Genomic DNA, 115343 nt, shown 5'->3' on the forward strand with positions numbered 1-115343 from the left:
TCCAGTTTGATTTAAAGCAGTAATCGTCTCATCATTATCTGCTGCCGTTTCTGGATCATCCGAAAGTGTATCTTCCACAACTGTTGTTCCATCAGGAAGCATTGATGTAACCGAAGATTGTACCGAGTAACTTCCACTATCAATATCTGCTTGTGTTAAAACATAAGTTCCTGTAAAAGTCTCTGTTTCTCCTACATTTAGATTCGCTGAAGTTGTTGGGTTTGTTCCAAAATCAATTCCTGAATCCGTTACTGAAATATTACTAAGTGTTGTATTTCCTGTGTTTGTTACTTCAATTGTATAAGTAATAACATCGCCAGCATTTAAAACACCATCTGCGCCTAAATCTAATGAATCATTTGTTGTTAATTCAATTGTTCCATTTTGATTTAAAGAAGTAATCGTCTCATCATTATCTACTGCCGTTTCTGGATCATCCGAAAGTGTATCTTCCACAACGGTTGTTCCATCAGGTAGTGTTGATGTAACCGATGATTGCACCGAGTAACTTCCACTATCAATATCTGCTTGTGTTAAAACATAAGTTCCTGTGAAAGTCTCTGTTTCTCCTACATTTAATGAAGAAGCTGTTGTTGGGTTTGTTCCAAAATCAATTCCTGAATCCGTTACTGAAATATTGCTAAGTGTTGTATTTCCTGTGTTTGTAACTTCAATTGTATAAGTAATGACATCACCTGCATTTAAAATTCCATCTGCTCCTAAATCTAAAGAATCATTTGTTGTAAGTTCAATTGTTCCATTATGTATAATAACTGTGTCTGTCGAGTCATCTTCCGAATTTCCATCCGTATCATCTCCATCATCACTTGTATCTGAAACATCAATATCTTTCTGTGTTTTTCCATCAACTTCAACACTATTTCCGAATCCACCAGCATCAACATCTGATTGAGTAATTGTATAATTTGCAGTATATGTTGCTGTTTCTCCAACTAATAAATTCCCTTCAGTACTTCCAGAAGAAGCAGAGTCAAAAGTGGTTGTAAGTGTTTGCGTATTTCCTTCTAAATCTGTTAAAGTATCTGTTACTGAAATATCATTTAAAATTAAATTCCCATTATTTGTAACAAGAATTTCATAATTAACTATATCTCCTACTCCTAGAACTCCATCACCATTATCTGTTACTCCAGAAATTGTTTTAACAACATCTAAACTTGGATTTGGTGTAATTTCAGTTGTTGTAACATCGTCTTCTGAATTTCCATCCGAATCATCTCCATCATCACTTGTATCTGAAACCACAAAATTATTTGGTGAATTCCCAGAAGCTGTAGCACTATTTTGAACACCTCCAGCTTCCACATCATCTTGTGTAATTGTATAATTTACAACATATGTCGCTATTTCTCCTACAAGTAAACTTCCTTCAGCACTTCCTAAAGAAGCAGAATCGAAAACAGGTGTTAAATTTTGTGTATTTCCATCTAAATCTTCTAAAATATCTATTACAGAAATTGTATTTAAAGTAACATCTCCAGTATTTGAAACAAGAATTTGATAATTAATAATATCTCCAACTCCTGTTATTCCATCTCCATTTTCTGTAATACTGTTTACTGTTTTTTGTACTTCAATTCCTGCATTCTGTGAGAAATTTGTATCTGTCGTATCATCTTCCGAATTTCCATCAGAATCATCTCCATCATCACTTGTATCTGAAACATTTGAACCAGACGGTGAAGTAGAACTAGCTGTAGCACTATTTCTAAGTCCTCCTGCATCAATATTTGCTTGTGTTATTGTATAATTAACTGTATAAGTAGCAATTTCACCAACCATTAAAGTTCCTTCAGCACTTCCTAAAGTTGAAGAATTAAAGCTTAAAGTTAAAGGAATAGAAGTTCCATTAAAATCTTCAAAATTATCCACAACATTTACATTGGTCAATGTCACATTTCCTGTATTTGCAACAACTACAGAATAATTTAAAATATCTCCAACACCTAAAGCTCCATCTCCATTGTCCGTAACAGTAACTGTTTTTTCAACATCTATATTTGGATTATGTGGGAAATTTGTTTCTGTAGGATCATCTGTATAATTTCCATCTGTATCATCATTGTCATCACTTTCATCTGAAACATCATAACCTCCAGCACTGATTCCATCTACAGAAATTATATTTGAAATCCCTCCTGAATCAATATCATTTTGTGTAATTAAATAATACATCTTAAACGTTACAGATTCATCTACATCTAAACTTGCAATATCTACATTATCATCTGTAATTTCATCATTTGAATATGCAGAAGAAAAAGTATCTCCAGGATTATAATAGAAAACTAATGTATTTCCATTTTCATCTTGAAATACATCTTTTAATTTAATGTCATTTATAACTACATCACTATTATTCGCAATTGAAATTGTATATTCAATACGATCTCCTGCATCAATTCCATTACCATCAATATCAATAATAGAGTACGTTTTTTTCGCTTCTAATTCTAATTTACAAACAAGCTCATCAAAGTTGATTATCACAGTAGTAATCGTACCAACATTTCCACTTGTCGCTCCATTAGCTTTAAATCTATTTCTAATTGGATTTGAATTTGTAGTTCCATTTGCTCCTCCAGAAACATCTTTTACTGAAAAATCTGAAGCTGCAGAAATGGAAATAACTCCACCTCCTCCTCCACCTCCAGGTCCTTCGGCTTCTGGTCCAGTAATATATTGATCTCCTCCATCACCACCAACTGCAATAATTGAAATTGTATTTGAGATAGTAGCAGCTTGAACTAAAATTGTTCCTCCACCTCCACCACCTCCAGGAGCATCATTTCCTCCTGTGATAGTTCGGTATCCTTCTTGTCCGTTTGATGTTATTTCTCCATTTCCTGTAATTCCGTTTTTAATGGTCAAAAGAACAATTCCTCCTCCATCTCCACCATCATTATTGGCATTATTATTTCCATCTCCGGCTCCTCCACCTCCTCCTAAGAAGATTTGGTTTTGATAACTTGCTGTAACAACTGGTCTTCCTCCAAGTCCACCAATTGCTTTTCTATGATTTCCTCCCCATCCAGATTGATTTAAATTGGATGCTGGAACTCCTGTACTTATATAATTTGCTGGATATGAAGGTCCAGTTGTACAAGGATTTGCAGAATTTGAACTCGAATAAGTATATCCACCACGACCTCCTCCAGAAGAATTTGTTAAAGCATTTCCATTTGCAATATATTCTGGATCATGAATCCAAGCTCCAGGATTTCCACATGGTGAAGTATCTCCTGAAAAATCATTCATTACTCCTGCTCCACGAAACCAATTTGTAGGGATACCTCCATTGGCTCCACCACCACCTCCAGCGTTATGAGAATTTCCTCCTCCACCAGCATTGGCAGCAGCTCCACGACCATATCTTCCACCATATAAATTATCATAATCATTACGATAACCTGCAATTCCTTCTCCTTTTTCAGCAGAAACATAAGAATCTGTAGTTCTAAAACTCATTTGAAAAGCTGCTCCACTTCCGTTAGAATTATTTTCTCTAGTTCCTCCACGGAAACCTGCAAAATCTGCATGAATTTTTCCGTTATTTTCTAAATTTTCAGCTAAAAAAGCAACAATTCCTCCTTTTCTTCTTTCAATCGCTGAAGGATCAACTCCACCAAAATTTGGACTTCCCCATTGATTTGCAGCTACGGAAGCTCCAGTATTTATCACCATGTTGTTATATTGAGGAATACGAATTATCTGTGTATAATTCGCTGCAAAGAATGAATTAATTAAATTACAACTTAAAATAATTGTATTCCCGCTTACTTCATAAACATAAGCAAACTCATAAGTTCCTGAATTGTTATAATTTGTTACTTCACCATAACTCCATGTATTTGAGCTATCAATTATTGCTCCCTGTGCTTGATAAAGTAAAACTAAATCACCAGGTTCTAAATCATTCGAACTAAAAGTATTTGTTTGAAATCTTCTTGTTTCATTTGTTCCACTTGTAAGTGGATCATCATCAGATAAAAAATCGTGATAACTATCATCAAGTTGATTGATATCTTCAACTGTCACTTGATTTGTTCCAGCTGGAACATCTGAAATCACTCTAGTATAGCGATTTAAACAGACATTTTCTTGCGTAATAGTTATGTCCCCATCTTTCTTTTGCTGGGAATAACCTACAATTACGCAGAATAAAAAGAATAATAGTAATTTTCTTTTCATACACGAGGGCTTTAAATTGATACCTAAAAAATTATTGAATTATGTTGTTTTTATTACTGATAACCTAATTTGTCGAGACTGCAAATCTATTCTATTTTAATATTCAAAAAAATATTCAAACTTTTATATATTTAATTTAAATTAATTATTAATAAATAGAAATATCTTTTATTTTTTCACATTCTTTAACAAATCTAACTCACCAAAAATAGTAAAGAAGTCATTATTTTAGCAATATTTTATTCTATCTTTCTAAAACACAGGGATTTTCCTATTTTTGATATAAGATTTTTTTATATTAATTATTTCATATATTCACAACAATATTTTGATTTTATAACATAATTATTATTTTTTTTAGAAATTTTTTAAGATTAAAATATTTTTCAAACTTTACTAATTTTCAACCTTTTATCTATTTAATTGCTTAAATTTGACATTATTTTTATTTTAGATTATTCTAATTCTATCTTAGAATAGGCTGTTTTATTTATAAATCGTATTTATTTTAGATACATGAACTCAAAAATTATTTCAAATGGAATTCTTAGATCTCTAGGAATTATTATAGGAAGTGCACTTTTTCTTTATTTTTTATATCGAATTCAAAGTGTCATAATTTATATTGCTATTGCCGCTGTTTTATCTTTAATCGGATTTCCAATTGTTCGTTTCTTGAAAAAAAGATTAAAATTTCCAAACACAATTGCAGTAATCTGTACAATTCTTCTCTTTCTTGTCATCATTTCAGGTTTAATTAGCATGTTTATTCCTTTAATCGTAAAACAAGGAAAAAATCTTTCACTTTTAGACATTAACCAATTTGAAAATAATTTAGAAGATTTATTAAAACAAATCAATGAATATTTTCTTTCTATCAATGTTAATTTGCTTAATGAAATTCATAATAATGTAGATATTGTTGACAATATTAAATTCATCCCTGGTCTTGTAAATTCCATTCTTGGAACAATTGGAAATTTTAGTATTGGACTTTTTTCTGTAATTTTTATCGCATTTTTCTTTATGAAAGATAGTTCTATCATGACTGAATCTATTTATATTTTAGTGAATGATAAAAGTGAAAGTCGTCTTCGAAAATCTTTAGGAACTATTAAAAATCTACTTTCTAGATATTTTATCGGTTTGGTATTTCAGATTTCAATTTTGTTTGTAATTTATACTACAACATTGTTAATTTTTGGTGTAGAAAATGCTTTCGTAATTGCTGTTCTTTGTGCAATTTTAAATTTAGTTCCATATATAGGACCTTTAATTGGAGGTATTTTAATGGTATTTTTAACTATGAGTAGTTTTATTGGTTTAGATTTCAACACCGTAATTTTACCAAAAACACTATATGTTTTAGGAGGCTATCTTTTAGCACAATTAATTGATAATTTCTTAAGTCAACCTTTAATTTTCTCAAATAGTGTACGTTCACATCCGCTTGAAATTTTCTTAATTATTATTATTGGCGGAATTTTATTTGGTGTTGTAGGAATGGTCGTTGCTGTTCCAACTTATACGGCAATCAAAGTTATTTTAAAAGAATTTTTATCCGAAAACAAAATCGTAAAATCACTTACGAAAAATTTATAAAAACATAAACTCTCCTATTCTTAGGAGAGTTTTTTTATAAAAATTACTTCACTTCTATTTAACTTAATATTTTCATTCTATTTTTGTATTTCAAAACTTTTTAATTACGACTATTGAAAACAACATTTTTACAACCTGAAATTCAACAATTCATTTCAGAAAACTTAAATACAGATACAAAACAATTAATCTTCAAAAAAAGTCCTTTTGAAAACGTTTCCATGCAAGAGATTGTAAATCAAATAATTTGCAAGAAAAAAGCGAAAACAAAAATTCCAATTTGGTTTGAGAAAGAAAATATAATTTTTCCAAATAAATTAAATTTAGAGCAAAGTTCTTCTGAAAAAACAGCTGAATATAAAGCTAATTTAGTTTCAGGAAATTCAATAATTGATTTAACTGGTGGATTTGGAATTGATTGTTTTTATTTTTCAAAGAGATGTAAAAATGTATTTCATTGTGAATTAAATTCAGAGCTTTCAGAAATTGTCACACATAATTTTAAAGTTTTAGAAGCAACAAATATTAAAACTGTAAATCAAGATAGTTTAGAATACTTAAAAAATGCTGAAAAATTTGACTGGATTTATATCGATCCTTCTAGAAGAAATGATGCAAAAGGAAAAGTATTTTTATTGGCAGATTGTTTGCCAAATGTTCCAGAAAATTTAGATTTATTATTTGAACATTCAGATAAAGTTTTAATCAAAACTTCACCAATTCTAGATATACAAAGTGCAATAAATGAACTTCAGTTTGTGACAGAAATTCATATTGTAGCACTAGAAAATGAAGTTAAAGAATTACTTTTTATTTTAGAAAAGAAAGAAAGTTTTTTAGAAATTAAAACTATAAACATTACAAAAAAAGGAAATGAATATTTCAATTTTAATTGGGAAGAAGAAACAATTCCAACATTTGAATTGCCTAAAAAATATTTATATGAACCGAATGCTGCAATTTTAAAAGCGGGAGGTTTTAAGCAAATTAGCGAACAACTTTCTTTGGATAAACTACATCAAAATAGTCATTTATATACTTCAGATGAATTGATTGATTTTCCAGGAAGGAAATTTGAAATTTCGCAAATTGTTCCTTACCAAAAGAAAATTTTAAAGAAACTTTTACCAGAAAAAAAAGCGAATATTACAACTAGAAATTTCCCTGAAACAGTTGCACAGATTCGTAAAAAAACAGGAATAAAAGATGGTGGAAATACTTATTTATTTTTCACAACAGACATAAATGATAAGCCTTGTATTTTGGTTTGTAAAAAAATAAGCTAGAGAAAAAACCTCTAGCTTATCCAGTAAAACGATATGGGGCCGTTTACTTATACCTCACGGTATTATTATGTATTGGGAGAACTAAATTACTTCATTATCAGGAGCTTTACCTACTGTTTAGCAAAAGATTAACCTAATATATTGTTATATTTTACCTTAACTTTTAATTATAAAAAAGCCCCGTTAAAATTCACTTTATTTATTGTTAATAATGAAGTAGAATTATCATTTTATTAAATAAAATTCGTCATTTTATACTAGAGGAATTTGTTATAAGATTTTTTTTAAATTTACGCGCTAAAATAAGTTTACATGCAAACTTCAACTTACGAAGGAATAAAAGTCACGACAAAAGGCAATAAACTTGTTCAAGATAATTTGGTCATTGAGGCTGCACTTCAAATTAATATAAACGGAGAACCTTATACTGTTGTAATGCGAACGCCAGATCATGATGAAGACTTGATTCGAGGTTTATTGTATGCCGAAGACATTTATAAAAAGAAAGAGAAATTGGAAATTCGTTTAGTTTCTGAAGAAGAAAACGGATTTGCAGTTTATGATGTTCTAGTTCCAAAAGAAAAATTAGGTAAAGGTTATTTAAACAAACGAACTTTACTTTCTGTTTCTTCTTGTGGAATTTGTGGCAAACAAAAACTAGATGATATCACTTTAAAAGGAGCTTCCTTAAACGTTAAACAAACTCTTAATGCGTCCAAAATTCAAGAGATGTTTGCGAAAATGGGAGAAAAACAAACATTATTTAAAAATACTGGAGGAAGTCACGCTGCTTCGATTTTTGATAAAGATAAAGAGTTAATCACAATTCGTGAAGACATTGGAAGACACAATGCTGTTGACAAAGCAATTGGTTCTCTGATTGAAAATCAAAATTTAAAAGAAGCAAATTATTTACTAGTTAGTGGAAGAGTTTCTTATGAAATTATTTCAAAAGCTTTTATTGCAAAAATTCCTGTAATCATTGCTGTTTCTGCTTGTTCTTCTCTTGCTGTTGATTATGCAAAAGAATTCGGAATTTGTTTAATCGGATTTACAAGAGATGAAAAACTAACTATTTACGCAACTCCAAACCATATAAAATTTTAACCCCAAGAATGAGCGATAAAAATAAACCGCATGCGCAACCTCCTGTAGAATATACAGGAATTACTACTACTAAAGTTCCAAAAACTGCTGCTGGAGTAAAAGCAGTAAAATCAGCTTTAACACATATCAAAGAAGAAGTTGGAGTTGTAAAAGGAATTGAGCTATTAGCAAAATTAAATCAAAAAGACGGATTTGATTGTCCAGGATGTGCTTGGCCAGATCCAGATGAAAAAAGAGCCTTTTTAGCTGAATATTGTGAAAATGGAGCAAAAGCTGTAGCTGAAGAAGCTACAAAAGAACGAGTAACTCCGATGTTTTTCGCTACACATAGTGTAGAGTATTTATCTGAATTATCAGATTATGAATTAGGAAAAAAAGGAAGAATTACGCATCCAATGTATTTAAAAGAAGGTTCTACTAATTATGAAGAAATCTCTTGGAAGGATGCTTTTCAATTAATTGGAAAAGAATTAAACAGTTTAAACTCTCCAGATGAAGCTATTTTCTACACTTCTGGAAGAACAAGTAATGAAGCTGCCTTTTTATACCAATTATTTGTTCGTCAATTTGGAACAAATAATCTCCCTGATTGTTCAAATATGTGTCATGAATCTAGTGGAGCTGGACTTTCTGAAACTTTAGGAATTGGAAAAGGTTCGGTTACTTTAGATGATTTCAATCATGCAGATTTAGTAATTGTAATGGGACAAAATCCTGGAACAAATCACCCAAGAATGCTTAGTGCTTTAAAAGAAACTAAGAAAAATGGTGGAAAAATTATGTCTGTAAATCCATTGGAGGAAGTTGGGTTAATCAATTTTACGGATCCTCAAAATCCATTAAATTGGTTTGGAGAAGGAACACATTTGACAGATTTATATTTACAAGTAAAAATTAATGGAGATGTTGCTTTATTAAAAGCAATCATGCTTTTACTTTTAGAGGAAGAAGAAAAAAATCCTGGAACTGTTTTCGATCATAAATTTATTGAAGAACATACAAAAGGATATAACGATTTCATTTCAGACTTAAAAAAATATTCTTTTGAAGAATTAGTTCCACAAACTGGAATTGAGGAAGCAAAAATCCGTGAAGCTGCACAAATGGTTTTAGAAAATAAAAATATCATCATTTGTTGGGCAATGGGATTAACACAACACAAAAACGGTGTAGATAACATTCGAGAGGTTGTGAATTTACTTTTATTAAAAGGAAGTATTGGGAAAAAAGGAGCTGGAACTTGTCCTGTTCGTGGTCATTCAAATGTACAAGGAGACAGAACAATGGGAATTTGGGAAAAACCAAAGGAAGGATTCTTGGCAAATTTAGATAAAGAATTTGGTTTTACAGCACCAAGAAAACATGGATATGATGTTGTCGAAGCAATTGAAGCCATGCATGAAAACAAAGCAAAAGTTTTCTTTGGAATGGGTGGAAACTTTATTTCTGCAACGCCAGATACAGAATTTACAGGTGATGCTTTAAGAAATTGTAATTTAACTGTTCATGTTTCTACGAAATTGAATCGATCGCATTTAATTCATGGAAAACAAGCATTAATTTTACCTTGTATTGGAAGAACAGAAAAAGATTTACAAAAAAGTGGAGAACAATTTGTTTCAGTAGAAAATTCGATGGGAGTTGTTCACCAATCGCATGGAGATTTAAAACCACTTTCAGAACATTTATTAAGTGAACCTGCAATTGTCGCTGGATTAGCGGAAGCTACATTAAAAAATTCAAAAGTAGAATGGAGTAAACTAGTTTCTAATTATGATTTAATTCGAAATAAAATTGAAGCTACAATTCCTGGTTTCGATAATTATAATGAGAGAGTTCGAGTAAAAGGTGGATTCTATTTACCAAACAATGCGAGAGCAAAAGATTTCAAACCAACTCATTCAGGGAAAGCAAACTTTACCATCAATAGACCATCAGATATTGTTTTGGAAAAAGAGCAATTTTTAATGATGACAATTAGAACACATGATCAATACAATACGACAATTTATGGATTAGATGATCGTTATCGTGGAGTTTTACATGAAAGACGTGTGGTTTTCATGAATATAGAAGATATGCAAGAAATGGGATTAAAGAAATTAGATGAAGTAGATTTAAAAAGTCACTTCCACGGAGAAGTTCGTGAAGCACACAAATTCTTAGTAATTCCTTGTTCAATTCCTAGAAGATGTACAGCAACTTATTTCCCTGAAACAAATGTTTTAGTTCCAATTAGAAGTAAAGCGGATATCAGTAATACTCCTACTTCAAAAACAATTATTATGACAATTCACAAAACTGGAAATAATAAATATGCTTAGTATTTTAGGAATTATAAACATTCTTTTAGGTGGAATTTTTCTTTTAATTGCTTTTAAAGTGATTAATCCATTTAAGAAAAGAAAAGATAAAAAGTTGGAAGAAGAATGGTATCAACAAAACGGAAAATTGATGAAAATTTTAGGAATTGTCATCATTCTTTTTGGTTTACTGAATACATTTTAAACTTTTAAAAATATTTGAAAAAGGCTATTTCTTTATTGAGATAGTCTTTTTTATTATTTTTAGAACCAATTTTTTAAGCTATGAAAAAAATATACATATGTCTTTTAATTATTTTCTTTTTTTCATGTGAAAAAGAGGAATCTACAACTGTAAACACTTGTGAAAATCCCATTGAAATTGCAGAAGAAAAAATCAAAGGTGGTTCTATTTTACAAACTTGGCAATTAGCAGAAGAATTTAAAAATTTACATTTACATGAAAAAACAAATGCAAATTGGATTGCGCTTGCTCCTTTAATTAGTATTAATAAAATAAATGAAGAACCTGTTAGACCTTTTAAATTCCCTGTAAATGAGGAAATTTATAAAATGCATCGAATTATTAAAAATGTTCGTTTAAACGGAATTCAACAAATTATGATTAAACCTTTGACAAGTTTTTGGTCAGTAAATGGTGGACATTATTGGGTAGATTTCTATGTGGAAACAGAAGAAGAATGGGAAGAAATTGAAATAGCATATGAAGAATTTTATTATGCAATTGCACAACTTTCACTTTTTTATCCAGAATTTAAAATTTTATCAATTGGAAATGAATTAAAAGCATTTTCTTTAAGAAGGCCTCATTTTTTTTCAAGATTGGCAAAGCAGCTTAAAAATGATTTTCCAAATTTAAAACTTACTTATAGTTCTAATTGGGATGAATTTTCAAACATTACTTTTTGGGAAGATTTAGATTATATTGGCGTAAATTCTTATTTTCCTTTAATTAATAAAAAAACACCTTCCGTAAAGGAAATTGAAACAGCTTTTCAACCAATCAAAGAAATATTACAAGATTTTAGTTGTACCAATCAGAAACCTGTCCTTTTTACAGAATATGGATTTCGAAGTATTGATTATGCAGCTTGGAAACATTGGGAACTTCCAGAAACTTCTTCCAATGTAAATTTTGATGCACAAAATAATGGTTATCAAGGATTTTATAATACTTTTTGGAAAGAAGATTGGATATATGGTGGATTTTTTTGGGAATGGTATTTTGATGAAATTCCAGAACCTAATAATACACGTTGGATAGTAAATAATAAACCTGTAGAAAAAATTATTCAAGAAGTTTATTCTAAATAAATACAAGGATTTACGGTTTCCCGTAATTGATAATTCAACGGTTTAATTATATTTGGCTACAAAAATTAACATAAACAAAAAAATATGGGACTATTTGACTCAATTAAAAAAGCAGCAAATTTTATTACAGGAAATGGAGCTGATGTAAAAGTATTTTTAAATCCAGAAGTGGATACAAAAATTAATGGAAGTTTACCATTAATTATTAAAGTAAGAGTGAAAGATAGTGAAATCGAAATGGATCATCTATATTTAAAAGTTCGTGCACACGAAACGGTAGATGTTTCTAAAGTAGAATATGAAATTGAAGATGGAGAATTTGAAAGAGATGTAGAGCATATTAAAAAAACTTCGGAAACTTATAGTGCTTCTTATGAAGTATCGGGACCACAAAATTTGGAAGCAGAAACAGAATATACTTTCGAATTTGATTGTCCAATTCCACAAGATGTTCCTTTAACTTATCACGGAGTTCATGCTTGGCATGAGTGGGAATTCTATGCGGGAGTAGATTGTTCAGGAAACGATCCAGATTCTGGTTGGAATGCGATTGTAATTCGATAAAAAATAAAAAAGGTTGTATCTAGTAATGGATTCAACCTTTTTTATAATTACTTATAATATATTTTTTATTCAAAAAAGTAAAAAAGGATGTACCTATAGAAGAATACACCCTTTAATTATGAAAAAAAAATTACTCTCAAATTTTTGTATTAGGACTGCTTTTGATTTCGATGATGATCATCTTTCATTTTCTTAAGTTCTAATCCCCAAATCATATTTGCAAAACCAAAAATGATTGCAAAAGCTCCGATTAACACTGTTAATGTTAAAGATTCTTTTAATGGATTTGCAATAATAACTAAAGCCACAAAACAGGTTAAAACTCCAGCAAGGAACATGATTAACCAATTAAATCGACTTTCTTTTCGAAAACGAAATGCATTCCAAATCAAAGTTATTGCACCAAATAAAGCCCAAACTCCGATAAAAATTGTAAACAATGAGGCTGTTGCAACTGTTGTTGCGTATGGGTAAGAAAGCACCATAATACCAAATAAAATATCGATGATACTTATAAAAAGTGTCCAAGTCCAATACTTTCTTCTAGTGTTTGATAAAGACATTACAATAAGAAAAATTCCCGATGTCAACGCTACCAAACCTGCATAAAGTACTAAAACTAAAACTGCTTCTTGAGGATTTGCTACTGCAAACATTCCGAACAGAATTAAAATCAATCCTCGCAAGGTCACCATCCACCAGTTTTTAAAAAAACTATCCATATCTGATTGATTATAAGAACTTTAATAAAAATAACACTTTTGATTTTTAATTAAAAATAGAAATACTGTTAAATTTTAGTTTTAACAATTATTTTCACATTTCAGTTCTTTAAAAAAGCTTTCTATTTTCTTTCTATTCATCTTTTTGATTTCTCTATATTTGCAAAAATTTTAAAAGAACAAGAATGATTTCAATTGATGCTCTTGCAGTAGAATTTAGTGGAACAACACTTTTTAATAATGTTTCTTTTGTTGTAAATGAAACAGATAAAATCGCCTTAATGGGAAAAAACGGGGCTGGAAAATCAACTTTAATGAAAATTATTGCTGGAATCCAGAAACCAACAAAAGGAAATGTTTCCTATCCAAAAGACACTGTAATTGCATATTTACCTCAGCATCTTTTAACGGAAGATAATTGTACTGTTCGAGAAGAAGCTGCAAAAGCTTTTAGTTCAATTTTTGCAATGCGAGATGAAATTGAAGCTTTAAATAAAGAATTAGAAACAAGAACAGATTATGAATCGGATAGCTATATGAAAGTTATTGAGCGTGTTTCTGATTTAAGTGAAAAATTTTATGCAATTGAAGAAATCAATTACGATGCAGAAGTAGAAAAAGCACTTGCAGGTTTAGGTTTTGAAAGAGAAGATTATGATAAACCAACAAGTGAATTTAGTGGAGGATGGAGAATGCGTATTGAATTAGCGAAAATTCTTCTTCAAAAACCAGATTTAATTTTAATGGATGAGCCAACAAACCATTTAGATATCGAATCGGTTCATTGGTTGGAAGATTTCTTAGTAAATCATGCAAATGCTGTTATTGTAATTTCTCACGACAGAGCTTTTGTGGATAATATTACAAATAGAACAATTGAAGTTACTATGGGAAGAATTTACGATTATAAAGTAAATTATTCTCATTATTTAGAATTAAGACAAGAAAGAAGAGAACAACAGCAAAAAGCATACGAAGAACAACAAAAATTTATTGCTGATACACAAGCTTTCATCGATCGTTTCAAAGGAACTTATTCTAAAACGTTACAAGTTCAATCTAGAGTTAAAATGCTGGAGAAATTAGATATTATTGAAGTAGATGAAGTAGATTCTTCTGCTTTACGATTGAAATTTCCTCCTGCACCACGTTCAGGAAAATATCCTGTAACAGCTTCTGATGTTGCTAAAAAATATGAAGATCATTTGGTTTTCTCTGATGCTACTGTTACGATTGAAAGAGGACAAAAAGTTGCTTTTGTTGGTAAAAATGGAGCTGGAAAATCTACGATGGTGAAAGCAATCATGAATGAAATTCCTGTGGAAGGAAATTTAGAGATTGGACATAATGTGAAAATCGGATATTTCGCACAAAATCAAGCCTCACTTTTAGATGAAAGTTTGACTATCTTCCAAACAATTGATCAAATCGCGGAAGGAGATATTCGAAATCAAATTAAAAATCTTCTTGGAGCTTTTATGTTTGGTGGAGATGTTTCTCAAAAGAAGGTAAAAGTACTTTCTGGAGGAGAAAAAACTCGTTTGGCTTTACTGAAGCTTTTATTAGAACCTGTAAATCTTTTAATTCTGGATGAGCCAACCAATCATTTAGATTTAAGAACTAAAGATATTTTAAAACAAGCTTTATTAGATTTTGATGGAACGCTTATTTTAGTTTCGCATGATCGTGATTTCTTGAGTGGATTAGCTGATAAAGTTTTTGAATTTGGAAATCAAAAAATTAAAGAGCATTTCGAAGGAATTGACGCTTTCTTAGAAGCAAAGAAAATGGAAAATCTGAGAGAAATTGAAAAATAATATTACAAAAAGGAAGTCGATTTTGACTTCCTTTTTTTTATTATACTTATTTTTCTTGTGAATCTCTTACATTTTTCTGTACCGCAATTGCTGCAAATAAACTTAAAATAAAAGCCATTCCAAAGAATCCTTTTTCACTTAATAATAAAGTTGCATTCCATAATCCTACAACTAATAAAATTAAAGATATAATTGCTCCTCCCCAAATAATTCCATAATACAAATCGGAAACTTTTATTCCTTCCATTTTATCTCTCACATTTTTCTGAACAGAGATTGCAGAGAATAATCCAAATAATAAAATTGTAAAATAATATCCTTTTTCATTTAATTGCATTTCAGCATTCCATAATCCAATATTATAAGAAACAACGCCAATTAATAATGCAAACCATGAAGCTCCAATAAATGCATTTGTAGGTTTATATTTACTTTCTTTTTCTCTTTTTAAAATTATTTTTTCTTCTTTCATTTTTTTGTTTTTTCTAGTTTTTCAATCTTTTTTATGTTGCTAATAAAAGTAATTCATTTTATAACAAAACTAAATTTTAATATTTTAACAAATCTATAACATAGCTAAATTCAACTTAAATACATTTGTTTTAACTACTCTCCTCTAAAATATTGGATTGCTTCTTTCATGGAATCTTTCACATCAGAAATCGTTGGTGTAAAACCTATTTTTCTTAATTTTTCATCGTTGACGTCCATATCAAAACACATCATATCAATTGCTAAAGGCGGGAAAATTTCGGAATTAAATAATGAAATAAAATTTGCTAAAAACAATCCAAAATTTCTATGCATATTAATTTCTTTTGCTTGTTTCTTTCTAATTTTGTCCAATTCTCTTTTTAATTCTAGCCATGTTAAAGTATATCCTTTCAACAAAAAAGTTTCGTTTTTAATTTCAGAATATTCTGCAAAAAACACAAAAGCTTTTCCAATATCTCTGGTATCAACGAGAGCTACTTTTGCTTTTCCTTTATTTATTAAAAGACTAAATCCTTTTTTATGCATTTCGTACATTGGTTTAAAAAAAGAAGTGTTTGTTTCCCATTTTCCAATTGTGCTTGCAGGTTGAAGAATGATATAATCTACAGTTGATTTTTCACATATTTCTTTAAAAATCTTCTCTTTTTCAATATGTGTTCTCTGAAAATCATACGTTGGTTTATACTCTAAAGTTTCTTTCTTTATCGGGTGCTTTATAAACCCATAAACTTCAACAGTACTCAACAAAAAGAATCGCTTCACTCCTACTTTTATAGCAGCCTTTGTTATTTTTCTAATTAAATCAACCGAAGTTTTATTCAATTCTTTTAAAGAAGCTCCAATTTTGACAGAAGCAATGCAATTCACCAATAAATCTTGATTTTCAAAAGCATTTTCCAATTCTTTTTCATTAGAAAAATCAGTCGTGAGGATTTCATCACAGAATTGTTCAATTCTCTTATAATTACTTTCTTTTCTTACAACAATTTTCACTTTATAGTCTGCTAAAAAAAATTGTTCCACAACATGGCTTCCAATAAATCCGGTTGCTCCAACAATTATTACTTTTTTAGTTTTCATTTGATTTCCTTTTAATGTTTTATAAATATAAAAGGATTTCAAAAATTTTGGGATTGTTATATATGATTAAATCTTAAAGTATTTAATTTCAATTCTTTCTTTAATATAAGAAGCAATATTTTTTATTATTACTAATAGCATTTGCACAAAACTACTCTGCATTCGCATAAAACTACTCTGCATTCGCATAAAACTGCTCTGCATTTGCACAAAACTGCTCTGCATTTGCATAAAACTACTCTGCATTCGCACAAAACTACTCTGCATTCGCATAAAACTGCTCTGCATTTGCACAAAACTGCTCTGCATTTGCATAAAACTACTCTGCATTCGCACAAAACTACTCTGCATTCGCATAAAACTGCTCTGCATTTGCACAAAACTGCTCTGCATTTGCACAAAACTGCTCTGCATTTGCACAAAACTGGTCTATAATAGCATAAAACAATAAATGCTATGAATCATTCATTTTTTTCTTAATAAAAAAACAGCACTCTGCATACACAAAGCACTGTTTTGAACTATTTTTTAAGAATCTTAAAAAGATAAAACGTTTTGATTATAAAACGTTACCTTAATTTTATTTATCTAATTTAATTGCTATTGAATTAATACAAAACCTTGTACCAGTTTCGGTTGGACCATCGTTAAACATATGTCCAAGATGTCCACCACAATTCGCACAAAGAACTTCTGTTCTCAGCATTCCATGTGATTTATCTAATTTATATTCAATAGCACCTTTGATTGCTTCATCAAAAGAAGGCCAACCACAGCTAGAAGAAAATTTACTATCAGATTCGAATAATTTTGAATGACAAGCAGCACAACAATATGTACCATCATCGAATACTAAATTATATTCTCCTGTATGTGGATATTCTGTTCCTTTTTCTCTAAGAATTCTAAATTCTTCTGGAGAAAGGATTTCTTTCCACTCTTCTTCTGATTTACCTTTTGGATAGTTTTTCATTATTTTTTATCTAATACACTTTCTTGATCTGCTGGAATAAAAGTAAGCGCACCTGAATTGATACAATACCTGATTCCTGTAGTATTCGTTGGACCATCAGGAAAAACATGACCTAAATGTCCACCACAAGTTGCACAAAGTACCTCATCTCTGCTCAAACCATAACTATTATCTTTTGCGATATAAATATCTTTTCGAATTGCCGTATCAAAAGCAGGCCATCCGCTTCCAGAATCATATTTATGCTCTGATGTAAAAAGTTTTGTACTATCGGCAGCACAAACATAGATTCCATCGCCATAAAATTTATAATATTTATTTTTGAAAGGTCTTTCTGTTCCCTTTTCTCTTAAAATATAATATTGTTCTGGTGTTAGTATTTTTTTCCATTCAGCATTTGTTTTCTGAAGTGGAAATGTTGGTTTTTCTTCTTCTTTTTTCTCTTGTGCTTTCCCTGAACACCCAACCAACATAATCATTGCAAAAAGAACTACTATTTTTCTCATTATTTTCAAATTTTAATGTTAAACAAGAATCCTAGTAAGCTCTCAAACAATTCATTTACATCTGATTTACAAAAACTTACTAATCTTCTAAAATAAATTTACTAATTCTTTCAATAACTTTTTTATCTCTTAAGATTTTTCGGTGACCTAGGTTATTTGTTATTAAAAGTTCTCCATTTTCCAAATTCTGTCGAATGTCGTAGGCACAACTTACAGGAACATCATTATCTTCTGTATCATGAACAATTAATGTAGGGATTTTCACTTGTTTAGCAGAAACATTACTTGAATAATCATCTAAATCCACCTGATATTTTTTATCAATTGCTTTCTTCATTAGAGGAGCAATTTTGTTTTTTAGTTGCAATCTTCCGACATACATTTCAATGATATCTGATATAACATCTCCACTTCCTACAGTCACTAATTTTTTAATTTTTAATCCTTCTCTCACATTGTATAATAAAGACATTCCACCTAAAGAATGACCAACTGCGGCATCAAATGAACCAAGTTTAGATTCTAAATGTGCGATACATTCGATAAATTCTGCCATCATTGTATGATTTCCAGGAGATTTTCCATGCGCAGGAGCATCAAATGTGTACACCATATATCCGTTTTCTAAAAGTTTATCAGCAATTGCATAAAGTTGTGTTCCTCTTCCGGACCAACCATGAACTAAGAGAACTTTCTTTTTAGAATATCCATAGGTATAAACAGCGATTTCTTTTTGAATGCTTGGCACTAAAATTGTTTCCATTTTTGCACTTTTTCGCATCATTTTTTCTCTATCAGGAGTTTTAAAGCGAATTGGTGTAAAGAATATTTTTATTGCAAATTTTACGGCTGCTCTTGTGGAAATAAATTGTAATAATTTTCCAGTATTTATAATGCTTTTAGGAATATCAAAAACATTTTTAGCTGGATTTTCTATTTTTGTCTCCATTCTTTATCTAAAAATTAATTTATAAGAATGTAAAGATAGAATTTGTAAATTTAAACTTTCAAATATTAGCGAAAATAATGATAAAGAAAAGATTACTTTTTTCAATAGTTGCCTTAGGTTTAGCTATTGGATGTTCGACCGTACCAATCACAAATAGAAAGCGAATAAACATCGTTAGTGATGAAGAAGTTTTACCGATGAGTTTTAAACAATATGATGAGTTTTTAGCATCGAATAAAAAATCTAAAGATGCTGCAAAGACAAATGAAATTAAAGAAGTTGGTAAACGAATCTCAAAAGCTGTGGATAAATTCATGCGTGCAAACGGGATGTCAAAAGAAGCAGATAGTTACAAATGGGAATTCAATTTAATTGAAGATGAGACAATCAATGCTTGGTGTATGCCAGGAGGAAAAGTTGTTTTTTACACGGGAATTCTACCAATTGCAAAAAACACAGATGGAATTGCTGCAATTATGGGACATGAGGTTGCACATGCTTTTGCTAAACATGGACAAGAAAGAATGACAACTGGACAACTTCAACAATATGGAGGAACAGCTGTTGCTTTGGCTACATCAGGACAAACAGAAAAGAGTCAGCAAATTTGGAACATGGCTTATGGAGTTGGTTCAAATCTTGGGGTGTTAAAATACAGTCGAGTTCATGAAGATGAAGCAGATAAACTTGGAATGGTATTTATGATTATGGCAGGATATGAACCAGAAGAAGCTGTACAAGTTTGGGTTCGAATGAAAGAAAAAACTGGCGGAAGTAGTACACCAGAATTTATGAGTACTCACCCATCGAATGATTCGAGGATTAAAGCTTTAAAGGCATATTTACCAGAAGCAAAAAGATTGGCAAATCAGTATAAATAGTATAAAAAAAAGAGATTCAAATTGAATCTCTTTTTTTATGTAATTAAAATATATTATTTGACATATTTTGTTCGTTTCATAAAAGTTAAAGCTATAAATCCGAAAATAAAGAACGCTCCAAGTAAAAGGATGAATAGTTTTAGAGAATTCGTTGTTGCTACAATAATTCCAGAAAGCGACATTCCGATTACAATTGCAATTTTTTCAGTTACATCATAAAAACTAAAATAAGTTGCATGATCTTCAGTATCTTCAGGAAGTAATTTTGAGTAAGTTGAACGAGAAAGTGTTTGAATTGCTCCTAATACAAAACCTAAAAATGCACCCAACATATAGAATTTCTTCGTTACATTCGGATCTCCTTTTTCTAAAAGATATGCACCAAAACAAGCAATTGCCCAAATGATAATTGTAATCTTTAAAGATTTAATATTTCCTATTCTTTCTGATAATCTAGAAAAAATAAATGCTCCAATTACTCCAACAATTTGTACTAATATAATAGTGATGATTAAATCAGAAGTTTCCAAACCTAAATCTTTCCCAAATACACTTGAAAGAAGAATAATAGTTTGCACACCAACACTATATAAAAAGAAAGAAATCAATAAAATTTTCAATTCACGAAGGTTTTTTAATTCTTTCCAAACATTCCCAAGTTCTCTAAAACCTTTAAAGATAAAATCGTTTTTAGGTTTCTTTTGATAGACATTATTTTTTAATCTAGAGAAAGTAATTTGAGAAAAACCAAACCACCAAATACCAACACTTACAAAAGAAATTCTAGCAGGAAGAGAGCTATCTGTGATTCCATAAAGTTCTGGCATCATTACCATAGATAAATTAAAAACTAATAAAAGAACTGATCCTATATATCCAAGCATAAATCCTTTTGCACTTGCCCTATCTTGTTGTTCAGGGAATGCAACTTCTGGTAAAAAGGCATTATAGAATACAATACTTCCCCAAAAACCAATACTTGCTAGAATGGTTCCAAAAATTCCAATCCATAAATTTTCTTGACCTGTAAAAAAGTATAAAGATGTAACGGAGAAAGCTCCTAGATAACAAAAGAATTGCATAAACTTTTTCTTATTTCCTGTGTAATCAGCGATTCCAGATAAAATTGGAGAAAGAAAAGCAACAATTAAAAATGAAAAAGAAAGTGCATAAGAATATAATGCTGTATTGTGAATTTCCATTCCTAAAAAGTTCACTAAATTATCTGTTCCATTTTCTGTGACTGTTTCATAGTAAATTGGAAAAACTGCTGTACCAATCACTAAAGAGTATACAGAATTTGCCCAATCATAAAAAGCCCAAGAGTTTATTAGCTTTTTATCTCCTTTTTTTAATAATGTTTTCAAATCGTATGTAATTTTTATTTTTTTGGGCAATATACTAACATATTTTGAATTTAATAATTTGAACTTACTTATGTTAATGTTATGTTAAAATTTAACAATTATTTTAACCTTTTTTTATGAATTTATCCATATTTAACAACGATTAATGAATATATATATGCAAATTATAATCACAAAATATTAATAATTTACCAAAAATATTTCCGACAAAATAAATTATATACTATATTTGGCAATACTTAATGAAAAATTAATTTTGTTTTAACTTTTAATATATAGATTTATGATTAAAAAAATTACTACTCTTTTTGCCTTCTCTTTAATGTTATCACAGGCTGCAGATGCACAACAAATTTGGAGTGACGACTTCGAATCAGGAATGGGTAACTGGACTTTAACAGATAGCGATGGTGATTCTAACAACTGGGAAGAATTTACTTTACAAACAGCTAATGCTACTTTAGGGTCAAAACTTGCAAGTTCTTATTCTTGGAATGATGCAGTTTTAACTCCAGATAACTTAATGACTTCTGAAGCTATTGATTTATCAACTGCAAGTGCTACAGGATTAGTTTTAAAATTTAATTATTTAGCACTTAATCAAAACTATTTCGCAGAGACTTTTTCAGTTTATGTATCAACTTCAAGTGATCCAGCTACTATTTTAGCAGGAGATGCGTTGTTTGTAAAAACAGTTGCAGCAGGAGGACTTATTTACACAGGTGGTGTAGATATTTCTGATTTTGCTGGAGAAAGTACTGTTTATGTTTCATTCCGTCACCACGATTCTACAGACGTTCACGTTTTAGGGATTGACAATGTAGGAATTGAAAACTTAGACAATACTTTAGATGCAGAATTAGCAGAAGTAAGCTTCGAGAAATATATCGAGCAAAATACAGATACAGAATTACGTTATGCAATTGTAAACAACGGTTCTTCTAACATTGAAACAGTTGAATTAAAATGGACTGATGACAATGGAGAAAACACACAAACAATTACATTAGACAATCCAATTGCTCCATTTGATTTTGGAACTGTTGCTCACCCAACAATGTTAAACGTAGCTGGAGTTGCTGAAAGTGACATTGATTTCGAAATTTCTGCAGTAAACGGAGGAACTGATGAAGATACTACTAACAACTCAATCTCAAATAAATACCACACAATTAGTGAAAAAATCGCTAGACCAGTAATCGTTGAGGAAGGAACTGGAACTTGGTGTGGATGGTGTCCACGTGGTGCTGTAGCAATGGATTATATGACGGAAACTTATCCAGATCAATTCATTGGTATTGCTGTTCATAATAATGATCCAATGACTGTGGATGAATATGATTCAAATGCTGATTTCTCTGGATATCCTTCAATGAATGTTAATAGAAGATTCTTAGGTGAAGGGGTTTCTCAACCTGCAATGGAGCAAGCTTATAACTTATTAAAAGATTTATTAGCTGTTGCTGATGTACAAGCTGAAACTTCTTTTGTTGAAAATGGAGAAGTAACAATTTCTGTTAGTGCAACATTTAAAACAGTAGTTTCTGAGCACAACTTTAGATTAGGAGTTATTGTAACTGAAGATAATGTAACAGGAACTGGAAGTGGATACAACCAAGCAAATTATTATGCTGGTGGTGGAAATGGAGATATGGGAGGTTACGAAAGTTTAGCTGATCCTGTTCCTGCTGCTGACATGGTTTATGACCACGTAGGTAGAGCTTTATTAGGAGGATATAATGGACAAGAAGGTTCTATTGCTGCTGATGCTGTTACAGATGGAAATACTATTACTTATGACTTTACATATTCTGTTCCTGATGGATCTGACATCCAAAAAATGCATGTAATTCCAGTAATCATTGATAATGATTCAGGAGAATTCTTAGGAGGAACTCAAATTTATTTAGACAGATGGTTAGATACTGAAGAAGTTGCTATTGATAATTCTAAATTCAACATCTTCCCTAACCCAGTTTCTGATAAATTAACTGTTTCTTTCGAAGCAAAAGGAAACTATAAAGTTCAAATCTTTGACATGTTAGGAAAAGTTGTATTATCAAAAGATTATAACAACTTAAAAGGAGCTCAAAATATTGAAATTCCTGTAAGTGGAATTGAAAAAGGAAACTATATGATTAATGTAGCTTCTGAGAAAGGATCTTATAACAAGACAATTGTTATAAAATAATTTCATATATTTGATAAAATTTTAATAAAAAAAGAGAATACTTTACAGTATTCTCTTTTTTGAATTTTATATTATTAAAAAATTTAAATCTTAATTCAAATGAAAAAACAACTACTTTTTTTAAACCTTTTTTTACTTATTTCTACATTAAGTTTTGCTCAAATTTCAATCACTAAAAAAGATGGAACTCCTATCAATGACGGTGATGTATTTACATATAATTCTATTGAAGAAGCAAACGCAAAACTTGTATTTTATGTAGATAACAATACATCAAATCCAGTAAACTTAAAAGTTACTTTTAATGATATTACGAATGCAGATGGAAATGACATGCAATTTTGTTATGGAACTACTTGTTATTTCAATGTAACAGAAGGTACTCAATATCCTGCTGTTGGTGATGATGACGTAATCATTGCTGCTAATTCAAATTTACAAAGTAATGGAAACTACTTTTGGAATAAAGTAGATGGAAGTGATGTAATCGATTACGCTATTGAGTTTACAGATGCTAATAGTGATTTCTCTTTATCAATTACTTATAGATTTGATCAGAATTTCATTAATGTAAATGAATTTAATCAAATTCCTGTTGATGTTTTCCCATCAGTTGCTAATGAAACAATTAATGTTCGTGTTAAAGAAAATGTTGATTTAAACATTTTTGATTTATCAGGAAGATTAATCAGAACGGAAGCAATTTCTGCTGGAGTAGAAACTTTAAATGTATCAGATTTAACCCCACAAACTTACATCTTAAAGTTATCTAACAAAGAAGGAAAAGTTTCAACTCGTAAAGTTGTAATCAAATAATTTATCTCAAATTATTATAAAATATAAAAGCGACCAATTTAGGTCGCTTTTTTTATATTTATTTTTTGATTTTCTATTTCTAGAATTTATTTTCTTTGTGAATTATAAATATTGCTGGTCGCTTATGTAAATCTGGAGTTTTAGATTTCCATTCTTTTACTGTATACGTTTTAATATATTCAGAAGGTAAAGTTATATCACAAGCAATACAAAGTTTTGTAGCTGGAGATAATGTTGCTTTTAAATCAGCCAACATTTTATCATTCCTATAAGGAGTTTCAATAAAAATCTGTGATTGATCAAAATCAAAAGAAAGTTTTTCCAATTGTTTAATTTTCTTTTTTCTTTCCGATTTATCAATTGGTAAATAACCATTAAAAGCAAAACTTTGCCCATTCATTCCAGAACCCATCATCGACATTATAATAGATGAAGGCCCAACTAAAGGTACTACTTGAATTCCTTTTTTATGTGCTAATTTTACAACTTCAGCTCCAGGATCTGCAATCGCTGGAACTCCAGCTTCAGATAACAATCCGACTGATTTACCTTCCATACAAATATCTAAATAATGTTGTACCTCTAAAGGATCCGCATATTTTCCTAAAGACATCATTACTAAAGAAGGTTGTGATTTATTTGGAGTAATTTTTTTTATAAATTTCCTTGCCGTTTTTTCATTTTCTACAATAAAATGATTCAAAGTTGAAATCACTTTTTTTACAGAAAGAGGTAAAACTTCTAAAGGTTCAGTAGTTTCTCCAAGAGTAGTTGGTATTAAATAAAGTTTACCAATATTATTCATAAGTATTTAATTTAGAAGCTATTATTTCACAAGATTTATCTAACATTTCAAAAACGTTATCAAAACCTGATTTCCCACCATAATATGGATCTGGAACTTCTTTATTTTCAAAAGGATAAAGTTCATTTAAAATCAAATGAACTTTATCTCTTTGCTCTTTATTCTTTGCTAAAGATATTACATTATGATAATTAGATTCATCCATTACATAGATTAAATCGAAATTATCAAAGTCGTCAGAAACAAATTTTCTTGATCTTTGATTTGTAATATCTATATTGTTTTTCTTTGCTACAGCTATGGAACGGCTATCTGGTAACTCTCCAGCATGATATCCACTTGTTCCTGCCGAATCAACAAATATTTTAGATTCTTCTACTTTAGATTCTAAAATTCCGTGTGCTAAAGGAGACCTACAAATGTTTCCTAAGCAAACCATCAACACTCGAATCATTTTTTAATACGAAAGTTTTTTAGTTAATTCATCTACATATTTACGGAATTGCTTATCAGTTTCCATTAGATTATCTACAGTTTTACATGCGTGCAAAACTGTTGCATGATCTCTTTTACCGATTTGAGCTCCGATACTTGCTAAAGAAGATTTTGTCATTCTTTTTGCAAAATACATCGCTAGTTGTCTAGCTTGAACTATTTGACGTTTTCGTGTTTTAGATTGTAATGTTGTTACATCAATATCAAAATAATTTGATACTACTTTTTGAATATATTCTATTGATATTTCTCTTTTCGTACTTCTAACGAATTTCTCAACAATATTTTTTGCTAATGAAAGTGAAAATTCTTTTTTATTGAAAGAGGCTTGGGCAATCATAGATATTAAAACTCCTTCCAATTCACGAACGTTAGATTTTACATGTTTTGCTACATATTCAATTACTTCCATTGGCATTTCCACACCATCTCTAAATAATTTATTTTGTAGTATTGAAATTCTAGTTTCATAATTCGGAACTTGTAATTCCGCAGATAATCCCCATTTAAATCTAGACAACAAACGTTGTTCGATATCTTGCATATCAACTGGAGCTTTATCTGAAGTTAAAATTACTTGCTTTCCATTTTGATGAAGATGATTAAAAATATGGAAGAAAACATCCTGAGTACCTGTTTTTCCTGATAAGAATTGAACATCATCAATAATCAAAACATCAATCATCTGATAAAAATGAATAAAATCATTTCTAGTATTTCCTTTTACAGAATCAATATATTGTTGTGTAAATTTTTCAGATGATAAATAAAGTACTGTTTTATCTGGATATTTATCTTTGATATCCACACCAATGGCATGAACTAAATGCGTTTTTCCTAATCCTACACCACCATAAACTAATAGTGGGTTAAACGACGTTCCTCCAGGTTTATTTGATACAGCTAAACCTGCAGATCTTGCTAATCTATTTGACTCTCCTTCTATAAAACTATCAAAGTTGTAGTTCGGATTTAGTTGAGATTCTATTTTTACTTTTTGGATCCCTGGTATAATGAAAGGATTTTTCAGTTCTCTTTTATCTGAAGAAGTTTGCATAGTACTACTTTTCACTTCTAAAGGAACTGTTACTCCTTGTTGTCTATTAAGAGGATTTCTATTCGCGCTTGGAATCTTTACTGTATGTGGATTGTTACTACTATACACATTCTCCATCTTAACGTCATAAACCAATTTTGCATCCTTACCAAGTTCTCGAACTAATGCTACCCTTAATAGTTTTATATAATGCTCTTCTAACCATTCATAGAAAAACTTACTAGGTACCTGTATTGTTAAAGCTACACCAGAAAGTTTAATCGGCCTGATTGGTTCAAACCATGTCTTGTAGGCTTGAGGTTTGATGTTATCTTGAATGAAAGATAAACACTTTTCCCAAACTGAAGAAGCAGTTTTAGTCATTCTATCTGTACTGGTATTTTGAGTTAAATTTAATTGCAACTTAATAAGTTTTTTACCAAAGATTTAAGGCTACAAAAGTGCTAATATATTTTAGGATAAAAAAATCAAATTGCTATTGCTTCTTAATTTTTTTTTCCGTAAACTGATACTGAAGCTACTGAAACTCTTGGAATTTTCAGCCCCATTCTTTTTCAATTATTAAATCATTTTTTTTAGGATATTCTGTTCGATAATTTAAGCCTCTATTTTCAAAAACTAAGAGATTAATTTATTATTGTGTATTTCAAAAAAATGAAATATTCAAGTAGGAATTTTTTGCATTAAATTGTTTCTAATGTGTTTTATCTTACTTTATTTTTTATTTCTTCAATTTTTCCACTTACAACAAATTTTATATTAAGTTTCGTTTCTTAAAAATTTAAATTATTTCTTTCTATCACAAAAAAATCATTTCATTTAATAACTAAATTTTCAATAAAGCTATTTACTTTTGTTGGGAGTTTTAGACTTCTCTAAATAACATTCATATTTGAAACAAACATGATTACACATCAAACACAGATACGCGTTCGCTATGGCGAAACTGATCAAATGAGCTACGTTTATCACGGCAATTATGCCGAGTATTTTGAAATAGGTAGAATCGAATGGCTTCGAAATTTAGGAATTTCCTATAAAGCCATGGAGGAATCTGGGGTAATGCTTCCTGTCCTTGATTTAAATATTAAATATCTTAAGCCGGCTAGATATGATGATCTGCTCACTTTAAAAACAACTTTAGCAAAATTACCTACTGCTAAAATTGAATATAAATATGAACTATTCAACGAAAATAAGGAACTTTTGACTACGGGAAGTACTACTTTGGTTTTCATTGATATGAAAAAAAATAGACCTATAAAAGCTCCTGATTATTTCTTAAATAAAGTTAAAAATTTTTTTAATTAAATCTCAATAATTTTTAAACATCTTAGCTCTTCAAACTGAACTTTAACATTTGGAGCATCTTTTTTGCGAACAGAAATCACATACTCACATTGTAATTCCATCTTTTGACTTACAATGTCGAGTTTTCTGTCTTTGATAATTCGCATTACTTTATTCATATGTGGATAATCAAAAGTCAATTGAAAATGAATATCAATCGTTCTTTGTACAATTTCCGATGCTTCTAAAGCCATTTGGGCTCCAGTTCGATATGCATTTATCAATCCGCCAACACCAAGTTTTGTTCCACCAAAATAACGAACTACAACTACTAAAACATTTGTAATTTCTTTAGAAAGAATCTGTCCGTAAATTGGTTGTCCAGCACTATTACTCGGTTCTCCATCATCGTTTGCGCGAAAACGAATTTTATCCGTTCCCAATTGCCAAGCATAACACCAATGTCTTGCAGTATGATGTTGTTTTTTTAAATTTTGAATGTGTTCTTTAATTTCTTCTTCTGTAGAAACAGGAAATGCATAACCAAAAAATTTGCTTCCTCTATCTTTAAATAATGTTTCTTCTGAAGCAGAAACAATCGTTCTATATGTATCTTTTACTTCCAATTTTTTAACCAAGTTTTAATGTCACTAAAATAATTGCAATTATGGAAAGTGCAACTCCAATCCAATTTCTAACATTCAATTTTTCTTTAAATATCAAAATTCCTAAAAGTGTAGAAAACGAAACAATTGCAACATTGTTAATCGTAAATACTGTAGATGTTTCAAAATGATCCATCTCTAATGCTTTTAATAAATAGAAAATGGTATAATAGTTTGGAATTCCTAACACAATTCCTCCAATGATATTTTTAAATTGAAATTTTACTTTTCCTAAAAAAGAAAGCACCGAAATGTATAAAACTCCTATTAATCCTGCAACAAAAAAAATAGATGCAGAATATAATTCTAATCCACCATCGGAAACATAATTATTTTCTATATATTTTAATGTCGTATCTAAAATTCCTGAACCAATAAAAAGTATAATTGGTAAATAAAGATATTTGGAATCAAAATTAGAACTGTCTTTTTTAGAAGTTAAATACACAGAAATTAAAGCTAATAAAATTCCTAGAATTTTTACAATTCCATAGGATTCATTATACATAATAATTCCAAAAGTAATAGGAATTATTACACTCATTTTTCCTGCAACAGAAACCACAGACATTCCTGCTTTCTGCGCTGTCAAAGCCATGACATTAAATAAAAAAATGAATAAAAAACCTAAAAATAATACACCATAAAACCAAGGCTGTGCAGGAATTTCAGTAAAATGAACATTTTCTGTCGTTGTTCCATATCCTATCGAAAAAGCTACAAAATAGTTTACAACAATTGCTTGTAAATTATCTATTCTGAATTTTTCAAAATATTTAAATATTACAAATAAAAAACTACTAAGAACAATGCTAAGTAATAAGTGTATCATTTATTATAATAAATTTTAAGGTTATCTTCTTCAATCATTCTCTCTTTCATCAATTTTCCTTTAATTTCAATTTCTTTTACACCGTTGAAAAACTGAATTTTTCCATGAAACACTCTTGCTTCATCCCAAAGATTTTCTTCTACAAAAGTTTCTAAAGTTTGTTTTCCGCCTTCTACAATCAATGATTGCAAATGATGTTTATAAAGAATATCACAAATTTGTTTTGCAATTGGTTTTGTAAAATCTATCTTTTCAAAACAAAGCATCTCATCTGATTCTTGCTCTTTTTCAGTTAAAATAATTGTCTTTACTTCCCTGTTATAAACTTGAAAATCTTGTGGAATTTTTAAACTTCTATCTAAAACTATTCGAACTGGATTATTTCCTTTCCAGTCTCTTGAAGTTAACGATGGATTATCTTTTAAAACAGTTGTTGTTCCTACCAAAATTGCTTGCTCTTCTGTACGCCATTTATGTACTAATTGACGTGAATATACATTTGTAATCCAATTTGGCTTTGCTTCTTCTTTCAAATTTACCTCTCTGTTTTGATCTAAAAATCCATCTTCAGAAGCTGCCCATTTAAGAATTATATACGGACGCTTTTTATTTTGAAAAGTGAAAAATCGTTTGTTTAAATCATAACATTCTTCTTGCAAAGAACCAAAAAAAACTTCATGACCATTTTTTTCTAAAATTGAAACTCCTCTTCCACTGACCAAACTATTCGAATCAATAATTCCTATCACAACTTTCTTAATTCCTTGTTCTACAATTAAATTCGCACAAGGTGGTGTTTTCCCAAAATGTGAACAAGGTTCTAAACTGACATAAATTGTAGATTCTTTCAATAAATGTCTGTCTTCTTCTTTTACAGATTTTACAGCATTTACTTCCGCATGTGGTTCGCCTGCTTTCCTATGCCATCCTTCTCCAATAATTCTATCTTTATAAACAATGACACTTCCAACCATTGGATTTGGATAAGTTTTTCCTAAACCATTTTTTGCAAGCTCAATGCAGCGTTTGATGTATTTTTCTTGATTTTTCACGAGGCAAAAGTACTTATATTATGAAAAACAATAAAATTATTTTTTTCGATAAATATTTCTTATTCAAATCTGATTTTAAATGATTGTATTAAGAAGTTATTTAAAATTATAATTTGAATTTTAGTGTTTCACATTATTCATTTTTTTCTTGATAAAAAAACGAATCAAAAAAATCAAGACTTGTATTTTTTTAATCTAAAATCTACAAAACTTGAAAAAGACTCAAAAAACTCACTAGCGTTCAAACAGTTTCTCGTCTATTTTTTTTCAAATTTCTTGATTTTTACGATTTAAAAAATAGGTCAACTAAATTTTTCAAACAAAATGACAATTATAATTTATTGCATAAATGTTTCTTATTATTTAGAAACAATTTCAAAATCACTTCGATTTATTTTCAATCATTAATTAAATCTCGAATATTAAAACTAATTTTGTGTTTTAAATAAAAATACAATTAATTAAGCATGGAAATTTCTGTTTTTAAAAAATATTTTTTTGATGAATTAAAATCTGTTTACCCTGAAACAGAAATACAATCTTTTTTTTATTTATTGACAGAACATTTTTTACAACTTCGTAGAATTGACATAGCTTTAGAGCCAAATTTTGAAATTTCTGAAGAAAAATTAGATGTATTAAAACAAAGTATCGATAAGCTAAAAACGGAATTTCCAATTCAATATATTATTGAAGAAACATCTTTTTTTGGATTAGATTTTTTTGTAAATAAAAATACATTAATTCCTCGTCCAGAAACAGAAGAATTAGTACAATGGATTTTAGATGATTTTCAAAATTCCATGAAAAAACTCAAAATTTTAGACATCGGAACTGGAACTGGTTGTATTCCAATTTCTTTAGCAAAAAATCTTCCAAATGCTGAAATTCATGCTTATGATATTTCTGAAGAAGCTTTAAAAATCGCTAAGAAAAATGCAGAAAGAAATAAAGTAACAATACATTTTCAAAAAATAAATATTCTAGAAACTGAAAAATTGGATGCTGATTTTGATATCATCATTAGTAATCCTCCTTATGTTCGAAATCTTGAAAAAGTGGAAATTAAAAAGAATGTATTAGATTATGAACCACATTTAGCTTTGTTTGTTTCGGATAATGATCCATTAATTTTTTATAGAAAAATAGCAGAATTAGCAAAATATAATTTGAAAGAAAATGGTTTTTTATATTATGAAATTAATCAATATTTAGGAAAAGAAACCATAGAATTAGTTGAAAAATTAGGATTTAAAAATGTCGAATTACGAAAAGATATTTTTCAGAATGATCGAATACTGAAAGCGGAAAAAAATTAGAAAAAGTAAAATGGGAACATACGAAGAAACGTTTAGAACTTGGAATAAAATCGCTTCTGCATATGAAGATTTATTTATGGATTTAGATTTATACAATGATACGTATGACTCTTTTTTAGATTTAATTTCAAATCAAAATGCTAAAATTTTAGAATTAGGTTGTGGTCCTGGAAATGTGACAAAATATCTTTTAAATAAAAATTCTAAGCTTAAAATTTTAGCAACTGACATTTCTCAAAATATGTTAGATTTAGCCAAGAAAAATAATCCAAATGCAAATTTTCAAATTTTAGATTGTCGAAATTTAAATCAATTAAACAAAAAATTTGATGCTCTAATTTTAGGTTTTTGTATTCCTTATATATCCAAAGAAGATTGTATCAAATTGCTAAATGATATTTCAAATTTTTTAAATAATTCTGGAGTCTTATACTTTAGTTTTGTGGAAGGAAATTATAAAAATTCAGGTTTTCAAACTGGAAGTTCTGGAGATCGACTTTTCTTTTATTTTCACGATTTAAATTTTCTAAAAAACGAATTAACTCTAAATAATTTCATTGTTAAAGAAGAAATCCGAAAAGATTTTAAAAGAGCTTCCGGAAAAACAGAAGTCCATACTATTTTAATTGCAAAAAAAATATAAAATTTCTCACATATTAAAATTACTATCCATAAAAAATGCTAAACTTATTTAATAGAAAGAAAATTCAAATTGATACAATTTCATTTCCAACTTTTGAATTCACATCAGAAAATAACCAACCTGACTATAAAAGTTGGTTAAGTGAAGATAATCCAATGCGCTTATCAATTAATTTTTTTGAAATGCAACCTGATATTCCAACAATTAATGATGTTCAAGAATTAAGAAATTTTTATCGAGAACAAATTATTGAAGCAAATGGAGGAATAATTGAAGTAGAAATTGTGGATTTAAAAGGTTTTAAAGCCATCAAAACAATTTTCAAATTCCCAATGGAACCTTCAGGAATAATGTATTTAGGTTCTTATACAATTCCTTTTAAAAGATATAGTTTTGTAATCAAAATTCAAGCAAATGAAGCTGGAATTACAGGAATGAGAGATGCTACTATCATGAATAATCTTTTAGCTGAAAATAAAACTTCAAATGATGAATTCATCCCTAAAAATTGGCTTAATGATCCATATGATAAAAATTGCAAAAAAGGAACAATGATGAATCTTTCAGAAGATCAAAAATATGATTCAGATTTTCCAAATCATCCTTTAAGTTTGACACGAAAAATGCTGAAAAAAATTGCCGAAGAAATCAAATTTGATTCCAAATTAGAAAATATTGGAAAATTCAATATTTAAACAATTTAGAATCTTAAATAACTATTTAATTATAATTTTTCAATTTTTAAAAGCAGATTCTTTCAAAATCAATATCTTTGCGCCATGATGAGAATTGACATTATTACGGTTTCACCAGAATTGATTCAGAGTCCTTTTGATCATTCAATTATCAAAAGAGCTAGAGATAAAGGCTTTGTAGAAGTTCATTTTCATAATTTAAGAGATTATGCTTTAAATAATTATGGAAAAATAGATGATTATCAATTTGGTGGTGGTGCAGGAATGGTTCTGATGATTGAGCCAATTGATGCTATTATTTCAAAGTTAAAAGCAGAAAGAGAATATGATGAAATTATTTATATGACTCCAGATGCGCCAACTTTGACACAACAAACAGCAAATACACTTTCTTTAAAGAAAAATATCATGATTTTAACTGGGCACTATAAAGGTGTTGATCAGCGTGTTCGTGATGCGTATGTTACCAAAGAAATTTCTATTGGAGATTATGTTTTAAGCGGAGGAGAATTGGCTGCTGCTGTATTAAGTGATAGTATTATTCGTTTGATTCCTGGAGTTTTAGGAGATGAGACTTCTGCTTTGACAGATTCTTTTCAAGATGGGTTACTTTCACCTCCTGTGTATACAAGACCTTCAGAATTTAATGGAATGAAAGTTCCAGAAGTTTTACTTTCAGGAAACTTTCCAAAAATCGATGAATGGAGAAGTGAAAAAGCTTACGAAATCACTAAAAGAGTTCGTCCAGATTTACTTGATGAAGAATAAAAAAATTATTTTTTATAAAATTAAAAACTCCATTTGCAAATTAAGTAAATGGAGTTTTTTTATTTAAGTTTTGCTATTGACTTTATTAAGTCAACTGATTTCTTTATTGTAAAATTAATTAACTTTTTAAATAATTATCTACATTTGTTTGAATCCTATTTTCAATATTTTGAACATCCGCTTTGACAAATTTCTCTCCTGTAATTTGCTCATAAAGCTCAATATATCTTTCTGAAATTTCAGTTACTTTTTCATCTGACATTTCTGGAATTGTTTGTCCTTCTAATCCTTGAAAACCATTTTCAATAAGCCACTGACGAACAAATTCTTTAGAAAGTTGTTTTTGCTTCTCCCCTTTTTCTTGTCTTTCCTGATATCCTTCTTCATAAAAATATCTTGAAGAATCTGGCGTATGAATTTCATCAATTAAAACAATTTCCCCTTTTGTATTTTTTCCGAATTCATATTTTGTATCAACTAAAATCAATCCTCTTTTCGCTGCGATTTCTGTTCCTCTTTGAAAAAGTGCTCTTGTGTATTTTTCTAATTGTACATAATCTTCTTCTGATACAATTCCTTTTGAAATAATATCTTCTCTAGAAATATCCTCGTCATGTTCTCCTTCTTCTGCTTTTGTTGCTGGAGTAATAATTGGCTCAGGAAATTTATCATTTTCTTTCATTCCTTCTGGCATTGGAACACCGCAAAGCATTCTTTTTCCAATTTTATATTCTCTAGCAGCATGACCTGAAAGATAACCTCGAATTACCATTTCTACTTTAAAAGGTTCACATAATTCACCAACCGCAACATTCGGATCTGGGATCGCTTGAATCCAATTTGGGACAATATCCTTCGTGTCTTCCATCATTTTAGAAGCAATTTGATTTAAGATTTGTCCTTTAAATGGAATTTGTTTTGGCATGATTACATCAAAAGCAGATAATCTGTCCGTTGCAATCATCAATAATTTTTCATCGTCAATTTTATAAACCTCTCTTACTTTTCCTCTATAAACTTCTTGATTTTCAGAAAATTTATAGTTTGTATTATTAATTGTGTTGTTCATTTTTTGTTTGTTGTGTTGTTCCGCAAATGTACTATTTTCGATAAAAAAGTTTCAAACAATTTTAAAGAAAATGAAACTATTTATAAACAAAAAACACACAAATTGAAAAAATCAAAATTGTGTGTCTTTAAAATATTGTAGTAAAACTATTATATCGTTTCTTTTATTTTATATCTCGTTTCATGTGGTTTATTTCGAACTACTAATTCGCCAATAAATCCAGCTAAAAATAATTGAGTTCCAATTACCATGGTTGTTAAAGCAATATAAAACCAAGGATTTTCTGTAATTAAAATTGCTTTTGCTCCAATAAAAAGTTTATACAATTTCATCGCTCCTATAAGACCTGTTGCTAAAAAACCAACGATAAACATAATTGTTCCCATCAATCCAAAAAGATGCATTGGTCTTTTTCCAAACTTTGCTAAAAACCATATGGAAATCAAATCTAAAAACCCATTGATAAATCGATCCATTCCAAATTTTGAAACTCCATATTTTCTAGCTTGATGAATTACAACTTTTTCTCCAATTTTAGAAAAACCTGCATTTTTAGCTAAAACAGGAATATAACGGTGCATTTCTCCATAAACTTCCACATTTTTGACCACATCTTTATGATAAGATTTTAAGCCACAATTAAAATCATTTAATTCAACACCAGAAGTTTTTCTTGCTGCCCAATTAAATAATTTCGAAGGAAGATTTTTACGAATCACAGAATCATAACGTTTCTTTTTCCAACCAGAAACCAAATCAAATCCATCTTTTACAATCATTTCATAAAGTTCTGGAATTTCATCTGGACTATCCTGTAAATCAGCATCCATTGTAATTATTACATCTCCTTTTGTTTCTTTAAAAGCAGCATGTAAAGCTTGTGATTTCCCAAAATTTTTTAAAAAACGAATTGCTCGAACATTCGGATTTTTCTCTTTTAATTTCGTAATTACATCCCACGAAGCATCTGTACTTCCATCATCAATAAAAATAATTTCATAGGAATATTTATTGGCTTGCATCACTTTTACAATCCAATCATGCAATTCCTTTAAAGATTCATCTTCATTCAGAAGAGGAATAACAATTGATAAATTCATAGAAAACAATTATTTTTTTCTTGGAAGAACTTGTAAAATTCCTGTTCCTATTAAAGAAACCACAAAACCGATGAATAAATTCCAAATAATAATTCCTCCAATCATCACAGGAACAACTGAATTTCTCGCATTTTCAAGATTTAATTTCATTTCATCATCTGATAAACCTTGCTCTATATATGCTTTTCTAGTTGTTTCAATAATTTTGTTTACTGTATCTGGTTCGATAGAAGTAATAAAAATATAGTTATAAATTGCAACAAAAAGAGCTCCAATAAAAGCAACTGCTACACCAGTTTTTAAACCTTGACTAAACCCTATTGAGTTTCCTTTTTCATCTACAATCTGATTTTTTAAATTTGCTCTCTTTTGCATATAAATTGCAAGAACAATTAAAATAATAGATGATAAAATACTAATGATAGACGCTGTTCTTTGCGCTTGCCCACCTTGATCTAAATGATGTCCAGTTTTATATAATACAATTTGTGTAATTACTCCAATTGCCCCTAATATTGTTCCAAAAATTATTATGATTGACTTATTTGGATTTTCTTTTTTCTGTGTCATATTTATCCTAAAATTTACACAAAAATAGGTATTTCCTTTTTTATGCTATAATTATTCTAGATTTTAATTCTATGAAATTCAAATTTGATTTAAATTCTAAAAAAATCTCTTTTTTCTGTAAGCATTAATTTATTGATTTTTAAAAATATAGAATTTAACTTTAAAAAAAGATTAAAAATTATTGCTTAAACGCTTGCAAAAAACAAATTCCTACGTATATTTGCAGCGGCAAGTCTTACACAACTAGCTCCCTTTGAATCCCCCAGGGCAGGAATGCAGCAAGGGTATTAGGTTGTAGCAGTGTGATGTGAGTCGCTTGCCATTTTTTGTTTCTATACTTCACTAAAAAAGAAAACCAATCTTTCGACTGGTTTTTATAATTCTAATAATTTTTGTTGCTGTTTTATCAAAGTTAATTTTTCTCGTGAAAATGGAATTACATCTGTCATGAATTGATGAAAATCATTTTCTAAAAAAGAATAATTCTCTCTTAAATCTACAATTGCATCTTCCATTTTGGAATCATGTTTTGTTCGATGACTCATACCAATCAAAACTTTCTCAATACTCTTTACATTTTCATAATTATAAAGCATATTTTCTCTTTTTAAATACACAAAAAACTGCAATGCTTTTTCTGGCATTATGCTCGCATGTTTTTCTAAAAGTGTATACACACGTTCTGCATAAACATTTAAATCTGTTGAAGAATATAATTCCCAATTTTTAGCTAAAAAATGATCGTAAAAAATATCAATAATTACTCCCGAATAATGTCTATATTTTTCGTCTAATCGCTTCTTGCTTCTTTTAAAAATGGGATTTGAATCTGTAAATTCATCAATTGCTCTATGCAATAAAATTCCTTGTTGAATTTCCGAATTATAATCCAAATATTGTTTTCCTTTTACAGCATCAGCAATAAAATTTCCAATGCAAATATTTTCATTGTTAAAAGACAAAAATGTATGTGCTAAGTAATTCATTTAATATTTTCTAAATTTCAGATGTTTTTCTAATTAAAAAATGGATTTCTTCCTTTTAAATTTACCAAGTTTAAAATGTTCAAAAGTGAAGCGAACTAAAGTTATAAAAACTTTAATCAAAAAACGAATTTCCTTATTTTTTATCTTTAATTTAAATTCTTTCTTGCCGTTTATTTAGAATTTTAAAACTAATTCTATCTAATTTTTATTTGATTTTTTTCACGTTTATTTTCAAAAAATGTTAGTTTTTTCTAAAAAAGAATACTCGCTATTTTCTTCCATTTTTTTAATGCGTAATTTCATAATACCTAAAGAAAAAAGTCATGCGAAAATTGTTATTGTTCAGTTGTTTTTTATTCTATTTTTCTATCTTAAATGCTCAAAATAATGAGAAAGATATTATAATTTCTTCTCAAAAAGATGTAGATAATTTTTCTCAAAAAATTGTGGAAGGAAATCTTTCTATTTCTGGAAAAGATATTAAAAACTTAAAAAAACTAGAACTTTTAGAATTAGTTCGAGGTTATATTTTAATCAATAATAATGACAGTTTGCAAACTTTAAATGGATTACAAAATCTTAAGAAAGTTGGAGGATTTTTAGACATTTATCATAATCCTAATTTAATATCTCTTCAAGGATTAGACAGCTTGGATTCTATTGGAAATTATCTTTATGTTGGCTTAAATAGAAAATTAAAAACATTAAAAGGAATTCCGAATTTAACTTCTTTAAAAGGTTATTTATACATAGAAAAAAATCCAAAATTAGATTCAATTTATAGCTTTCAAAAGCTCGATACTATTTTTGGAGATATTACAATTTTTGATAATAGAAATTTAAAAAACTTACATGGTTTTGACAATTTAAAATATATCAAAGGTTCTCTAACAATCAATCAAAATAGCTCTCTAAAAACTTTAAAAGGATTGAATCATTTAACGGAAATTCAAGGAAATTTAAAGCTCACTGTTTTAGATAGCATCAAAAATTTACAAGGAATTTCAAACTTAAAAAAAGTAGATAAATCCGTTATTATTTCTTATAATAATGAATTAAAAAACTTGAAAGGATTGGATAATCTAAATTATATTGGAACGGAACTTTTAATTCAGACAAATCCGAGTTTAAAAAATATTCAAAGCATAGGAAATTTAGATGGAAAAGGAATTAAAATTATTCTTTCTTACAATTCTGCTTTAACATTTTGCAAGGTTTTATGCATTTTAGAAAAGAAAAAAACAGATGAAATTGTTTTGCTTAGAAACAATGAAAATTGTCAAATTTTAGATAGTATTTGTAAATAAGAGTTTCTTCATCAACTAAAGAAACTCTTATTCAGACAAATAATTCTAATTTACTAATCAGAAGAATAACTTCCTACATAATACACTAAATCACCACCGTTATTTTCTGCATAAGCGATTGCAACTGGAAATTGTATATTTCCCGTAATACTAGGTGTATCCGAACCATATAAAATTCGTTGAGCAACTCTTCCTGAGGAAATCCACCAAAACGTATTTCCTGAAATTTGCGCATATCGAATTGCATATCCATTTGGAACACCAAATTCTTTGAAAATCAACATAAATTTATCATCACCAATTGCCTGAATATCTCCATTTAAGGCATTTTCAATAGTGATTTTTGATTTCCAATTAATATCTCTCACATTTCTATCTAATGTTCCTGTTTGAACTGTAATTTCATAATTACTTTGTGTGTATACCAAAACTACATTATCATTATAAATAGAAATTCTTGGTTTAGAGATATAATCTTCAATTCGTTTAGAGAAAAAATAATTAATTTGATTGTTTTCAATTTTTCCAAGTCTATAAAATACATTTTGACTTGAAAAAGGATTTCTAGATTCGTGAGCTTCGACAACCCAACCATCATTATTAACAGAAATACTCGGATTTTGTGCATAGGATTCATATTTACCTGACCAAAGCCAGTTAATAGAATTATCATCATTTAAAATCCCAACCTGATTGTAAAGTCTTTCTATATATTCATGAGCTTCAACAACCAAATTATTATCATTTAAATCGATTGAACCATTAATTCCATCCAAATATTTTTGTTGTGTGTGATGAAAATCAATTTGATTTCCATTTACCGTCCCAGCACGATAATACATATTATTTGCTGGTGAACTATTGTGAATCGTAACAATACGATTTTTATTGTTAATAGCAGAGTTAGGATGTCTTCCTCGGTCAAACATTACTCCCATTTCTGGGAAAAAAATACCGCCAGAAGCTGTAAATTCATCTTTCTTTTGTAGATTTAATTCAGCTTCTGTGTCTAGGATTTCTTTTGTACATGTAAGAAATATTAGACTTACAATTGTAATCCAAAAAGCTTTCATAACTCAACTTATTAAAATTAATACAAGTTACTTATTCCAACTTTTTAATATTGATAAAGGTTTTCTAATTTTTGACTTAAAATAGGCATCTAAAAAATCATTTTTTAAGTTTTTATTATAAAAAATAAATAGTTCGATAGAATTTTATCATAAGGTTATATAAAAGAAAAAACTCTCTTGAATTTCATCATAAAATTCCAAAAGAGTTTTCAAATTTATTAGATATTTTTTAATAACTCATTTCTACAATTTTCTCAACATCAGAAGGTTTTAAAGCCTGATGTTCTCCAAGTCCTAGCCATCCTCTTTCTTCAAATTTCTTTGAAATATGTTGTGCTGTTCCATCAAATTCTTCTGTATATTCAGAAAGTTTAGTCTTAATTCCTAAAGATTCAAAAAACTCTTTTGTTTTCTCAATAGCTATTAAAGCTTTTTCTTCTTCCGTTCCAAATTTCACTTCAAAAACTCTTTCTGCATATTGAGCTAATTTCTCTTTTTTGGAATCTAAATTATATGTATAATGACTTGCAGTTACAATTGCTAAAGTTCTTGCATGATCAATTCCATATAAAGCTGTTAATTCATGTCCCATTGCATGAATTGCCCAATCTGTCGGAACACCTTGATTAATCAATCCATTTAAAGCCATTGTACAACTCCACATAAAATTAGATGCAGCCTCATAATCAGAAGTATCTTCCATGATTTTTGGAGCAACTTCAATTAATGTTTGTAAAATACTTTCTGCAAAACGATCTTGTAATTTCGCTCCAACAGAATAAGTCATATATTGTTCTAAAACATGTGTAAAAGCATCTGCAATTCCATTGGCAATTTGTCTTTTTGGAATTGATTGAATTACTGTTGGATCTAAAACAGAAAATTGCGGAAACAAAGCTGGTCCTCCAACTGCTAATTTCTCTTGAATTTCTCTTCTTGAAATTACACAACCTGCATTCATTTCAGAACCTGTTGCTGGTAAAGTTAAAACTGTTCCAAGTGGTAAAGCATTTAAAACTGGTTCTCTTTTTACTAAAATATCCCAAGGTTCATTTCCTTCATATTTTGATGCAGCAGCTAAAAATTTTGTACCATCAATTACAGAGCCTCCTCCAACTGCTAAAAGAAAATCTATTTTTTCTTCTTTAATCACTTTTAAAGCTTCCATTAAAGTTTCGTATTCCGGATTAGCAGGAATTCCTCCAAATTCAACTAAAGAAACATCTTTTAAAGCTTCTTTTACTTGCTCATAAATGCCGTTTTTTTTGATACTTCCACCTCCAAAAGTCATTAACACTTTTGCTCCAGAAGGAATTTCATTTTTAATATTTGCAATTTGCTCTTTTCCAAACAAAATTTTTGTTGGATTTTTATATTGAAAATTATTCATTGTTTTTTAATATTTGTTCTTGATTATTTTTCTTTGATTGCATCCCAAACTGTTTCAAACATATCTTCCAACATTTTTTCATCCATTTCAAAATTTTCTCGTTCGCTAATTTTAATCAAAAACGAAATCGGTTGAAGGGAATATGCATATAAAATATAAAGGGAAACTTTTTTGATAATTCCTTGATTTTGCCCTTTTTCCCAAAGTTTTAAAAGAGGTTCAATATGTTTTAAACCTTCCATTCTACTTTCTTTGTCAATCATTGGTGAATTATCACATTGTGCTAAAAAATTTGCTTGCTCTCGGAAAGTCATTTTATATTGAACAATATTTTTCCAGATTAAAGCAAAACCTTCTTTCACAGACATTTTTTCAGAATAACCATCAAAAGCGTAAGAACTCAAATTTGCTTTCATTTCTAAATACAACTTATTTACCAAATCTTGTTTATTTTCAAAATAGATATAAGTTGTTCCAACAGAAACTCCTGCTAGCTTTGCAATTTTCGACATTGGAGCATCATGAAAACCTTGATTATTGATAAGTTGTAAAGTTGCATTTAAAAGTGCTTCTCTTTTCTTCTCACATTTTTCTCTTTTAGCCATTCTAATTAATATTTATAGAACAAAACTAAATATTTTTTAAAAATGAATGAATATTCATTTTGTTAAATAAAAACTAAAATTTAGAGGTTTTTCATAAAAAAAGCACTCAACATAAATTGAATGCTTCTATTTATTATTTTATTTCTTTCAAGATCTAATCACATTCACAAGCTCCTATAAATTCAAAATTATTACTTTCTGAAGGGTTTTTCTGTGAACTCATTGTGGTCGTTTTTACTGCATATACTCCTTTATCAAAAGTAACTTTTGTATCTGCAACATAACTTTCTCCGTTTTCCCATTTTAGATACGAGCTACAAAGTTCATTTGTTAAAGGAATTTCTACAGTTCCTGGCAAACCAACTTTATCCCAAGAAGTACTATTTGTTGGAGGAAAATAACTTGTAATTTCCATTTTCGCTTTGTAAATAGTTCCATTGTATTCAACAATATCATTTGTATAATATCTCTTCTCTTGATGCCATTTTGGGACACCTGTTGTACATTCACAAACGGATGGATCCGTAATTTTAGAACAATCATATTCTACATCTAATTTTCCGAAGTTATAACGTATCTTTTTATTAACTCCATTTCCTTTTAAAGGAATACTATTGTAAAATAAATCATAATCTGCAATTGTATTATTTGTAGAAACTGGAAAAATATAAATCGTAAACTCATAATCTTGGTATGCTCCCAAATCGTCTAAATTAAAAGTTCCTTTGGTAGCATTTTTTCCTACATTATCCACATAATAAAGAATTCCATTTCCAGTTTGCGCATCATAATCTTTATTTCCAAAAACTATTTGAAAACCTTTTTCATCAGGTCGAGTTGTTTCAGAACTAAATTCGACCACAAGATTATTTCCATCATAAACATAATAGATACTTTTTAAATCAATTCTTGTATAAAAATAATTTGCAGAAGCCAATCGTCCAATCTCCATTTTAGGAGCTTTCATAATAATTGTTGGCATATTTAAAGAATCATCATCACTAGAACAAGCAATAAAAAATAAAGACAGAATTAACAATCGTAAAAATACTTTCATGGTGTTGGTTTTTGATGTATTTATAAAAAAAGCTGAAAATGCTTTCAAACACTTTCAACTCTTATTTAAATTTACAAAATCATAAAACCTTATTTTCTCAAAGAAATATTAAAAACTTATCGTTAAAGACTCCAAATATTTTAACGAAACTTTAATAGTTAAACAATCTAAAAAAATCTTTTGCTTTTTAAAAAATGTAAATTTGCATATCTCAATTTTATTTAAAAAATGAAAATTAAAACAACACTATTATTTAGCTTTATCGCTATAACTATTTCTGTTTTTGCTTGTAATAAAGACGATGGAAATACAAATTCTGTAACTCCACCAGATACAACAAACCCACCTTCAACTTCTTCCAAACAACATGTTATTTTAGTTTCTGTAGATGGATTTAGACATGATTATACAGAAATGATAAACACTCCAAATTTTGATAGAATTGTAAATGAAGGATTAAAAGCAGAAAATTTAGTTCCAGTTTTTCCTTCAAAAACTTTCCCTAATCATCTTTCTCTAGTTACTGGTTTACATCCAGAAAATCATGGAATCATCATGAACACTTTTTACAATGAAGAAGGAGATAAATATAGCATTTCTTCAGATGCTGTAAAAGATGCAAAATGGTATCAAGGAGAGCCAATTTGGGTTACAGCAGAAAAGCAAAATGTGAAAACAGCAACGTATTTTTGGCCAGGTTCTGAAGCGCCAATTCAAGGAGTTCGTCCTTCCATTTGGAAACCTTATAATGGAAATATTGCAAATACAACTAGAGTTGATACAGCTTTAAATTGGTTGGATTTACCAGAAGCTGAACGTCCACAATTCATCAGTTTATATTTTAGTATTGTTGACAGTGCTGGACATCGTTACGGACCTGTTTCTGATGAAGTTAAAAATACTATTGGTCACATTGATTTTCTTTTAGGAAGATTATATGATGGAATTAAAAACCATGACTTAGCAGAAAATATCCAATTAATCATTGTTTCAGATCATGGAATGGCGCAACTTTCTCGTGATAAGATGGTTTTTTATGACGATTATATTGACGAAAATGAAGTTTCTTTTAATGGAAATTATTCGCCAGTTGGAACAATTACAGTAAATGATTCTTCTAAAAAAATGGAAATTTACAATCAATTAAAAGATGTTAATCCACATATGAAAGTGTATTTGAAGGAAGAAGTTCCTGCAGAATTACATTATTCAAATCATCCTTTTATTGCGGACATTATCACTGTTGCAGAATCTGGTTGGTCTATGACAACAAGAGATTTTTTTGAGGATAGACCTTATAGTTTTACAGGAGGAACACATGGATATGATCCTTTCGATGGTGAAGATATGCATGGAATTTTTATTGTAAACGGAAGTAAATTTAAAAAAGAAATTATTCCTTCTTATAACACAGTTGATTTATATGAATTGATGTGTTCAATTCTTGAAATTGAGCCAGCAAACAATGATGGAAATCAAGAAAAAGCTCTACAAATTTTAAAGCAAACAACTGAAAATTAATTCTTTTCTAAATATATCATCTAAAAAATCCTGTTCAAATGAATGGGATTTTTTTATTTCATTTTCTTTAAAAATTTAAATGCTACAAAAACTGTGTTTTGATTTATTACTAATTATATAATTATTAATATATTTTTAAAACTAAAAAAACATTATAAACATTATTTTAACACTTTAAATTGCTTTTTAATATTTTTTTGTTAAATTACATCAAAATTTTTAATATTATGAGACAAATTTTATTACTAGCAACATTAATCACTTCTACTTCATTATTTGCTCAAGGCTTATTAAATGAAATCACACCAAATCAACTTACTTTCAATGAAACAGGTACCATGCGATCTGTAAAAACAATTAATGTAACCAAAAAATACAATCCTTTTCTTTTTGAAAACTGGTCAAATGGATACATTAGAATAAATGACGGAACTTTAATTCATCGAGACAAACTTCATTATAATTTAGAAAATAGCACTATTAATTTAGAATCGTCACCTGGAAATCTTAAAGAATTTTATCAATTAGACAATCAAACTTTAAAAGGTTTCGGGATTTATGATTTGAAGACAAGAAGTGTTAGAGAGTTTTTCAAAATTCAAAAATCACAATTTGAAAACCCTGAAGATCTTCATGCTGAATATTTTGAAATCATTTCAGATCAACAATCAGATCAACCTTTAATTTTAAAAGAACTTTATAAAAAAGAAATTAAAATTAATGTGGACAGAAAAGGACTTGGAGGTTATGCAGGTGCAACTCCAGTTGGATCTGGAAGTAGATTAAAACAATTTGAAGCTTATTATGTTTTGAAGAATGGAAAATATGTGAAAACTAAACTTTCAAAATCTAAATTATTAAAAACATTTAGTGATCAAAAAAATCAAGTGAACAAATTTATTAGAGAAAACAGACTTGATTGTAAAAATCCATACGAAGTTTTAAGGCTTGTTCGCTTTTACAATAGTTTATAAATCTCAAAACTTGAATGAAAGAAAAGCACTCAATTATTGGGTGCTTTTTTTATTCCTAAAATTAAAATCCTTTTTATCCATTGATTTTGTTGACTTTGACATAAATGTCATATAAATGTCGCATAAAAACCGTTATAAATACTATGGAATGTATTGTAATTTTGAATAGAAATTTAAAATAAATCAACGATGAAAGAAATTGGTCAGAAAATCCGAAAAATAAGAAAGCGAAAAGGAATGTCTCAAGAAGATTTAGCGGAAGAAGCAGGCGTAAATTTACGAACAATTCAACGAATTGAAAATAATGAAACAGAGCCTAGAAGTAAAACACTACAATTAATTTGTGATGTTTTGGAAATAAATTTGGAAACAATTCTTGATTACGGAAAACAAGAAAATAAAAATTATTTAATGTTTATGCATCTTTCTGTGTTGAGTTCTTTATTAATTCCAATCGGAAATATTATTATTCCTCTAGTTTTATGGTTAAATAAAAAAGATAAAGTAATAAGCTCAAATGAAATTGGTAAAAATATTCTAAATTTTCAGATTTCTTGGACGATACTTAGTTCTTTACTTATTGTTTGTCTAATTCTATTCACATTTATTCCACTAGGAAATTGGAGAATCATTTTTTTAATCTTCCTTTTGATAAAATCAATTAATGTAATTCTTCCAGTAATCTTTGCTATTTTAACAAAAAAAAGAGAAACAACTGTTTTTTATCCAAGCTTGATAAAATTCATCAGTTAATAGAAAATCAAGTTCTTAAATATTCAATAATATTTAAATAAATTAAGTTAAAATCTATATTTATTATAAAATTTTATTTTTTGGCACAACAATTGTTAATACATTAACAAGTTAGTTATTTAAAATAATAGATTTTCACTTTGTCAAGTGATTTAGATATAGATAGTGAGTTAGTTTAAAAAAGGGAAGCAATTTAATTACTTCCCTTTTTTTATTCAGATTCAATACTTTTATATGCTTTAATAATTTCCTTAACCAAACGGTGTCTTACCACATCTTTATCATCTAAATACATCATTGCGATTCCCTTCACTTCTTTTAAACTAAGTAAAGCTTCTTTTAAACCAGAAACTTGTTTTCTAGGCAAATCAATTTGTCCAGGATCACCAGTAATGATAAATTTTGCGTTTTTCCCCATTCTTGTTAAAAACATTTTCATTTGTGCATGTGTCGTATTTTGAGCTTCATCCAAAATTACAAATGCATTATCCAATGTTCTTCCTCTCATAAATGCTAAAGGAGCAATTTGAATAACACCTTTCTCAATATAAGCATCCAATTTTTCAAAAGGAATCATATCTCGCAAAGCATCGTAAAGAGGTTGCATATAAGGATCTAATTTTTCTTTTAAATCACCAGGAAGGAAACCTAAATTTTCACCAGATTCAACAGCAGGCCTTGTTAAAATAATTCTACGAACTGTTTTTTCTTTTAAGGCTTTTACCGCTAATGCAACAGCAGTATATGTTTTTCCTGTTCCAGCAGGACCAGTTGCGAAAAGCATATCATTTTTTTGCATTAATTTCACCATCAAACGTTGATTTTCTGTCTGAGGTTTAATTTGTCGACCTCCAACACCATGAACTAAGATTTCAGAATTTAGATTTAGTCCTTTTTCTTCTTTTCCTGTAGATGTTAGAATTCTTTCTATACTATTTTCATCTAGCTTATTATATTTATTTAAGTATTTGATAAGCATTGTAATACGTTTTTCAAACTCATCTAAAATTTCAGGTGAGCCATACGCTTTTAGCTTATTTCCTCTAGCAATTATTTTTAATTTTGGAAAATATGTTTTTAATAAAACAATGTTAGAATTTTCCGTTCCAAATAAATCAATCGGATTTATTTCAAGAAGTTCAATTATTCTTTCGTTCAAATGTTTAAGAAATTTAAGTTATTAATCTAAAATTCAGTTTAAAAGTACTAAATTATAATGTATAATTATATACCTTTGTGAATGGTTTATCAATTTAATAACAAAAAGAAGTAATAATCAATTATTTATAAGTTAAAAATTGCCAATGTCGCTGATTACACTGACTACTGATTTTGGAATAAAAGACCACTATGTTGGAGCTTTAAAAGGAATAATATTCAAGGAGTTACCTGATGCAAATATTGTAGATATTTCACATCATGTTTCCCCTTTTAATATTACGGAAGCTGCTTATGTACTAAAAAATGCATACAAACATTTTCCAGAAGGAAGTGTGCATATGATTGGTGTAGATTGTGAGCCAAATCCAGAAAATAAACATATTGCATTAAAATTAGATGGACATTTTTTTGTTTGTCCTGATAATGGTGTGATTTCAATGATTGTTTCCGATATAAATCCAGAACAAATCGTTGAAATTAACGTTCCTCAATTTCAAAAAAACTCTAATCATATGCTTGCTGATTTTGTACAAGTTGCTTGTCATATTTTGCGAGGTGGAAAGTTAGAAGTTGTAGGAAAACCATTAGAAAATTATAAAGAATTAACAGAGTTCCAACCTGTTGTTCAAAAAGGAAATAATCAAATCACTGGAAGTGTTATTTATATTGATAATTACGGAAATGTTGTAACAAATATTAGTAAAAAACTTTTCAAGGATATAGGAAAAGGAAGAAAATACGAAATTGTTGCAAAAAAATATGTGTTCAAAAAAGTCTATTCTAAATATAGTGATATTGTTGACTTTACACTTCCTCCAGATCAAAGATATAAGGACGGAAGTCGTCTTGCGATATTTAATTCTGGAAATTTTTTGGAACTTGCCATCTATAAAAGTAATTTAGCGACCGTCGGAGGAGCAAATAGTCTGTTAGGACTTCGTTACCGAGATCATATAGTCGTTAATTTTTTAGATAAATAAAACATGTTCGTACGTATTGTAAAAATGACTTTTCAGGAAGAAAAGATTGAAGAATTTTTATCAAGATTCGAAAAAAACAGAAATAAAATACGAAATTCAGAAGGTTGTCGTTTTTTAGAATTGTATAGAGATAAGAAAAATCCTAATATATTTTTCACTTATAGCTATTGGGAAAGTGAACTTTACTTAGAACAATATCGAAATTCTGACCTTTTCAAATCAGTTTGGGCAAATGTAAAACCTCTTTTTGATGCCAAACCAGAAGCTTGGAGTGTAGATAAAGTGTATAGTTCTGAACCTATTTTTGTTTAATCAATTTTTTTATTCTTTTATGGTTGCAATTTTAAAAAAGGAAATAAATTCTTTTTTTTCTAGCCCAATCGGATATTTAGTAATCGCTGTTTTTCTGATTATAAATGGACTTTTTCTGTGGGTTTTCAATGATAATTTTAATATTCTAAACGGAGGATTTGCCGACTTAACAAGCTATTTCTTTTTAGCTCCTTGGTTTTTAATTTTCTTAATTCCTGCCATTACAATGCGTAGTTTTTCTGATGAATATAATCAAGGAACTATTGAAATTTTAAAAACAAAACCAATTTCTGATTGGGGAATTATTCTTGGGAAATATTTCGCTTCTTTAGTTTTAATTATCGCTGCAATTCTCCCAACAACAGTTTATATTTATAGTATTTACGAATTAAGTAATCCTGTTGGTAATATTGATTTTGGAAGTATTTTAGGTTCTTATATTGGACTTTTATTTCTGGCAAGTGCATTTTCTGCTATTGGAATTTATACTTCTACTTTGACAAAAAATCAAATTGTTTCTTTCATTATTAGCATCTTTATTTCTTTCTTTTTGTATTATGGATTTGAGGGTTTAGCTAATTATAATATTTTTGGAAACGCTGATTATATCATTCAACAAATAGGTATGAATGAGCATTTTAAAAGTATTAGTCGTGGTGTGATTGATTCTCGTGATTTAATTTATTTTATCAGTATCACACTTTTCTTTTTAGTATTAACAAACTTTAGATTGAAAAATGAATAAGAAACAAACCCCAATAAAAATTGTCGTTTTATTAGCTGTTGTGATTCTTATCAATGTGCTAGGAAGTAAAATTTATGAAAGATGGGATCTAACGCACGACAATCGATATACACTTTCAGAAGCTTCTGAAAAAATTATAAAAAACATCAAAGATCCAATTCAAATTAATGTTTATCTACAAGGAGATTTTCCTTCAGAATTTAAACGTTTACAATTGGAATCAAAGCAACTTTTAGAAGAATTCAAATCGGATAACTCTAAAATTCATTTTCGTTTTATCAATCCAACGGGGCATGAAAAAGATTTAATTCAAAAAGGTTTAGAGCCAAGTAGATTACAAGTTCAAGAAGATGGAAAAATTTCGCAAGCAATTATTTTTCCATGGGCAATTATAAAATATGGTGATAAATCTGAAAATGTAAACTTACTTCAAACTGCTGTTATCAATGCAGAAGATGATCAAATTGAAAATTCTGTTCAAGCTTTAGAATATAATTTTCTAAATGCAATTCATAAAATTACAAATACAAAATCTAAAAAAATCGCAATTCTTAAAGGAAATGGAGAATTAAACGATCTTTATATTGCGGATATGCTTCGTAAAGTAAAAAACTATTATCATTTAGGTGTTTTCACTTTAGATTCTGTACAAAGAAATCCTCAAAAAACTGCAAAAGATATTCAAGGTTATGATTTAGCAATTATCGCAAAACCTACAGAAAAATTCACGGAAGCAGAAAAATATACAATGGATCAATTCATCATGAATGGTGGAAAAACACTTTGGATGGTGGATAATGCCTATGCAGAATTGGATAGCTTAATGCAAACTGGAGAAGCACTTTTATATCCAAGAGATTTAGGTTTAACAGATTTATTTTTCAATTATGGAGTTCGAATTAATTCGGACGTTGTAAAAGATTTATATGGTTCAAAAATTCTTTTACAAACAGGAAATACTGGAAATAAACCACAATTTAGTCAGTTTATTTGGCCTTATCATCCTTTGGTTTTACCAAATGGAAAAAATTCTTTATCCAAAAATACAGAACCAGTCCGTCTTCGTTTTCCAAATAGCATGGATACTTTGAAGAATAAAGATGTGACTAAAAAAATATTATTACAAAGCTCTAAACTTTCACAAATTGTAGGTTTACCAAAAATCATTTCTTTAGATGAATTAACTGAAAAACCTGATCCGAAAAAATTTGCAGATGAAAAGGAAAAATTCTTTGGAGTTTTATTAGAAGGAAAATTTACTTCAGCTTATAATAATAGAGTAAAACCTTTTTCTTTAGAAAATGCAAAAGACAAAGGAATTGAAAATAAAATGGTTGTAATTTCAGATGGAGATTTCATCCGAAATCAAGTTCAAAACAACCAACCACTTTCTTTAGATTCGGACAAATGGACACAAGAAAGGTTTGGGAATAAAGAGTTTTTAATGAATGCTATTAATTATTTATTAGACGATTCTGGCTTAATTAATATTCGTTCAAAAACAGTAGATTTAAAAATTCTAGATAAAGAAAAAGCATTTAAAGAACGTTCAAAATGGCAAATTATTAATATAGTTTTACCATTAATTCTTTTAGCAATTTTCGGATTTATTTTCACTTTTATACGAAAGAAAAAATATCAATAAAATAATATACTTTATTTATCAAAAGCACTTATTGAAAAATAGGTGCTTTTTCTATTTTTATTAAACATGTCAATTTTATTATTTCAATATTAAAAATAAAGACATAAAAAAAAGCCTCTTCAAAACTGAAAAGGCTTTTAATATTTTTAATTAAAGAATTAAGCTAACATAGTAACTGGATTCTCTAAATATTGTTTGAATGTTTGTAAGAATGCAGCTCCTGTTGCTCCATCCACAGTTCTATGGTCACAAGCTAAAGTAACTGTCATTACATTTCCAACAACGATTTCACCATTTTTCACAACTGGTTTTTGAACAATTGCTCCAACAGATAAAATTGCTGAATTTGGTTGGTTGATAATAGATGTAAACTCACGGATTCCGAACATTCCTAAGTTAGAAACTGTAAATGTACTTCCTTCCATTTCAGCTGGAGTTAATTTCTTAGATTTTGCTCTTACAGCTTTATCTTTAACCTCAGCTCCAATCTGAGTCATACTCATATTATCCGTAAATTTCAACACAGGAACAACTAATCCATCTGCAACAGCAACAGCAACACCAATATTAATGTGTTTGTTATAAACTGTAGCAGCATCTGTCCATTGTGTATTTACTTGTGGATGTTTTCTTAATGCCATTGCACTAGCTTTTACAACCATATCGTTGAATGATACTTTTGTATCAGGAATTGCATTGATTGCTTTTCTTGATGTAATCGCATTATCCATATCGATATCAATTGTTAAATAATAGTGAGGAGCAGTAAATTTAGATTCACTTAATCTACGTGCGATAGTCTTACGCATTTGTGAATTCTTCACTTCTTCTTGTTGCTCTTCTCCTGTTGGAACATAAACTGGTGCAGCTGGTTTTGATGCAGCAGCTGGTGCAGCAGTTTTTGGAACTTCTTGTACTGGAGCAGCTGTTACTACTTCTGTATAATTTTCAACGTCTCTTCTTACAATACGTCCTCCTTCTCCTGTTCCACTTACTTTTGCTAAGTTAATTCCCTTTTCTTTAGCAATCTTTTTAGCTAAAGGTGAAGCTTTTAACCTTCCATTACTTTCAACTACAACAGTATCAACTATTACAGTTTCTTCTTTTTTAGAGTGATCAGCTTTTGGTTTATCAGCTTCTTTAATATCTGTATGATGAGGAGTAGATTCTAAAGCTTCTCCTTTGTTAAATCTCTCAACAATTTCTGAAATATCAGTTCCTTCTTCTCCAATAACAGCTAAAAGACTATCCACTGAAGCAGATTCTCCAGCTTTTAATCCAACATATAAAAGAGTTCCTTCATAGAAAGATTCGAATTCCATCGTAGCTTTATCTGTTTCGATTTCTGCTAAGATATCACCCTCTTCTACTTTATCTCCAACTTCTTTTAACCAATTAGCAACCGTTCCTTCTGTCATCGTATCACTTAATCTTGGCATTGTGATAAACTCAACATTTGCAGGAATTTCAACAGGAGCTTCTTTTTTCTCCTCTACTTTTGGTTCTTCTTTTACTTCTGTTTCTTTTTCTTCTGACTTCTCTGTGTTTCCTTCTCCATTAATTAAGTTAGAAACATCTTCTCCTTCATTTCCAATAATAGCTAATAAAGAATCTACAGGAGCTCCTTCACCTTCTGGTACACCAATGTATAAAAGAGTCCCTTCATAGAATGATTCGAATTCCATCGTAGCTTTATCTGTTTCGATTTCTGCTAAGATATCACCCTCTTCTACTTTATCCCCTACTTTTTTCAACCATTGAGCAACAACTCCTTCTGTCATTGTATCACTCAATCGAGGCATTTTGATAATTTCAGCCATAATTTTATCTATGTTTTAAGAATGGATAATCTTCTTGTTCGTAAACTACATCGTATAATAATTGCTTATCTGGGTACGGAGATTCTAATGCGAATTTCTCACATTCAGCAACTTTTGCTTTTACTCCAGCATTCATTTCTGCAATTTCATCTTCTGTCGCATATCCATTTTCTCTGATTACCGTAAGAACTTGTAAGATTGGATCAATTTTTTGATATTCTTTAACTTCTTCCTTCGTTCTATAGTGTTGCGCATCTGACATAGAGTGCCCTCTATAGCGATACGTTTTCATCTCTAAGAATGTTGGTCCTTCTCCTCTACGTGCTCTATCGATAGCTTCTTGCATTGCTTCTGCAACTTTCACAGGATTCATTCCGTCAACAGGTCCACAAGGCATTTCATAACCTAAACCTAATTTCCAGATATCTGTATGATTTGCAGTTCTTTCTACAGAAGTTCCCATAGCATATTGATTATTCTCAACGATAAATACAACTGGTAATTTCCAGTTCATAGCCATATTGAAAGTCTCATGTAAAGAACCTTGACGAGCAGCTCCATCTCCAAAATATGTTAATGTTACTCCTGGTCTTTTATAATATTTATCTGCAAATGCAATTCCTGCTCCTAAAGGGATTTGACCACCAACAATTCCGTGTCCTCCATAAAACCCTTTTTCTTTTGCAAAAATATGCATTGAACCTCCAAATCCTTGAGACGTTCCAGTAGCTTTACCTAAAAGCTCAGCCATTACTTTCTTTGGATCTACACCCATTCCAATAGGCTGAACGTGGTTACGATAAGCAGTAATCATCTTATCATGCTCTAAATCCATAGCGTGTAAAGCTCCAGCTAATACAGCCTCTTGTCCATTGTATAAATGAAGGAATCCTCTAACTTTTTGTTGAATGTATAATGAAGCTAATTTATCTTCAAATTTTCTCCAAAAAAGCATATCCTTATACCAATTTATATAAGTTTCTTTGGTGATGTTTTTCATAATTAAAAATCTAATTAAAACAAGTGTATTCGCAAAAATACTATTTTCATTTTAAAGCAAAACGAAAATAGTATTTTATTTATTCAATTAATATGTTTGACCTTATTTGATTCTGTATAAAGATAGTAAAATTTACACATACGCCTCAATAGGCGCACAAGAACAAACTAAATTTCTATCACCATAAGCATCATCTACACGACGAACTGTTGGCCAGAACTTATTTTCCTCTACAAATGGTAGTGGGAAAGCAGCTTGTTGTCTTGTATAAGGTAAGTCCCATTGATCTGCTGTCAACATCGCTTGTGTATGAGGCGCATTCTTCAATGGAGTGTTTGTATTCTCTTTTGTTGAATTTTCAATTTCTTCACGAATAGAAACTAAAGCATCACAAAATCTATCTAATTCTGCTTTATTTTCACTTTCTGTAGGTTCAATCATTAAAGTTCCTGCAACTGGGAAAGAAACTGTTGGTGCATGATATCCATAATCCATTAAACGTTTTGCGATATCTGTAACCTCAACTCCTTTTACTTTAAATGGTCTAAAATCAACAATCATCTCGTGTGCACAGAATCCATTTTCTCCTGTATAAAGAATTTCATATTCTTTTTCTAAACGAGTCTTCATGTAATTCGCATTTAAAATTGCATTTACAGTAGAATCTTTTAAACCTTTAGCTCCTAACATTTTAATATAACCATAAGAAATTAAAAGAACTAAAGCAGACCCCCAAGGTGCAGCAGAAACTGCTGTAATTGGTGTTTCTCCTCCTGTGGCAATAATTGGATTTGATGGTAAGAAAGGTGCTAAATGTGCTGCAACACAAATTGGTCCAACTCCTGGCCCACCTCCTCCATGAGGAATTGCAAAAGTTTTATGTAAGTTTAAGTGACAAACATCTGCTCCAATTGTTGCTGGATTTGTCAATCCAACTTGTGCATTCATGTTTGCTCCATCCATATAAACTTGTCCTCCATGTTCATGAACAATTGAAGTAATTTCTTTAATAGTACTTTCAAAAACTCCGTGAGTTGAAGGATAAGTAACCATTAATCCAGCTAAATCATCTTTATGTAATTCTGCTTTTTCTCTTAAATCAGCAACATCTATATTTCCTTCTTCTGTAGATTTCGTTACAACTACTTTCATTCCAGCCATAATTGCTGATGCAGGATTTGTTCCGTGTGCAGAAGATGGAATTAAAATCACATTTCTATGATGATCTCCTCTTGATTCATGATAAGCTTTAATTGTTAATAATCCAGCATATTCTCCTTGTGCTCCAGAATTTGGTTGTACAGAAGTAGCTGCAAATCCAGTAATAACATTTAATGCTTTTTCTAATTCTTCAAAAACAATGTGATAACCTTTTGCTTGGTCAACAGGTGCAAATGGGTGGATGCTATTCCAGTTACTCCAGCTTAATGGAAGCATTTCAGAAGCAGCATTTAATTTCATCGTACAAGAACCTAAAGAAATCATTGAGTGATTTAATGATAAATCTTTACGTTCTAATTTTTTGATATAACGCATCATTTCTGATTCAGAATGGTATGTATTGAATACTTCATTCGTTAAGAAATCAGAAGTTCTTTCTAGAGAAACTGGTAATTCTTCTGAAGCAATTACTTCATTCATAACTACAGTATCTTTTCCAGCTAATTGTGCAAAAATGTTTAAAATTTCATTTACATCTTTTAAAGAAGTAGTTTCATTTAATGAAATTGTTACAATACTTTCAGAAGTATAATTAAAGTTAATTTCAGCAGCTTCAGCTAATTCTTTTAATTTCGCTTTATCTTCAATTTCTATAGCTAAAGTATCAAAGATAGTTTCATTTGTCTGAACAAATCCTAAATCTTTTAATCCTTTATTTAAAGTGTTTGTTAAGTTTCTAACAGAATTTGCAATGTAAGATAAACCTTGTGGTCCATGATACACAGCATACATTCCAGCCATTACAGCTAAAAGAACTTGGGCAGTACAAATATTTGAAGTTGCTTTTTCTCTTTTAATATGTTGCTCTCTAGTTTGAAGCGCCATACGTAAAGCTCTACCTCCATTGGCATCTTGGGTTACACCAATAATTCTTCCTGGAATATTTCTTTTATATTTTTCTTTTGTTGCGAAATAAGCAGCATGTGGTCCACCATACCCCATTGGAATTCCGAAACGTTGTGTTGTTCCAACAACAACATCCGCTCCCCATTCCCCTGGAGGTGTTAATAATGTTAAGCTTAATAAATCTGCTGCAACAGCAATTCTTGCTTCTACATCATTTGCTTTCTCAACAAAGTTTTTATAATCAACAATTTTTCCGTCTTTCCCTGGGTATTGAACTAAAGCTCCGAATACGTTTTCTGTAAACTCAAAAGTATCTGGGTTACCTATGATTAACTCAATTCCTAGTGGAGTTGCTCTAGTAACTAATACGTCTATTGTTTGAGGTAAAACATCTTCAGCAACAAAGAACTGTAAAGCATTTGCTTTCTTTTGAGTTCTAGATCTTGTTGCGTATAACATAATCATTGCTTCCGCTGCTGCAGTACCTTCATCAAGTAAAGAAGCATTTGCAAGTTCCATTCCTGTTAAATCAACAAGCATTGTTTGATAGTTCAATAAAGCCTCTAGTCTTCCTTGTGCAATCTCTGCTTGGTAAGGAGTATAAGCCGTGTACCATCCTGGGTTTTCTAAAATATTTCTTTGAATAACTCCAGGTAAAATTGTTGGATGATATCCTAATCCAATATAAGTTTTGAAAGTTTTATTTTGCTTTGCTAATTCATGAATATGTGCCATATACTCATATTCACTCATCGCTGCATCCAAATCTAAATCACCATTTAATCTTATATCTTCAGGGACAGTTTTATTTATTAATTCATCTAACGAATCAACTCCGATTGTAGCTAGCATGTCTTGCACTTCATTCTCACGAGGCCCAACATGTCTTAAAACGAAAGAATCTGTTTTCATTCTAAATAATTTAGTTGTTTTGAGGTTCCAAAAGTACTGAAAAATGTATTACAAATTCAAGATTATTATCATGATTTTCATACGTTTTTTTGTTAATTTCAAATACGAATCTTTTTTAAAATTTTATATAAAAAATTAAGGTATTTTTTCAGTTCTTTTTTCTTTTTTTAAAGGACTTTCCTAAAAAAATATATTCTTTGTTATAAACTTGATTTTACTCTCATAAAAGTGTAACTTAAAGTAGCTTAACCAAATTATATCAAAGGATGAAATCTTACTTATATTTTATTGCAGCTGCAACATTTTGGGGATTGAACTTTTTCTTTGCAAAAATCATGCTGAAAGAGGTAAATTTTGTAGAAGCTGGTTTTTGGAGATATATTTTTGGTGTAATTGCTCTTGCAATCCTGTGTATCAGAAGTTTTCCAACATTAAAAGAAATTCGACAGAACATGATGGGAACTTTCCTTGTTGGAGTAATTGGTTTGTTCGGATTTAATTTTTTCTATTTTTTAAGTTTAGTAGAAGGTTCTGCAATTACGGCTGCTTTAATTTTGAGTTTAAACCCAACTTTTACGCTTCTTTTTTCTTTTTTAATTTATAAATCTAAATTATTTCCAAAACAAATCATCGGTGTGGTTTTATCTTTTATTGGTGTTTTTTATTTAATTCTAAAAGGAAAATTTTTAAACATTGAAAATATGGAAATTAGTATGTCTGATTTTTATATTCTTCTTGGAAGTTGCTTTTTTGCTTTTCATCACATTTGGGTAAAAAAATATTCGGTTGATATTTCCAATAGAACATTTACTTTATTAACTGCAATTATGTGTTTGATTTGTTATGCAGTAATTTTACCATTATTTGGAATTGCAAACTTAGAAGTTCACTCACAGAGTTTTTGGATTTCAAGTGTTGGAATCGGAATTTTAGGAACTGCGGTTGCTTATTTTTTATGGAATCAAGGAATTAAAATTAAAGGTGCAAATCAAGGAGCTGTTTTTATGAATTTTATTCCTATTTCTGCTGCAATTTTTGGAGAATTCTTCTTTCATGAAAAACTTCATGAATATCATTTAGTTAGTGGATTATTAATTATTTCTGGGTTAATTATTACAAATATTAAATTTAAAAAATTTGCTTTAAAAAAAGTTCAAAACGATTAAATTCTCATTCTTTTTTCATTCTACATTCTATTTAGCAATGTTTTCTTTCATTGTTTGATTAAAAAATAAATTAACAATAGATTATGCTAACATTTTTATTTTTAGTAAATTAAAACAACTGTTGTTGTTTTGTTAACATCTATTATTTTTATAACTAACAAATAATTGTATTTTTACTTTTACTATAAATGAAACTTATTAAATGGGAAAAATTATTGCTATCGCCAATCAAAAAGGTGGAGTTGGAAAAACAACAACTTCCGTGAATTTGGCAGCAGCTTTAGGAGTTTTAGAGAAGAAAGTATTATTAATCGACGCTGATCCACAAGCAAATGCTTCGTCTGGATTAGGAGTCGCTGTTGATGAAGTGGAAAGCGGAACTTATGAACTGCTTGAAAATTCATTACTTGCTTCTGAAATTATTACAGAAACTACTTCTCCAAACGTTGATATAATTCCTGCACATATAGATTTAGTTGGTATAGAAATCGAATTGATTGACAAACCACAACGTGAATATATGCTTAAAAATGCATTAGCAAAAATCAAAAAAGAATACGATTATATTTTAATTGATTGTGCACCTTCTTTGGGTTTAATTACCTTAAATGCTCTAGTTTCGGCAGAATCTGTAATTATTCCAATTCAATGTGAATATTTCGCTTTAGAAGGTTTAGGAAAATTATTAAACACGATAAAAAGTGTCCAAAAAATCCATAATAAAAAATTAGATATTGAAGGGTTACTTTTAACAATGTATGATTCGAGATTACGACTTTCAAATCAGGTTGTTGATGAAGTTCGAACACATTTTAGTACGATGGTTTTTGATACGATAATTCAAAGAAATATTCGTTTAGGAGAAGCACCAAGTTTTGGTGAAAGTATTATTGCTTATGATGCAACTAGCAAAGGAGCAATAAATTACTTAAATTTAGCCCACGAAATTTTAAAAAAGAATGAGAACTAATGGCAAAAGCAACTAGAAAACAAGCATTAGGAAGAGGATTATCAGCATTATTAAAAGATCCTGCGGCAGATATTAAATCTGCAAAAGATCAAAATGCTGAAAAAGTTGTTGGAAATATTATTGATATTGATTTAGATGCGATTGAAGTTAACCCATTTCAGCCAAGAACTTATTTTAACGAAGAAGAACTAAAAGAACTTGCAAGTTCTATCAGAGAATTAGGTGTAATTCAGCCAATCACTGTAAGAAAATTAGAAGGAAATAAATTTCAATTAGTTTCAGGAGAAAGAAGATTTAGAGCTTCAAAACTTGTTGGATTAGTTACAATTCCTGCATATGTGAGAATTGCAAACGATCAAGAAATGCTTGAAATGGCATTGGTTGAAAATATTCAACGTAAGGATTTAGATCCGATTGAAATTGCTTTAACTTATCAAAGATTAATTGATGAAATTGAATTAACACAAGAAGAAATGAGTAAACGTGTAGGAAAAAAACGTTCTACAGTTACGAATTACCTTCGATTATTGAAGCTTGATCCGATTATTCAGACAGGAATGCGTGACGGATTTTTATCTATGGGACATGGGCGAGCGCTTGTAAATGTGGATGATATCGATCTTCAATTAAAAATCTATGAAAAAATTATTAAAGACAAATTATCTGTTAGACAAACAGAAAATCTTGTTAAAAACCTAAAAGAAGGGAATACTTCTGTAAAAAGTAAGAAAGAAAGCGAGGAATTACCTAAATTTGTGCGAGATAACGTTGACAGTTTTAACAAATATTTTGGAAACAAAATTAATGTTAGGTTGACTGGTAAAGACAAAGGTAAAATTATTGTTCCCTTCGAATCTGAAGCGGACTTTAATAGAATTAAAAATTTATTAAAGTAGTGAAATTAGGTAAATTGTACTTTCTTTTCTTTGTGTTTTTAGGAATCACTATTAATTCTTATGCACAAAAAAAGAATAATGACGACATTAAAGTAAAAGGAAATTTAGAAGTAGAATCATATACTTACAGACCATTAGCACCAGCAAAGGCTGCTTTCTATTCTGCAATTCTTCCAGGTTTAGGACAAGCTTACAACAAAAAATATTGGAAAGTTCCGATTGTTTATGCTGCACTTGGAACAACAATTTATCTTTATGCTGATAATAATGATTCTTATAAAAGATATCGCGAAGCTTATAAATTGAGAATCGCAGGAAAAAGAGATGAGTTTACAGACGCAAACGGTAACGCACTTTTGAGTTTGGAAACTTTAGAGCAAGGACAAAAAACGTTCAAAAAGAATAGAGATTTAGCACTTTTATCTACGATTGGGATTTATTTACTTCAAATCGTAGAAGCTAGTATCAATGCGCATTTACTACAATTTGATACAAGTAGAAATTTAAGTGTAAAACCAAATGTTCAATTTGATCAGTTCAACTACAAGCCAGTTGTAGGCGCAACAATAAATTTAAAATTTTAACAATGAAGATTGCATTACTAGGTTATGGTCGTATGGGAAAAGTTATTGAAAGAATAGCTTTAGAAAGAGGTCATGACATTGTTTTAAAAATAGGTAGAAATTCGGAAAATGCAGATTTATCAATTGCGGATATTGCAATAGATTTTAGTATTCCTTCAGCTGCTTTTGATAATATTTCAATGGCGATAAATGCAGGAATTCCTGTGATTTCTGGAACTACTGGTTGGTTAGAAAGATACGATGAAATTATAGAATTGTGTGAAGCAAAAAATGGAGCTTTTATTTATGGTTCTAATTTTAGTTTAGGTGTAAATATCTTTTTTGAATTAAATGAACATTTAGCAAAAATGATGAAAACACTTTCGCAATATCATGTTTCTATGGAAGAAATTCATCACATGAAAAAATTAGATGCTCCTAGTGGAACAGCAATTTCTCTGGCAGAAGGAATTTTAAAGCATACAGAAAAAACAACTTGGGAATTAAACAATCAATCTACAAATGATACAATTCCAATTTATGCAAAAAGGATCCCAAATGTTCCAGGAACACACGCAATCTCTTATGTATCTGATGTAGATACAATTGAAATAAAACATACAGCACATTCTCGTGAAGGTTTTGCTCTTGGAGCAGTTATTGCAGCAGAATGGCTTGTGGATAAAAAAGGTGTTTACACCATGAAAGACGTTTTAGGAATTTAAAAAATACACGAATAAAAGAAAATAAATATGAGTTTAGTACAAATGTGGTTTCTATTTATGTTACTTGTTCAAGTAATACATTTTTTAGGAACATGGAAATTATATAAAAAAGCAGGTAGAAAACCTTGGGAAGCATTAGTTCCAATATACAATGCAATTGTTTTAATGAAAATTATAAACAGACCTTGGTGGTGGACATTTTTACTTTTTGTTCCTATTGTTAATTTATTAATGTTCCCTGTAATTTGGGTAGAAACTATCCGAAGTTTTGGAAAAAACTCAACTTTAGATACTGTTTTAGTAATTGTTACTCTTGGACTTTATATTTATTATGTAAACTATGCTCTAGATGTAAAATATATTGAAGACAGAAGTTTAAAACCAGGAACAGAAGTTGGTGAATGGATTAGTTCTATTTTGTTTGCAATTATCGCAGCAACAATGGTACACACATATTTTATTCAACCTTTTACAATTCCAACTTCTTCTTTAGAAAAAACGCTTTTAATTGGAGACTTTCTTTTTGTAAGTAAAGTTCATTATGGAGCTAGAACACCTATCACAACAGTTGCTGCTCCAATGGTTCATGACTCTTTACCAATTGTAAAATCGGCTTCATATTTAAAAAAGCCACAACTTCCATATTTCAGACTTCCAGGAATTGAAGATATTGAAAGAAATGATATCGTTGTTTTTAACTGGCCTACAGATACTTTAAAAACAATGTGGGGAGATAATTCTGGTGAATTTACGTATAAACCAATTGATAAAAAAACAAACTATGTAAAGCGTTGTGTTGGTCTTCCAGGTGATTCTTTAGAAGTAAAAGGTGGGTTTGTTTATATTAATGGAAAGAAAAACAAACTTCCAAGTAGAGCGAAAATTCAATTTTTCTATAATGTAGAATTAAATCCAAATGGAAATATTCCAAATGACATTCTTCAAAATGTTAGAGAAGGAAGAAGACTATCTAATACAAAATTATTATTAAACTTAACATTAGCTGATGCTGCTAGACTAAAAAATAGTCCTGGTGTAAAAAGCATTACAAGACAAGTTCAACCTGAAGGAAAATATGATAAAAATATCTTTCCTCACAGTCCTGACTTTCCATTTAATAATGATAATTTAGGTCCAATTTATATTCCAGAAGCAGGAAAAACTGTAAAATTAGATACTCGTGTTTTACCACTTTATAAAGAAATAATTGAGCTATACGAAAACAATGAATTAGTTGTAGAAGCAGATAAAATCTTTATTAATGGAGAAGAAGTAGATTCTTATACTTTTAAACAAAACTATTTCTGGATGATGGGAGATAATAGAGACAATTCTCTTGATGCTCGTGCTTGGGGATATGTTCCTTTTGATCACATTGTTGGAAAACCTGTTTTTGTATGGATGAGCTGGGATGCTAACGGAAAAGGAATTAACAAAATTCGTTGGGAAAGAATGTTTACAACAGTTCATGGTGAAGGAAAACCAGTTTCTTATTTCTACTATTTCTTAAGTGCTTTATTGGTTTATATTGCAGTTAGAAAGTATTTGAAAAAGAAAAAAGCCAATCAATAAAAAAAATAATTAGATAACAATAAAAAAAGCTACTTTGTATAAAGTAGCTTTTTTAGTTTCTAATATTTTGAAATTAATTCTAATATTTTTCTACTTCGAAAATCTACAATAATTCGTATTTTTGCGCTTCGATTTAAAAATAATTTGTTCTTCAAACCGAAAAACAACATCATAAACAAGAAAGAATGAAAACGATTTTACACCCTTCCTATTTTGGTTCTATTGCAGAATATGCTGTTATTGCACAATCTGAGAAAGTGATTTTTGAAAATTTCGATAATTACCAAAAACAAACTTACAGAAACAGATGCTACATTTATGGTGCAAATGGAAAATTAAATCTTAATATTCCTATAAAACATACCAAAACAGATGGTAAAAAATTGACAAAAGATATCAAAATCGATAATTCTTTTCATTGGAATAAACAACATGTAAAATCCTTACAAATTGCTTATAGAACTTCACCTTTTTTTGAATATTATGAGGATGATTTATTAGCAATTTTAGAAAAAGAACATGAATTTTTAATGGATTTGAACTTGGAAACAAATGCATTCGTACAAGATGCTTTACAAATCGAAATTCCAACAGAAAAATCTTCAGAATTCTTTCTTTCTTATGAAGATTCTGATATCATAGATTTTAGAAATTTAGTAAATGCTAAAAAAACACCGAATTTTAAATTCGATTCATATGTTCAAGTTTTTGACGATAAACATGGTTTTATTCCAAATCTTAGTATTCTAGATTTACTTTTTATGGAAGGACCAAATTCTATTTCTTTCTTGGAAAAAATGAATATCACTAAATAATTTTATTTGGAGCTTCCCTTTTTTCCTTCGACAAAAACTTAGGAAAAAGGTCGGGCTTTCCGCTATATCTTTTGCTGCAAATCTGCAAGCAGCAAAAGGATGTCGCTGCAATCCCTAAGCCATTTCAAAACATAAAAAAAAGCGATTCCAATTGAAGAATCGCTTTTTTTACACTAATATATTTTGAAATTATTAGAACTCAGCATTTACATCCCAAGATTCTAAAATTTCCTTAATTCTCTTGATAAACATTCCTCCTAAAGCTCCGTTTACAACTCTGTGGTCATAAGAGTGAGAAATGAACATTTTATGACGGATTCCGATGAAATCACCTTCTGGAGTTTCAATTACAGCAGGAACTTTACGAATTGCTCCTAATGCTAAAATTGCAACTTGTGGTTGGTTGATAATTGGTGTTCCAAATACAGAACCAAAACTTCCAACGTTTGTTACTGTATAAGTTCCTCCTTGAATATCATCTGGTTTTAAAGCTCCTTTTCTTGCTCTTACTGCTAAATCATTTACAGTTTTAGTCATTCCAACTAAATTTAAACGATCCGCATTTTTGATTACAGGAACAATTAAGTTTCCATCAGGTAAAGCAGCAGCCATTCCTAAATTGATATTTCCTCTTTTGATAATTTTATCACCATCTACAGAAATATTAATTAATGGGAATTCTTTGATTGCTTTTGCTACAGCTTCCATAAAAATTGGAGTGAAAGTAATTTTTTCTCCTTCTCTTGCGAAGAATTGATTTTTCACTTTATTTCTCCAGTTTACGATATTTGTAACATCTACTTCGATAAATGACTGAACGTGTGCAGAAGTTTGCACTGAAGCAGTCATATGGTGAGAAATCATTTTCCCCATACGAGACATTTCAATGATTTCGTCATTTCCATTTACAGAAATTGGTGTTGCAGCTGGTTTTGATGCTTCTGCTTTTGGTGCAGTTGCAACAGCTGGTTTTGCAGCAGGCTTAGGAGCTTCTGCTTTTGGTGCGTTATTTCTGTTTTTAATATATGCTAAAATATCGTTTTTTGTAACTCTTTGGTCTTTTCCAGTTCCAACAATTGCTTCTAATTCATCCATTGAAACACCTTCCTCAGAAGCGATATTTCTTACTAATGGAGAAAAGAATTTTCCTGAAGCTGATGTTTTGTCAATTGTAGTTTTTGTTTCAACAGCTTTCTCAATTGTTTTTTCCACTTCAGCAACAGCAGCTGGAGCTTCTTCTTTTGTTTCTGTTGTTGTAGCTTCACCACCTTCTGTCTCAATGATAGCGATTGTTTGACCTACAGCAACTACATCATCTGCTTCAAATAGTCTTTCAACTAATACTCCTTCAACTTCACTAGGCACTTCCGAATCAACTTTATCTGTTGCAATTTCTACAATTGCTTCATCTAATTCAATAGTATCTCCTACTTCTTTTAACCAAGATGTAATTGTTGCTTCTGCAACACTTTCGCCCATTTTAGGCAATTTAAGTTCAAATCTAGCCATAATTATAAGTTGTTTTCTGCTGCGAATTTAATGAAAAAGATATGATTTTTTAAATAAGGTCTTGTTAAAACTATTCTTTAAAAAGAATTATAATTAAATATTATGAAACAAAAATCGTTTTTTATTAATTATTATTCAAAAATAAACAACAAATTATTATTATAATATATTTTAAAAAATAATAAATTAAACATTTAATAAATCCTGTTTTTTATTTTAAAATATTCGCAATCACTTTAACAGTTAGCATACTTTTTTTATTGAATTTATAAAATAAACCAATTTTACTGTTTTTTTGATTTCAAAAAGTCAATATTATAAACTATTTTTTATTCATATTGTATTTTTTGACATTTTAATTCGAGACGTAATTATTTTAACATTTATATTTAAAATAAAACAAATCATTCCAAAACAAATACAAATAAACCTGTACAAAATGAATTTATACAGGTTTACTCTTGTTCAAAAATACTCTCAAAAAAATTTATATAGTCATCGAAAAAATTCTAGTTTCTGGTTTATTTTCGATTAATCTTAAATCGAAAGCCATACAGATATTTCGGATAAACATTCTTCCTTCTTCGTGAACTTTTAAACCATTTTCATGAATTTCTAAAAGTCCATCTTCTTTCATTTCTTGTAATAAATCCAAACACATTGGAAGTTCCTCAAATTGTAATTTCTCATCTTCCCAAGAAGTTTCCAAATTACACATGATATTCAAGATATGTTTTCTTACAATCAAATCTTTTTCTGTCAATAAATGTCCTCTATACACAGGGAATTTGCCTTCATTTACAATTCTTTGATAATCTTCTACTTTCTTTTCATTTTGCGCAAAACTATACCAAGAATCCGCAATTGATGAAACTCCTAGTCCAATCATCAATTGTGTTTTTCCTGCTGTATATCCCATAAAATTTCTATGTAATTTGTGATTTTCCATCGCTTTATACATAGAATCCGTTGGTAAAGCAAAATGATCCATTCCTATTTCTTCATATCCATTATCAAAAAATAATTGCTTTCCTAACTCATACAAATGTCTTTTTTCAGAATCTTTAGGCAAATCATTTTCATCAAAACCTCTTTGTCCAACACCTTTTACCCAAGGAACATGTGCATAACTATAGTAAGCAATTCTATCTGGTTTTAATTCAATTGTCTTTTTAATTGTCTCACGAATACTTTCTTCCGTTTGAAAAGGTAAACCAAAAATCAAATCATGACTTACAGATTCATAACCAATTTCTCTTGACCAATCCGTGATTTTTTTCACCTCTTCAAAAGTTTGAATTCGATGAATTGCTTTTTGTACTTTTGGATCATAATCTTGAATTCCAAAACTATTTCTTTTAAACCCTAAATCGAATAACCCTTGAAGTTGTTCTTTTGAAGTGTGATTTGGATGTCCTTCAAAACTATAATCAAAAGTTTCCGTTCTTTCTGCTCTTTCAAAAATTCCATCAATTAATTTTTTCAAATTTTCCATAGAAAAGAAAGTTGGTGTTCCTCCTCCAAGGTGAATTTCACGGATTTTTGGTCTTTCTTCAAACAAATCACAATACAGATTCCACTCTTTTAAAACCGTATCAATATATGGTTCTTCTACTTCATGTCTTTTTGTAATTCGCTTATGACAAGCACAAAACGTACATAAACTTTCACAAAATGGTAAATGAATGTAAAGGGAAATTCCTTCTGTATCATTACTTTCTTGGAAAGATTTTTTAACTGTTTTTTTCCAATCCTCCAAGGCAATTCCTTCTTTATCCCAAAAAGGAACAGTTGGATAACTCGTATATCGAGGTCCTGGAATGTTATACTTTTGAATTAATTTTGAGTTCATCATCACTTTTTTCTACTTCGATATTTTGAATATTTTTAATTAAAAACATCCAAAATTAAATTCACTTTTCTAATGCAAATTTACACAAATTAAAACCTGTAAAATCATGATTAAAATCATATTTCAAGAAGAATGGTTTTTCGTAAGCTTAATTAGATTCACTTTAAATAAAAAAGTCTTTAAACTAAAAAAACGAGTTTACTTTGCTTAAAAAACAAAACAAACTCGCTTCTTGATTAAAAAAAATACTACGACTAAAGTAATTCCATTTTTGGGAAAAGCACTTTGTTTTCGAGTTGTAAATATTCTTTGAAATTCTTGACAAAACAATTTAGAATTTTAAGTGTACTTTGATATTTCTCTTTAAGAGCATTCATTTCGACCAATTCTTCGATTCTATTTAAAATTGCTTTGATAAAATTTTGTTCTTCTTTAAATAAAACAAAAATCTTTTGAAGATCCTGTTCAGGAGAAGTTTCTTCCAAAATAGTTTCTTTTCGGGCATTTGGGAAAAGGAAATATTTTTCTTTGTGTAAGTGTAGTTTAAAATTCGCTTCAAGAGCTGTTAAAAGTTCAAAAACTTCGATAAAATCTTTATAAAACTCTGCATCATTTGCCATATTACTTGAGAAAATATAACGCAAATTAGATAAGGAATTATTCAGATATTTGTTTCTAGATTTTTCCATATAATCGATTAAAAAATCTAAATCAATTTCTTCATTATTGAATTCTATATTTGCTTGCGACAAATCGATTAGCAAATTATTCCCATCAATTTTGGTGTTTTTACAAACATCCTCCACAGTGCTTTTGGATTCATCAAAAAAATTAATGTTATGTTTTTTTAAAATCCATGCAGAACTAAAATTCTCATTCGCTAATTCTGCCAATGTTTTTTCTTTCATAAAATGAATTGGGGTTTAAAAAATTGGACAAAAAAATTAAAAAACAACCCTACAAAGTTACACAACAAATTGCTTTTCAAAACTTTATAAAAGCTTAATATTTTTAAATTAACAGAAACTTTAACAATGGCTTAAAGTTGTTTTAAAGTTTCTACTATTTTTATTCATTTTAAGAATAAAAAAACTTGAAAACTCTAAAATATTTGAAGAGAATTAAATCTAAAAATTTAAACAAAAAAACACCAATCAAATTGATTGGTGTTTTCCTTAATATATAAAAATAGTTCGCTTATTCTTTATGTAATTTTTCTTTAAATAAAACTTTACCATTTTCTTTTACAATCACAAAATACAATCCTGAAGCATAAGAATTCATATTCCATTCTATCACACCATCATTTTCTTTAACAACTTCTCTCTTCACTTTATTTCCTCTCATATCATAAATTTCAAATTCTTTTTGAGAATTATTTCCTTCAGCAAAATTGAATTTAATATTTACAAAATCTTTAGTTGGGTTTGGAGCTAAAATTATATTTGTTTCTTTATCAAGTGATATAAATTCATCATTAGCAACTTCTCTACCCCAAGTACATTTTTGCATTTCTAATTTAAGTAATCTACTACACTTAATTGTTTTGTCTTTATCTTGAATTTCTCCTTCAATATAAAGAACAACATATCCTCCTGGGAATGATTGACCTGCATTTATATATAAATTTTGGTTTATAGAACCTCCAGGAGCAATTCCGAATGCACTAGGACTTATTGTTACATTTCCAGAAACAACAGTTACTGTTGCATTCATAAATGCTGGCATTGGATTAGAAATAAAGAAATCATAAATAAATATACATTCATCAAACTCATTTAATTCAATATTTTTCAATTTACTTCCAACTTCAAGCTTACATTCACATGATTCAATTTCTAAATTCATAGTACCATAATCTTTTGTACAATATCCATTACTTAATTTAATTGCATATTCTCCTGGTTCTTCTAAAGGTAAATTAGACATATACCCTGAACCTGTCATTGTAACATTTCCATCATGTATCCAGCTCCAGTTTGTAAAACTTGTATTTGGTCCAATTAAATATGGATCTCCTGGATAGTTTCCATAAATATAATCTTTACAAAATGAGTAACATCCTTTTGGGAAAATCCAGAAAAACTCTTCAGGATCTTTTGGAACCTTAATAGTGTTTGTTACTTCACAACCTGAGCTATTTCTAAATCTAACTTGGTATGGTCCTCCTCTGGTTACAGTAATTGCACTTCCACTTTGTCCATCACTCCAAGTATATGTTCCAGGAGTAGTTGGTCCTGAAGCATAAATTTCAACAACATAAGGTGTACAGCTAATAACATTAAAACTTAAATTAACTGGTGCTGGTTTTGGGTTTACAGTTACAATATGACTTTTTTGAGACTCACAATAACCTCCTGTTCCATTTGGAATTTTAGCTTTAAGAGTATAAGTAACTGTAAAAGGAGAAGTTCCTATATTTATTTCTTGAAATGATAAATTAGTTTCATCATCAAATGCTGTTAAATGAGCACCATTTCGATACCATTCATACAAGATTCCCGGGTCTGAACCAGCAGAACCATTTAAATAAACAAAATCATAAGAACATACATCTGTAGATCCACTAATTTTAATGTCTGGCTTATTTATTATTGTTAAGTTTTTAGAAGGAATATCTTTTCTTTTACACCCAAAATCATCTGTAACCTCAACCCAATAATTTCCAGAACTTAGATTTGCTGTATATGTATTTGTAGTAGTCATTGCTAGCAATTGATCTTCAGACATCCAATAATAATTTGAAGGAACTGTTGTACCTGTATTTATATATGCTAATGTTACAGAATTTCCTTCACATGTAGAATTTGGCATAATATGTAAATCTCCATCTAAACCATTTTCATCTACATCTATTGTTTGTGTAAAAGTAGCAGAACATCCTAAAGGATTTGTAACAGTTAAAGTAATACTCTTCATTCCAAAATTTTCAAATTCAACAATAGGATCTGGAACATTTACACTAAAATTATCACCGCTTCCACTAAAATCCCATGCATATTGAAAATTAGGATTAAAAGAAGAAACATTAAATGCAATTGGTTCTCCTTGACAAACTGAAGTATCCGAAGAAAAGTTTGCAACTGGATATGGATCTAAATCAATTGTTACGCTAGCAGTACAAGAAGGAAAAATTGTTGTTCCATCTGTTCCTGTAATTGATAAATCAAATGTGTGACTTCCTGCTCCTCTTAATATAGTTACAGAATTATTCGTTCCACTTGATAGAATTGTTCCACTCTCAGAAAAAGTATAATTCGTTAAATTTACCGCAGAAAAATAACTTGAATCATCTAATAATTCTATTTCATACATTCCTGGTGTTGTACTACAAGTTACTTTATATTTTAAATCTGCTACATAAGGAATTAAAATGGATTTAAATTCTTCTATTTTACAATAAGGAGAAGGATAATTAGCTATTATATGTGTTGTATAGATTCCTGGTTCTGTAAATGTATAATTTGCTGTTGCAGAAGTTGAACTTCCAACAATATTCATTTTTGAATCGGTAGTTACCCACTGCGTGCTTACAGGAGTTAATCCTGTAAAAGTTGCACTAGAGCTTCCTGTTAAACACCCTGTATTAGAAGTTGTTATATTTACTGTACTTGGATTAGGTGTACACCCACCTCCAGGCGACGTACAATTTGAAATATTCACCTCATCTGTTTGTGTAGAACATCCATAAGAGTTTTCAATAATTGCATAATAATTTCCTACTGCATTTATTTCTGAAGTTATAGATGTAACATTTGTTGCAATTAAAACATTTCCGTTATTTGGATTTGTATCATTATCTCTATACCATTTTATCGTAGTTGTTGTTCCAAATCCACTCTGAATATTAGCTGTTAATGTATAGGTGAATGTACTCCAGTCACTAACTGTCACATGATTATATGGAGAGATATTAACATTTGGTGTTGGACTTACAATAACAGGATGTACTTCTGTAATTACAGCATCACAGCCATTTGGATTAATAATTGTCACAACAACATCTCTTGTTATATTTCCACCAGCAATATTAGCAAAATCATGTGTAACAGAAGCACCTGATGCAAATGACCCATCATCAAAATCCCATTCTATAGAATCAAAACTTGACAACCCTGATACAGAAAAGCTATTTATATCTTCAGCACATGTTGAACTTGGTGCACTAACAGTGAATGTTGGACTTCCTTGTATTATTATTTCTTTTTCAAATTCAAATATTTTCCCACATTTATTTACTTCTAAAATTAATTCAACTGTTTGATTTACTGCTCCAATTTGATTCCATAAAACTGTTATCTCATTAGTTCCATTACCCAAAGAAACTCCTCCAAGCGAAGAATCATCAACATACCAATTAAAACTATCAACATCTGTCAACATGCTTCCAAATAAATCTTGTGCTTTATAAACTTCATAAGTACTTGGACATACAAGACTACTTCCTGAAATATTTGCGTTAACTTCTTTTACAGTTAATGTTTTTGTAAATACAGCTGATTCACAATATGGTTGTTCTATAGATACATATTTACACTGTATTTCATAGCTACCACCAGTGTAAGAAGAATCAAAAATTGCCGTTACTTCATCTCCTGAAGTTGAACCTACTATTACTCCACCAGTAATTGACCACTCTCCTGTTGCTTCACTATTAGATGGTATTGAAAATTCATGTGGAACATCTAAGCAAATTTCATCTTCTCCTGTAATTGATGTTGGCGGCTCTGGTGATTCTTTAACTTTAACTCGCAAAGGACTTGTAGAACAAGCATCTCCTGCAACATCAATTACATACGTTCCTTCTTGTGTAAAAGTATAATTAATTGATGATTGATTTGAAATCACAGTTGTCGTATAATCTGGTTTTTTAATAATCCAGTTTTCTGTACTTCCTCCCAAAATATTAAAAGTTCCAGTTTGCCCAATACAAAAAGAATCATCTCCTGTTATTGTTACTGGAGCTTCAATTTTAATTTTTTTAATCGCTTCACCACCACATCCTAAAAGTGTATTTTTATATTTAGCTTTTAAGTAAATTGTTCCTGGAGTACCATATGATTGTAAAACTATTTCATTACGTTGATCTGTTTGTAACATATTCACCATTCCTGGCGCTCCAATTATTGACCATTCTACTTCTGTTGTTGGCCATTGAGGTAATGAATATACATTGTCTTCATTAGGACATATCAAATCTTTTCCTTCAATATCTCCTTTTACTTTAATAACTGGAACTTTCACTGAAATATGAGCATCACAAGCAATATCACAGCTAGAAAGATCTAATGCTAAATTACCAAATCCTGTTTCATCAACATTATTCCAAATTACTTGAACCATATTGAAATCTTGATTTACAATATCTCCTCCAAATGCTTTCCAATTTAAATATCCACCGCATAAATCAGCAATATAATCTGGAACTGTATATGTAGCTATTTCTCCTTCACAAACAACACTTGGACAATCAATAGGAATTTCATCCTTCATTACTATAATTGTTGCTTTATGATATGCTTTACATCCACACTCATTTGTAACTTCTAACGTAACTATATATTCTCCTGGCTCTGGATAAGAAAATACTGGTTCATAAGCATATGAAACAGAATTTGGAATTCCATTTGTAGGATCTCCATCTCCAAAATCCCATTTATACGAATATAATTCTGAACCTCCGTTTGTTGAAGATAAATTCTTGAAATAAATATCAGAATTTATACAAGCCGTATAATCTTTTAATGGTTCAGGAAAAGGACTGATTGTAAATAATGCTTCTGGAGAAATTTTAATTGAAATACAAACATTCTCTGTGATTATTTCTCCATTTGATAATTTTATTTCTGCACTAATAGAACCAGAACCATCTCCCCCCCAAGAAACAGTTGCTGATGTTCCACTAGCCGATGTTAAATCTCCTCCTGTAACTGACCAGTCTACACTAACAATACCTGAATAGTTATCAGCTAAAATAGAATAGTTCACTTCACTACCTGAGCAAACTCCAATACATTCTGAATCTAAAATTTCTTCTTCAGAATCTTTTTCATCTTGTCTATAATCTATACAACTTACCTCTGTATCCCATGTTATGGCATAATTGGTTTGTGCATAAATTAAACTTGGAAAAAATATGCTAAACGAGAGTAGCATTAATAGTATTCTTTTTCTTAAAAGAAATACTTGTTTTAATAGGTTAATACGTTTCATTTATATATTACTTAAATTTCATTACCGAATTTAAACGGTAAAAACATATTTTTCAATAGAAATATTAAATTTTTATGAAAAACATAATTAAGTAAAATATAAAAAATAGTTATATATTTAACAGCTAATATCCGTAACTGATAGATTTTCAGTTAACTATAAAATATATCTTATTTTTTAAAAATCCAAGAAACCCCTCAGTACTTTTTCCGTGATTTTAAAAAATCACCCTGTATCAAATTTAACAATGGATTTTTTCACTTTTTTTTCAACATTGTGAATTTTATCAAAAAGTTGCCTAAAAACGATTTTTTTCTAAAAAATATTATCATTTTAATTGATAATAAAATATTAACAATCAATAATTTGAACACAAATTAAACATTAAAAACAGTAAGTTATTTATTTGTTTTAATTATTATTAATAAAGAAATATAAGGAAAGAAATAACTAATTAATACTTAGCACGAAAAATTGAAAATGATAAAAAAATGAAAGGATTTTAACTTTATTTGATATTTTACAAAAAGAAGGAAAATTCATTGCTTTATTTCCTTTTTAAAAAAGAGAAGAAACAATTAAAAAAAGCTACTTTTCAGTAGCTTTCTATTCGCATTTTATTTTTTTATTTCCAATGTTTCTCCGATTTTTAATAAATGTAAATCTCGGTGTGCATCAATAAACTTTCGAACTGCTGCATCATGGTCAATTTTGATATAACCAAATGTATCATAATGATACCCTAAAATATTTGTACATTCTAAGAAATCTGCCGCAATAATAGCATCCTCTACTCCCATTGTAAAATTATCTCCAATTGGTAAAATAGCTAAATCTAAATCATGACGCATTGGAATCAACTTCATATCCATTGTTAATGCAGTATCTCCAGCAATATAAATTGTCGCATCATCATTTGCGATGATAAAACCTCCTGGTTGTCCTCCATAACTTCCATCAGGGAAAGAACTTGTATGCACTGCATTTGTATAAGTTACTTTTCCAAAATCAAATTCCCAAGAACCTCCATGATTTAATGGATGACCATCAATTCCTTTTTCTCCAAAATAGTTTACAATTTCATAATTAGAAACTACTTTTGCTCCAGTTCTTTTTGCAATCGCTTCTACATCTAAAATATGGTCTTGATGCGCATGTGTGATTAAAATATAATCTGCTTCTAAAGTATTTATATCAATATCTTTTGCCAATTCATTTGCAGTAATAAATGGATCTACAATGATATGTTTTCCGTTTGTTTCTATAGATAAGGATGCGTGTCCTAAAAATGTAACTTTCATAATTTTTGTTTTTCTGTATTAAACCGTCAGATTTAAAACTAAGAAATATTTTAACATCATGAAAAGTAGATTTGATTTAAAATAGAACTTTCTTGAGTGTATATTTTATACAAATGATTTTAAAGAATCTACAGTTGCATTTTTACACAATGTTTTTCTATTTCTACACTCTGTTTTTGCATTTTTCCTCACTGCAATTGCATTTTTTCACAATGCTTTCTTATTTCTGCAAACTGCTTTTGCATTTTTCATCACTGCAATTGTATTTTTTCACAACGTTTTCTTATTTCCGCACACTGCTTTTGTATTTTTTATCGCTGTAATTGCATTTTTAAACAACGTTTTCCTATTTACACACAATGTTTTATGTTTTTATTTTCTCTTAATAATTAATTCTTTTCCACACTATTTATTGAGAATATTTACGGATATTTATATAACCTAAATAATAAGTTTATGATAAAAATTGATACTCTAAAAGAGGTAAATTGCTCTATTGAAGAAGGCGGCATTGTGATAAATGATTCTTTAAATGCCACAAATCTAAATTTTGACGCTGATTCCATCGCTATTTATGATGAAAATCTAGCTACTTTTTGGTCTTTAGACCTAGAACAATGTAAATTATATCGATTAAAAAAAGATTTAATTAAGCGTAAAGACATAAAGAAAATAATTATTTCTAAAAGTTTAAATCATATTTACATTAGATGTTTTGCTAAGAAAACTATAGACGTATTTGACTTAACCAACTTAAAAAAAATTGCTAGTTTTAAGCATAATGATTGGGTAAAAGACATGGATTTTTGTGAATCTACAAAAATATTGGTTTCTTCAGATGGAAAAGGTTTTTGGTACCAATGGAATTTGGAAGAATTAGATTTAGAAAAAAAAGGTAAAGCAAAAAAGTCAAAAAAAGTTTTTGCTAGAATTAAAATAGCACAAAATGGAAAATTTATCCTTACGAATTCTTATAATTACTCTGTAAATCAATTTATAATTTGGGATTTAGAAACCGGAAATCCAATTTATGAATCTGATGAAAGTAATAATGCAGATAACCAATTTAAAGTAAATACATATACTGGTGAATTTGAAATTGGTGGATTTATAGATGATGAAACTGTATTATTATATAGTAATTATAATATCAAAAGTTATATTCCTGCAAATGAAAAAAAATATTTTGAATTATTTGAATATAATTTTAAAACGAATCAATTAAAAAAATCGGAATTTGATGGAACCATTGCTGATATTTCTTCTTCATGCCAACATCTTGTCATTAAAAATCCAATGAATCCTCCGACAATTTTAACTACCGAAAATAAAACTATTACAACTATTCCTTTTAAATGGGATTTAAAAAATGCTGTATTTTCAACAGATGATATGCAAGTAATTTTAACTCCAAATGTTGGAACAAGTTTTATTTATACAATAGATAATTAATAGCATTTATTTTTTCATTTTTTACGATAATAAAAAAAACTAGCTCCAAAAGAGCTAGTTTTTCAAATGTAAAAACAAGTTTAATTATTAAAATCTATATTTTAAACCAGCAGATAAATCGTTGTTATTAAAATCTGGGATTACATTTTTGTTGTCTGAATTTATTCTATTATAATTTGCATTAATAGATAGATTTTCCAGCATAAACCATTCAGCATTTACACCATAACGAAAAGAACTGATTTCACTTCCAGTTGTAAATGTTCCAACAAGTCCTAAACCAAAAGCTTTTGTGAAATAATATGTGGTTTCTAAATTAAATTCAAATGCATTTTTAAAATCTTCAAAATCAATAAAACTAATAGCAATTCCACCATCAAAATAACTTCCATTTCCTAAATCTTGTGCATGAAAATTAGAAAGTGTAAATGTATTTGAACTTCTAAAATCTGCATCTACTTTTTTATACCCTAAATTCAAAGTAGAATTTTCGGCAATGTATTTTCCAGCAGTAATTGCATATGTATTTGTAGTAGTTTCAGGATTCGATTTTACTTTTGTTTTAGTGTAATAAGCATTTGCTAACCAACCTGAAGATTTATGTACATAATTTCCTGCAAAATTTATAGTATTTAAATCTAATTTTTCTCCAGAAGATTCAAATTTTCCTAATCCAAAAGAAGCATGAATTCCAGATGCTCGATCAAAAAAAGTTGCCAAAGCTAATGGTCCTTTAGAATTATCTACTTTTCCAAAATAATAAGTCAAACCTACCATTCCGTGCTTTGTTTTTGAATTTGGCGTGAATGCATCACTATATTTTGTGTCTGTAAAAAAATAATCTGCATTTGCTTCAAAATTAAAACCTTTTGCAGAAGATTCTTCTTTTTGCTGTGCAAAACTATTTTGGCTTAAAAAGGCGAAAATCACGATTGCAAGACTAGCTAAAAATTTCTTTTTATTGCAGTTCATCTTTATTTGTTTTTAGTATTTAATTCTTTTGTATCATACACAATTTTACCATCAACAATTGTCATAATACTTTTAGTTTCTACAATTTTTTCTACAGGAATTGTAAGAATATCTTGAGATAAAACAGCAATATCCGCTAACATTCCTTTTTTAATTTGTCCTTTATGGTGCTCTTCAAATTCCGCATATGCAGAACCTTTTGTAAATCCATCAATCACTTCTTCCCTTGTCAAAGATTCATTCGAATCTAATGGATGATTTAAAGCGAAAGCAAAAGCAGAAAAAGGTCCTTCCACTCCTTCAGTACCAAATGCTAAAGGAATATTTGCATTTAATAATGATTTCATTTTAAAGAAATGTGTTTCATGTCCAAATCTTGATTTCACAATATCTGCTAAAACTAAATGATGTGGTTGTTGAACGACAATTGCTCCAAGATTAGCTGCTCTAGGAATTAAATCTTCTACAACCCCATCTCCATGTTCCATACGTACACGTTTAGATTTCCAATCTACACCTTTCATCGATTCCATCGTGTTAATAATTATCTCTGCTGAACGATCTCCATGTGTGTGAAATAAAACTTGCCCTCTCCACTCTGTATCAGGATTTGCAAGAATTTCTTTGATTTCTGAATTTGTAAAAGACATTTTTCCTTTCCAATTTGGTTTATCAGCATATTCTTTTCTAATAGCTGCAACACGCTCCATTGGTGTTCCATCTAAAAACCATTTTGTTCCAGTAGCTTTTACCAATTTATTTTCAATTGGATATGTTGGAAGATTTTTAGATTCTTCTGTATCTCTTCCTGTTGGAGTAGTATTTGGCATACGAATATATCGCACACGAATCGGAATTTTTGAATCTTCTAAAACTTTCAAATATCTATCTGGAGCTAAAATTGGCATATCTTGGATAGAAGTAACTCCATTACTTAAAAGTTCTTCTGTTTGTGCTTTCATCGCTTCTGTCAATTGTTGGTCATTTAAATTAAAATCCATCAACTGACGACGTAAAGGCCATTGTGCATATTCATGAAATTTTCCTGTGATAACATCTGAACCTTCTTTACGAATAAACCAACCACCAAGTGGATCTTTTACTTTTTCATCCAATCCAAAAAGCTTCATTGCTTTTGTATTAATAATTTCTCCATGACTAAACCAAGTAGAAATATAAACAGGATGATTTGGAGCAATTTTATCTAAAGAAAAACGATCTGATTTTTCATCATCAATTACTTTTACTCCAGCCAAACCTGTAATCCACGTTCCTTCTGGAACTTCTTTTACTGCTTTTTTAACAGCTTCTAAAACTTGCTCCCAACTTGGCTCCCATGGCAACTTAATTTGATGTCCAACTGGTGCATTCGAAAACGAGTGGAAATGTGCATCATTAAATCCAGGAATTACCAAATGATTTTGCAAATCAATTTTCTCTGTATCTTCTGCTGCTAATTTTAAAACCTCTTCTGTTGTACCAACTGAAATAATTTTATTACCCTTTATAGCGATTGCTTCCACTATTGGATTTTCAGTATCTGCGGTATAAACTTTTCCATTAATCAATACTTTATCCGCGATTATCATCTCTGAATCAGGATTGCTTCTTCTACTTTTACAAGAAGAAAATAGAAAAAGCATGCACAATACGGTAAGCGAAAATACTTGCTTTAATTTTTTCATCACTACTATTTTTTTAGTTACTATTAAATTGTATTGTGCAAAATTACTTGTAGCAAGTATTGTTTTAGATATTAATAGTGAGGTAATAATTATGAAAAATTAGGAATTGCAGATTTTTAAAAAGTTGTAGTTTAGAAATAAAAAACAAATATTAACTGGCATGCTTTTGTAATGAATGTCAATTATCTCTTACAATTTTTATAATTACAAGTTTCTATTTCGTTCAGTCATTTATAAAAAACTACTATTAAAGCTTTTTTAATCCAACCGAACTTCCACTTTTACAATCTTCGAAACTTCATCAAAATCTTTTACCCAAGCAAGAAACAATTCTCTATCTGATTTTTTGGTTATAACTGGATAACGATTAAATCCTTTTATATCAGAAATTGGAATTATATCTGACGTTCCATTGTTATAAATAATATGTAAAACAATTCGTTGTTGTCCGTCTTCCGTGATTTCTTCGTAAGTAATCAAATAATTTCCATCAGTGTCAGCAATCATTTGTGGATGTTTCCCGATAGAAGTCACAATATTTGATTGTGAAAAATCAAAAGATTCATTCACTTTTTCTACAAATGTAATTCCTTGCTTTCCATCTGCTCCTGTATACCAAACAATCCCTGTTGTTTTTCCGTTGAAAGCAATGGAAGGCCCAGTGTGTGGACAACCTTTTAATTTCCAATTATCAGGAGAAATTCGTTTTGCAACAGAAAAATTTTCTCCATTATCTTCGGAAGTAATATTATAAATATCTCGATATTTTCCTGCGACAATATTTCGAAAAGCAATGTCAATTTTTCCATTGTGATTTACAAATAAATCTGTTCGACAACACTGACAAGTTCCTGTTGAAAGTACTTTTTCATTTTTAAATTCCCCTTTTTTATTAGATTTTGCAAAATACAAACTACTTCCTTCCTTCACTTTTTTTGGTTTTCGATTGTCTAACCAAATGATTCCAATGGTTCCATTTTTTAAAAGAGCTACATCATAAAAGCTTTGACTTCCAGAAGCTTTATCTTTTACTAATTTCTGTTTTTCAGTCCACGTTTTTCCTTTGTCTTTTGAAATTGAATAATAAATAAATCCACCATATTTATTTTGTTTTGTAGCAGCTTTTATTCTAAATATTGCAATTGTATTTCCAAAAGAATCTTCTATAATTTTCGCCATACTTTCTGCATGAATTTGCATTTCTTTGGAAGTCGAAACTGTTTGAATTTCACTTTGTTTTAAATCTTTATACTTTAAAATTGAAGTATGGTTTGAGTCAATTTCTTCCGACCAATTTAATATCAATTTATTCTGATTTTTAGAAAAATATGGTCCAGAAGCAGAATATTTATTTTTAGAAATAATTTCTTTTCCTGAAAGTTTTACTTCAAAATTGGAAGTTTTTCGTACTGTTTTTTTCTCTTTTGAACAAGAAATAATAAAAAGTAAAAAGATGATTGGGATTATTTTTTTGAACATATATTTTGTTGTTTATAAGGTAAAGGAGTGTGTAGAAACACACTCCTAATTTTTGAATTGATTTTGGATTCTAACTTCGGCTTCGCTCAGTCTTCATGACAATACAAACTCTAGAAACAATGGACACACTTTACAAAAGTGCGCCAGAGTTATTTTTGGCTTTTGAGTTTAGTTTTGACTTCGGCTTCGCTCAGTCACCACAATCAATATTTAAAATTGATATTTAATTCCTAAATCAACTGTTGCTGGAGCTCCTGGAGTAAAAGAAGTTCTTCCCCATCTTGTTGCAGTTCTTGTCGAATATAATTTATCAAACACATTGATAAAATTCGCCCAAACCTTTACATTTTTAAATGAATAACTTGTTCTTAAATTGAATAAATCATATCCAGCATATTCTGTCGTATTCGCTTCATCTGTGTAATAATGATTAATATGTTGCCATTCCATTGCAATACGAAAACCTTTTAAATAATTTGGTGTATAAGCAATTTCTGTGTTTGAAATCCAACTTGGAGCAGTTGGCATTGTTTTTCCGCTATAATCTTTTGCAGCTTCACCATTTTGAATTTGCGTTACATAATCGACAAATTCATGTTGTGAAAAAGCTCCACTCGTTCTAAAATGAATTTGCTTAGATGGTGCAAATCGGAAAGAATATTCTAAACCATAATGTTTCGTTTCTCCAGCATTTCGATTTTCAAAAATCTTTCTATCTCCATCTTTTACTGTAACAGAAACGATTTCATCTTTTCCTTTTAAATAATAAGCAGCAATATCTATGTAAACTTTTTCATTGAAAAATGTTTTCCATAAACCAATTTCATAATTTGTAAATTTCGCAGGATCCAGCTCTGGAACAAAAGATCTTTTGTATAATTCCCCAACACTTGGCGGCACAAATCCTTTACTGAAATTCCCATAAATATTGAAGTTATTTTTTAAATTAAGTACAGAACCAATTCTTGGCGTCATTGTATTAAAAGTTGTAACAGTACTTGGAGCTTTAAAATTTGCAGCATCTTCCAAACGATTTGTAAAATCATAATTAAAAGAATCAAAACGCAATCCTCCATTAATAATTAAATTCTCTAAAAGCGCATATTCTACAGTAATGTAACTTCCAATATTGATTAAATCAACAGCATAATTTGAACGGAAATTTCCTGTTTGTGTATAAGAAGTAAATTTTCCAACAGCATTTCTATAAACTTCAATTTCTTCTGCTTTAAAAGTATTTGGGCTAAAATCTAAACTGGCTCCAATATTAAATTTCAATCTTGCAGAAGGAATGCTTAAATTATGCTGAAAAATTGCGCCATAGCTATTAAAACCATTTTCATTTAATTCTCCGAAAGTAAAAGAATCATTCTCCGTTCCGTTGTCAATTCTATAAGAAGGATTTTGCGCAATTGAATTTTCTCTATAAATAAAAGTAAAAGAAGTTAAGTTATTTTCATTCCATTGATTTGTTAAAGTAGAACGCAAACGAAATGCTAAAACATCACGAAAAGTAAATGTATGGTTTGAAGAAAAATCTTTATTATAAAACTTTTCTTCACCAATACTTCCACTCATATCACTATGATATTTTATATGAGAAAAAGTAGTTGTCCATTTTAATTTATCTGAAAATTCATGATTAATTTTTCCAGATAAAGCAGTTTTATTAAAATCTCCATATTCTCTGTAACCATCTGTAATTCTTGCTCTATAACCTCCAAGATAAACACCTGTTTTTCCGAAAGTTTTTGAAATATTCATATCCGCTCTTTCATATCCATTTGAATTTCCTCGAATAGAAATTGCACCAGATAAATCAGTTGTCGGATTTGCAGTTAAAAAATTAATTGCTCCACCAACAGCTTCACTTCCGTAAAGCGAAGAATAAGGTCCACGAATTACTTCAATTTGTCTTGTTGCAGCAAGATTCATTTCTAAAAGTGCATTATGATTGAAAACTCCAGTTGGTCGAATCGGAATTCCATCTTCTAAATACAAGAATAAACTTTTTGTAGAAATTGGTTGACGAATCGACATCATATGTTGTTCATTTCCTAAATCAACCATATTTACACCAGCAATTTGATTTAAAACTTGATCTGCTGTGTTTGGTTCTTCTTCTTCAATTGTTTTTGCTGAAATCGCTGAAATTGCAATCGGAACTTTATTTCTATTTTGTGTAGTTCTTGAAGCAGAAACTACTACAGTTTCCAATTCTAAAGTAGATTCTTTTAATTTAATTTCTAAAAAAGAGTTTGTGATTTGTACTTTTTTAGAAATAAAACCAATCATTGAAACTTCTATAAATTGATTTTCTTTTACAATTTCTAAAGTAAATTCTCCAAATTCATTTGTTGTTGTCCATTCTTCAGAATTTTCAACAATTAAAGTAACACCAAGCAAAGGAGTTCCATTTTTTTCATTTAAAACTTTTCCTTTTATTGTATTATTTTGGGCATATGTTGTTAATCCCATTAGTAATATAATTACTAGAGATAAAATTATTTTTCTCATTTTCGAGTACGATTGATTGTATTGAAAAGCTGTTTGTTTTCAATAGTTTATTTAAAATTTCTTATTGTTTTTTTTGGGAAATTAAAGCTGTTTTTAGTGAACTAATTTTCCCAAAGTATGTAAATAATAGATTTCATTTCAAGACATAACTTTTCTCAAAAGCAAAAAATACTTTTGTAAAAGATTAGAAATCAAATCTATTTTGAATTAAGAAATTGGAGGTTTATCTAAATCGTAAATAAGATTAAAATAGGGAAGTTCTCTTGCAAAGTTTGGATTTTGAAGAGATATTTTTGGTTTTTTAATTTGAACAGAGGAAAAATCTAACAAACTAACAGGATATTTCGACATATCAATTTTTGGCAATGTAGAATGCCGATGTTCCTCTTCGTGATTATCTTCTTGATATGTTTTTTCTAATTGCTTTTTTAAATAACATTTTCCATTACAAGCAAGCGAAGGCTTATTTCGGTTTTCACACAAAACAGAAACAATATATTCTTTGTTCACATGATACTCTAAAACAGGCACAATTGGTCGAACCATTGCGACAAAATAAAGAATATAAAAAAAGATTCCTGCAACTTGTGATTTCATTATTTATTCAAAATAAAAGCAGGCAAATGTAGTATGAATTTAAAAAATAGACAAAATTTAAATCAGAAAAACTAGATATTATTATTACTTGTAAGTTTTTTAAATTGGTAGAAAACTCTTTCAAAAAGACGCAAATCATCTGTAATAATTTCAGCAGTTCCTTTCATTTCTTGTTGAAAAGGAATTTCTTTTTTATAATTTGTAATTAATTTATCGTTTGCAATTACAACATCAATATGATAATTTCCTTCATTATCAGGAATTTTAGAAATCGATTGTACATTTCCAATTAACATTCCATATTCATTGTAAGGAAAGTTGTCTAATTTTAGAATTACTTTTTGACCAATTTTAATTTTACCAGAATTTCTTCGTGGAATTTTTATTTTAGTTATATAAACAGATTTTTCAATTGGTAAAATATGAAAAACCAAATCACCTTGTTTTAAATTTTGATTTTCATGCCAAATATTTAAGAAAGAAATTTCTCCTTTAATGGAAGATTTTAAAACATATTTTAATTCCCAATCTTTAATTGATTTTTTTAAATTATTAAAAGATTGACGTACTTTTTTCAACAACTGTGTATCATCTTGAATCTTTTTAATTTCTGTAGATTTTGATGTTTTATCAATAGTTGCTAAACGTTGTTTTACATTTGCAATTTCATTATTGATTGCTTTAAATTGCTTTTCAATATTTAAAAACGCTAATTGCTTTTTCTCATATTCTTGCGTAGAAATAATTCCTTTATCGTATAATTTTTTATTTCTATCTAATTCTTTTTTCTGAAATTCAAATTCTCTTTCTTGTAATTTTTTCTGTGTATAAAAAGTATTTAATTTCTGGTTTGCTTGAAAAATTTCTTCTTTAATTGCTAAAAAATCTCCATCATAAGGATGTAATTTCTGATGAAGAATATAATTTGTATAATTCGTTTCAAAAACTTCAAAAGCATTTGTTACATCACCTAAAAGCATTGGATCTAATTTTTCAAAAGGAAAATAAAAATGATTATCTCGTGTCTGAATTGTATCCATTATTGATTTTAAAAAGAAAATATCATGATAATCTGCGCTATTTTCAAGAACAGCAAGAATATTATTTTTCTCTACGATACTATTATTCGAAGTAAAAATTGTATCGATATTTGCTGTAATTTTAGTGTAAATTTTTTCAGGAGGAATTTCAGTTGTAAGTGTAGCTTCTCCCGCAATTTTATCAGGATATTTAATAAACCAAGTTAAAGAAATTAATAAAAAAACTACACCAAAAATCACTGTATTTCCCCAACGAAACACAATATTCGGCACATCTTCTAAAATTTCTCGAACTTCTTCACTTCTTAAATCTATGTCGTCTTCGTGTAATGGCATCTAACTTCCTAATTCTAATTGATTCTTAACTAAATGATAATAATTTCCTTCTGCATATACTAATTCATCATGTGTTCCAACTTCCACAATTTTTCCTTTTTCCAACACAACAATTTGATCTGCATTTTTCACCGTACTTAATCGATGTGCAATTACAATTACAGTTTTATTTTCAAAAAACTGATTTAAATTTTCCATAATTACACGTTCATTATTTGCATCTAAAGCAGAAGTTGCCTCGTCAAAAAATAAAAACTTTGGATCTTTATAAACAGCTCTTGCAATTAAAATTCGTTGTTTTTGTCCTGTACTTAAATTACTTCCTTCACGTCCTAAAGTTGTATTATAATTTAAAGGTAAACTTTCTACATATTCACGAATATTTGCAACAGTTGCAGCATGAATTAATTTCTTTTTATCAATATAATCTTCACCAACAGCAATATTTTTTGCAATTGTATCATTAAAAATATAACCTTCTTGCATCACTACACCACAGTTGTCTCTCCAAACTCTAGGTTCAATACTTTCTAAATTTGCGCCACCAATTTTAATTTTCCCATAATCTAATTTGTAGAAATTTAATAGTAATTTCAATAAAGTAGTTTTTCCACTTCCACTTGTTCCTACGATTGCTGTGATTTTATTTGGAGGAATTGTTAAAGTTAAATCTTCTAAAACTGGATTAAAATTATTCGGATATTGAAAATTGATATTTTCTAAACAAATTTCTGAATTATCTGGAATTACAATATTTTCTTCAAAACCAATAGAAGATTCATTTTTGGCGTTATAAATTTCTAAAAGTCGTTCAATTGCAATTTTGGCATCTTGTGCATCTTTTATGAATTTAATTAGATTTAAAACAGGAACATTTAATTGTCCTACAATTCCTGCAATTGCAACCATCATCCCCAAAGTTAATTCTCCATCAATAACTAAAGTTGCCGAAACAACAGTGATTAACATATTTTTTAATTCATTGATAAAAGAAGAACCTGTACTTTGTGTTTGCTCTAGCACAAGACTTTTCATTGCATATTTATAGAGAATTGCTTGTTGAAATTCCCATTTCCAACGCATTTTTGTCTCAGCATTATGCAATTTAATTTCTTGCATTCCATAAAGAATTTCATGAATTCTTTCTTGTTCAACACTTCTTTGAGAAAAAAGTAAATAATCAATTTTCTTCCTTTTTTTCAAGAAAAATATCACCCAAATGAAATACAAAATACTTCCAACCATAAAAATGGCGAAAATTTTCATACTATAATATGCAAGGATAAAACTAAAAATAAGAAGATTAAATCCAGATAAAACTAGATCAAGAAAAGAAGTTGTAATTAATTTTTTAATTCGATCGTGATCACTAATTTTCATTAATAAATCACCTATTGCAGCTCTTTGAAAATAAGAAACAGGTAATTTCATTAATTTGTAGAAAAAGTCAGAAATCATGGAAATATTGATTCTTGAACCAATATTTAATAAAAGCCAACTTCGAATAATTTCAATAGAACTTCTTCCTACAAAAATTGCTAATTGTGCAATTAAAACCAAATAAACAAAACTGATATCTTGATTTTGAATTCCAATATCTACAATACTTTGCGTTAAAAAAGGAAGAATTACTTGCAGAATACTTGCAGCAATTAAACCTAATAAAAGTTGTAATAAATATTTTTTATATCGGATAGTATATTTTGCAACAAAAGAAAAATCACTAGTTCTTTCTTTCTCTTCTTCTTCGTGTTCTCTTCTATAAAATTCATCAGTTGGTTCTAGAAGAAGAGCAATTCCATCTTTTGTATTTTCATTGGCATTAGAAGCAATCCATTTTCGGATAAATTCCTTTTTTCCTAAAGTATATTTTCCAATTGCAGGATCCGAAATAAAAATTTTATAATCATTTCGAGTCTTTTTAATGTTATAAACAACAACATAATGATTATTTTCCCAATGAATTATGTATGGAAAAGGAGCTTCTAAAAGTGTATTGAAATCTAATTGGTAAACAATGCTTCGAAATCCTAATTTTTCAGCAGCTTCACTTAAACCATATAATAAACTCCCGTCCGTAGTATTTGTATTTGAATAATCACGAAGTTTTTCAATAGAAAAAGTTTTTCCAAAATGTTTGCTTATAATTTTTAAACAAGTTGGACCACAATCTTTTTGTTCTTTCTGTGTATAATGAGGGAATTTCTTTAACAATATTCAAAAGTTTTAAACCTATAAACACAAATATATAATCATATTTCAATTTTTAACAATTTTATGAAATAAAATATTATTTATTTAAGTGTTTATGCTAGCATTTCCTCTTTTTCTTCTATTAATTCATCAATAAAATAAAGGATATCTTCATATTCGAATTTATCAGGGAATTTTTTTCCGTCAACCAAAACAAGTGGCGTAAAAGTAATTCCATTTTGTTTACACCAACTTTCTTCTTGTTTTAAAATTTCTAAAAAGTTTTCATTATCAGTTGCTCCCCATTTTTGTAACCAATTTTTAGGATTTGAACCTTCACTATAAATTTCATGCATTGGTTCTAAAACTGATTCTTTATTTTGATGGTACAATTCTAAAAGTCGTAATGGAATTTTATTTCCATCATGAATTTCATTAGTATTTACATTAAAACGAATTACAATTCGGATGTTTTCATTTTTTTTATTTAAAACTTTTTCAATTGCAGCATGAGTTTTTTTACAAAATCCACATAAAGGATTTGTAACAACTAAAATTTCTAAAAGTCCATTTTCATTTCCTAAAACAATTTCGTTTTCTATTTTATTTACTGGATAGTTAACTTCTTTTTCAGATAATAATTTAAATAGTTCAAAATCTCTTTTGAATTTTGTAAATGAAATTTGTGTTTTCTGTAATTCTTGTGATTTCTTCAACAAATTTTTAATTGGATACCAAATAATCATTGATAAAATTCCAATTACTGAATAAATTAGCAATGAATTATAAAAAGAAGAATTTATTAATATTTCATCCGAAAACGATAGAAAAATCACTGCTTGAATTACTAAAATAGAAATGATTCCTAAACAAAGTTTACACCATTGTTTTAAAACAATTTTCTGTGAATAAATGGAATAAAAAGCTATTGGGAAACTAAGTAAACTAATTAGAAATAATAAAGTGAAATTTTGAATATTAAGTAAAGAAAAAGCAATCCATGAAATTAATGAAGTTGAAAAATACAGAATTGTTAAATCACTCATCTTAAATCCTAAAATTTTCATTCCAGATTTTATTACTGAATTACAACCTGTATTATTTTCCGAATTACAGATTTTACTACCTAAAGTAGAATTGATTTCAAGTTCTTGAAAAAGAATTAAAATAGAGAATGTTAATCCAATTAATGATAAGCTAAATTGAGAATATTCTAAAATGGAGTTTAAGCCAAAAATAAAGAAGAAAATTAATCCTGTAATTAAAAAAAAATATTTTGAATATTCTACAATTTTATTTTGAGAATTAGTAGAAGATTCAAAGTTCACTTCTTCAATCACCATACAAATTCCTGTCCATATCTTTAAAAATTCAGGTTTTTCAATTTTTTCAAATTTCTTTCCATCAGTTGAAATCTCCCAAATTTCACCATTAATTTTTATGATAGCAATTTCTTCCTCTTTTTCTTTTTTTATTTGGGCTAAAAATGAATTTTCAAAGTAATCCAATGTATTTTCTTCCACAGGAACTTCATACACACTAGAATTTATAGAAAAGTGGTTAAAAAGCTCTGTAATTGAAAATAGGGATGGAAAATCAGGATGACTTTCCAATTGTAATTTCATTTCTTCTTTTTCAACTTGAGTGTTGTGAAGTTTTAGGAAGTTATAGATAAGGTCAAAGATAGAATTGTACATAGAAATAAATGTAAAAGCAGAAATTTAATTTCTGCTTTTTTTAAAGTTTAATATTTATTAACCGTATGATTCATCGCCTGGAACACAAGAATTAAATCGACAAATTTCCCCAGGAGGACATCCTCCTGGACAACCTATCCTATTCCCTCCATTAATGTTTTTTTGAGCTTCTTTGTTTAATTTTTTTGCTTCTGCTAATTTCTTCATAATTAAAATTAATTTTTTGATTAAGCTTCTATTTATTTTAAGACACAGAAACTATGATGTCTTTTCTAGAAAAGGATTAACCCTTATTCATTAAAAATTGCAATTTTAATATCGTTCTTCTTTAACAAATATATCTTTTTATGTTTAAAAAAGCAAATGATTTTTATCATAAAATCATAATTTTAACATTTAATTAAAGATATAATATTAATGTTAACTTCAATATATAACTTCCTAAATTAAATATTTATTGTGTAAATCAACGGATTAAATAAATATTTTAACAGAACTCGTATATCTTAAAATTAATAAATTATTTTTAAAATATCTAATTATAATTATATAATTGAAATTATATATACTAAAATTATGCCAGAATTATAAAATCTTTTTAATTACTCGAAGTTTATGTGTATGTTTCCTTAAATCAGTATTATAAATCCCACTATGGTCCAATCTATCGATACGAACTTTACCATGTGCATGAATGATATAATTATCTTTCATGATAATTCCCACATGTGTAATTTTTCCATCTTTATTATCAAAAAATGCTAAATCTCCTGGATCGCTTTCTTCAATAAAACTCAATGCTTCTCCCTGTGTAGCTTGTTGTGAAGCATCTCTTAATAATTTACATCCACATAATTTATAAACCATTTGTGTAAAACCAGAGCAGTCAATTCCAAATGGCGATTTCCCTCCCCATAAATAAGGAGTATTTAAATATAAAAAAGCAGTTTCAACCAATTTATCTCTTAAAACTTCTGTATTACATCTTACTTTTCCTTCATAAATATAAGATGTCTCATTTATAGATAATTGATTATTTTCAAAATTAGGCAAAGTCGCACCTAAAGGTATTGTAGTTAAATTTTGCTCTTTATCATAAACAAAATCAACCAATTCACTAGCAGAGTGAATTGGTGATTTTTCTAAATTATTATAAATTTCCTTAGAAATTATTTCATATTGCTTATTATCAATCCATCCTTCGTAATTATCATATGCTGAACGAACCTTACTCCACTTTTTACGTTGTTCTAAGATTTTAAAATGTTCACCAAAAAGAATTTGAGACACCATTTCACTCTTATCATCAGGCTTGTCTCTCATCGGGATAATACTCAAATTACAAATAGCGTATTGCATATATTTTTCGGATTGATTTATTTAAAGATATTACATTCTTTCTAAAACGATAGCACTTGCTCCACCACCACCGTTACAAATTCCGGCAGCTCCAATTTTAGCATCATTTTGTTCAAGAACACTTAATAAAGTTACAACAATTCTAGCACCTGAACATCCAAGTGGGTGTCCTAAAGAAACTGCACCTCCATTAACATTTACCTTTGATGCATCTAATCCTAAAATCTTCATATTTGCTAATCCAACAACACTAAATGCCTCATTGAATTCAAAATAATCAACATCATCAATAGAAATTCCTGCTTTATCTAAAGCTTTTGGCATTGCTTTAGCTGGCGCTGTTGTAAACCATTCTGGCTCTTGAGCAGCATCAGCATATCCAGTCACTTTTGCTAAAGGTTTTAACCCTAATTCAGCAGCTTTATCAGCACTCATTAAAATTACAGCAGCAGCTCCATCATTTAAAGTCGAAGCATTTGCAGCAGTTACAGTTCCATCTTTAGAGAAAGCTGGACGTAAAGCTGGAATTTTTTCCATTTTTACATTTGTATACTCCTCATCTTTTGAAACCACAACAGGTTCTCCTCTTCTTTGAGGTACCTCAACTGGAACAACTTCATTATCAAATTTTCCTGCTTCCCATGCAGCAGCAGATCTATTATAAGATTCAACAGCAAATGCATCTTGCTCTTCTCTTGAAAATTCATGCTCTGTTGCACATAAATCAGCACAAACTCCCATTAATTTTTGAGAATAAACATCTGTTAATCCATCTTTAATTAATCCATCAACAGCATTGAAGTTTCCAAATTTATGTCCATTTCTTCCATCAATATAATGTGGAACCATTGACATATTTTCCATTCCTCCTGCCACAATAACTTCAGCATCTCCAGCTTTAATAGCTTGAGCGGCTTGCATAATTGTTTTCATTCCAGAAGAACATACTTTATTTACAGTTGTACAAGGAACATCTTGAGAAATTCCAGCATAAATTGCAGCTTGACGAGCTGGAGCTTGCCCTACGTTTGCTTGTAATACATTCCCAAAAATTACTTCATCAACTAATTTTGCATCTAAATTTATTTTATTTAAAGCACCTTTGATTGCTACTGCTCCTAACTGTGGCGCTGATACAGAAGATAATCCTCCTAAAAACTTTCCAAGTGGCGTTCTTGCAGCTGATACTATTACTACATCCTTCATTTTTATATAATTTTGTGGTTTTATTTTTTGATACTGCGAAAATAAGATTTTTTTTAGAGATTATCAGTAGCATTCTCCTTTTACTCTTATTTAATTAATAGAAATTTTAATTTTATTTCTCAAAAAGAATGAATTCTCCTTTCTTCTTCTCTTCAATTTAATTTCAACTTTTGGCATCCACCTTCTTTTAATTGCATTTTTCAAAACGTTTAAAGCTATGATTTTTACATTTTTTTTAAGTTAATCTAACTTCTTTTTTTTAACATTTAAAAACAACTGTATATATGAGTAAAATATTTAACATTTAAAAACTTACATCTTATATTTAATCTTTTTTTTTAAGATAATATTTAGTGATTTTATAATAAAAACGCATTAAGATTTTTTTAACGTTTCACACCTATTTTTTGGAACAGTTCTTTCCTTATATGCCTCCGAAACTGAAACTAAATACAAAACATTATGATAAAAATTTCAAACAAACTTTTAGTAGTATTAGGAATCGTTGGTTTAACATTAGGATTTCAAGCTTGTTCAGATGATGATACAACGGATGATCCAGTAGTTGAAAATCCAGATAACCCAGATGAAGAAGATCCAAACGGTGAAGATCCAGATAATGAAAATCCTGACGAAGAAGATCCAAATGGAGAAGACCCAAATGGAGAAGATCCAGATGATGGAGATGACAATACAGATCCAGATGATCCTGATACAGATCCAATTCCAGGAGACAATGGACAATTAGTAGAAAATGGTCCAAATACTTTCTCACAAACTCCTTGGAGTGAAAATTATAGCGCTGGTGGATTAAGTTCTCCTGCCGCAGATTATTCTTTAGACACACCAAATCCAATTTTATCAGAAACTCCAAATGGTGTTTACATGTCTAATGTTCCTTTAACGCTTGAAGTTGAAGATAGAAAACAATCAGATTGGTTTGCACATCGAGTTTTAAAATTCACAAACCGTTCTAACAAAAATTTACATATTGATTCTGGTTTCTTAATAGTAAAAGCTCCTTCTGGGTCACCACTTTCACACTCTTTCTGGAATAGCCGTTCTCCTTTTGGACATCCACAACAAGATTATGTAGAAGTAAATATTCCTAATTCAACTAATTCATACTACATTGCTAGACTTGTTTTCCACGATGTAGGTGAAAGCCAAAGAACTGCTTATCCAAACGAGCCTTTCGAATATCGTTTAGGAATTCCAATTGATCCAAATAACGGATACCTTTCTGAAGAAGAAACTAAAAACTCTATAATCTTTATTGCTGATTTAAATGGTGAGAAAAACCAAGATTTAGTAGAAAAATACGGATTAAAGAGATTCACTGACTAAGAAAAATAGTTTAGGTTCATATTCATTTCATTTGTGAAAAAAGAGGCTAAATCATTAATGATTTAGCCTCTTTTACTTACCCTATATAAATTTACCTACTGTATTTTCTAACATTAGAAAAAGAAGAGACAGACTTTGTTTTCGAAACACCTTTATTTCTGTAGAATATTTTTGCTGTCCCCTCTTTTAAAACACACGAAACAATATTTTTGTTTATTACATTATTTTCTAAATTCCCACTGACTATTTTGTAATTTCCAGCTTGAATTTTTGTAGTATTTAATATTGTTTTTTCTTGTTTTAAATTAAATTCAAGTTTACCACACATTCCAGCTAAATTCACATAAATACTGTCAATTTCTATTTCTTTTTTTGTTGTTATATCAATCTCAATTCTTTTATAAGGTGAAATAGATTCTATCCCTGGAAAAATTTGCTGCATTTCTGCCAAATCAACTTTTATACTTCCACAAGAAATCATTGAAAACACTAAAAAAAACAACAAATATTTCTTCATTTTCATGTTTTTATTCAATTACTAATTTTTGAGTTTTTTCTCTACCTTCTGAACTAATTTTCACTAAATATAAACCTGTAGCAACATTTTCTAAATTAATAGAAACTTGCTCTTTTTTTGTTTCAGAATGATAAACTACTCCTCCAATTCTATTATAAATAATTATACTTTTTTCTTTAAATTCTGGTGGAAAATTAATTACAAAATTACCACTTGATGGATTCGGATAAACCGAAAATAAATTATCTTCAAATTCTGGTGTATTTATAGAAGAGTTAATTACAATATCCCAAATTCCTCTTCCAAAAGTTGCTATACGAAGTCGATTTACTTCACCATAAAAAATCTCCATATCATTTACAATTACATTTGGTAATCCATTTCCAAAAATCTCCCAATCACCTTCTACATCTTGCTGATTTAAACGAAAAACTTTTACATCTGTTCCTAAATATAAATTACCATTTCCTCCTGTTTCATATAGAATTTTATGCATTGGAATATTTGGTAAAGAACCAGAAATATTTGTCCAACTTCCACCGCTGTTTGTTGATTTATAGACTTTTTCCCCAGCTGTATATCCGCTATATGTAATATAAACTTCATTTGGATTTGTAGAATTTACAGCGATACTTGTAATTCTGTTATCAGAAGGTTGCGTTATTGTTTGCCATGAGCTTCCTCCATTTGTAGTTCTATATAAATTTGTATTACTAGCAATGTAAATTATATTCGGATTTGAAGGTGCAATTGTAAGAACTTTTACACCAAAAGTTGGCGAAGATAAATTTGTCCATGATGTTCCACTATTTGTAGATTTATAAATATTTGAAAATCCTCCAAAAAGAATTGTCGGAATTGTTGGATGTATTTCCAATGGCCAAACAAAACTATTTCCAAATGGTGTATTTAAAACTTGTGGATCTGTAGCCCAACCATTTGTAGTTCTTTCAACATATCCAAATTGAGAACACGTCCAAGCAACATTTGAATTGGAATAATTCCAAACTGCTTCCACACCATCTGTTCCATAATTTCTATTTATCCAATCATTTCCGTTGTATTGTGTCACATCATTATCTTGCGCTCCAGCCAAAATAAAATCTTTGTTTTGTGGCGTTACAGCTAATTTATAATATTGTGTAATTGCTAATCCTCCTGACAAATCTACCCAAGGTGTAGAACTTGTAATGTCTCCTTTATTTAAACCTCCATCATTTGCTGAAAAAACAGTTGTATTACTTCCCGGTAAAAACTTTAAATCATGATGATCTGAATGCACATAAAAAAACGGATCACTTGGCGTCCAATATCCATTTAAATAAACTTCCCAATTTGCTCCACCATCCATAGAACGATGTCCATTTACACCTCCAACTAAAATTAAATTTTTGTTATTTGGTGCAATCGTTACTGTTTGATTATAATTCCCTTGTGTATTAAATTCATCTGGTGGGTTTACAGTAGACCAGCTAACTCCTCCATTGGAAGATTTATAAAAATCATTTGAAGTAATTGCAAAAATAAAATTTGAATCATTTTCTGTAAGTGCGATATCTAATCTTCCTGATCCAAAATTTTGTGTTGATTCATCCCAAGTTTCACCTGAATCTGCCGAACTATAAAAAGAACCAGAATTACTAGTTGCAAACATTATAGAAGCATCTCCTTTTTTAAATAAAATATCATTAAATCCTCCTGATGTTGTTTCTTTAGAAGTCCAATTCGCTCCAGCATCTGTAGATTTGTAAATTGCTGTATTTGTAGTAGCAAAAAGTATATTTGAATTATTTGGATCAATTACAATATGCGCAACTAAAAAATCTTGAGTTACATCAAAATTTAAACCTGTTAAATTCCAAGTTTCTCCTCCATCAGTTGATTTTAAAACTCCAAAAGATCTATTTTGCATTCCATCAAAATCTCCTGTTGCTACATATATGATATCTGAATTATTTGGATCAACTGCAATATCTGAAACTCCCAAATTTGTAACAGTATCACCTTTTGAAATCCAAGTTGCTCCTTGATCTTCTGATTTCCAAATACCTCCTCCTGGCGAACCAACCCAAAGTACATTTGCATTACTAGGATCAAATGTCACAACATTTAATCGTCCTAATCCTGCATAAAAAGTTACAGTTGATTCTGGGATTTCATTTGGACCTAAAGAAACCCAATCATTATCTTCATTTACTTCTCTTTTATTTGCTTTATTTTGTATATATAAATTCCATTCTTTGTAGTTTTTTAATGGATTTACAAAATTATTTGAAGCATCAACTCTAGTTTCCCAGAAATATTTCCAACGTTCAAATTGCTTAACTTTCTTTAAATTTTTTCTATTTAAACTTCGGACATTTTCTAAGTAATTAGATAGCTCTTTTTCTCCATCTTTATGAATGCTTTCAAAGTTTTTTTCTTGAGTAAGCATTTCAAATCTCCAATTTTCTTGTCCAAATGAAAAAATAGAGAAAATAAACAATAGTAAAGTAATTTTTTTCATGAATATAATCTATTTAATATTCTGTAAATATAATCATTAAATAAATTATAATCATTTGATTTTTAGTTAATTAACAATTTGAAAATCAACTAATTAGCATAAAAAAACCTCTAAAAAGAGGTTGTTGTTATTTTGCTTGATTCCAATAAAAATCCATTTCTTCTAATGTCATTTCGGTGAGATCTAAATTATTTTCTCTTGCTTTTTCTTCCAAATATTGAAATCTGTGAATAAACTTTTTATTTGTTCTTTCCAAAGCATTTTCAGGATTGATATTTAAGAACCTTGCATAATTAATAATAGAAAATAAAACATCGCCAAGCTCTGATTCCATCTGGTCTTTATCTTCTTTTTTAATTTCTACTTGCAATTCATCCAATTCTTCTTGCACTTTTTCCCAAACTTGTTCTTTGTTCTCCCAATCAAATCCAACACCTCTTGCCTTTTCCTGAATTCTACTTGCTTTTACCATCGCAGGAAGTGATTTTGGAACTCCTTCTAAAACAGATTTTTTTCCTTTGCCTTCTTTTAGTTTTAGTTTTTCCCAATTTTTCTTTACTTCTTCTTCATTTTCTACTTTGATATCTCCGTAAATATGAGGATGACGATAAATCAGTTTTTCTGAAATTTGGTTTGCAACATCTGCTATATCAAAAGCATTTTTCTCTTGACCGATTTTTGAATAAAAAACAATATGAAGCAATAAATCTCCCAATTCTTTTTTAATTTCTTCCAAATCATTTTCTATAATTGCATCTCCAAGTTCGTATGTTTCCTCAATTGTCAAATGTCGCAAAGATTCTAAAGTTTGCTTTTTATCCCAAGGACACTTCTCTCTTAAATCGTCCATTATATCTAACAAACGACCAAATGCTTTTAGTTTTTCTTCTTTAGAATTCATTTTAAAAAGATTTAAAAAATTTATGATTTGCGATTCTTAAAATTCCTTTATCACCTGAACTGTCACCGTATGCATAAATATCTTTAAAAGAATTTAAATCTACTTCTTCTGATAATCTATGTACTTTTTCTTCACCGTAACAGTTTCTTGTTTTTAATTTTCCTTTAAAAACAGAATTTTCAAACTCAAATTCTGTTGCAATTAATTTTACTCCGTAATATTCAGCAAAAGGTTTTACCCAGATAGAAATAGAAGCGGAAACAATATAGATTTCATGATTTTCTTTCTGATGCCATATTAATTTATCCACAGCCTCTTTTCGCATCATTTCCAATCCTTTTTCTTTAAAAAATAATTCCGATTGTGTATCTAGCCATTCTTTTGTTTTTCCTTCAAAAAAATAAGCCATCATAATTTCTTTTAATTTTTCATTAGAAATAATCTTCAAAAAATATAGTTTGACGTAAAAAGAGCGTAATAAAAACCCAACATACATTTTTGTACTTCCATGTGTGAATTTGATGAATTCAAACATTGTGTCTTTTGTAGTTAAAGTTCCATCAAAATCAAAAATCGCTAACGTTTTTTTCATCTTTTATATTTAAGAATTATCAAATCATCTTCCACATGTACCACAGAATAATCATCTGTTTCTTTTAAATCTGATTCTTGAACATCAAAAGCTTTTTTAAACTCATTGTCTAAAATAATGTATTCATAATCACGATCCATCGTGTTTTCAATTAATTCTTTAAAATTATATTTTGGCATTCCTTTTACTTCTCTGAAAAAAGAAAATTGATTAATGTTTGCGATTTTTTCTTGTGTTTTAATCTGTTCAAAAATCAAATTACCATTAGATAAAACTTTATTTCCAGATCCAATTATCGATTCTACTTTTTCTCCATAAGCTTCCCAATCTTTTGATTTATAAATATTCGAAACCGTTAATTGCACCATAAAACCAACGGAACTTACTAAACAAATTAACACAAAAATCGAGCTAAATTTCTGTTTCCATTTTACATCACTTTGCAAGATTTTAAACGATTCTCCAAAAAGCAAAAGTAACATTGGATAGAAAAGTAAAATATACTTTGTTGTTTTTGTATAAGCATATAATCCGAACAAAATCATTGCTAAAAAAGTATATGTTAGCAAAAATGGATTTTGTTTTTTAAGTCTTTTAAAAGTTAAAATGATAAATAACGTTAATGGAACAGTGAAAACAAGCCAAAATCCTTCAGAATAATATCTTTCATGTTCTCCAATTAACTTTGTGATTGGTGAATACCAATAAAAATTTGAATGCCCTAAAGAAGGATCATTAGAAAATTGGTTTAAGAAGTAAGGAATATCGGCATAAATTAAAATATCGGCAAAATAAAGAGAGAAAACTGCCGAAGAAATCAAACCGTAAATTACAGCTCGGATATATTCTTTTTTAAAGAAAAATAAATAAATCGTAGCAGCTCCAATATAAACAACTCCATTTAAATGCGTTAAAAATGCCAAACCAGCAAAAATTGCAGATAAAAGGAAAGGTAAGTTTTTCTTTGTATTGATAAATTTTTCAAGAAAGATAAATGATATAAATCCGATAGTCATTTGCATTATTTCAGGTCTAAAACTTGAAACAAATTCCTGAAATTCATTTGTTAAAAACAATACACTTAAAGGCAATAAAATCATTGCATCATTCCATTTCACTTGATATTTCTTTTTAATATAATAAAAGAAAACACCAATAAATAAAAGAGAATATAGAAGACCATTTAAGTGTAAAGTAAACAAAGACCAACCGAAAATTTTCGTTACGAAATATCCGCTATAAATTAAAAGTTTATGAAAAACTGTTTGGTATTCATCGATCCCAATATTTCCAAATTCACCAATTAAATTTGAATGAACTTTTCCATCTTTTAAAAGCCAAAAAACTTGTTCTCCAATATAATCATCGTCTAAACGAGCATTTTGGTTAAAATTTATCAAAAGAAAAAATAGAATTCCGATGATTAGAAATACCTGTAAATATGTTTTTTTTAGCGGAGTAATCATTTTTAAAAATAAATTATATAACAGAAAAATAGAATCCAAAGAATTAAAGAACTTTGAATTACACCATCTTTATAAATCACTTTTGTTGGTGACTCTGTATTATTAAAAATTATAGTTTGTTGTAAATAGCGTAAGATTCCAAGTAACACAAAAAGTGCGGAAATAAAAATATAATCTGATTTGAATTGAGCGATTACATCATCCGAAGTTACATACATAATATAAGAGACGAATGTAATACTGCTCATCATTGTGATTAAAATATCAATAAAAGGTAAAGAATATCCTTTTAATGCAGCTCTAGATTTGTCTCCAGAACTGTTGATTTCTCCTCGTCTTTTTGCTAAAGCTAAAATTAAAGAAAGGAAAAATGTTAGTAATATTAACCATTTTGAAATTTCGATTCCAGTAGCAAAACCACCTGCAAAAACTCGCATTACAAATCCAGTTGCAATTACTAAAATATCGATGATTGCAATTTGTTTTAATTTAAAGCTATAAGCAATATTTAAAACAATATATCCTAAAATTATGTATTTTACTGTAGGAACAATTACAAATAAAAATAATGCTAAAATCGAAAGTAAAACTACTAGGATTATCTTTGCTTGTAATTTAGAAATAGTTCCACTTGCTAAAGGACGAAAACGCTTCTTTGGATGCATTTTATCCTTCTCAATATCAACATAGTCATTTAGAATATATATACTACTAGAAGCAATACAAAAACTTAAAAATGCGTAAATTGAATTTAAATAAATCTCTTTTTCAAAAAAAGAGCCTGCAAAAAATGCAGGCATAAATATAAAAAGATTCTTTATCCACTGTTTTACGCGAATTAGCTTAATTATTTCAGTGAAAAATTTCATTTTTTTATTAATTTTCTTCAGAGGCTGTTTCTTCTGTTTCTACTTCTTCTTCCTCATTATTAATAGAAGAAAAATCTAAACCTGCTGATACTAAAAGATTATACCATTGAATTACCTTACGAATATTTGATACATAAACTCTTTCTTCATCATATTCTGGTAAAACTTCACGGAATAAAGTTACGATTTCTTTTTCATCTGCTTTGTGACTTACTGTTGATTTCCCATCAAACTTCTCCGCCAAATCTTTAAAGATATTTCTTAAAGGTATCTCTTCAGTATAAGAATATATTGCGATATCGTTTAATGCACTTACGTTGTGAGCAGCATTAATAGGGAAACGTTTTTTATCTACGATATTTCCTACGATAAAACCTCCTTTTGATTGCGCAATAATTTCGTATAATCCAGGTTTACCTGCAATTGAAATAATTTTTTCTAAAGTCATATTTTTAATATTTTATTTTCTTTTTAATTTCGGAAAACGCATTCTATATTCAGGCGTAATTTTTCCTTTTGCTATATTTTCAAGTTTTTTCTTGATAAGTCTTTTCTTTAATGAAGTAAGGTGATCTGTAAATAAAATTCCATCGATATGATCATACTCATGTTGGAAAACTCTTGCAGCTAATCCTGTTAACTTTTCTGTATGTTTTTCGAAATTCTCATCATAATATTCTACAACAATTGATTCTTTTCTAAACACATCCTCACGCACATTAGGAATACTCAAACAACCTTCACTAAAAGCCCATTCTTCTCCTGTTTCTTCTAAAATTCTTGCGTTAATAAATACTTTATTATAATTTGCCAGAAAAGCTCTTTCTCCTTCTTCTAAATCCTCATCTTCTGCAAAAGGTCTTGCATCTACAAGAAAAAGACGAATTGAAAGACCTATTTGAGGAGCTGCTAAACCTACACCATGCGCATTTGCCATTGTTTCACGCATATTTTCGATAAGTTTCTCTAAGTTTGGATAGTTTTCGTCAATATCAACTCCTACTTTTTTCAATACGGGATCACCGTATGCTACAATTGGTAAAATCATTTTCTTTTGTTTACTTCAAGGCTGCAAAAATACAAAGTTAAGCCGATTTTTCAACTTTAAGGACAAAGTTTTTCTAAATCAACTAGGTAGTAATTATAAATTATGAAGATAATCTTGTAGAATAATTGTTGCACTAATTTCATCTATAAGTGCTTTATTTCTACGTTGTTTTTTTCCCAAACCACTATCAATCATCGTTTGAAATGCCATTTTTGAAGTAAATCTTTCATCTACCCTTTTTAACGGAATTTTAGGAAAAGTTTTCTGAAATTTCTCTGCAAATTCATTAATTAAAACTGCACTTTCACTTGCTGTATTATCCATTTGTTTTGGATCTCCTAAAACTACTTCTTCTACATTTTCCTTTGCAAAATAATCCATTAAAAAAGAGAACAATTCCTTGGTATCTACTGTTGTCAAACCAGATGCAATAATTTTCATTTCATCTGTTACAGCAATTCCCGTACGTTTCATTCCATAATCTAAAGCTAAAATTCTTCCCATATTTCCTGTTTTCTCTATTTTGCAAAGATAACTAGATTTTAGAAACCTTCTTAAACTTTGCTTTTTTTATATCTTTGCTTCAAATTTTAAAATTAATGGAAAACTTACAAAACATTATTGAAAACGCTTGGGAAAACAGAGAATTATTAAGTAATTCTGAAACTCAAGATGCAATCAGAAAAGTTATTGATTTATTAGATAGTGGTGAACTAAGAGTAGCAGAACCAAAAGGAGATGATTGGCAAGTAAATGAATGGGTAAAAAAAGCCGTAGTTCTTTATTTCCCAATTCAAAAAATGGAAACTTTAGAAGCTGGAATATTCGAATACCACGATAAAATTCCATTAAAGAAAAATCATAAAGAAAGAGGAATCCGTGTAGTTCCTAATGCTGTTGCAAGACATGGAGCTTATATTTCTTCTGGTACTATTTTAATGCCAAGTTATGTAAATATCGGTGCATATGTGGAAGAAGGAACAATGGTTGATACATGGGCAACTGTAGGAAGTTGTGCACAAATTGGTAAAAACGTTCACTTAAGTGGTGGTGTCGGAATTGGTGGCGTTTTAGAACCTTTACAAGCTGCTCCTGTAATTATTGAAGATGATGCGTTTATCGGTTCTAGATGTATTGTAGTTGAAGGTGTTCGTGTAGGAAAAGAAGCTGTTCTTGGAGCAAATGTTGTATTAACTGCAAGTACAAAAATTATTGATGTAACTGGAGAAGAGCCTGTGGAAATGAAAGGATTTGTTCCTGCAAGAAGTGTTGTAATTCCAGGAAGTTATACTAAAAAATTCCCTGCTGGAGAATATAATGTACCTTGTGCTTTAATTATTGGAACTCGTAAAGAGTCTACAAATAAAAAAACATCGCTAAATGATGCTCTTCGTGAGTATGATGTAGCTGTATAAAACTAATAACCAAAAAACTCAATTACTGGTTTGTTTCGTTTTAAGCAAACCAGTAATTAACTTAACCAAAGAAACCGACTCACAATGAATTTAATGTTCTTAACTTTTGGAGATAATCTGAAAAATCATGCGCAAGCTTGCTTTTCTATTTTATCTTTCCTTTCCCAAGATGATGGAAATATCAACAATATTTACATCTTTACGGATAGACCTGATTTTTATAACTTTTTCGGGGATAAAGTAAAATGTATCAATATTACCAAAGATATCTTAACAGAATGGGAAGGAAAATATCAATTTTTCTGGAGAGTAAAGATAAAAGCAGTACAACATTTGATCGAATTAAATCCGAATGATCATATTTTGTATTTAGACTCTGATACTTTTCAATATAAATCCATTTCAAATCTTAAAGAAATTTTAGATAACAATAATGGAATTATGCATAAAAAAGAAGGAGCACTTTCTGATTTAACTACAAAAACAGAAAAGTTGATGCTAAAGCAGATGAATAATAAAACATTTGCTGGAATTACAATTAATGGAAAAAGCGAAATGTGGAATGCAGGAACAATCGGTGTTCCAAAAGGAAAGAATAAAGAAATCATTGAAAAAGCATTGAATCTTTGTGATGAAATGTGTGCAGCTGATGTAACTAGAAGATTGATTGAACAATTTTCTTTTTCTGTTGCAACAAAGGAAATTTGTGGTTTGACTTCTGCGGAAAATGAAATCGGACATTATTGGGGAAATAAACCAGAATGGAATGAAATGATTAGTGGATTTTTCACAAACGTAGTTTTAAGTAATCTTTCTTTTGAAGAAACTTTAACTCGTTTTAGAGAAATTCAGTTAACAGAAATTCCAATTATTAAACAACGAAAAAATACTCAAATAAGGCTAGAAAAATTACTTTCGAAAATCTTCAAATACAGAAATTTTGAAAAAATTGAAGCTTAATCGCTTCAATTATTAAAAAGATATTTTACACATGAAAATTGGCTTTGACGCAAAACGCATTTTTCACAATGCAACAGGATTAGGAAATTATAGTAGAGATGCAATTCGAATACTGAGCGATTTCTATCCAGATAATCAATACGTTCTTTACAATCCTAAAGAAGGAAAAGTAAATCGTTTTAAACAAAATCATAAAAACACAGAAGTTAAATTTCCTGATTCTACTCTTTGGAAAAAATTCTCTTCTATCTGGCGTCAAGGTCCGATTGTAAAGCAACTTTTAAATGATAATATTGAGATTTTTCATGGTCTTTCAAATGAAATTCCAAAAGGATTGGAAAATACTTCCATTAAATCTGTTGTAACAATTCATGATTTAATTTTCATTCGATATCCACATTTATATAAATATTTTGATCGAAAAATTCATTATAAAAAATTTAAATATGCTGCTGAAAACGCAGATATTGTCATTGCGATAAGCGAACAAACGAAACAAGATATTATCACTTATTTCAAGATTCCTGAAGAAAAAATTGAAATTGTTTATCAAGGTTGTAGTAATGTTTTTAAAGAAGATTTTTCTAAAAATGAAAAAGATGAAATTCGTAAAAAATACCATCTTCCAGAACAATTTATACTTTCTGTTGGAACTATTGAAGAACGAAAAAATTTACTTACAGTTGCAAAGGCTTTAAAAGGAACAAATATTCCTTTGGTTGTTGTTGGAAAACAAACCTCTTATTACGATAAAGTTGTTTCTTTTATTCAAGAAAATCAAATGCAAAATCAAGTTATTTTCTTAAAAGATTTGACTTTAAAAACGATAGCAGGTTTGTATCAAATGGCTACAATTTTTGTGTATCCTAGTATTTTTGAAGGATTTGGAATTCCTGTTATTGAAGCACTTTATAGCAAAACTCCAGTAATAACAAGTAATGTAAGTTGTCTTCCTGAAGCTGCTGGTCCTCATTCTATTTTAATTGATCCAACAAGTGAAATTCAGATGAAAGAAGCAATTTTAAGTTTATGGAATGATGAAGATAAAAGAAAAGAAATCGTAGAAAAAAGTCATGTTTTTGTACAAAAATTCAACGACGAAGAAGTAGCGAAAAATTTGTTTAATGTATATCAAAAATTAAAATAAAAAAATGAAAACAATCTGTTTTTTTAATTCGACAAAAGCTTGGGGAGGTGGTGAAAAATGGCATTTTGATATTGCATTAGAATTACATAAAAATAATTTTCCTGTTCTTGTTGTTGTAAGAAATCAAAGTGCTTTACATCAACGATTACAAAAAACTTCTGTTCCTGTAGAAACGATCAAAGTAGAGAATTTAAGTTATTTAAATCCTTTAAAAGTTTCAAATGCAGCAAAACTTTTTGAAAAGCATGAATTATCTGCAATTATTATGAATTCTTCGGAAGACATGAAATTTGCTGGATTAGCTGCAAAAAAAGCAGGAATTAAACATATAATTTATAGAAGAGGAAGTGCAATTCCAATTAAAAATACTTTTATCAATCGTTATTTTTTTGGAAATGTGTTGACTTCTATTTTAGCAAATTCACATGCTACAAAGAAAACAATTGTTCAAAATAATGCGCATATGTTTCCTCTGGAGAAAATTACTGTAATTCCGAATGGAATTGAAACGAAAACTTTCTTAGAAACTCCTTTCAAACCCATTTATTCAAAAACAGATTCTGATGAATTTGTCATAGGAAATTTAGGTCGATTGGTTTATCAAAAAAATCAATCTTTTTTAATTGATGTTGCAAAAGAATTAAAAAACCGCCAATTTAATTTTAAATTGGTTATTGGAGGAAGTGGAAAACTTTTAAAAGAACTTCAAGAAAAAACACAAAAATTAGATGTTGCTGATAAAGTAGTTTTTGCTGGTTTTATTAAAAATCCAAAAGACCTTTTCAGTTCAATTGACGTATTTATGCTTTCTTCTTTTTGGGAAGGATTTGGTTATGTAATTGCGGAATCTATGCTTTGTGAAAAACCTGTAGTTGCTTTTGATGTAAGTAGTAATCCTGAATTGGTAAAAGATTCTATAAATGGATATTTAACAAAAGAAAATGATGTAAATGCTGTTTGTGATAAAATTATTTCTTTAAAAGAAAATCCAAAAACATATGAAGATTTCAGCAAAAATGGAAAACAAATGATTGTTGAAGAGTTTGATATTCGAATTACTGTAAATCGTGTAAAAGATTATTTAGTTTCACTTATAAACGAAAAATAATGTCTCATAAATTATCCGTTCTTATTATTACTAAAAATGAAGAAGAACATATGAAACCTTTACTTTCATCTCTTAATTTCGCAGATGAAATTGTAGTTTTAGATTCATATAGTACAGATAAAACTACAGAAATTGCTGAAGAAATGGGAGCTAAAGTTTTGTTTCGAAAATTTGATTATCATGCTGCACAAAAAAATTGGGGATTAGAACAATTAGAAAATGATTGGGTTTTAATTGTCGATGCAGATGAAAGAATACCAGAAAATTTAAAGTCAGAAATTAAATCTATTTTAAATCAAAATGAAATAAATGAAAAAGCATTTTGGATTAAAAGAATTAATTATTTAATGGATTGTAAAGTTCAATATTCTGGTTGGCAAAATGATAAAGTGATTCGTCTTTTTGATAGAAATTTCTGTAAATACAATGACAAATTAGTTCATGAAGAAATTGAAACAAGAGAAAACATTGGCGTTTTAAAACAAAAATTGGAACATTATACATATAAAGATTTTAAAACTTATTTCGATAAATTTCAAAAATATAGTACACAAAAAGCTCTGATTAAATTTAAAAAAGGAAAAAAAGCTGGATTATTTGAGCTTTTAATTAAACCTGGATTTAAGTTTTTCCAAAGATATATTTTAAAACTAGGAATTTTAGATGGAAAAATTGGTGTTGTTGTTTGTTCTATGGCTGCGTTTCATGATTTTTTAGTATACCTTAAAATGTGGCGAATGCAAAATGGTGAAAAGTTAGATTAACAAAAACGGATGAAAAAATGAAGCGAGAAATTCAGAATACAATAGAAGCATTAAAAAAAGAGGAAGTAATTCTTTATCCAACAGATACAATTTGGGGAATTGGTTGTGATGCTACTTGTGAAAAAGCTGTGCAACGTATCTATGAAATTAAAAATCGTGTGGCAACAAAAAGCATGATCATTTTGGTTTCTGATATAGAAATGTTACAAGATTATGTAGAAAAAGTACCTGAAAAAGCAATTGAAATCATCAAAAATCAAACAAGACCAACTACAATTATTTATGAAGGAGCAAAAAATTTAGCTAAAAATGTTATTTCATCTGATGGTACGATTGCAATCCGAGTTGTTGATAATGAATTTTGTAAGGAATTAATCAAAAATTATAAAAAACCAATTGTTTCTACCTCAGCAAACCTAAGTGGAGAGCCTTCTCCAAGTTCTTTTAAAGAAATTTCCAAACCAATTTTGGATAACGTTGACTATATAGTAAATTTGCAGCGAGAAAAAATTTCCTCTATTGCTTCAAGAATCATTATGATTAGTGGAGAGGAAATTAAGGTAATTCGTGAATAACACTAGATGGAAGAAAGAAAAAATTATAAAGAAGCTTTAAAAGCTCCTATTTTTGAATATATTACGCAAGCTGCGGAAGAATTAAATCTTAACACGTATGTAATAGGAGGATTTGTTCGTGATTTTATTTTAAAAAGAGGAAATGCTAAAGATATTGATGTTGTAGCTGTCGGAAGCGGAATTGATTTAGCGAAGAAAGTAGCTTCTTTACTACCAAATAAACCAAAAGTTCAAGTTTTTAAAACTTATGGAACTGCAATGTTGCGTTTTCAGGAAGTGGAAATTGAATTTGTTGGTGCAAGAAAAGAATCTTATACAGAAGATAGTAGAAATCCAAAAGTAGAATCTGGAAGTTTGGAAGATGATCAAAACAGAAGAGATTTTACAATTAATGCTTTAGCTTTAAGTTTAAATAAAAATAATTTTGGAGATTTATTAGATCCATTTGATGGAATTAAAGATTTAGAATCAAAAATTATTCGCACACCTTTAGATCCAGATATTACATATTCGGATGATCCTTTACGTATGATGCGTGCAATTCGTTTTGCCACACAATTAGGATTTACAATTGAACAAAATTCTTTAGATGCGATTACAAAAAATGCAGAAAGAATTGATATTATTACAAAAGAAAGAATTATTGTTGAAATCAATAAAATAATGCTTTCTCCTGTTCCTTCTCTTGGTTTTAAACTTTTGTATAAAACTTTACTTTTACAAAGAATTATGCCTGAACTTACTGCGCTTCATGGTGTAGAAGATGTAGAAGGTCAAAAACATAAAGATAATTTTTATCACACTTTAGAAGTTGTTGATAATATTTCTGAAAACACAGAAGATTTATGGCTTCGTTGGGCTGCTTTACTTCATGATATTGGGAAAGCTCCTACGAAAAAATTCAGCAAAAAAGTTGGATGGACTTTTCATGGACATGAATTTGTTGGTTCAAAAATGGTTTACAAATTATTTAAAAGATTACGTATGCCATTAAATCATAAAATGAAATTAGTTCAAAAATTGGTTTTATTAAGTTCAAGACCAATTGTTTTAGCACAAGAAGTAACTGATTCTGCAGTTCGTAGATTAGTTTTTGATGCTGGAGAAGATATTGATAGTTTAATGCTTTTATGTGAAGCGGATATCACAACTAAAAATCCAAAAAAATTCAAGAAATATCATAATAATTTCAAGATTGTTCGTGAGAAAATTAAAGAAGTAGAAGAAAGAGATCGAATTCGAAACTTTCAACCTCCTATTTCTGGTGAATTAATTATGGAAACTTTTGACTTAAAACCATGTAGAGAAATTGGTTTGATAAAAGATAGAATTAAAGAAGCAATTCTAGAAGGAGAAATTCCTAATGAATATGAAAAAGCATATCATTTTATGCTAGAACTTGGGAAAGAATATAATTTAGAATTAAAGAAATAAAACAAAAAATCCAGAATTTAAATTCTGGATTTTTCGTTTACATATATGTTGTAAAATATTTTTTATTCTTGGATTCTCTGATATACTGTATAAATTTCTAAATTTTGAGTAGATTCCACTCCATTTTCATTTATAGTAGTATCTTCAATTGTTTTAACTTTAAAAGTTGTTTCAGTTAATTCTAAAATCGTTACTGTTCCTGCACCTTCTGACTGTGATTCTCCATTTGTCAATGAAGTCATTCCTTCCATAGATAATATATTATCTTCTAATAACTCCCAATTTCCAGAAGCTTCAAAAGAAGCAGAAGAATTCTGAATAAATGGTGTACCTCCACTTAAAGAAGTCGACAATTGGATTAAAACTGTACCAGAACTTTCGTAATTATTAGGGTTTTCTGTCATTGTTAAAGTTACATCTGTTTCCACTGTTTCTCCTACATATGAAAAATTCTGTGTAATTCCAGCAACTGTAGAAGTCCCTGTACCAGTATAATCAATGGAAACTAATTCCCAATTTCCAACTAATAATGATGTATCTACTTCAGAAGTTTCACTTCCATCATTATTATTTTGATTATTGTTATCATCATTTTGATTTTGTTGGTTATTAGATATGTTAACTCCATCATCATCTGTATTAGTACATGACACAAAACCTACAATTAAAATAATTGCGAAAAGTAAATTAATTTTTTTCATCTCTATTTTTTTTATTTGCTGCAATTATACAAAAATTTATTAAAAAAGTCCAATAACCTAAAAGATTATTGGACTTCTCGTTTTAAAGATATGTCAATGTTTATGCGTTTTTCTCTTTATTTTCAGTAAAAGTTAATTCCACTGGACTTTTCACTTTTTCATCCAAAACTGCAATATCAATAACTTCTTTCATTTCTTTCACATAATGGAAAGTTAAACCTTTTAAATATTCTTTTTTAATCTCTTGAATATCTTTTTTATTTGCTTCAGAAAGAATTATTTCTTTAATATTTGCTCTTTTCGCTGCAAGAATCTTTTCTTTAATTCCTCCAACAGGAAGTACTTTTCCTCTTAAAGTAATTTCCCCAGTCATTGCAATATGCGCTTTCACTTTTTTCTGCGTAAATACAGAAACAAGAGAAGTCAACATTGTAATTCCTGCACTTGGTCCATCTTTTGGAGTTGCACCTTCAGGAACGTGAATATGAACTTTATAATTATCAAAAACTTTATAGTCAATTCCGAAATCTGCTGCATTTGCTTTGATATATTCCATCGCAATTGTTGCAGATTCTTTCATTACTTTTCCTAAATTCCCTGTAATAGTAAGTGCTCCTTTTCCTTTAGAAAGAATCGATTCGATAAATAAAATATCTCCTCCAACACTTGTCCAAGCTAAACCTGTAACAACTCCAGCAACATCATTATTCTCATATTTATCTCTATCTAAATGAGAAACTCCAAGAACATCAGAAATATCTTGGTTTGTTACTTTAATATTATATTCATCTTCCATTGCAATAGATTTCGCAGCATGACGAACCATTTTTGCAATTTGTTTTTCTAAAGTACGAACTCCAGATTCTCTTGTATACCCAGAAACTATTTTCTCTAATTGTGGTTTTCCAATTTTTAATTGATCTTGGTTTAAACCATGTTCTTTTAATTGTTTTGGTAATAAATGTTTCTTTGCAATTTCTACTTTTTCTTCTACAGTATAACCTGTAACATTAATGATTTCCATTCTGTCACGAAGTGGTGCAGGAATTGCTCCTAAATTATTTGCAGTAGCAATGAAAAGAACTTTCGATAAATCATAACCTACTTCTAAGAAATTATCATAGAAGGTTGTGTTTTGTTCAGGATCTAAAACTTCTAACATCGCAGAAGAAGGATCCCCTTGATTTGCTGAAGCCAATTTATCAATCTCATCTAAAACGAAAACTGGATTAGACGTTCCACTTTTTTTGATACCTTGAATAATTCTTCCAGGCATTGCACCAATATAAGTTTTTCTATGTCCACGAATTTCTGCTTCATCACGTAAACCACCTAAAGACATACGAACATATTTTCTTCCTACTGCTTCTGCAATAGATTTTCCAAGAGATGTTTTTCCAACTCCAGGAGGTCCATATAAACAAATAATTGGCGACTTCATATCACCTTTTAATTTTAAAACGGCTAAATACTCAATAATTCTTTCTTTAACTTTATCTAAACCAAAATGATCTCTATCTAAAATCTTTTGCGCTTTCTTTAAATCAAATTTATCTTGTGAATATTCTCCCCAAGGTAATTCTAACATTAAATCTAAATAATTTCTTTGTACAGAATATTCTGCCATTTGAGGATTCATTCTTTGAAGTCTTCCAATTTCTTTTTCAAAAACTTTTTTCACTTCATCAGACCATTTTTTCTTTTTGGCCTTCTCTTTCATTTCATCTAATTCTTCCTCAAAAGAAACTCCACCTAATTCTTCTTGAATCGTTTTTAATTGTTGGTGAAGATAATATTCTCTTTGTTGCTGATCCATATCCGTACGAGTTTTCGATTGGATATCATTACGCAACTCTAAACGTTGCAACTCTAAGTCCATTTTACTTAAAGTTTGTAACGCTCTATCTTTTAAATCATCAATTTTTAATAAATTCTGTTTTTCTTCCACACTTAAATTCATGTTAGAAGAAACAAAATTGATTAAGAATGAATTACTTTCAATATTTTTAATTGCAAAACTAGCTTCTGAAGGTAAATTCGGATTTTCACGAATAATTTTTAAAGCTAAATCTCGAATAGACTCTATAATTGCTTCAAATTCTCTATCCCCAATTTCTGGACGATTTTCAGGAACAGGAACCGTTGTAGCTTTCATAAAAGGTTCTTCTTGAATCACTTCTTTTACTTCAAACCTTTTCTTTCCTTGAATTATTACAGTTGTATTTCCATCAGGCATTTTTAACACTCTTAAAATACGTGCTACAGTTCCTACTCTATGGATATCATCAACTGAAGGATTTTCTACATTTTCATTTTTTTGAGCTACTACTCCTATTACTTTATTTCCTTTATTTGCTTCTTTAATTAAAGCAATAGATTTATCTCTTCCTGCTGTAATAGGAATTACAACACCAGGAAAAAGAACCGTATTTCGAAGTGGTAAAATTGGAAGAACATCTGGCAATTCCTCATTATTGATTCTCTCTTCATCTTCAGGAGTCATCAATGGGATTAATTCAGCATCTTCATCAAATATATTTTCTAGTGACAATTTGTCAAATCTTATAAATTTCGAATCACTCATAGTGTATTTTTAGTCATTTTGTCATGTAAATATTTTGTATTGATAAAATCGCAATTGAATTTAACCTTAAAAGCATTGATTTTTAAATATTTACACAAATTCCATTTGAATTTCTATACAATTATTTCAATTGTTATGCCAAATGATTTTTAGGTATTTAGACGTAATTTTTATGTAAAGTTATCATTTTGATTCCAAATGCAAGATTGAATTTTATTTTTTTGGGAAAAACTTATCTTAAATAGACATTTATTATTAATGTTTCGTAAAATTCTTTAATTATCTGAAATAAAAATTAATGAAATCAAGTAACTTTTTAACGAATAAATATTTAAAAACCTACTTAACAATCATTTAGAACATTCCATAAATCAATTTCATTTTAAAAGGATATTGTATCTTTGCAAAATTATGGATACGAAGACAAAAGAGTTAATAGAAAAAGGTAGAATGCTACCAATGATGGAAGAATTTTATACCATTCAAGGAGAAGGTGGTTTTACAGGAACAGCTGCTTATTTCGTAAGAATTGGTGGATGTGATGTTGGTTGTCATTGGTGTGATGTGAAGGAAAGTTGGAATGCAGAACTTCATCCACCTACAGATGTAGATCAAATTATTGCAAATTGTGTAAAATATTCTGATACAGTTGTAATCACTGGAGGAGAACCTTTGATGTGGGATTTAACGTATCTTACTGAAAATTTACAAAAACAAAATATTCGTACGCACATTGAAACTTCTGGAGCCTATCCTCTTTCTGGTGTTTGGAATTGGATTTGTCTTTCTCCTAAAAAAACAAAATTGCCTCTTGATGAAGTTGCTTTAAAAGCAAATGAATTAAAAGTAATTATTTATAATAATAATGACTTTAAATTTGCAGAAGAACAAGCGAAAAGAGTTGGGAAAGATTGTAAACTTTATTTACAACCTGAATGGAGTAATCGAGAAAAAATGACACCTAAAATTATCGATTATGTAATGGAAAACCCTAAATGGAAAATATCTTTACAAACTCACAAATATTTAAACATTCCTTAACCTTTTTGCATTTTTTTTATATATTGCAGCATCATTAATACAAAATTTATAATTTACTCTTATGAAAAAAATATTACTATTATTTGTATTTGCATGCTTGTCAATTACACAAATAAATGCACAGAACTCAAAGTCATTTGAAGACGATATTAATACATTATTAAGCTTAAAAGGAGGAACTGATTTTTTCCAAAAAGGAATTAATTCTCTTCAAAAGGATATTAAAAATGATGCAAATTTTACAGCTGCAAAAGCTGAATTAAATGCATCAAAAACTCAAATCATGAGTTCTGCTGTTGAATATGTAAAAGCAACTTTTTCTCATTCTGATGTAAAAGCAATGATTTCAAATTTCAATTCTGGAAATAAATTAACTCAAAATTCTTTAGATTTTTCAAGAAGATGGAGAGCTTTAAGATCTAATTATGATAGAAAAGTAAAACAAGTTTATAAAACTTACGTACAATAAAAAAAGCATTTTTTTAATAATAAAATTAAAGAGGTTAAGTTGAAATTTTCAATTTAACCTTTTTTATTTTACATTTTTTAACTAACTTAAATAACAGATTTACAGTTAAATACAAATAAAAAATATTTTTTCAGTAAATTTTGTAAAGTTTTTAATGATACACGTCTACTTTAAAAATTTTAAGAAACAAATAATCATTTATACATTATGAACAAATATCTTTCACTTTTATTTAGAATTGTTGTCGCTGTTATTTTAGTGCAAACATTAAGATTCAAATTCACAGCACATCCGGATAGTGTATATATTTTTACAAAAGTAGGCATGGAACCATTCGGAAGAATTGGTGTTGGAGTTTCTGAATTAATTGCAGCTGTTTTAATTCTTATTCCTCAAACAATTTGGTTAGGTTCTCTTTTAACTGTTGGAATTATTGGTGGAGCAATTTTATTACACCTTACAGTTTTAGGAATCGAAATAAACGGAGATGGAGGAACTGTTTTTTATATGGCTCTTGTAACTTTCATTTTAAGTTTAATCTTATTATGGAGCGAAAGAAAAAAGATTCCAATCATTGGTAAAAAACTTTAACAAATCTATAAGAAAAAATTCATCTTTTATTACCCATATTTGACTGTTGTAAATTATTTATTAATTAATTAACAAATTTTTATTATTATGGGGAGACCAGCTACTAAACCAGGAAAATTAAGAGACGGATTTTACATTGAAGTAAGAAACAGAGGAGAGAAGACAGGAATTAAGCTGAGAAGAGAAACAAGAAAAGCAATGGATGCTGCTATTGAACAATACAGCAGAATTAAAGAAATTGTAATTCTTGGTGAATCTAAAAACGGAAAATGGGTTGATCAGAAGAATAGTAAAATTTATAGTATCTCCTAAATTTTCCAGTTATGACTCCAAAGAAACTTAGATATAATTCTATAACTTAAAGCGTCTAAAATTCAAAATGAACTTTAGACGCTTTCTTATTTATATTAATTAATCTTTTCTAAAAATTCATCTTCTGTTAAAATATCTACAGTTCCAAGTGCTTCCGCCTTTTTCAATTTTGATCCAGCCTTTTCTCCAACAACTAAGAAATTCAATTTAGAACTTACTCCACTTACTGTTTTTCCTCCAAATTTTTCTACCATATCTTTCGCTTCATCTCTTGTGAACTTGGTTAATTTTCCAGTAAATAAAAATGTTTTTCCTTCTAGTAAATCATTTTCAACAACATTTTGTGGTGCATCCATTTCTAATTGCACACCATCTTTTCGAAGTTTTTCAATAATTTCTAAATTTCTTTCTTCAGCAAAAAATGCTAAAACACTATCTGCAATCTTATCTCCAATTTCATCTACATTAATCAATTCATCTCTTGTTGCTTTTGCTAAATTATCTATTGATAAATAATGTCTTGCTAACTTTTTTGCAACAGTTTCTCCAACAAATCGAATTCCTAATCCAAATAAAACTTTTTCAAAAGAAACATTTTTTGAAGCTTCAATTCCTTTTACAATATTTTTTGCAGATTTTTCAGCCATTCTTTCTAAAGGCATGATTTGCTCTACTTTTAAATCATATAAATCTGCATACGTTTTTACCAAGCCTTCTTTTACAAAAAGTGAAACCGTTTCTCCTCCTATTCCATCAATATTTAAGGCTTTTCTTGAAATATAATGTTGAATTCTTCCAACAATCTGTGGAGGACATCCTAATTCATTCGGACAATAATGCTTTGCATCACCTTCTTTTCGAACTAACTCCGTTCCACATTCCGGACAATTTGTAATGTATTTTACAACTTCTGAATTCGGTTTTCTTTTCGAAATATCTACGCTAACAATCTTTGGAATAATTTCTCCTCCTTTTTCAACAAAAACAGTATCTTTTAAATGTAAATCTAATTTCTCTATCTGATCTGCATTATGTAAAGAAGCTCTTTTTACAGTAGTTCCTGCAAGTTGTACAGGCTTTAAATTCGCAACTGGCGTAATCGCTCCAGTTCTACCAACTTGATATGTAACTTCCTCTAAAATTGTACTTTCCTGTTCTGCCTTAAATTTATAAGCAATTGCCCAACGTGGAAATTTTGATGTAAAACCAAGATTTTTTTGCAATTCTAAACTATTTACTTTAATTACAACACCATCTGTTTCATAAGGTAAATCATGTCTTTTTGTATCCCATTTTTCTACAAAAGCCAAAACTTCTTTTACATTCTTACAAACTTCAATTGTTTCTGGAACTTTAAAACCAACTGCTTTAGCAGCTTCTAAAATCTCAAAATGTGTTTTATATTTTTCTTGTTCTGCAACAACTTGATATAAAAGACAATCTAAAGGTCGCTTTGCTGTTTCCGAACTATCTTGCAATTTTAAACTTCCACTTGCCGTATTTCTCGGATTTGCATATGGATCTTCACCTGCTTCCATTCGCTCTTTATTCATCTTCTCAAATCCATCAAATGGCAAAATAATTTCTCCACGAATATCAAAATTCTCTAAAAAATCTTCTCCATTTATCTTCAAAGGAATCGATTTAATTGTTTTTACATTCGTCGAAACATTATCTCCTTGAAAACCATCTCCTCTTGTTACAGCCGTCGAAAAATTTCCATTCTCAAAAGTTAAATTAATAGAAGCTCCATCATACTTCAATTCACACGTATATTCAATGTTTTCTGCACCTGTCAATTTATGCAAACGCTTCTCCCAATCCATTACATCTTCCTTCGAATATGAATTGTCCAAAGAATACATTCTTTCTTTATGTGTAACTGTTTCAAAATTTTTCGTGATTTGCCCACCAACTCTTTGGCTTGGCGAATTTGGATCAAAAAATTCTGGATGTTCCTCTTCTAATTTTTCAAGTTCTTTTAATTTAATATCAAACTCATAATCA

Annotated in this window: 99 protein-coding genes and 1 other RNA gene (1 of these 100 running past the window's edge); 45 read left to right on the forward strand and 55 right to left on the reverse strand. The window is 29.1% G+C overall.

The annotated features are described in order from the left end of the window. Nucleotides 1-4212 (reverse strand): DUF7507 domain-containing protein (locus I1A51_RS04125; protein ID WP_231373961.1); only part of this gene is annotated, 4212 nt, incomplete at its 3' end. 516 nt (nucleotides 4213-4728) lie between these two features. On the opposite strand from I1A51_RS04125, the gene I1A51_RS04130 reads away from it, so the two are divergent. The 7 genes from I1A51_RS04130 to I1A51_RS04160 all read left to right on the forward strand — a co-directional run bounded on the left by I1A51_RS04130 (nucleotide 4729) and on the right by I1A51_RS04160 (nucleotide 12409). Next, nucleotides 4729-5814, forward strand: coding sequence for an AI-2E family transporter (locus tag I1A51_RS04130; protein ID WP_196891410.1), 1086 nt, complete (start codon nucleotides 4729-4731; stop codon nucleotides 5812-5814). A 113-nt stretch (nucleotides 5815-5927) separates the two neighbouring features. Beyond that, complete coding sequence (locus I1A51_RS04135) at nucleotides 5928-7100, forward strand: THUMP-like domain-containing protein (RefSeq protein ID WP_196891412.1); 1173 nt, start codon at nucleotides 5928-5930, stop codon at nucleotides 7098-7100. A 312-nt stretch (nucleotides 7101-7412) separates the two neighbouring features. Then, on the forward strand, nucleotides 7413-8207 hold the full coding sequence (fdhD, locus tag I1A51_RS04140) for a formate dehydrogenase accessory sulfurtransferase FdhD (RefSeq protein WP_196891414.1): 795 nt from the start codon (nucleotides 7413-7415) through the stop codon (nucleotides 8205-8207). A gap of 8 nt (nucleotides 8208-8215) precedes the next feature. Next, nucleotides 8216-10531, forward strand: coding sequence for an FdhF/YdeP family oxidoreductase (locus I1A51_RS04145; protein WP_196891416.1), 2316 nt, complete (start codon nucleotides 8216-8218; stop codon nucleotides 10529-10531). After that, complete coding sequence (locus I1A51_RS04150; RefSeq protein WP_196891418.1) at nucleotides 10524-10715, forward strand: hypothetical protein; 192 nt, start codon at nucleotides 10524-10526, stop codon at nucleotides 10713-10715. The genes I1A51_RS04145 and I1A51_RS04150 overlap by 8 nt, the downstream gene beginning before the upstream one ends. An 80-nt stretch (nucleotides 10716-10795) precedes the next feature. Then, the gene (locus I1A51_RS04155) at nucleotides 10796-11845 is read left to right on the forward strand and encodes a glycoside hydrolase family 113 (RefSeq protein ID WP_196891420.1); all 1050 of its coding nucleotides are present in this window, start codon (nucleotides 10796-10798) and stop codon (nucleotides 11843-11845) included. 84 nt (nucleotides 11846-11929) lie between these two features. Next, entirely contained in the window at nucleotides 11930-12409 is a 480-nt protein-coding gene (locus I1A51_RS04160; RefSeq protein ID WP_196891422.1) for a sporulation protein, read from the forward strand. A 149-nt stretch (nucleotides 12410-12558) separates the two neighbouring features. Here I1A51_RS04160 and I1A51_RS04165 read toward each other — a convergent pair whose 3' ends face one another. Then, on the reverse strand, nucleotides 12559-13131 hold the full coding sequence (locus tag I1A51_RS04165) for an HdeD family acid-resistance protein (RefSeq protein ID WP_196891424.1): 573 nt from the start codon (nucleotides 13129-13131) through the stop codon (nucleotides 12559-12561). A 185-nt stretch (nucleotides 13132-13316) separates the two neighbouring features. Between I1A51_RS04165 and I1A51_RS04170 the strand changes: the two genes are divergently transcribed. Then, nucleotides 13317-14948 (forward strand): ABC-F family ATP-binding cassette domain-containing protein, encoded by a 1632-nt coding sequence (locus tag I1A51_RS04170; RefSeq protein ID WP_196891426.1) that lies wholly within the window; start codon nucleotides 13317-13319, stop codon nucleotides 14946-14948. Nucleotides 14949-14994: 46 nt separating this feature from the next. Here I1A51_RS04170 and yiaA read toward each other — a convergent pair whose 3' ends face one another. The 6 genes from yiaA to I1A51_RS04200 form a co-directional block, all read right to left on the reverse strand. Beyond that, nucleotides 14995-15420 carry an inner membrane protein YiaA gene (gene yiaA, locus I1A51_RS04175; RefSeq protein ID WP_196891428.1) on the reverse strand — a complete coding sequence of 142 codons (426 nt, stop codon included), beginning with the start codon at nucleotides 15418-15420 and terminating at the stop codon, nucleotides 14995-14997. A gap of 134 nt (nucleotides 15421-15554) precedes the next feature. Next, entirely contained in the window at nucleotides 15555-16523 is a 969-nt protein-coding gene (locus I1A51_RS04180) for an NAD-dependent epimerase/dehydratase family protein (RefSeq protein ID WP_196891430.1), read from the reverse strand. A gap of 66 nt (nucleotides 16524-16589) precedes the next feature. Further along, entirely contained in the window at nucleotides 16590-16937 is a 348-nt protein-coding gene (locus I1A51_RS04185; RefSeq protein WP_196891432.1) for a hypothetical protein, read from the reverse strand. Between the two features lie 166 nt (nucleotides 16938-17103). Continuing rightward, a complete protein-coding gene (gene msrB / locus I1A51_RS04190; protein ID WP_196891434.1) occupies nucleotides 17104-17496 on the reverse strand; it encodes a peptide-methionine (R)-S-oxide reductase MsrB in 393 nt (130 codons plus the stop codon). After that, nucleotides 17496-18002 (reverse strand): peptide-methionine (R)-S-oxide reductase MsrB, encoded by a 507-nt coding sequence (gene msrB / locus I1A51_RS04195; protein WP_196891436.1) that lies wholly within the window; start codon nucleotides 18000-18002, stop codon nucleotides 17496-17498. Before msrB (I1A51_RS04195) ends, msrB (I1A51_RS04190) begins: the two co-directional genes overlap by 1 nt. 79 nt (nucleotides 18003-18081) lie before the next feature. Next, nucleotides 18082-18951 carry an alpha/beta fold hydrolase gene (locus tag I1A51_RS04200; protein ID WP_196891438.1) on the reverse strand — a complete coding sequence of 290 codons (870 nt, stop codon included), beginning with the start codon at nucleotides 18949-18951 and terminating at the stop codon, nucleotides 18082-18084. Between the two features lie 77 nt (nucleotides 18952-19028). Between I1A51_RS04200 and I1A51_RS04205 the strand changes: the two genes are divergently transcribed. Further along, entirely contained in the window at nucleotides 19029-19832 is an 804-nt protein-coding gene (locus I1A51_RS04205) for a M48 family metallopeptidase (RefSeq protein WP_196891440.1), read from the forward strand. Nucleotides 19833-19885: 53 nt separating this feature from the next. Here the strand turns inward: I1A51_RS04205 and I1A51_RS04210 are convergent, their stop codons facing one another. Next, complete coding sequence (locus tag I1A51_RS04210) at nucleotides 19886-21199, reverse strand: MFS transporter (RefSeq protein ID WP_196891442.1); 1314 nt, start codon at nucleotides 21197-21199, stop codon at nucleotides 19886-19888. Between the two features lie 283 nt (nucleotides 21200-21482). On the opposite strand from I1A51_RS04210, the gene I1A51_RS04215 reads away from it, so the two are divergent. Both I1A51_RS04215 and I1A51_RS04220 read left to right on the forward strand, forming a co-directional pair. Further along, nucleotides 21483-23390, forward strand: coding sequence for a T9SS type A sorting domain-containing protein (locus I1A51_RS04215; protein WP_196891445.1), 1908 nt, complete (start codon nucleotides 21483-21485; stop codon nucleotides 23388-23390). A gap of 99 nt (nucleotides 23391-23489) precedes the next feature. Continuing rightward, nucleotides 23490-24206: a T9SS type A sorting domain-containing protein gene (locus I1A51_RS04220; protein WP_196891447.1), complete on the forward strand. Its 717-nt coding sequence runs from the start codon at nucleotides 23490-23492 to the stop codon at nucleotides 24204-24206. 79 nt (nucleotides 24207-24285) lie between these two features. Here the strand turns inward: I1A51_RS04220 and I1A51_RS04225 are convergent, their stop codons facing one another. The 3 genes from I1A51_RS04225 to dnaA are packed head-to-tail and all read right to left on the reverse strand — an operon-like array spanning nucleotide 24286 to nucleotide 26926. Then, the gene (locus tag I1A51_RS04225; protein ID WP_196891449.1) at nucleotides 24286-25011 is read right to left on the reverse strand and encodes an SAM-dependent methyltransferase; all 726 of its coding nucleotides are present in this window, start codon (nucleotides 25009-25011) and stop codon (nucleotides 24286-24288) included. After that, nucleotides 25004-25465, reverse strand: a complete 462-nt coding sequence (locus I1A51_RS04230; RefSeq protein ID WP_196891451.1) for a low molecular weight protein-tyrosine-phosphatase — start codon at nucleotides 25463-25465, stop codon at nucleotides 25004-25006. The genes I1A51_RS04225 and I1A51_RS04230 overlap by 8 nt, the downstream gene beginning before the upstream one ends. Before the next feature lie 3 nt (nucleotides 25466-25468). Then, complete coding sequence (gene dnaA / locus I1A51_RS04235; RefSeq protein WP_196892371.1) at nucleotides 25469-26926, reverse strand: chromosomal replication initiator protein DnaA; 1458 nt, start codon at nucleotides 26924-26926, stop codon at nucleotides 25469-25471. A gap of 540 nt (nucleotides 26927-27466) precedes the next feature. On the opposite strand from dnaA, the gene I1A51_RS04240 reads away from it, so the two are divergent. Continuing rightward, nucleotides 27467-27874 carry an acyl-CoA thioesterase gene (locus I1A51_RS04240; RefSeq protein WP_196891452.1) on the forward strand — a complete coding sequence of 136 codons (408 nt, stop codon included), beginning with the start codon at nucleotides 27467-27469 and terminating at the stop codon, nucleotides 27872-27874. On the opposite strand, the gene I1A51_RS04245 is transcribed toward I1A51_RS04240, so the two are convergent. From I1A51_RS04245 to ribD, 3 genes are read right to left on the reverse strand one after another with little or no spacing between them, the layout of a single operon-like run. Further along, on the reverse strand, nucleotides 27871-28479 hold the full coding sequence (locus tag I1A51_RS04245) for an IMPACT family protein (RefSeq protein ID WP_196891454.1): 609 nt from the start codon (nucleotides 28477-28479) through the stop codon (nucleotides 27871-27873). The two genes, I1A51_RS04240 and I1A51_RS04245, sit on opposite strands and share 4 nt — an antisense overlap. A gap of 4 nt (nucleotides 28480-28483) precedes the next feature. After that, a complete protein-coding gene (locus I1A51_RS04250) occupies nucleotides 28484-29350 on the reverse strand; it encodes an EamA family transporter (RefSeq protein ID WP_196891455.1) in 867 nt (288 codons plus the stop codon). Next, nucleotides 29347-30402, reverse strand: coding sequence for a bifunctional diaminohydroxyphosphoribosylaminopyrimidine deaminase/5-amino-6-(5-phosphoribosylamino)uracil reductase RibD (ribD, locus tag I1A51_RS04255; RefSeq protein ID WP_196891457.1), 1056 nt, complete (start codon nucleotides 30400-30402; stop codon nucleotides 29347-29349). Before ribD ends, I1A51_RS04250 begins: the two co-directional genes overlap by 4 nt. Before the next feature lie 467 nt (nucleotides 30403-30869). Here ribD and prmC point away from each other — a divergent pair, with 467 nt between their 5' ends. The 4 genes from prmC (at nucleotide 30870) to trmD (ending at nucleotide 33827) form a co-directional block, all read left to right on the forward strand. Continuing rightward, nucleotides 30870-31721 carry a peptide chain release factor N(5)-glutamine methyltransferase gene (gene prmC / locus I1A51_RS04260; RefSeq protein ID WP_196891459.1) on the forward strand — a complete coding sequence of 284 codons (852 nt, stop codon included), beginning with the start codon at nucleotides 30870-30872 and terminating at the stop codon, nucleotides 31719-31721. A gap of 10 nt (nucleotides 31722-31731) precedes the next feature. Next, on the forward strand, nucleotides 31732-32364 hold the full coding sequence (locus I1A51_RS04265) for a class I SAM-dependent methyltransferase (RefSeq protein WP_196891461.1): 633 nt from the start codon (nucleotides 31732-31734) through the stop codon (nucleotides 32362-32364). 35 nt (nucleotides 32365-32399) lie between these two features. Further along, nucleotides 32400-33059 carry a hypothetical protein gene (locus I1A51_RS04270; RefSeq protein ID WP_196891463.1) on the forward strand — a complete coding sequence of 220 codons (660 nt, stop codon included), beginning with the start codon at nucleotides 32400-32402 and terminating at the stop codon, nucleotides 33057-33059. 87 nt (nucleotides 33060-33146) lie between these two features. Then, complete coding sequence (trmD, locus tag I1A51_RS04275) at nucleotides 33147-33827, forward strand: tRNA (guanosine(37)-N1)-methyltransferase TrmD (RefSeq protein WP_196892373.1); 681 nt, start codon at nucleotides 33147-33149, stop codon at nucleotides 33825-33827. Between the two features lie 118 nt (nucleotides 33828-33945). Here the strand turns inward: trmD and I1A51_RS04280 are convergent, their stop codons facing one another. The 3 genes from I1A51_RS04280 to I1A51_RS04290 all read right to left on the reverse strand — a co-directional run bounded on the left by I1A51_RS04280 (nucleotide 33946) and on the right by I1A51_RS04290 (nucleotide 36566). Beyond that, a complete protein-coding gene (locus tag I1A51_RS04280) occupies nucleotides 33946-34896 on the reverse strand; it encodes a phosphoribosylaminoimidazolesuccinocarboxamide synthase (RefSeq protein ID WP_196891465.1) in 951 nt (316 codons plus the stop codon). A gap of 149 nt (nucleotides 34897-35045) precedes the next feature. Beyond that, nucleotides 35046-35996: a glycosyltransferase family 2 protein gene (locus I1A51_RS04285; RefSeq protein WP_196891466.1), complete on the reverse strand. Its 951-nt coding sequence runs from the start codon at nucleotides 35994-35996 to the stop codon at nucleotides 35046-35048. Between the two features lie 9 nt (nucleotides 35997-36005). Beyond that, nucleotides 36006-36566, reverse strand: a complete 561-nt coding sequence (locus I1A51_RS04290; RefSeq protein WP_196891467.1) for a DUF4199 domain-containing protein — start codon at nucleotides 36564-36566, stop codon at nucleotides 36006-36008. A 226-nt stretch (nucleotides 36567-36792) separates the two neighbouring features. Between I1A51_RS04290 and ffs the strand changes: the two genes are divergently transcribed. After that, an RNA gene (gene ffs, locus I1A51_RS04295) (signal recognition particle sRNA small type) lies at nucleotides 36793-36891 on the forward strand. A gap of 49 nt (nucleotides 36892-36940) precedes the next feature. Here ffs and I1A51_RS04300 read toward each other — a convergent pair. Then, nucleotides 36941-37552, reverse strand: coding sequence for an acyl carrier protein phosphodiesterase (locus I1A51_RS04300; protein ID WP_196891468.1), 612 nt, complete (start codon nucleotides 37550-37552; stop codon nucleotides 36941-36943). Between the two features lie 323 nt (nucleotides 37553-37875). Between I1A51_RS04300 and I1A51_RS04305 the strand changes: the two genes are divergently transcribed. After that, nucleotides 37876-38859, forward strand: a complete 984-nt coding sequence (locus I1A51_RS04305; protein WP_196891469.1) for a receptor L domain-containing protein — start codon at nucleotides 37876-37878, stop codon at nucleotides 38857-38859. 53 nt (nucleotides 38860-38912) lie between these two features. Here the strand turns inward: I1A51_RS04305 and I1A51_RS04310 are convergent, their stop codons facing one another. The 4 genes from I1A51_RS04310 to I1A51_RS04325 form a co-directional block, all read right to left on the reverse strand. After that, a complete protein-coding gene (locus tag I1A51_RS04310) occupies nucleotides 38913-39932 on the reverse strand; it encodes a hypothetical protein (RefSeq protein ID WP_196891470.1) in 1020 nt (339 codons plus the stop codon). Nucleotides 39933-40161: 229 nt separating this feature from the next. Further along, nucleotides 40162-41322, reverse strand: coding sequence for an iron-containing alcohol dehydrogenase (locus tag I1A51_RS04315; protein WP_196891471.1), 1161 nt, complete (start codon nucleotides 41320-41322; stop codon nucleotides 40162-40164). A 23-nt stretch (nucleotides 41323-41345) separates the two neighbouring features. Beyond that, the gene (locus tag I1A51_RS04320) at nucleotides 41346-41927 is read right to left on the reverse strand and encodes a TetR/AcrR family transcriptional regulator (protein ID WP_196891473.1); all 582 of its coding nucleotides are present in this window, start codon (nucleotides 41925-41927) and stop codon (nucleotides 41346-41348) included. Between the two features lie 154 nt (nucleotides 41928-42081). Continuing rightward, the gene (locus I1A51_RS04325; RefSeq protein ID WP_196891474.1) at nucleotides 42082-42984 is read right to left on the reverse strand and encodes a hypothetical protein; all 903 of its coding nucleotides are present in this window, start codon (nucleotides 42982-42984) and stop codon (nucleotides 42082-42084) included. Between the two features lie 228 nt (nucleotides 42985-43212). On the opposite strand from I1A51_RS04325, the gene I1A51_RS04330 reads away from it, so the two are divergent. From I1A51_RS04330 to I1A51_RS04340, 3 genes are all read left to right on the forward strand, one after another. Then, nucleotides 43213-44505 (forward strand): alkaline phosphatase family protein, encoded by a 1293-nt coding sequence (locus I1A51_RS04330; RefSeq protein ID WP_196891475.1) that lies wholly within the window; start codon nucleotides 43213-43215, stop codon nucleotides 44503-44505. A gap of 227 nt (nucleotides 44506-44732) precedes the next feature. After that, nucleotides 44733-45479, forward strand: coding sequence for a hypothetical protein (locus tag I1A51_RS04335; RefSeq protein ID WP_196891476.1), 747 nt, complete (start codon nucleotides 44733-44735; stop codon nucleotides 45477-45479). 189 nt (nucleotides 45480-45668) lie between these two features. Next, the gene (locus I1A51_RS04340; protein WP_196891477.1) at nucleotides 45669-46232 is read left to right on the forward strand and encodes a helix-turn-helix domain-containing protein; all 564 of its coding nucleotides are present in this window, start codon (nucleotides 45669-45671) and stop codon (nucleotides 46230-46232) included. 211 nt (nucleotides 46233-46443) lie between these two features. Here the strand turns inward: I1A51_RS04340 and I1A51_RS04345 are convergent, their stop codons facing one another. After that, nucleotides 46444-47391, reverse strand: a complete 948-nt coding sequence (locus I1A51_RS04345) for a PhoH family protein (protein WP_196891478.1) — start codon at nucleotides 47389-47391, stop codon at nucleotides 46444-46446. Between the two features lie 145 nt (nucleotides 47392-47536). On the opposite strand from I1A51_RS04345, the gene I1A51_RS04350 reads away from it, so the two are divergent. From I1A51_RS04350 to gldG, 4 genes are read left to right on the forward strand one after another with little or no spacing between them, the layout of a single operon-like run. Continuing rightward, nucleotides 47537-48373 (forward strand): SAM hydrolase/SAM-dependent halogenase family protein, encoded by an 837-nt coding sequence (locus tag I1A51_RS04350; protein WP_196891479.1) that lies wholly within the window; start codon nucleotides 47537-47539, stop codon nucleotides 48371-48373. 3 nt (nucleotides 48374-48376) lie between these two features. Then, the gene (locus I1A51_RS04355) at nucleotides 48377-48685 is read left to right on the forward strand and encodes a putative quinol monooxygenase (protein WP_196891480.1); all 309 of its coding nucleotides are present in this window, start codon (nucleotides 48377-48379) and stop codon (nucleotides 48683-48685) included. 19 nt (nucleotides 48686-48704) lie between these two features. Next, nucleotides 48705-49430, forward strand: a complete 726-nt coding sequence (gene gldF / locus I1A51_RS04360) for a gliding motility-associated ABC transporter permease subunit GldF (RefSeq protein WP_196891482.1) — start codon at nucleotides 48705-48707, stop codon at nucleotides 49428-49430. Then, on the forward strand, nucleotides 49423-51075 hold the full coding sequence (gldG, locus tag I1A51_RS04365; protein ID WP_196891484.1) for a gliding motility-associated ABC transporter substrate-binding protein GldG: 1653 nt from the start codon (nucleotides 49423-49425) through the stop codon (nucleotides 51073-51075). The genes gldF and gldG overlap by 8 nt, the downstream gene beginning before the upstream one ends. Before the next feature lie 158 nt (nucleotides 51076-51233). Here the strand turns inward: gldG and I1A51_RS04370 are convergent, their stop codons facing one another. From I1A51_RS04370 to gcvP, 3 genes are all read right to left on the reverse strand, one after another. Further along, entirely contained in the window at nucleotides 51234-52895 is a 1662-nt protein-coding gene (locus I1A51_RS04370) for a pyruvate dehydrogenase complex dihydrolipoamide acetyltransferase (protein WP_196891485.1), read from the reverse strand. Between the two features lie 4 nt (nucleotides 52896-52899). Then, nucleotides 52900-53895, reverse strand: coding sequence for a pyruvate dehydrogenase (acetyl-transferring) E1 component subunit alpha (gene pdhA / locus I1A51_RS04375; RefSeq protein WP_196891487.1), 996 nt, complete (start codon nucleotides 53893-53895; stop codon nucleotides 52900-52902). 132 nt (nucleotides 53896-54027) lie between these two features. After that, nucleotides 54028-56874, reverse strand: a complete 2847-nt coding sequence (gene gcvP, locus I1A51_RS04380) for an aminomethyl-transferring glycine dehydrogenase (RefSeq protein WP_196891488.1) — start codon at nucleotides 56872-56874, stop codon at nucleotides 54028-54030. Between the two features lie 266 nt (nucleotides 56875-57140). Between gcvP and I1A51_RS04385 the strand changes: the two genes are divergently transcribed. The 7 genes from I1A51_RS04385 (at nucleotide 57141) to I1A51_RS04415 (ending at nucleotide 63581) form a co-directional block, all read left to right on the forward strand. Next, the gene (locus I1A51_RS04385; protein ID WP_196891490.1) at nucleotides 57141-58040 is read left to right on the forward strand and encodes a DMT family transporter; all 900 of its coding nucleotides are present in this window, start codon (nucleotides 57141-57143) and stop codon (nucleotides 58038-58040) included. 202 nt (nucleotides 58041-58242) lie between these two features. Beyond that, nucleotides 58243-59010, forward strand: coding sequence for a ParA family protein (locus I1A51_RS04390; RefSeq protein ID WP_196891492.1), 768 nt, complete (start codon nucleotides 58243-58245; stop codon nucleotides 59008-59010). Continuing rightward, on the forward strand, nucleotides 59010-59906 hold the full coding sequence (locus I1A51_RS04395) for a ParB/RepB/Spo0J family partition protein (protein WP_196891493.1): 897 nt from the start codon (nucleotides 59010-59012) through the stop codon (nucleotides 59904-59906). The genes I1A51_RS04390 and I1A51_RS04395 overlap by 1 nt, the downstream gene beginning before the upstream one ends. Then, the gene (locus I1A51_RS04400; protein ID WP_317192835.1) at nucleotides 59906-60490 is read left to right on the forward strand and encodes a DUF5683 domain-containing protein; all 585 of its coding nucleotides are present in this window, start codon (nucleotides 59906-59908) and stop codon (nucleotides 60488-60490) included. The genes I1A51_RS04395 and I1A51_RS04400 overlap by 1 nt, the downstream gene beginning before the upstream one ends. A 2-nt stretch (nucleotides 60491-60492) precedes the next feature. Then, nucleotides 60493-61194, forward strand: a complete 702-nt coding sequence (gene dapB / locus I1A51_RS04405; RefSeq protein WP_196891495.1) for a 4-hydroxy-tetrahydrodipicolinate reductase — start codon at nucleotides 60493-60495, stop codon at nucleotides 61192-61194. 27 nt (nucleotides 61195-61221) lie between these two features. Beyond that, nucleotides 61222-62766, forward strand: coding sequence for a signal peptidase I (gene lepB, locus I1A51_RS04410; protein WP_196891496.1), 1545 nt, complete (start codon nucleotides 61222-61224; stop codon nucleotides 62764-62766). 185 nt (nucleotides 62767-62951) lie between these two features. Next, nucleotides 62952-63581 (forward strand): WbqC family protein, encoded by a 630-nt coding sequence (locus tag I1A51_RS04415; protein WP_196891498.1) that lies wholly within the window; start codon nucleotides 62952-62954, stop codon nucleotides 63579-63581. A 192-nt stretch (nucleotides 63582-63773) separates the two neighbouring features. On the opposite strand, the gene I1A51_RS04420 is transcribed toward I1A51_RS04415, so the two are convergent. From I1A51_RS04420 to I1A51_RS04440, 5 genes are all read right to left on the reverse strand, one after another. Then, the gene (locus I1A51_RS04420) at nucleotides 63774-65090 is read right to left on the reverse strand and encodes a dihydrolipoamide acetyltransferase family protein (RefSeq protein ID WP_196891499.1); all 1317 of its coding nucleotides are present in this window, start codon (nucleotides 65088-65090) and stop codon (nucleotides 63774-63776) included. A 487-nt stretch (nucleotides 65091-65577) separates the two neighbouring features. Further along, on the reverse strand, nucleotides 65578-66942 hold the full coding sequence (hemN, locus tag I1A51_RS04425; RefSeq protein ID WP_196891501.1) for an oxygen-independent coproporphyrinogen III oxidase: 1365 nt from the start codon (nucleotides 66940-66942) through the stop codon (nucleotides 65578-65580). 254 nt (nucleotides 66943-67196) lie between these two features. Continuing rightward, nucleotides 67197-67850 carry a hypothetical protein gene (locus tag I1A51_RS04430; RefSeq protein WP_196891502.1) on the reverse strand — a complete coding sequence of 218 codons (654 nt, stop codon included), beginning with the start codon at nucleotides 67848-67850 and terminating at the stop codon, nucleotides 67197-67199. A 289-nt stretch (nucleotides 67851-68139) separates the two neighbouring features. Then, the gene (locus I1A51_RS04435; protein ID WP_196891504.1) at nucleotides 68140-73155 is read right to left on the reverse strand and encodes a T9SS type A sorting domain-containing protein; all 5016 of its coding nucleotides are present in this window, start codon (nucleotides 73153-73155) and stop codon (nucleotides 68140-68142) included. 617 nt (nucleotides 73156-73772) lie between these two features. Continuing rightward, on the reverse strand, nucleotides 73773-74456 hold the full coding sequence (locus I1A51_RS04440; RefSeq protein WP_196891505.1) for a metal-dependent hydrolase: 684 nt from the start codon (nucleotides 74454-74456) through the stop codon (nucleotides 73773-73775). A 456-nt stretch (nucleotides 74457-74912) separates the two neighbouring features. On the opposite strand from I1A51_RS04440, the gene I1A51_RS04445 reads away from it, so the two are divergent. Beyond that, nucleotides 74913-75908, forward strand: a complete 996-nt coding sequence (locus I1A51_RS04445) for a WD40 repeat domain-containing protein (protein ID WP_196891507.1) — start codon at nucleotides 74913-74915, stop codon at nucleotides 75906-75908. 87 nt (nucleotides 75909-75995) lie between these two features. On the opposite strand, the gene I1A51_RS04450 is transcribed toward I1A51_RS04445, so the two are convergent. From I1A51_RS04450 to I1A51_RS04500, 11 genes are all read right to left on the reverse strand, one after another. After that, complete coding sequence (locus I1A51_RS04450) at nucleotides 75996-76880, reverse strand: hypothetical protein (protein WP_196891509.1); 885 nt, start codon at nucleotides 76878-76880, stop codon at nucleotides 75996-75998. 2 nt (nucleotides 76881-76882) lie between these two features. Next, complete coding sequence (locus I1A51_RS04455; RefSeq protein WP_196891510.1) at nucleotides 76883-78565, reverse strand: amidohydrolase; 1683 nt, start codon at nucleotides 78563-78565, stop codon at nucleotides 76883-76885. A gap of 258 nt (nucleotides 78566-78823) precedes the next feature. Next, nucleotides 78824-80044 (reverse strand): sialidase family protein, encoded by a 1221-nt coding sequence (locus I1A51_RS04460; protein ID WP_196891512.1) that lies wholly within the window; start codon nucleotides 80042-80044, stop codon nucleotides 78824-78826. A gap of 210 nt (nucleotides 80045-80254) precedes the next feature. Next, a complete protein-coding gene (locus tag I1A51_RS04465) occupies nucleotides 80255-82561 on the reverse strand; it encodes a TonB-dependent receptor (protein WP_196891514.1) in 2307 nt (768 codons plus the stop codon). Between the two features lie 207 nt (nucleotides 82562-82768). Beyond that, nucleotides 82769-83158 carry a hypothetical protein gene (locus tag I1A51_RS04470; protein ID WP_196891516.1) on the reverse strand — a complete coding sequence of 130 codons (390 nt, stop codon included), beginning with the start codon at nucleotides 83156-83158 and terminating at the stop codon, nucleotides 82769-82771. 71 nt (nucleotides 83159-83229) lie between these two features. Further along, nucleotides 83230-84534, reverse strand: coding sequence for an HlyD family secretion protein (locus tag I1A51_RS04475; RefSeq protein WP_196891518.1), 1305 nt, complete (start codon nucleotides 84532-84534; stop codon nucleotides 83230-83232). Then, on the reverse strand, nucleotides 84535-86748 hold the full coding sequence (locus I1A51_RS04480) for a peptidase domain-containing ABC transporter (RefSeq protein ID WP_196891520.1): 2214 nt from the start codon (nucleotides 86746-86748) through the stop codon (nucleotides 84535-84537). Between the two features lie 92 nt (nucleotides 86749-86840). After that, nucleotides 86841-88424 (reverse strand): vitamin K epoxide reductase family protein, encoded by a 1584-nt coding sequence (locus I1A51_RS04485; RefSeq protein ID WP_196891521.1) that lies wholly within the window; start codon nucleotides 88422-88424, stop codon nucleotides 86841-86843. A gap of 57 nt (nucleotides 88425-88481) precedes the next feature. Continuing rightward, nucleotides 88482-88631, reverse strand: coding sequence for a hypothetical protein (locus I1A51_RS04490; RefSeq protein ID WP_196891523.1), 150 nt, complete (start codon nucleotides 88629-88631; stop codon nucleotides 88482-88484). Nucleotides 88632-89009: 378 nt separating this feature from the next. Further along, the gene (locus tag I1A51_RS04495; protein ID WP_196891525.1) at nucleotides 89010-89783 is read right to left on the reverse strand and encodes a C40 family peptidase; all 774 of its coding nucleotides are present in this window, start codon (nucleotides 89781-89783) and stop codon (nucleotides 89010-89012) included. Between the two features lie 30 nt (nucleotides 89784-89813). Then, entirely contained in the window at nucleotides 89814-90989 is a 1176-nt protein-coding gene (locus I1A51_RS04500) for an acetyl-CoA C-acyltransferase (protein ID WP_196891526.1), read from the reverse strand. A 462-nt stretch (nucleotides 90990-91451) separates the two neighbouring features. Between I1A51_RS04500 and I1A51_RS04505 the strand changes: the two genes are divergently transcribed. Beyond that, on the forward strand, nucleotides 91452-92336 hold the full coding sequence (locus tag I1A51_RS04505) for a hypothetical protein (protein WP_196891528.1): 885 nt from the start codon (nucleotides 91452-91454) through the stop codon (nucleotides 92334-92336). Between the two features lie 91 nt (nucleotides 92337-92427). On the opposite strand, the gene I1A51_RS04510 is transcribed toward I1A51_RS04505, so the two are convergent. The 9 genes from I1A51_RS04510 to ruvX form a co-directional block, all read right to left on the reverse strand. Then, on the reverse strand, nucleotides 92428-92859 hold the full coding sequence (locus tag I1A51_RS04510) for a hypothetical protein (RefSeq protein ID WP_196891529.1): 432 nt from the start codon (nucleotides 92857-92859) through the stop codon (nucleotides 92428-92430). 4 nt (nucleotides 92860-92863) lie between these two features. Next, nucleotides 92864-95359, reverse strand: a complete 2496-nt coding sequence (locus I1A51_RS04515) for a T9SS type A sorting domain-containing protein (RefSeq protein ID WP_196891531.1) — start codon at nucleotides 95357-95359, stop codon at nucleotides 92864-92866. A 127-nt stretch (nucleotides 95360-95486) separates the two neighbouring features. Continuing rightward, a complete protein-coding gene (mazG, locus tag I1A51_RS04520) occupies nucleotides 95487-96260 on the reverse strand; it encodes a nucleoside triphosphate pyrophosphohydrolase (protein WP_196891532.1) in 774 nt (257 codons plus the stop codon). Between the two features lies 1 nt (nucleotide 96261). After that, a complete protein-coding gene (locus I1A51_RS04525; RefSeq protein WP_196891534.1) occupies nucleotides 96262-96852 on the reverse strand; it encodes an HAD family hydrolase in 591 nt (196 codons plus the stop codon). Then, nucleotides 96849-98318, reverse strand: coding sequence for an ArnT family glycosyltransferase (locus I1A51_RS04530; RefSeq protein ID WP_196891536.1), 1470 nt, complete (start codon nucleotides 98316-98318; stop codon nucleotides 96849-96851). Before I1A51_RS04530 ends, I1A51_RS04525 begins: the two co-directional genes overlap by 4 nt. 2 nt (nucleotides 98319-98320) lie before the next feature. Beyond that, nucleotides 98321-99187 (reverse strand): decaprenyl-phosphate phosphoribosyltransferase, encoded by an 867-nt coding sequence (locus I1A51_RS04535; protein ID WP_196891537.1) that lies wholly within the window; start codon nucleotides 99185-99187, stop codon nucleotides 98321-98323. A gap of 7 nt (nucleotides 99188-99194) precedes the next feature. Next, a complete protein-coding gene (locus I1A51_RS04540) occupies nucleotides 99195-99635 on the reverse strand; it encodes a DUF5606 family protein (protein ID WP_196891539.1) in 441 nt (146 codons plus the stop codon). A 12-nt stretch (nucleotides 99636-99647) separates the two neighbouring features. Next, the gene (def, locus tag I1A51_RS04545; protein WP_196891540.1) at nucleotides 99648-100235 is read right to left on the reverse strand and encodes a peptide deformylase; all 588 of its coding nucleotides are present in this window, start codon (nucleotides 100233-100235) and stop codon (nucleotides 99648-99650) included. 93 nt (nucleotides 100236-100328) lie between these two features. Continuing rightward, the gene (gene ruvX / locus I1A51_RS04550) at nucleotides 100329-100739 is read right to left on the reverse strand and encodes a Holliday junction resolvase RuvX (protein WP_196891542.1); all 411 of its coding nucleotides are present in this window, start codon (nucleotides 100737-100739) and stop codon (nucleotides 100329-100331) included. Between the two features lie 95 nt (nucleotides 100740-100834). Here ruvX and I1A51_RS04555 point away from each other — a divergent pair, with 95 nt between their 5' ends. The 7 genes from I1A51_RS04555 to I1A51_RS04585 all read left to right on the forward strand — a co-directional run bounded on the left by I1A51_RS04555 (nucleotide 100835) and on the right by I1A51_RS04585 (nucleotide 107638). Beyond that, entirely contained in the window at nucleotides 100835-101650 is an 816-nt protein-coding gene (locus tag I1A51_RS04555) for a 2,3,4,5-tetrahydropyridine-2,6-dicarboxylate N-succinyltransferase (RefSeq protein ID WP_196891543.1), read from the forward strand. Between the two features lie 84 nt (nucleotides 101651-101734). Then, nucleotides 101735-102610, forward strand: a complete 876-nt coding sequence (locus I1A51_RS04560; protein ID WP_196891545.1) for a hypothetical protein — start codon at nucleotides 101735-101737, stop codon at nucleotides 102608-102610. 31 nt (nucleotides 102611-102641) lie between these two features. Further along, nucleotides 102642-103757 (forward strand): glycosyltransferase family 4 protein, encoded by a 1116-nt coding sequence (locus I1A51_RS04565; protein WP_196891547.1) that lies wholly within the window; start codon nucleotides 102642-102644, stop codon nucleotides 103755-103757. Nucleotides 103758-103761: 4 nt separating this feature from the next. Further along, nucleotides 103762-104865 (forward strand): glycosyltransferase, encoded by a 1104-nt coding sequence (locus tag I1A51_RS04570; protein ID WP_196891548.1) that lies wholly within the window; start codon nucleotides 103762-103764, stop codon nucleotides 104863-104865. Beyond that, nucleotides 104865-105629 carry a glycosyltransferase family 2 protein gene (locus tag I1A51_RS04575; RefSeq protein WP_196891550.1) on the forward strand — a complete coding sequence of 255 codons (765 nt, stop codon included), beginning with the start codon at nucleotides 104865-104867 and terminating at the stop codon, nucleotides 105627-105629. Before I1A51_RS04570 ends, I1A51_RS04575 begins: the two co-directional genes overlap by 1 nt. Before the next feature lie 17 nt (nucleotides 105630-105646). After that, nucleotides 105647-106204, forward strand: a complete 558-nt coding sequence (locus I1A51_RS04580) for an L-threonylcarbamoyladenylate synthase (protein WP_196891552.1) — start codon at nucleotides 105647-105649, stop codon at nucleotides 106202-106204. A 6-nt stretch (nucleotides 106205-106210) separates the two neighbouring features. Next, on the forward strand, nucleotides 106211-107638 hold the full coding sequence (locus tag I1A51_RS04585; RefSeq protein WP_196891553.1) for a CCA tRNA nucleotidyltransferase: 1428 nt from the start codon (nucleotides 106211-106213) through the stop codon (nucleotides 107636-107638). A 62-nt stretch (nucleotides 107639-107700) separates the two neighbouring features. On the opposite strand, the gene I1A51_RS04590 is transcribed toward I1A51_RS04585, so the two are convergent. Next, nucleotides 107701-108339, reverse strand: coding sequence for a hypothetical protein (locus tag I1A51_RS04590; RefSeq protein WP_196891555.1), 639 nt, complete (start codon nucleotides 108337-108339; stop codon nucleotides 107701-107703). A gap of 100 nt (nucleotides 108340-108439) precedes the next feature. Further along, entirely contained in the window at nucleotides 108440-110923 is a 2484-nt protein-coding gene (lon, locus tag I1A51_RS04595) for an endopeptidase La (RefSeq protein ID WP_196891557.1), read from the reverse strand. A gap of 411 nt (nucleotides 110924-111334) precedes the next feature. Here lon and I1A51_RS04600 point away from each other — a divergent pair, with 411 nt between their 5' ends. From I1A51_RS04600 to I1A51_RS04615, 4 genes are all read left to right on the forward strand, one after another. Beyond that, the gene (locus I1A51_RS04600) at nucleotides 111335-111964 is read left to right on the forward strand and encodes a 7-carboxy-7-deazaguanine synthase QueE (RefSeq protein ID WP_196891559.1); all 630 of its coding nucleotides are present in this window, start codon (nucleotides 111335-111337) and stop codon (nucleotides 111962-111964) included. A gap of 61 nt (nucleotides 111965-112025) precedes the next feature. Continuing rightward, on the forward strand, nucleotides 112026-112433 hold the full coding sequence (locus tag I1A51_RS04605; protein WP_196891561.1) for a DUF2059 domain-containing protein: 408 nt from the start codon (nucleotides 112026-112028) through the stop codon (nucleotides 112431-112433). Nucleotides 112434-112640: 207 nt separating this feature from the next. Next, nucleotides 112641-113024, forward strand: a complete 384-nt coding sequence (locus I1A51_RS04610; RefSeq protein WP_196891563.1) for a DoxX family protein — start codon at nucleotides 112641-112643, stop codon at nucleotides 113022-113024. Nucleotides 113025-113111: 87 nt separating this feature from the next. Further along, the gene (locus tag I1A51_RS04615; RefSeq protein WP_196891564.1) at nucleotides 113112-113336 is read left to right on the forward strand and encodes a hypothetical protein; all 225 of its coding nucleotides are present in this window, start codon (nucleotides 113112-113114) and stop codon (nucleotides 113334-113336) included. Nucleotides 113337-113431: 95 nt separating this feature from the next. Here the strand turns inward: I1A51_RS04615 and ligA are convergent, their stop codons facing one another. After that, on the reverse strand, nucleotides 113432-115343 hold the 3' portion of the coding sequence (ligA, locus tag I1A51_RS04620) for an NAD-dependent DNA ligase LigA (protein ID WP_196891566.1). The gene runs 95 nt beyond the window's last position; only the last 1912 of its 2007 coding nucleotides appear in the window; its start codon lies beyond the right edge, outside the window — the gene reads right to left on this strand; the stop codon is at nucleotides 113432-113434.

This window comes from Aureivirga marina (assembly GCF_015767265.1).
GTDB lineage: Bacteria > Bacteroidota > Bacteroidia > Flavobacteriales > Flavobacteriaceae > Aureivirga > Aureivirga marina.

Coding starts and splice junctions, on each gene's coding strand:
- I1A51_RS04130 (WP_196891410.1), top strand. CDS start 4,729: ATGAACTCAAAAATTATTTCAAATGGAATTCTTAGATCTCTAGGAATT.
- fdhD (WP_196891414.1), top strand. CDS start 7,413: ATGCAAACTTCAACTTACGAAGGAATAAAAGTCACGACAAAAGGCAAT.
- I1A51_RS04145 (WP_196891416.1), top strand. CDS start 8,216: ATGAGCGATAAAAATAAACCGCATGCGCAACCTCCTGTAGAATATACA.
- I1A51_RS04150 (WP_196891418.1), top strand. CDS start 10,524: ATGCTTAGTATTTTAGGAATTATAAACATTCTTTTAGGTGGAATTTTT.
- I1A51_RS04155 (WP_196891420.1), top strand. CDS start 10,796: ATGAAAAAAATATACATATGTCTTTTAATTATTTTCTTTTTTTCATGT.
- I1A51_RS04160 (WP_196891422.1), top strand. CDS start 11,930: ATGGGACTATTTGACTCAATTAAAAAAGCAGCAAATTTTATTACAGGA.
- I1A51_RS04165 (WP_196891424.1), bottom strand. CDS start 13,131: ATGGATAGTTTTTTTAAAAACTGGTGGATGGTGACCTTGCGAGGATTG.
- I1A51_RS04170 (WP_196891426.1), top strand. CDS start 13,317: ATGATTTCAATTGATGCTCTTGCAGTAGAATTTAGTGGAACAACACTT.
- yiaA (WP_196891428.1), bottom strand. CDS start 15,420: ATGAAAGAAGAAAAAATAATTTTAAAAAGAGAAAAAGAAAGTAAATAT.
- I1A51_RS04180 (WP_196891430.1), bottom strand. CDS start 16,523: ATGAAAACTAAAAAAGTAATAATTGTTGGAGCAACCGGATTTATTGGA.
- I1A51_RS04185 (WP_196891432.1), bottom strand. CDS start 16,937: ATGCAGAGCAGTTTTGTGCAAATGCAGAGCAGTTTTGTGCAAATGCAG.
- msrB (WP_196891434.1), bottom strand. CDS start 17,496: ATGAAAAACTATCCAAAAGGTAAATCAGAAGAAGAGTGGAAAGAAATC.
- msrB (WP_196891436.1), bottom strand. CDS start 18,002: ATGAGAAAAATAGTAGTTCTTTTTGCAATGATTATGTTGGTTGGGTGT.
- I1A51_RS04200 (WP_196891438.1), bottom strand. CDS start 18,951: ATGGAGACAAAAATAGAAAATCCAGCTAAAAATGTTTTTGATATTCCT.
- I1A51_RS04205 (WP_196891440.1), top strand. CDS start 19,029: ATGATAAAGAAAAGATTACTTTTTTCAATAGTTGCCTTAGGTTTAGCT.
- I1A51_RS04215 (WP_196891445.1), top strand. CDS start 21,483: ATGATTAAAAAAATTACTACTCTTTTTGCCTTCTCTTTAATGTTATCA.
- I1A51_RS04220 (WP_196891447.1), top strand. CDS start 23,490: ATGAAAAAACAACTACTTTTTTTAAACCTTTTTTTACTTATTTCTACA.
- I1A51_RS04225 (WP_196891449.1), bottom strand. CDS start 25,011: ATGAATAATATTGGTAAACTTTATTTAATACCAACTACTCTTGGAGAA.
- I1A51_RS04230 (WP_196891451.1), bottom strand. CDS start 25,465: ATGATTCGAGTGTTGATGGTTTGCTTAGGAAACATTTGTAGGTCTCCT.
- dnaA (WP_196892371.1), bottom strand. CDS start 26,926: ATGACTAAAACTGCTTCTTCAGTTTGGGAAAAGTGTTTATCTTTCATT.
- I1A51_RS04240 (WP_196891452.1), top strand. CDS start 27,467: ATGATTACACATCAAACACAGATACGCGTTCGCTATGGCGAAACTGAT.
- I1A51_RS04250 (WP_196891455.1), bottom strand. CDS start 29,350: ATGATACACTTATTACTTAGCATTGTTCTTAGTAGTTTTTTATTTGTA.
- prmC (WP_196891459.1), top strand. CDS start 30,870: ATGGAAATTTCTGTTTTTAAAAAATATTTTTTTGATGAATTAAAATCT.
- I1A51_RS04265 (WP_196891461.1), top strand. CDS start 31,732: ATGGGAACATACGAAGAAACGTTTAGAACTTGGAATAAAATCGCTTCT.
- I1A51_RS04270 (WP_196891463.1), top strand. CDS start 32,400: ATGCTAAACTTATTTAATAGAAAGAAAATTCAAATTGATACAATTTCA.
- trmD (WP_196892373.1), top strand. CDS start 33,147: ATGAGAATTGACATTATTACGGTTTCACCAGAATTGATTCAGAGTCCT.
- I1A51_RS04280 (WP_196891465.1), bottom strand. CDS start 34,896: ATGAACAACACAATTAATAATACAAACTATAAATTTTCTGAAAATCAA.
- I1A51_RS04285 (WP_196891466.1), bottom strand. CDS start 35,996: ATGAATTTATCAATTGTTATTCCTCTTCTGAATGAAGATGAATCTTTA.
- I1A51_RS04290 (WP_196891467.1), bottom strand. CDS start 36,566: ATGACACAGAAAAAAGAAAATCCAAATAAGTCAATCATAATAATTTTT.
- I1A51_RS04300 (WP_196891468.1), bottom strand. CDS start 37,552: ATGAATTACTTAGCACATACATTTTTGTCTTTTAACAATGAAAATATT.
- I1A51_RS04305 (WP_196891469.1), top strand. CDS start 37,876: ATGCGAAAATTGTTATTGTTCAGTTGTTTTTTATTCTATTTTTCTATC.
- I1A51_RS04310 (WP_196891470.1), bottom strand. CDS start 39,932: ATGAAAGCTTTTTGGATTACAATTGTAAGTCTAATATTTCTTACATGT.
- I1A51_RS04315 (WP_196891471.1), bottom strand. CDS start 41,322: ATGAATAATTTTCAATATAAAAATCCAACAAAAATTTTGTTTGGAAAA.
- I1A51_RS04320 (WP_196891473.1), bottom strand. CDS start 41,927: ATGGCTAAAAGAGAAAAATGTGAGAAGAAAAGAGAAGCACTTTTAAAT.
- I1A51_RS04325 (WP_196891474.1), bottom strand. CDS start 42,984: ATGAAAGTATTTTTACGATTGTTAATTCTGTCTTTATTTTTTATTGCT.
- I1A51_RS04330 (WP_196891475.1), top strand. CDS start 43,213: ATGAAAATTAAAACAACACTATTATTTAGCTTTATCGCTATAACTATT.
- I1A51_RS04335 (WP_196891476.1), top strand. CDS start 44,733: ATGAGACAAATTTTATTACTAGCAACATTAATCACTTCTACTTCATTA.
- I1A51_RS04340 (WP_196891477.1), top strand. CDS start 45,669: ATGAAAGAAATTGGTCAGAAAATCCGAAAAATAAGAAAGCGAAAAGGA.
- I1A51_RS04350 (WP_196891479.1), top strand. CDS start 47,537: ATGTCGCTGATTACACTGACTACTGATTTTGGAATAAAAGACCACTAT.
- I1A51_RS04355 (WP_196891480.1), top strand. CDS start 48,377: ATGTTCGTACGTATTGTAAAAATGACTTTTCAGGAAGAAAAGATTGAA.
- gldF (WP_196891482.1), top strand. CDS start 48,705: ATGGTTGCAATTTTAAAAAAGGAAATAAATTCTTTTTTTTCTAGCCCA.
- gldG (WP_196891484.1), top strand. CDS start 49,423: ATGAATAAGAAACAAACCCCAATAAAAATTGTCGTTTTATTAGCTGTT.
- I1A51_RS04370 (WP_196891485.1), bottom strand. CDS start 52,895: ATGGCTGAAATTATCAAAATGCCTCGATTGAGTGATACAATGACAGAA.
- pdhA (WP_196891487.1), bottom strand. CDS start 53,895: ATGAAAAACATCACCAAAGAAACTTATATAAATTGGTATAAGGATATG.
- gcvP (WP_196891488.1), bottom strand. CDS start 56,874: ATGAAAACAGATTCTTTCGTTTTAAGACATGTTGGGCCTCGTGAGAAT.
- I1A51_RS04385 (WP_196891490.1), top strand. CDS start 57,141: ATGAAATCTTACTTATATTTTATTGCAGCTGCAACATTTTGGGGATTG.
- I1A51_RS04390 (WP_196891492.1), top strand. CDS start 58,243: ATGGGAAAAATTATTGCTATCGCCAATCAAAAAGGTGGAGTTGGAAAA.
- I1A51_RS04395 (WP_196891493.1), top strand. CDS start 59,010: ATGGCAAAAGCAACTAGAAAACAAGCATTAGGAAGAGGATTATCAGCA.
- dapB (WP_196891495.1), top strand. CDS start 60,493: ATGAAGATTGCATTACTAGGTTATGGTCGTATGGGAAAAGTTATTGAA.
- lepB (WP_196891496.1), top strand. CDS start 61,222: ATGAGTTTAGTACAAATGTGGTTTCTATTTATGTTACTTGTTCAAGTA.
- I1A51_RS04415 (WP_196891498.1), top strand. CDS start 62,952: ATGAAAACGATTTTACACCCTTCCTATTTTGGTTCTATTGCAGAATAT.
- I1A51_RS04420 (WP_196891499.1), bottom strand. CDS start 65,090: ATGGCTAGATTTGAACTTAAATTGCCTAAAATGGGCGAAAGTGTTGCA.
- hemN (WP_196891501.1), bottom strand. CDS start 66,942: ATGAACTCAAAATTAATTCAAAAGTATAACATTCCAGGACCTCGATAT.
- I1A51_RS04430 (WP_196891502.1), bottom strand. CDS start 67,850: ATGAAAGAAAAAACATTGGCAGAATTAGCGAATGAGAATTTTAGTTCT.
- I1A51_RS04435 (WP_196891504.1), bottom strand. CDS start 73,155: ATGAAACGTATTAACCTATTAAAACAAGTATTTCTTTTAAGAAAAAGA.
- I1A51_RS04440 (WP_196891505.1), bottom strand. CDS start 74,456: ATGAAAGTTACATTTTTAGGACACGCATCCTTATCTATAGAAACAAAC.
- I1A51_RS04445 (WP_196891507.1), top strand. CDS start 74,913: ATGATAAAAATTGATACTCTAAAAGAGGTAAATTGCTCTATTGAAGAA.
- I1A51_RS04450 (WP_196891509.1), bottom strand. CDS start 76,880: ATGAACTGCAATAAAAAGAAATTTTTAGCTAGTCTTGCAATCGTGATT.
- I1A51_RS04455 (WP_196891510.1), bottom strand. CDS start 78,565: ATGAAAAAATTAAAGCAAGTATTTTCGCTTACCGTATTGTGCATGCTT.
- I1A51_RS04460 (WP_196891512.1), bottom strand. CDS start 80,044: ATGTTCAAAAAAATAATCCCAATCATCTTTTTACTTTTTATTATTTCT.
- I1A51_RS04465 (WP_196891514.1), bottom strand. CDS start 82,561: ATGAGAAAAATAATTTTATCTCTAGTAATTATATTACTAATGGGATTA.
- I1A51_RS04470 (WP_196891516.1), bottom strand. CDS start 83,158: ATGAAATCACAAGTTGCAGGAATCTTTTTTTATATTCTTTATTTTGTC.
- I1A51_RS04475 (WP_196891518.1), bottom strand. CDS start 84,534: ATGCCATTACACGAAGACGACATAGATTTAAGAAGTGAAGAAGTTCGA.
- I1A51_RS04485 (WP_196891521.1), bottom strand. CDS start 88,424: ATGTACAATTCTATCTTTGACCTTATCTATAACTTCCTAAAACTTCAC.
- I1A51_RS04490 (WP_196891523.1), bottom strand. CDS start 88,631: ATGAAGAAATTAGCAGAAGCAAAAAAATTAAACAAAGAAGCTCAAAAA.
- I1A51_RS04495 (WP_196891525.1), bottom strand. CDS start 89,783: ATGCAATACGCTATTTGTAATTTGAGTATTATCCCGATGAGAGACAAG.
- I1A51_RS04500 (WP_196891526.1), bottom strand. CDS start 90,989: ATGAAGGATGTAGTAATAGTATCAGCTGCAAGAACGCCACTTGGAAAG.
- I1A51_RS04505 (WP_196891528.1), top strand. CDS start 91,452: ATGATAAAAATTTCAAACAAACTTTTAGTAGTATTAGGAATCGTTGGT.
- I1A51_RS04510 (WP_196891529.1), bottom strand. CDS start 92,859: ATGAAAATGAAGAAATATTTGTTGTTTTTTTTAGTGTTTTCAATGATT.
- I1A51_RS04515 (WP_196891531.1), bottom strand. CDS start 95,359: ATGAAAAAAATTACTTTACTATTGTTTATTTTCTCTATTTTTTCATTT.
- mazG (WP_196891532.1), bottom strand. CDS start 96,260: ATGAATTCTAAAGAAGAAAAACTAAAAGCATTTGGTCGTTTGTTAGAT.
- I1A51_RS04525 (WP_196891534.1), bottom strand. CDS start 96,852: ATGAAAAAAACGTTAGCGATTTTTGATTTTGATGGAACTTTAACTACA.
- I1A51_RS04530 (WP_196891536.1), bottom strand. CDS start 98,318: ATGATTACTCCGCTAAAAAAAACATATTTACAGGTATTTCTAATCATC.
- I1A51_RS04535 (WP_196891537.1), bottom strand. CDS start 99,187: ATGAAATTTTTCACTGAAATAATTAAGCTAATTCGCGTAAAACAGTGG.
- I1A51_RS04540 (WP_196891539.1), bottom strand. CDS start 99,635: ATGACTTTAGAAAAAATTATTTCAATTGCAGGTAAACCTGGATTATAC.
- def (WP_196891540.1), bottom strand. CDS start 100,235: ATGATTTTACCAATTGTAGCATACGGTGATCCCGTATTGAAAAAAGTA.
- ruvX (WP_196891542.1), bottom strand. CDS start 100,739: ATGGGAAGAATTTTAGCTTTAGATTATGGAATGAAACGTACGGGAATT.
- I1A51_RS04555 (WP_196891543.1), top strand. CDS start 100,835: ATGGAAAACTTACAAAACATTATTGAAAACGCTTGGGAAAACAGAGAA.
- I1A51_RS04560 (WP_196891545.1), top strand. CDS start 101,735: ATGAATTTAATGTTCTTAACTTTTGGAGATAATCTGAAAAATCATGCG.
- I1A51_RS04565 (WP_196891547.1), top strand. CDS start 102,642: ATGAAAATTGGCTTTGACGCAAAACGCATTTTTCACAATGCAACAGGA.
- I1A51_RS04570 (WP_196891548.1), top strand. CDS start 103,762: ATGAAAACAATCTGTTTTTTTAATTCGACAAAAGCTTGGGGAGGTGGT.
- I1A51_RS04575 (WP_196891550.1), top strand. CDS start 104,865: ATGTCTCATAAATTATCCGTTCTTATTATTACTAAAAATGAAGAAGAA.
- I1A51_RS04580 (WP_196891552.1), top strand. CDS start 105,647: ATGAAGCGAGAAATTCAGAATACAATAGAAGCATTAAAAAAAGAGGAA.
- I1A51_RS04585 (WP_196891553.1), top strand. CDS start 106,211: ATGGAAGAAAGAAAAAATTATAAAGAAGCTTTAAAAGCTCCTATTTTT.
- I1A51_RS04590 (WP_196891555.1), bottom strand. CDS start 108,339: ATGAAAAAAATTAATTTACTTTTCGCAATTATTTTAATTGTAGGTTTT.
- lon (WP_196891557.1), bottom strand. CDS start 110,923: ATGAGTGATTCGAAATTTATAAGATTTGACAAATTGTCACTAGAAAAT.
- I1A51_RS04600 (WP_196891559.1), top strand. CDS start 111,335: ATGGATACGAAGACAAAAGAGTTAATAGAAAAAGGTAGAATGCTACCA.
- I1A51_RS04605 (WP_196891561.1), top strand. CDS start 112,026: ATGAAAAAAATATTACTATTATTTGTATTTGCATGCTTGTCAATTACA.
- I1A51_RS04610 (WP_196891563.1), top strand. CDS start 112,641: ATGAACAAATATCTTTCACTTTTATTTAGAATTGTTGTCGCTGTTATT.
- I1A51_RS04615 (WP_196891564.1), top strand. CDS start 113,112: ATGGGGAGACCAGCTACTAAACCAGGAAAATTAAGAGACGGATTTTAC.